The sequence below is a fragment of the Streptomyces sp. NPDC042102 genome (assembly GCF_055582305.1).
The window spans coordinates 1,410,897-1,519,740 of sequence record NZ_JBVJDL010000001.1 but is presented as its reverse complement, the minus strand read 5'-3'; the positions used below and the strand labels follow the sequence as shown (position 1 = coordinate 1,519,740).

Annotated in this window: 102 protein-coding genes and 1 riboswitch (2 of these 103 only partly in view); of the genes, 48 read left to right on the top strand and 54 right to left on the bottom strand. The window is 74.5% G+C overall.

Going from position 1 to position 108,844, the window contains the following annotated elements; translation table 11 throughout:
• The 8 genes from ACZ6KO_RS06260 to ACZ6KO_RS06225 form a co-directional block, all read right to left on the bottom strand.
• Nucleotides 1-282: the 5' end (the start) of an ABC transporter permease gene (locus ACZ6KO_RS06260; RefSeq protein ID WP_469300645.1), read on the bottom strand. The gene continues 636 nt to the left of window position 1, outside the view; 282 of the gene's 918 nt are visible here — the first part of the coding sequence; the start codon lies at nucleotides 280-282; its stop codon lies beyond the left edge, outside the window.
• The gene (locus ACZ6KO_RS06255; RefSeq protein ID WP_469300643.1) at nucleotides 279-1,157 is read right to left on the bottom strand and encodes an ABC transporter ATP-binding protein; all 879 of its coding nucleotides are present in this window, start codon (nucleotides 1,155-1,157) and stop codon (nucleotides 279-281) included. Before ACZ6KO_RS06255 ends, ACZ6KO_RS06260 begins: the two co-directional genes overlap by 4 nt.
• A complete protein-coding gene (locus ACZ6KO_RS06250) occupies nucleotides 1,154-1,540 on the bottom strand; it encodes a GntR family transcriptional regulator (protein ID WP_469300640.1) in 387 nt (128 codons plus the stop codon). The genes ACZ6KO_RS06255 and ACZ6KO_RS06250 overlap by 4 nt, the downstream gene beginning before the upstream one ends.
• A gap of 151 nt (nucleotides 1,541-1,691) precedes the next feature.
• Nucleotides 1,692-2,204 (bottom strand): hypothetical protein, encoded by a 513-nt coding sequence (locus ACZ6KO_RS06245; protein ID WP_469300638.1) that lies wholly within the window; start codon nucleotides 2,202-2,204, stop codon nucleotides 1,692-1,694.
• A 117-nt stretch (nucleotides 2,205-2,321) separates the two neighbouring features.
• The gene (locus ACZ6KO_RS06240; protein WP_469300635.1) at nucleotides 2,322-3,242 is read right to left on the bottom strand and encodes a hypothetical protein; all 921 of its coding nucleotides are present in this window, start codon (nucleotides 3,240-3,242) and stop codon (nucleotides 2,322-2,324) included.
• Nucleotides 3,243-3,244: 2 nt separating this feature from the next.
• Entirely contained in the window at nucleotides 3,245-3,664 is a 420-nt protein-coding gene (locus ACZ6KO_RS06235) for a hypothetical protein (protein WP_469300632.1), read from the bottom strand.
• 28 nt (nucleotides 3,665-3,692) lie between these two features.
• Entirely contained in the window at nucleotides 3,693-4,454 is a 762-nt protein-coding gene (locus tag ACZ6KO_RS06230) for a DUF1838 family protein (protein ID WP_469300630.1), read from the bottom strand.
• Nucleotides 4,455-4,580: 126 nt separating this feature from the next.
• Nucleotides 4,581-5,528, bottom strand: a complete 948-nt coding sequence (locus tag ACZ6KO_RS06225; RefSeq protein WP_469300627.1) for an NUDIX hydrolase — start codon at nucleotides 5,526-5,528, stop codon at nucleotides 4,581-4,583.
• 363 nt (nucleotides 5,529-5,891) lie between these two features.
• Between ACZ6KO_RS06225 and ACZ6KO_RS06220 the strand changes: the two genes are divergently transcribed.
• Nucleotides 5,892-6,494 (top strand): hypothetical protein, encoded by a 603-nt coding sequence (locus ACZ6KO_RS06220; protein ID WP_469300625.1) that lies wholly within the window; start codon nucleotides 5,892-5,894, stop codon nucleotides 6,492-6,494.
• Nucleotides 6,495-6,567: 73 nt separating this feature from the next.
• Here ACZ6KO_RS06220 and ACZ6KO_RS06215 read toward each other — a convergent pair whose 3' ends face one another.
• Nucleotides 6,568-7,332 carry a class I SAM-dependent methyltransferase gene (locus ACZ6KO_RS06215; RefSeq protein ID WP_469300623.1) on the bottom strand — a complete coding sequence of 255 codons (765 nt, stop codon included), beginning with the start codon at nucleotides 7,330-7,332 and terminating at the stop codon, nucleotides 6,568-6,570.
• Nucleotides 7,333-7,419: 87 nt separating this feature from the next.
• Nucleotides 7,420-8,235, bottom strand: a complete 816-nt coding sequence (locus tag ACZ6KO_RS06210) for an endonuclease I family protein (RefSeq protein WP_469301573.1) — start codon at nucleotides 8,233-8,235, stop codon at nucleotides 7,420-7,422.
• 243 nt (nucleotides 8,236-8,478) lie between these two features.
• Here ACZ6KO_RS06210 and ACZ6KO_RS06205 point away from each other — a divergent pair, with 243 nt between their 5' ends.
• Together ACZ6KO_RS06205 and ACZ6KO_RS06200 are read left to right on the top strand one after the other, a co-directional pair.
• Nucleotides 8,479-9,045 (top strand): DJ-1/PfpI family protein, encoded by a 567-nt coding sequence (locus ACZ6KO_RS06205; protein ID WP_469300621.1) that lies wholly within the window; start codon nucleotides 8,479-8,481, stop codon nucleotides 9,043-9,045.
• A 676-nt stretch (nucleotides 9,046-9,721) separates the two neighbouring features.
• Nucleotides 9,722-9,943, top strand: a complete 222-nt coding sequence (locus ACZ6KO_RS06200) for an acyl-CoA carboxylase epsilon subunit (protein WP_469300618.1) — start codon at nucleotides 9,722-9,724, stop codon at nucleotides 9,941-9,943.
• 42 nt (nucleotides 9,944-9,985) lie between these two features.
• Here the strand turns inward: ACZ6KO_RS06200 and ACZ6KO_RS06195 are convergent, their stop codons facing one another.
• Nucleotides 9,986-11,617: an FAD-dependent oxidoreductase gene (locus ACZ6KO_RS06195; protein WP_469300616.1), complete on the bottom strand. Its 1,632-nt coding sequence runs from the start codon at nucleotides 11,615-11,617 to the stop codon at nucleotides 9,986-9,988.
• 217 nt (nucleotides 11,618-11,834) lie between these two features.
• On the opposite strand from ACZ6KO_RS06195, the gene ACZ6KO_RS06190 reads away from it, so the two are divergent.
• The 7 genes from ACZ6KO_RS06190 to ACZ6KO_RS06160 all read left to right on the top strand — a co-directional run bounded on the left by ACZ6KO_RS06190 (nucleotide 11,835) and on the right by ACZ6KO_RS06160 (nucleotide 17,161).
• Nucleotides 11,835-12,923: a SchA/CurD-like domain-containing protein gene (locus ACZ6KO_RS06190; RefSeq protein ID WP_469300614.1), complete on the top strand. Its 1,089-nt coding sequence runs from the start codon at nucleotides 11,835-11,837 to the stop codon at nucleotides 12,921-12,923.
• 150 nt (nucleotides 12,924-13,073) lie between these two features.
• On the top strand, nucleotides 13,074-13,517 hold the full coding sequence (locus ACZ6KO_RS06185) for a cupin domain-containing protein (RefSeq protein WP_469300612.1): 444 nt from the start codon (nucleotides 13,074-13,076) through the stop codon (nucleotides 13,515-13,517).
• Nucleotides 13,514-14,782 (top strand): beta-ketoacyl-[acyl-carrier-protein] synthase family protein, encoded by a 1,269-nt coding sequence (locus tag ACZ6KO_RS06180; protein WP_469300610.1) that lies wholly within the window; start codon nucleotides 13,514-13,516, stop codon nucleotides 14,780-14,782. Before ACZ6KO_RS06185 ends, ACZ6KO_RS06180 begins: the two co-directional genes overlap by 4 nt.
• Nucleotides 14,779-16,050, top strand: coding sequence for a beta-ketoacyl synthase N-terminal-like domain-containing protein (locus ACZ6KO_RS06175; RefSeq protein WP_469300608.1), 1,272 nt, complete (start codon nucleotides 14,779-14,781; stop codon nucleotides 16,048-16,050). The genes ACZ6KO_RS06180 and ACZ6KO_RS06175 overlap by 4 nt, the downstream gene beginning before the upstream one ends.
• A gap of 28 nt (nucleotides 16,051-16,078) precedes the next feature.
• On the top strand, nucleotides 16,079-16,336 hold the full coding sequence (locus ACZ6KO_RS06170) for an acyl carrier protein (RefSeq protein WP_401443704.1): 258 nt from the start codon (nucleotides 16,079-16,081) through the stop codon (nucleotides 16,334-16,336).
• Between the two features lie 4 nt (nucleotides 16,337-16,340).
• Nucleotides 16,341-16,793 carry an SRPBCC family protein gene (locus tag ACZ6KO_RS06165; RefSeq protein ID WP_469300605.1) on the top strand — a complete coding sequence of 151 codons (453 nt, stop codon included), beginning with the start codon at nucleotides 16,341-16,343 and terminating at the stop codon, nucleotides 16,791-16,793.
• A gap of 35 nt (nucleotides 16,794-16,828) precedes the next feature.
• Nucleotides 16,829-17,161 (top strand): TcmI family type II polyketide cyclase, encoded by a 333-nt coding sequence (locus tag ACZ6KO_RS06160; protein WP_469300603.1) that lies wholly within the window; start codon nucleotides 16,829-16,831, stop codon nucleotides 17,159-17,161.
• Between the two features lie 135 nt (nucleotides 17,162-17,296).
• Here ACZ6KO_RS06160 and ACZ6KO_RS06155 read toward each other — a convergent pair whose 3' ends face one another.
• On the bottom strand, nucleotides 17,297-18,283 hold the full coding sequence (locus tag ACZ6KO_RS06155; protein WP_469300601.1) for a threo-3-hydroxy-L-aspartate ammonia-lyase: 987 nt from the start codon (nucleotides 18,281-18,283) through the stop codon (nucleotides 17,297-17,299).
• A 46-nt stretch (nucleotides 18,284-18,329) separates the two neighbouring features.
• Nucleotides 18,330-18,737 (bottom strand): DUF3224 domain-containing protein, encoded by a 408-nt coding sequence (locus ACZ6KO_RS06150; protein WP_469300598.1) that lies wholly within the window; start codon nucleotides 18,735-18,737, stop codon nucleotides 18,330-18,332.
• A 118-nt stretch (nucleotides 18,738-18,855) separates the two neighbouring features.
• On the opposite strand from ACZ6KO_RS06150, the gene ACZ6KO_RS06145 reads away from it, so the two are divergent.
• The 3 genes from ACZ6KO_RS06145 (at nucleotide 18,856) to ACZ6KO_RS06135 (ending at nucleotide 21,564) form a co-directional block, all read left to right on the top strand.
• Nucleotides 18,856-19,890 carry a helix-turn-helix transcriptional regulator gene (locus tag ACZ6KO_RS06145; protein WP_469300595.1) on the top strand — a complete coding sequence of 345 codons (1,035 nt, stop codon included), beginning with the start codon at nucleotides 18,856-18,858 and terminating at the stop codon, nucleotides 19,888-19,890.
• Nucleotides 19,891-19,900: 10 nt separating this feature from the next.
• Complete coding sequence (locus tag ACZ6KO_RS06140; RefSeq protein ID WP_469300593.1) at nucleotides 19,901-20,950, top strand: alpha/beta fold hydrolase; 1,050 nt, start codon at nucleotides 19,901-19,903, stop codon at nucleotides 20,948-20,950.
• Nucleotides 20,951-21,120: 170 nt separating this feature from the next.
• Nucleotides 21,121-21,564: an SRPBCC family protein gene (locus ACZ6KO_RS06135; RefSeq protein ID WP_469300590.1), complete on the top strand. Its 444-nt coding sequence runs from the start codon at nucleotides 21,121-21,123 to the stop codon at nucleotides 21,562-21,564.
• An 82-nt stretch (nucleotides 21,565-21,646) separates the two neighbouring features.
• On the opposite strand, the gene ACZ6KO_RS06130 is transcribed toward ACZ6KO_RS06135, so the two are convergent.
• On the bottom strand, nucleotides 21,647-22,192 hold the full coding sequence (locus ACZ6KO_RS06130; protein ID WP_469300587.1) for a DoxX family protein: 546 nt from the start codon (nucleotides 22,190-22,192) through the stop codon (nucleotides 21,647-21,649).
• 131 nt (nucleotides 22,193-22,323) lie between these two features.
• Between ACZ6KO_RS06130 and ACZ6KO_RS06125 the strand changes: the two genes are divergently transcribed.
• Nucleotides 22,324-22,788 (top strand): MarR family winged helix-turn-helix transcriptional regulator, encoded by a 465-nt coding sequence (locus tag ACZ6KO_RS06125; RefSeq protein ID WP_469300584.1) that lies wholly within the window; start codon nucleotides 22,324-22,326, stop codon nucleotides 22,786-22,788.
• Here ACZ6KO_RS06125 and ACZ6KO_RS06120 read toward each other — a convergent pair.
• Nucleotides 22,757-26,011, bottom strand: a complete 3,255-nt coding sequence (locus tag ACZ6KO_RS06120) for an amino acid adenylation domain-containing protein (protein ID WP_469300581.1) — start codon at nucleotides 26,009-26,011, stop codon at nucleotides 22,757-22,759. The two genes, ACZ6KO_RS06125 and ACZ6KO_RS06120, sit on opposite strands and share 32 nt — an antisense overlap.
• Before the next feature lie 342 nt (nucleotides 26,012-26,353).
• Between ACZ6KO_RS06120 and ACZ6KO_RS06115 the strand changes: the two genes are divergently transcribed.
• Nucleotides 26,354-27,085 (top strand): NUDIX domain-containing protein, encoded by a 732-nt coding sequence (locus ACZ6KO_RS06115; protein WP_469300578.1) that lies wholly within the window; start codon nucleotides 26,354-26,356, stop codon nucleotides 27,083-27,085.
• A 44-nt stretch (nucleotides 27,086-27,129) separates the two neighbouring features.
• Here the strand turns inward: ACZ6KO_RS06115 and ACZ6KO_RS06110 are convergent, their stop codons facing one another.
• A complete protein-coding gene (locus ACZ6KO_RS06110; RefSeq protein ID WP_469300576.1) occupies nucleotides 27,130-27,264 on the bottom strand; it encodes a hypothetical protein in 135 nt (44 codons plus the stop codon).
• Nucleotides 27,265-27,536: 272 nt separating this feature from the next.
• Complete coding sequence (locus tag ACZ6KO_RS06105) at nucleotides 27,537-29,129, bottom strand: IucA/IucC family protein (protein WP_469300574.1); 1,593 nt, start codon at nucleotides 29,127-29,129, stop codon at nucleotides 27,537-27,539.
• A gap of 106 nt (nucleotides 29,130-29,235) precedes the next feature.
• Between ACZ6KO_RS06105 and ACZ6KO_RS06100 the strand changes: the two genes are divergently transcribed.
• Entirely contained in the window at nucleotides 29,236-30,738 is a 1,503-nt protein-coding gene (locus tag ACZ6KO_RS06100; protein ID WP_469300571.1) for an IucA/IucC family protein, read from the top strand.
• 140 nt (nucleotides 30,739-30,878) lie between these two features.
• On the opposite strand, the gene ACZ6KO_RS06095 is transcribed toward ACZ6KO_RS06100, so the two are convergent.
• On the bottom strand, nucleotides 30,879-31,490 hold the full coding sequence (locus ACZ6KO_RS06095; RefSeq protein WP_469300569.1) for a TetR/AcrR family transcriptional regulator: 612 nt from the start codon (nucleotides 31,488-31,490) through the stop codon (nucleotides 30,879-30,881).
• A gap of 96 nt (nucleotides 31,491-31,586) precedes the next feature.
• On the opposite strand from ACZ6KO_RS06095, the gene ACZ6KO_RS06090 reads away from it, so the two are divergent.
• Both ACZ6KO_RS06090 and ACZ6KO_RS06085 read left to right on the top strand, forming a co-directional pair.
• Nucleotides 31,587-32,036 carry a nuclear transport factor 2 family protein gene (locus tag ACZ6KO_RS06090; protein WP_469300567.1) on the top strand — a complete coding sequence of 150 codons (450 nt, stop codon included), beginning with the start codon at nucleotides 31,587-31,589 and terminating at the stop codon, nucleotides 32,034-32,036.
• Nucleotides 32,033-32,962: an NAD(P)H-binding protein gene (locus tag ACZ6KO_RS06085; protein ID WP_469300565.1), complete on the top strand. Its 930-nt coding sequence runs from the start codon at nucleotides 32,033-32,035 to the stop codon at nucleotides 32,960-32,962. The genes ACZ6KO_RS06090 and ACZ6KO_RS06085 overlap by 4 nt, the downstream gene beginning before the upstream one ends.
• Nucleotides 32,963-33,102: 140 nt before the next feature.
• Here ACZ6KO_RS06085 and ACZ6KO_RS06080 read toward each other — a convergent pair whose 3' ends face one another.
• The 3 genes from ACZ6KO_RS06080 to ACZ6KO_RS06070 form a co-directional block, all read right to left on the bottom strand.
• A complete protein-coding gene (locus ACZ6KO_RS06080; RefSeq protein ID WP_469300563.1) occupies nucleotides 33,103-33,687 on the bottom strand; it encodes a DM13 domain-containing protein in 585 nt (194 codons plus the stop codon).
• Between the two features lie 165 nt (nucleotides 33,688-33,852).
• A complete protein-coding gene (locus ACZ6KO_RS06075; protein WP_469300561.1) occupies nucleotides 33,853-34,434 on the bottom strand; it encodes a TetR/AcrR family transcriptional regulator in 582 nt (193 codons plus the stop codon).
• Nucleotides 34,435-34,537: 103 nt separating this feature from the next.
• Nucleotides 34,538-35,428, bottom strand: a complete 891-nt coding sequence (locus ACZ6KO_RS06070; protein WP_469300559.1) for an SDR family NAD(P)-dependent oxidoreductase — start codon at nucleotides 35,426-35,428, stop codon at nucleotides 34,538-34,540.
• Between the two features lie 231 nt (nucleotides 35,429-35,659).
• Between ACZ6KO_RS06070 and ACZ6KO_RS06065 the strand changes: the two genes are divergently transcribed.
• Nucleotides 35,660-37,204 (top strand): FAD-binding oxidoreductase, encoded by a 1,545-nt coding sequence (locus ACZ6KO_RS06065; RefSeq protein ID WP_469300556.1) that lies wholly within the window; start codon nucleotides 35,660-35,662, stop codon nucleotides 37,202-37,204.
• Nucleotides 37,205-37,207: 3 nt separating this feature from the next.
• Nucleotides 37,208-38,167, top strand: a complete 960-nt coding sequence (locus tag ACZ6KO_RS06060; RefSeq protein ID WP_469300554.1) for a trypsin-like serine peptidase — start codon at nucleotides 37,208-37,210, stop codon at nucleotides 38,165-38,167.
• Here the strand turns inward: ACZ6KO_RS06060 and ACZ6KO_RS06055 are convergent.
• Both ACZ6KO_RS06055 and ACZ6KO_RS06050 read right to left on the bottom strand, forming a co-directional pair.
• Nucleotides 38,127-38,543 (bottom strand): hypothetical protein, encoded by a 417-nt coding sequence (locus tag ACZ6KO_RS06055; protein ID WP_469300551.1) that lies wholly within the window; start codon nucleotides 38,541-38,543, stop codon nucleotides 38,127-38,129. The two genes, ACZ6KO_RS06060 and ACZ6KO_RS06055, sit on opposite strands and share 41 nt — an antisense overlap.
• A gap of 51 nt (nucleotides 38,544-38,594) precedes the next feature.
• The gene (locus tag ACZ6KO_RS06050) at nucleotides 38,595-39,536 is read right to left on the bottom strand and encodes an AEC family transporter (protein WP_469300549.1); all 942 of its coding nucleotides are present in this window, start codon (nucleotides 39,534-39,536) and stop codon (nucleotides 38,595-38,597) included.
• Between the two features lie 67 nt (nucleotides 39,537-39,603).
• On the opposite strand from ACZ6KO_RS06050, the gene ACZ6KO_RS06045 reads away from it, so the two are divergent.
• The 5 genes from ACZ6KO_RS06045 to ACZ6KO_RS06025 all read left to right on the top strand — a co-directional run bounded on the left by ACZ6KO_RS06045 (nucleotide 39,604) and on the right by ACZ6KO_RS06025 (nucleotide 45,568).
• Nucleotides 39,604-40,962: a sensor histidine kinase gene (locus ACZ6KO_RS06045; RefSeq protein WP_469300547.1), complete on the top strand. Its 1,359-nt coding sequence runs from the start codon at nucleotides 39,604-39,606 to the stop codon at nucleotides 40,960-40,962.
• Nucleotides 40,959-41,639 carry a response regulator gene (locus tag ACZ6KO_RS06040; RefSeq protein WP_469300545.1) on the top strand — a complete coding sequence of 227 codons (681 nt, stop codon included), beginning with the start codon at nucleotides 40,959-40,961 and terminating at the stop codon, nucleotides 41,637-41,639. Before ACZ6KO_RS06045 ends, ACZ6KO_RS06040 begins: the two co-directional genes overlap by 4 nt.
• A gap of 54 nt (nucleotides 41,640-41,693) precedes the next feature.
• Nucleotides 41,694-43,148, top strand: coding sequence for a serine/threonine-protein kinase (locus ACZ6KO_RS06035; protein WP_469300543.1), 1,455 nt, complete (start codon nucleotides 41,694-41,696; stop codon nucleotides 43,146-43,148).
• Nucleotides 43,149-43,265: 117 nt separating this feature from the next.
• A complete protein-coding gene (locus tag ACZ6KO_RS06030) occupies nucleotides 43,266-44,312 on the top strand; it encodes an alpha/beta hydrolase (protein ID WP_469300541.1) in 1,047 nt (348 codons plus the stop codon).
• A complete protein-coding gene (locus ACZ6KO_RS06025; RefSeq protein WP_469300538.1) occupies nucleotides 44,309-45,568 on the top strand; it encodes an acyltransferase family protein in 1,260 nt (419 codons plus the stop codon). Before ACZ6KO_RS06030 ends, ACZ6KO_RS06025 begins: the two co-directional genes overlap by 4 nt.
• A gap of 74 nt (nucleotides 45,569-45,642) precedes the next feature.
• Here ACZ6KO_RS06025 and ACZ6KO_RS06020 read toward each other — a convergent pair whose 3' ends face one another.
• A complete protein-coding gene (locus ACZ6KO_RS06020; RefSeq protein WP_469300536.1) occupies nucleotides 45,643-46,065 on the bottom strand; it encodes a DUF350 domain-containing protein in 423 nt (140 codons plus the stop codon).
• Nucleotides 46,066-46,160: 95 nt separating this feature from the next.
• On the opposite strand from ACZ6KO_RS06020, the gene ACZ6KO_RS06015 reads away from it, so the two are divergent.
• Nucleotides 46,161-47,981, top strand: a complete 1,821-nt coding sequence (locus ACZ6KO_RS06015) for a GNAT family N-acetyltransferase (protein WP_469300534.1) — start codon at nucleotides 46,161-46,163, stop codon at nucleotides 47,979-47,981.
• Between the two features lie 21 nt (nucleotides 47,982-48,002).
• On the opposite strand, the gene ACZ6KO_RS06010 is transcribed toward ACZ6KO_RS06015, so the two are convergent.
• A complete protein-coding gene (locus tag ACZ6KO_RS06010) occupies nucleotides 48,003-50,093 on the bottom strand; it encodes an AMP-binding protein (RefSeq protein WP_469300532.1) in 2,091 nt (696 codons plus the stop codon).
• A gap of 171 nt (nucleotides 50,094-50,264) precedes the next feature.
• Between ACZ6KO_RS06010 and ACZ6KO_RS06005 the strand changes: the two genes are divergently transcribed.
• Together ACZ6KO_RS06005 and ACZ6KO_RS06000 are read left to right on the top strand one after the other, a co-directional pair.
• Nucleotides 50,265-52,145 (top strand): ABC transporter ATP-binding protein, encoded by a 1,881-nt coding sequence (locus ACZ6KO_RS06005; protein ID WP_469300530.1) that lies wholly within the window; start codon nucleotides 50,265-50,267, stop codon nucleotides 52,143-52,145.
• 8 nt (nucleotides 52,146-52,153) lie between these two features.
• On the top strand, nucleotides 52,154-52,531 hold the full coding sequence (locus ACZ6KO_RS06000) for a VOC family protein (RefSeq protein ID WP_469300528.1): 378 nt from the start codon (nucleotides 52,154-52,156) through the stop codon (nucleotides 52,529-52,531).
• A gap of 9 nt (nucleotides 52,532-52,540) precedes the next feature.
• On the opposite strand, the gene ACZ6KO_RS05995 is transcribed toward ACZ6KO_RS06000, so the two are convergent.
• Nucleotides 52,541-53,185, bottom strand: a complete 645-nt coding sequence (locus ACZ6KO_RS05995; RefSeq protein WP_469300526.1) for a hypothetical protein — start codon at nucleotides 53,183-53,185, stop codon at nucleotides 52,541-52,543.
• Between the two features lie 149 nt (nucleotides 53,186-53,334).
• Here ACZ6KO_RS05995 and ACZ6KO_RS05990 point away from each other — a divergent pair, with 149 nt between their 5' ends.
• Entirely contained in the window at nucleotides 53,335-53,826 is a 492-nt protein-coding gene (locus tag ACZ6KO_RS05990; RefSeq protein WP_469301570.1) for a gluconokinase, read from the top strand.
• 31 nt (nucleotides 53,827-53,857) lie between these two features.
• On the opposite strand, the gene ACZ6KO_RS05985 is transcribed toward ACZ6KO_RS05990, so the two are convergent.
• On the bottom strand, nucleotides 53,858-54,391 hold the full coding sequence (locus tag ACZ6KO_RS05985; protein WP_469300524.1) for a protein-tyrosine phosphatase family protein: 534 nt from the start codon (nucleotides 54,389-54,391) through the stop codon (nucleotides 53,858-53,860).
• Nucleotides 54,392-54,481: 90 nt separating this feature from the next.
• The gene (locus ACZ6KO_RS05980) at nucleotides 54,482-55,294 is read right to left on the bottom strand and encodes a hypothetical protein (RefSeq protein WP_469300522.1); all 813 of its coding nucleotides are present in this window, start codon (nucleotides 55,292-55,294) and stop codon (nucleotides 54,482-54,484) included.
• Between the two features lie 106 nt (nucleotides 55,295-55,400).
• Here ACZ6KO_RS05980 and ACZ6KO_RS05975 point away from each other — a divergent pair, with 106 nt between their 5' ends.
• Complete coding sequence (locus ACZ6KO_RS05975) at nucleotides 55,401-55,961, top strand: hypothetical protein (protein WP_469300520.1); 561 nt, start codon at nucleotides 55,401-55,403, stop codon at nucleotides 55,959-55,961.
• A gap of 80 nt (nucleotides 55,962-56,041) precedes the next feature.
• Here ACZ6KO_RS05975 and ACZ6KO_RS05970 read toward each other — a convergent pair whose 3' ends face one another.
• Nucleotides 56,042-59,593 carry a S8 family serine peptidase gene (locus ACZ6KO_RS05970; protein WP_469300518.1) on the bottom strand — a complete coding sequence of 1,184 codons (3,552 nt, stop codon included), beginning with the start codon at nucleotides 59,591-59,593 and terminating at the stop codon, nucleotides 56,042-56,044.
• Nucleotides 59,594-59,744: 151 nt separating this feature from the next.
• Between ACZ6KO_RS05970 and ACZ6KO_RS05965 the strand changes: the two genes are divergently transcribed.
• A complete protein-coding gene (locus ACZ6KO_RS05965) occupies nucleotides 59,745-61,220 on the top strand; it encodes an MFS transporter (protein WP_469300516.1) in 1,476 nt (491 codons plus the stop codon).
• Nucleotides 61,221-61,282: 62 nt separating this feature from the next.
• Nucleotides 61,283-62,401, top strand: coding sequence for an agmatine deiminase family protein (locus ACZ6KO_RS05960; RefSeq protein ID WP_469300513.1), 1,119 nt, complete (start codon nucleotides 61,283-61,285; stop codon nucleotides 62,399-62,401).
• Nucleotides 62,402-62,407: 6 nt separating this feature from the next.
• Here the strand turns inward: ACZ6KO_RS05960 and ACZ6KO_RS05955 are convergent, their stop codons facing one another.
• The 3 genes from ACZ6KO_RS05955 to ACZ6KO_RS05945 all read right to left on the bottom strand — a co-directional run bounded on the left by ACZ6KO_RS05955 (nucleotide 62,408) and on the right by ACZ6KO_RS05945 (nucleotide 64,912).
• Nucleotides 62,408-62,557, bottom strand: coding sequence for a DUF6126 family protein (locus ACZ6KO_RS05955; RefSeq protein ID WP_401443614.1), 150 nt, complete (start codon nucleotides 62,555-62,557; stop codon nucleotides 62,408-62,410).
• Between the two features lie 44 nt (nucleotides 62,558-62,601).
• A complete protein-coding gene (locus ACZ6KO_RS05950; RefSeq protein ID WP_401443611.1) occupies nucleotides 62,602-63,237 on the bottom strand; it encodes a helix-turn-helix domain-containing protein in 636 nt (211 codons plus the stop codon).
• Nucleotides 63,238-63,310: 73 nt separating this feature from the next.
• A complete protein-coding gene (locus ACZ6KO_RS05945) occupies nucleotides 63,311-64,912 on the bottom strand; it encodes an ATP-dependent DNA ligase (protein ID WP_469300511.1) in 1,602 nt (533 codons plus the stop codon).
• Nucleotides 64,913-65,105: 193 nt separating this feature from the next.
• On the opposite strand from ACZ6KO_RS05945, the gene ACZ6KO_RS05940 reads away from it, so the two are divergent.
• Complete coding sequence (locus ACZ6KO_RS05940; RefSeq protein ID WP_469300509.1) at nucleotides 65,106-67,847, top strand: alpha/beta fold hydrolase; 2,742 nt, start codon at nucleotides 65,106-65,108, stop codon at nucleotides 67,845-67,847.
• Nucleotides 67,844-68,704, top strand: coding sequence for an ABC transporter permease (locus ACZ6KO_RS05935; protein WP_401443603.1), 861 nt, complete (start codon nucleotides 67,844-67,846; stop codon nucleotides 68,702-68,704). Before ACZ6KO_RS05940 ends, ACZ6KO_RS05935 begins: the two co-directional genes overlap by 4 nt.
• Nucleotides 68,705-68,755: 51 nt before the next feature.
• Here the strand turns inward: ACZ6KO_RS05935 and ACZ6KO_RS05930 are convergent, their stop codons facing one another.
• The 4 genes from ACZ6KO_RS05930 to galT all read right to left on the bottom strand — a co-directional run bounded on the left by ACZ6KO_RS05930 (nucleotide 68,756) and on the right by galT (nucleotide 73,017).
• Nucleotides 68,756-69,721, bottom strand: coding sequence for a D-2-hydroxyacid dehydrogenase family protein (locus ACZ6KO_RS05930; protein ID WP_469300506.1), 966 nt, complete (start codon nucleotides 69,719-69,721; stop codon nucleotides 68,756-68,758).
• Nucleotides 69,718-70,689: an aldo/keto reductase gene (locus ACZ6KO_RS05925; RefSeq protein ID WP_469300504.1), complete on the bottom strand. Its 972-nt coding sequence runs from the start codon at nucleotides 70,687-70,689 to the stop codon at nucleotides 69,718-69,720. The genes ACZ6KO_RS05930 and ACZ6KO_RS05925 overlap by 4 nt, the downstream gene beginning before the upstream one ends.
• 115 nt (nucleotides 70,690-70,804) lie before the next feature.
• A complete protein-coding gene (gene galK / locus ACZ6KO_RS05920) occupies nucleotides 70,805-71,983 on the bottom strand; it encodes a galactokinase (RefSeq protein WP_469300502.1) in 1,179 nt (392 codons plus the stop codon).
• Nucleotides 71,971-73,017: a galactose-1-phosphate uridylyltransferase gene (galT, locus tag ACZ6KO_RS05915; protein WP_469300501.1), complete on the bottom strand. Its 1,047-nt coding sequence runs from the start codon at nucleotides 73,015-73,017 to the stop codon at nucleotides 71,971-71,973. The genes galK and galT overlap by 13 nt, the downstream gene beginning before the upstream one ends.
• Before the next feature lie 193 nt (nucleotides 73,018-73,210).
• Between galT and ACZ6KO_RS05910 the strand changes: the two genes are divergently transcribed.
• Nucleotides 73,211-73,594: a VOC family protein gene (locus ACZ6KO_RS05910; RefSeq protein WP_469300498.1), complete on the top strand. Its 384-nt coding sequence runs from the start codon at nucleotides 73,211-73,213 to the stop codon at nucleotides 73,592-73,594.
• An 18-nt stretch (nucleotides 73,595-73,612) separates the two neighbouring features.
• Here ACZ6KO_RS05910 and ACZ6KO_RS05905 read toward each other — a convergent pair whose 3' ends face one another.
• The 5 genes from ACZ6KO_RS05905 to ACZ6KO_RS05885 form a co-directional block, all read right to left on the bottom strand.
• Nucleotides 73,613-75,970: a caspase, EACC1-associated type gene (locus ACZ6KO_RS05905; protein ID WP_469300496.1), complete on the bottom strand. Its 2,358-nt coding sequence runs from the start codon at nucleotides 75,968-75,970 to the stop codon at nucleotides 73,613-73,615.
• The gene (locus ACZ6KO_RS05900) at nucleotides 75,967-76,419 is read right to left on the bottom strand and encodes an effector-associated constant component EACC1 (RefSeq protein ID WP_469300492.1); all 453 of its coding nucleotides are present in this window, start codon (nucleotides 76,417-76,419) and stop codon (nucleotides 75,967-75,969) included. Before ACZ6KO_RS05900 ends, ACZ6KO_RS05905 begins: the two co-directional genes overlap by 4 nt.
• Nucleotides 76,420-76,527: 108 nt before the next feature.
• Complete coding sequence (locus tag ACZ6KO_RS05895; protein ID WP_469300489.1) at nucleotides 76,528-77,313, bottom strand: ABC transporter ATP-binding protein; 786 nt, start codon at nucleotides 77,311-77,313, stop codon at nucleotides 76,528-76,530.
• On the bottom strand, nucleotides 77,310-78,335 hold the full coding sequence (locus ACZ6KO_RS05890; RefSeq protein ID WP_469300485.1) for a FecCD family ABC transporter permease: 1,026 nt from the start codon (nucleotides 78,333-78,335) through the stop codon (nucleotides 77,310-77,312). Before ACZ6KO_RS05890 ends, ACZ6KO_RS05895 begins: the two co-directional genes overlap by 4 nt.
• Nucleotides 78,332-79,339, bottom strand: a complete 1,008-nt coding sequence (locus ACZ6KO_RS05885; protein WP_469300483.1) for an ABC transporter substrate-binding protein — start codon at nucleotides 79,337-79,339, stop codon at nucleotides 78,332-78,334. Before ACZ6KO_RS05885 ends, ACZ6KO_RS05890 begins: the two co-directional genes overlap by 4 nt.
• Before the next feature lie 36 nt (nucleotides 79,340-79,375).
• A riboswitch (cobalamin riboswitch) is annotated at nucleotides 79,376-79,511 on the bottom strand.
• Between the two features lie 98 nt (nucleotides 79,512-79,609).
• Here ACZ6KO_RS05885 and ACZ6KO_RS05880 point away from each other — a divergent pair.
• Nucleotides 79,610-80,950, top strand: coding sequence for a glycoside hydrolase family 18 protein (locus ACZ6KO_RS05880; RefSeq protein WP_469300481.1), 1,341 nt, complete (start codon nucleotides 79,610-79,612; stop codon nucleotides 80,948-80,950).
• A gap of 179 nt (nucleotides 80,951-81,129) precedes the next feature.
• The gene (locus tag ACZ6KO_RS05875) at nucleotides 81,130-82,029 is read left to right on the top strand and encodes an aldo/keto reductase (protein ID WP_469300479.1); all 900 of its coding nucleotides are present in this window, start codon (nucleotides 81,130-81,132) and stop codon (nucleotides 82,027-82,029) included.
• A 272-nt stretch (nucleotides 82,030-82,301) separates the two neighbouring features.
• On the opposite strand, the gene ACZ6KO_RS05870 is transcribed toward ACZ6KO_RS05875, so the two are convergent.
• Both ACZ6KO_RS05870 and ACZ6KO_RS05865 read right to left on the bottom strand, forming a co-directional pair.
• Nucleotides 82,302-83,324, bottom strand: coding sequence for a PfkB family carbohydrate kinase (locus tag ACZ6KO_RS05870; protein ID WP_469300476.1), 1,023 nt, complete (start codon nucleotides 83,322-83,324; stop codon nucleotides 82,302-82,304).
• Complete coding sequence (locus tag ACZ6KO_RS05865) at nucleotides 83,321-83,959, bottom strand: bifunctional 4-hydroxy-2-oxoglutarate aldolase/2-dehydro-3-deoxy-phosphogluconate aldolase (RefSeq protein WP_469300474.1); 639 nt, start codon at nucleotides 83,957-83,959, stop codon at nucleotides 83,321-83,323. Before ACZ6KO_RS05865 ends, ACZ6KO_RS05870 begins: the two co-directional genes overlap by 4 nt.
• 99 nt (nucleotides 83,960-84,058) lie before the next feature.
• Here ACZ6KO_RS05865 and ACZ6KO_RS05860 point away from each other — a divergent pair, with 99 nt between their 5' ends.
• The 3 genes from ACZ6KO_RS05860 to ACZ6KO_RS05850 all read left to right on the top strand — a co-directional run bounded on the left by ACZ6KO_RS05860 (nucleotide 84,059) and on the right by ACZ6KO_RS05850 (nucleotide 89,478).
• Nucleotides 84,059-84,844, top strand: coding sequence for an IclR family transcriptional regulator (locus ACZ6KO_RS05860; protein ID WP_469300471.1), 786 nt, complete (start codon nucleotides 84,059-84,061; stop codon nucleotides 84,842-84,844).
• Nucleotides 84,845-84,963: 119 nt separating this feature from the next.
• The gene (locus ACZ6KO_RS05855; RefSeq protein ID WP_469300469.1) at nucleotides 84,964-86,721 is read left to right on the top strand and encodes a sigma-70 family RNA polymerase sigma factor; all 1,758 of its coding nucleotides are present in this window, start codon (nucleotides 84,964-84,966) and stop codon (nucleotides 86,719-86,721) included.
• 117 nt (nucleotides 86,722-86,838) lie between these two features.
• Nucleotides 86,839-89,478, top strand: coding sequence for a helicase associated domain-containing protein (locus ACZ6KO_RS05850; protein ID WP_469300468.1), 2,640 nt, complete (start codon nucleotides 86,839-86,841; stop codon nucleotides 89,476-89,478).
• Here ACZ6KO_RS05850 and ACZ6KO_RS05845 read toward each other — a convergent pair.
• Nucleotides 89,447-90,838 carry a glutamate decarboxylase gene (locus ACZ6KO_RS05845; RefSeq protein WP_469300465.1) on the bottom strand — a complete coding sequence of 464 codons (1,392 nt, stop codon included), beginning with the start codon at nucleotides 90,836-90,838 and terminating at the stop codon, nucleotides 89,447-89,449. The genes ACZ6KO_RS05850 and ACZ6KO_RS05845 overlap by 32 nt on opposite strands.
• A gap of 327 nt (nucleotides 90,839-91,165) precedes the next feature.
• Between ACZ6KO_RS05845 and melC2 the strand changes: the two genes are divergently transcribed.
• On the top strand, nucleotides 91,166-92,011 hold the full coding sequence (melC2, locus tag ACZ6KO_RS05840) for a tyrosinase MelC2 (protein ID WP_469300462.1): 846 nt from the start codon (nucleotides 91,166-91,168) through the stop codon (nucleotides 92,009-92,011).
• On the opposite strand, the gene ACZ6KO_RS05835 is transcribed toward melC2, so the two are convergent.
• The gene (locus tag ACZ6KO_RS05835) at nucleotides 91,969-92,676 is read right to left on the bottom strand and encodes a response regulator (RefSeq protein WP_469300460.1); all 708 of its coding nucleotides are present in this window, start codon (nucleotides 92,674-92,676) and stop codon (nucleotides 91,969-91,971) included. The genes melC2 and ACZ6KO_RS05835 overlap by 43 nt on opposite strands.
• Nucleotides 92,673-94,265: a sensor histidine kinase gene (locus tag ACZ6KO_RS05830; RefSeq protein WP_469300457.1), complete on the bottom strand. Its 1,593-nt coding sequence runs from the start codon at nucleotides 94,263-94,265 to the stop codon at nucleotides 92,673-92,675. Before ACZ6KO_RS05830 ends, ACZ6KO_RS05835 begins: the two co-directional genes overlap by 4 nt.
• Nucleotides 94,266-94,371: 106 nt before the next feature.
• Here ACZ6KO_RS05830 and ACZ6KO_RS05825 point away from each other — a divergent pair, with 106 nt between their 5' ends.
• Nucleotides 94,372-95,769, top strand: a complete 1,398-nt coding sequence (locus tag ACZ6KO_RS05825; protein WP_469300454.1) for a cation:dicarboxylate symporter family transporter — start codon at nucleotides 94,372-94,374, stop codon at nucleotides 95,767-95,769.
• Between the two features lie 419 nt (nucleotides 95,770-96,188).
• A complete protein-coding gene (locus ACZ6KO_RS05820) occupies nucleotides 96,189-97,949 on the top strand; it encodes a S8 family peptidase (protein WP_469300452.1) in 1,761 nt (586 codons plus the stop codon).
• Between the two features lie 63 nt (nucleotides 97,950-98,012).
• On the opposite strand, the gene ACZ6KO_RS05815 is transcribed toward ACZ6KO_RS05820, so the two are convergent.
• Both ACZ6KO_RS05815 and ACZ6KO_RS05810 read right to left on the bottom strand, forming a co-directional pair.
• Nucleotides 98,013-98,711 carry a (2Fe-2S)-binding protein gene (locus ACZ6KO_RS05815; protein ID WP_469300450.1) on the bottom strand — a complete coding sequence of 233 codons (699 nt, stop codon included), beginning with the start codon at nucleotides 98,709-98,711 and terminating at the stop codon, nucleotides 98,013-98,015.
• A gap of 1 nt (nucleotide 98,712) precedes the next feature.
• Complete coding sequence (locus ACZ6KO_RS05810; RefSeq protein WP_469300446.1) at nucleotides 98,713-98,928, bottom strand: hypothetical protein; 216 nt, start codon at nucleotides 98,926-98,928, stop codon at nucleotides 98,713-98,715.
• 50 nt (nucleotides 98,929-98,978) lie between these two features.
• On the opposite strand from ACZ6KO_RS05810, the gene ACZ6KO_RS05805 reads away from it, so the two are divergent.
• A complete protein-coding gene (locus ACZ6KO_RS05805; protein WP_469300443.1) occupies nucleotides 98,979-99,377 on the top strand; it encodes a hypothetical protein in 399 nt (132 codons plus the stop codon).
• A gap of 78 nt (nucleotides 99,378-99,455) precedes the next feature.
• Here the strand turns inward: ACZ6KO_RS05805 and ACZ6KO_RS05800 are convergent, their stop codons facing one another.
• Nucleotides 99,456-100,706 carry an MFS transporter gene (locus ACZ6KO_RS05800; RefSeq protein ID WP_469300441.1) on the bottom strand — a complete coding sequence of 417 codons (1,251 nt, stop codon included), beginning with the start codon at nucleotides 100,704-100,706 and terminating at the stop codon, nucleotides 99,456-99,458.
• Nucleotides 100,707-101,275: 569 nt separating this feature from the next.
• Here ACZ6KO_RS05800 and ACZ6KO_RS05795 point away from each other — a divergent pair.
• Entirely contained in the window at nucleotides 101,276-101,962 is a 687-nt protein-coding gene (locus ACZ6KO_RS05795; protein WP_469300438.1) for a GNAT family N-acetyltransferase, read from the top strand.
• Nucleotides 101,963-102,055: 93 nt separating this feature from the next.
• Here ACZ6KO_RS05795 and ACZ6KO_RS05790 read toward each other — a convergent pair whose 3' ends face one another.
• Nucleotides 102,056-103,093, bottom strand: coding sequence for a TolB family protein (locus ACZ6KO_RS05790; RefSeq protein ID WP_469300435.1), 1,038 nt, complete (start codon nucleotides 103,091-103,093; stop codon nucleotides 102,056-102,058).
• 275 nt (nucleotides 103,094-103,368) lie between these two features.
• On the opposite strand from ACZ6KO_RS05790, the gene ACZ6KO_RS05785 reads away from it, so the two are divergent.
• A complete protein-coding gene (locus tag ACZ6KO_RS05785) occupies nucleotides 103,369-104,583 on the top strand; it encodes an alpha/beta hydrolase (RefSeq protein WP_469300433.1) in 1,215 nt (404 codons plus the stop codon).
• On the opposite strand, the gene ACZ6KO_RS05780 is transcribed toward ACZ6KO_RS05785, so the two are convergent.
• Nucleotides 104,558-106,036, bottom strand: coding sequence for a carboxylesterase/lipase family protein (locus ACZ6KO_RS05780; protein WP_469300430.1), 1,479 nt, complete (start codon nucleotides 106,034-106,036; stop codon nucleotides 104,558-104,560). The two genes, ACZ6KO_RS05785 and ACZ6KO_RS05780, sit on opposite strands and share 26 nt — an antisense overlap.
• 157 nt (nucleotides 106,037-106,193) lie before the next feature.
• Here ACZ6KO_RS05780 and ACZ6KO_RS05775 point away from each other — a divergent pair, with 157 nt between their 5' ends.
• On the top strand, nucleotides 106,194-106,514 hold the full coding sequence (locus ACZ6KO_RS05775; RefSeq protein ID WP_469300428.1) for a hypothetical protein: 321 nt from the start codon (nucleotides 106,194-106,196) through the stop codon (nucleotides 106,512-106,514).
• A 114-nt stretch (nucleotides 106,515-106,628) separates the two neighbouring features.
• On the top strand, nucleotides 106,629-106,910 hold the full coding sequence (locus tag ACZ6KO_RS05770; RefSeq protein ID WP_469300426.1) for a chaplin: 282 nt from the start codon (nucleotides 106,629-106,631) through the stop codon (nucleotides 106,908-106,910).
• Between the two features lie 118 nt (nucleotides 106,911-107,028).
• On the opposite strand, the gene ACZ6KO_RS05765 is transcribed toward ACZ6KO_RS05770, so the two are convergent.
• The 3 genes in view from ACZ6KO_RS05765 to ACZ6KO_RS05755 are tightly spaced (at most 38 nt apart) and all read right to left on the bottom strand, a layout consistent with a single transcriptional unit that may run on beyond the window.
• Entirely contained in the window at nucleotides 107,029-107,895 is an 867-nt protein-coding gene (locus tag ACZ6KO_RS05765) for a tyrosinase family protein (RefSeq protein ID WP_469300423.1), read from the bottom strand.
• Between the two features lie 30 nt (nucleotides 107,896-107,925).
• A complete protein-coding gene (locus ACZ6KO_RS05760; RefSeq protein WP_469300419.1) occupies nucleotides 107,926-108,291 on the bottom strand; it encodes a tyrosinase family oxidase copper chaperone in 366 nt (121 codons plus the stop codon).
• Nucleotides 108,292-108,329: 38 nt separating this feature from the next.
• Nucleotides 108,330-108,844: the 3' portion of a GNAT family N-acetyltransferase gene (locus ACZ6KO_RS05755; RefSeq protein ID WP_469300418.1), read on the bottom strand. The gene runs 28 nt beyond the window's last position; only the last 515 of its 543 coding nucleotides appear in the window; the start codon falls outside the window, past its right edge; its stop codon occupies nucleotides 108,330-108,332.

The following is a 108,844-nucleotide window of genomic DNA, read 5'->3' as shown; positions in this document are numbered from 1 at the left end:
GAGCCGGTAGGTACCGCTCTCCAGTTCACGGGCGATCATCGGGCCGGCGAAGAACGCGCCCACCAGCGCCGGGAGGAACAGCATCGTGAGGGACGCGGCCTTCATTCCGCTCTGCAGCAGGGCGTACGCGTGGCCGTAGGGGATGCCGTCCCAGCCGGCGAGCCCGCGCAGCGACAGCATGGCGACGGGGCTCACGACGACGAAGGCGGCGGCCAGCAGCAGCGCCCGGCGGTGCTGGCGGACGGTCAGCCAGCGGGGGCCCTTCAGGAGCAGGGTGCTCATGCCGCCACCTCCTGGGCGGGGGCGGGGCCGGTGACGAGCGGCGGGGCGTCGGGCGAGCGCAGATGGGCGAGCAGGAGTTCCTCCAGGGACGGGTGCGTCGTCTGCCAGAGCGACGGGTCGACCGGGCCCCGCGGGCGCACGAGCGCGGTGAGGGTGCGGCCCGTCGTGCGGGACTCGATGACGGTGTGTGCGCTGAGGTCGGTGCCGGCGCGACCGGTGAGCAGGGCGTGGGCCGCGGCGATGTCGTCGACGGCACCGGCGAGGCGGACGGTGCCGCCGTCGACGAGGAGCAGGTGGTCGCAGGCGCCCTCGAGCTCGGTGAGGATGTGCGAGGACATCACCACGGTGGTGCCGTTCTCGGCGGCGTCGGCCATCAGGGTGCCCATGAGCTGGTGGCGGGCGAGCGGATCGAGATCGGCCATGGGCTCGTCCAGGAGCAGCAACGCGGGGCGCTTGCCGAGGGCGAGGGCCAGGGCGAGCCGGGTGCGCAGGCCGCCGGAGAGGGTGCTGACGCGTGCACGGCGGTCGAGGCCGCCGTCGTCGACGACGCGGGCGGCGGCCCGCGCGTCCCAGCGGCCGGGGTTGAGCTCCTGGCCCATGCGCAGGGTCTCGCCGACGGTCAGCTGCGGGTAGAGGGGCTTGTCCTGGGCGACGTACGCCGACTCCTCGCGCGGCGGGGTGTCGATCGTGCCCTCCGTCGGGCGCAGCAGGCGGGCGGCGAGTGCCAGCAGGGTGGACTTCCCGGCACCGTTGGGGCCGACGAGCGCGCAGACGCGGCCTGCCGGCAGCTGGAAGGAGCAGTCACGGAGTGCCCAGCCGGGCCGCCGTCCGTACCGCATGCCGAGGCCGTGCGCCTCGATGACCGTACCGCTCACGTTTCGTCCCCTTTGAAGTGTTCGTCGAGTACGGAGGTGAAGAGCGCGGACACGTCCTCCCGTTCGAGGCCGGCCGTGCGGGCGCGCCGCGCCCAGTCGGCCAGTTCGGCCCGCAGTGGCGAGTCGGCGGGGGCGCTGCCCAGCGACCTGCGTACGAAGGTGCCCAGGCCCCGGCGGGCCTCGACGAGGCCCTCGCGTTCCAGTTCCCGGTAGGCCTTGAGCACCGTGTTCGGGTTGATGGCTGTCGCCTCGACGACCTCGCGCGCCGTGGGCAGTTTGTCGCCCGGTTCCAGCAGGCCCAGGCGCAGGGCCTGCTTGGTCTGCTGGACGATCTGCAGGTAGGTGGCCAGCCCGCTGCGCCGGTCGATGCGGTACTCCATCACGCCGCAAAACCACCTTTCACTAATTAAGTAGTGAAAGCATGATCCACGGGGGCGGTCATGTCAACCGCCCTCCCCCCTCCCCCCTCCCCCGGGTGCACGAGCCGGCGAGGGGGAGGGGAATGGGGGTCAGGGCGGGGGGATCGGGCGGTGGTTACGGAAGGGCGGTGCTCACCGCGTCGACGAGCATCATCCACATGGGCTGGCCGCCGGTGCCGAAGGCCGAGGCCAGGGCGTACCCGATCGACGCGTCCACCGGCCGGAGCTCGGGCCCGTCCCGCCATTCGGCGATGACCAGCTCGTCGCCGTCGGAGGAGAAGTCACCGAGGTGCACGCCGTCGCGCGTCAGCCTGCTGCTGGGCACGGAGTCCGGGACCAGCCGGTAGTGCGCCCCGTCGTACACCACGTCCACGCGGTACGAGTGCCGGGTCAGCCTGCCCTGAGCCGGTGTCAGCTCCACCCGCTCACCGTCGATCCGCATCGTGAGGTGGGCCGGGTCGCGCGTGCCGATGGCGGTCTGCGGGTCGGCCTGCGAACCGGGGTCGCGGTCCAGGGTGACGCGGGGGATGCCCTCGCCCTCGACCAGGAGGGAGTCCTGGCCGTTCTGCCGGACGGATATCGCGCCGAATCGGGTGTCCTGGACGGGGGTTCGCGGGGTGTCGCTCATGGTGGTGTTCACTTCGGTCGGGACGGAGGACGATCGGAAAAGACCATCTTTTGGAGAAGTGTGCACCAGCGGGGCGGGACGGGACGGCCGGGTGAGCGGGCGGGACCGGGCGGGCCGTCAGTCGTCCGTGAAGACCGGGGTGGTGCCGGTCAGGCCCCGCGTCAGGTACGTGCTGACGCGACGGCCCTCGGCACGGTCGGCGTCCGGGTGGGCTGGCAGCGGCCAGCGCAGCTGCCGGTACAGCGCCGGGTGGTAGAGGTCGAAGGCGGCCTCGACCAGGTCGGCGAACGCCTCGGCGCGGGCCGGCACCCACGCGAACACGGCGGCGGCCGCGGCCACGAGCCCCACGGGCAGGGCCCACCAGCCCCACGGCGTGAACGCGACGAACAGCAGGCCCCACAGGGCCGCCGCGACGGAGGAGTCCAGGGCGCGGCGGGCGGCGGCGAGTTCGCCGCGGGCGGTGTCGGGCAGGAGCAGCCACAGGTGGGGCCAGAGGCCGACGGCGTCCAGGCCGTACTTGTCGACGGGCCGCGTCTCGACGGCGCGCAGGATGTTCCCCACGCGCGTCGGCAGCAGACGTTCGCCGGTGGGCAGGTGGCGGAAGGCCCGGCTGACGCGGGTGTACTCGTCACGCTCGCGCGCGGTGGCGGTGCCCTCGTGGACCGGGCCGGCCAGCTCCTGGAAGCGCCGCACCAGCCGCTCGGCGCGGGCGGTGCGCCGTACGACGAGACGGGCGGCCAGCGGGCGCAGCCACCTGCCCCAGTGCCCCTCCAGGACGGCGAGGGCGGCCGGCACCAGCCGTTCCACGAGGACGGCGGAGCCGGCCACCACGGCGAGGACCACCACGAGGACGGCGGCCTGGCCGGCACCGGACCGGTCCTGGAACCAGCCGGTGGACGGGTGCAGGGCGGCCAGGCCCTCGCGCGTCGGGAGCCAGGCGAGCAGACCGCCCAGCCAGAACAGCAGCGCGTGGGCCGAGGCCGACGCGAACCGCTCGGCGAGCTTGCCGCCGACGCCCTCCCAGAACGTGCCGCCCACGGCTACCCCCGCACCAGCGGGACGCCGGGATGGTCGGGGCACTGCCCGAGCGGTACGCCGACCGCGATCCGCCACCACACGAAGTCACCGTCGACGGCGCACACGTACCGCTGGGCGTCGACGGGCGTGCCACCGTGCGGGCCGGGCAGCGGGGTGTAGCCGCCGTCGCCCGCCGCGCGTTCCGTTTCCGCACGGACCCGGGGTGGGCGGTGCCGCGGGTCCGCCCGGACGGCGGCGGTCCACTCGGCCAGCGCCGGCCCGGCGGTGAGCGTGGCGAGGAGCTCGGCGGAGACGTCCTGCCCGGCCCGGGCACGCGCCAGCAGCCCGGCCAGCTGCCGGTCGCAGCCCTGCGCCCCGTCCCCCACCAGGTCGTTCAGGTACGGTCTGACGGCCCGCGCGGCCTCCAGCAGTCCCTCGTCCACGCCCGTACCACCTCCGGCTCCGGCTCCGTCAGGGAGCCCGGTGCGCCCGCACGGCCACCGCACCCTGCGAGGCGAGCTTACGGAAATAGGTCCAGCTGGTCTCGTTCGGCTCGCTCCACTTCTCGGGCGCGTGGGCGAATTCCGGATGGTGCGCGGCGATGAACGCGCGCGTGCGTGCGGGCACCTCGGCGTAGGAGTCGAGCTTGCGGCCCCTGCAGTGGAAGGTGAGGCCGCCGGGCCGCCGGCCCTGCTCCATCCAGGGCAGCCAGGGCGACATCCGCGTCCACGACAAGGTGCAGGGCACGCTGGGCTCGTCGGTCACGAGCACGTGCGCGGGGGCGTAGAACTGGAAGAGCTCCAGCGCCTTGTACGTGTCACCGGCCGAGTGGAGGGGGAACTCGGCGACCGGCAGCGGCGAGGGGTAGGCGAGCGGGATCTCCAGGCTGAAGCAGACCTGGTCGCCGAGCTCGGTCAGGGGCACCGGGAAGGGCCGCAGGTGCTGGTTGGCCGGATCGTTCCAGACGTGCACGACCGGCTTGTCCTGCCAGGTGCTCAGGATCTCGCGGGTCCGCGGGTCCAGGTAGAACGCGGCTTCGCGGGCGAGCAGCCGGTGGCCGCTGCCGTCGGCGGTCAGGCGGGCGACGTTGACGCCTTCGAAGCCGAAGACGTGCCGGTAGGGCTCGTCGGGGGCCCAGGAGTAGACGTCGCCGGACCACCAGACGGTGACTTCCTCGCCGTCGAGGCGGGCGCGGGTGCGGGCGAAGGCGTTCAGGAGGTCCTCAGGTGTCATGGCGCCCACTGTGCGAGGCGGGCACCCGCCCCGGCAAGCCCGCCCGGCGCCCGCCCGGCCCGTATCGGCCGTCGGCGCACGGGCACCCGCCCGTACGCTCTCCCCGTACGGGTGGGTGAGGGAGCGTCAGCCGCCGGTCCGGGGGCGGCCCGCGTACAGTTCGAGGGGGCCCGTGCCCTCGCGCCGCGCGGTCAGGCAGGCCTCGATGCGGCGGCGCAGCGACTTGCCGACCAGGGCGGGCAGTTCCGTGCGCGAGACCATCCGCCACAGCCGCAGCTCGGTCGGGTCCAGGCGGATCCGCGCCAGCGTCGCCCCGTCGAGGACGCCGCCGTCGTACAGGAACCCCACGCGCGCCGGGTACGGGCGCTTCGCCGACCAGTTGACCGCCAGCAGCCGGCCCGGGGCGAGGTCGAGGCCCAGTTCCTCGCGCACCTCGCGGCGCGCGGCCTCGTACGGTGTCTCGCCGAGGTCGGATTCGACGCCGCCGCCGGGCAGGTGCCAGCGGCCGTCGTCGCGGTAGCTCGGCAGGACCAGCAGGACGCGGCCGGCGCTGTCGGTGAACAGCACCTTCGACGCCGTCAGCGCCTTGGGGCGGTTGGCGCGGTGGCTCGCCGTGTCCAGGGTGTGCGCGTGTTCCAGGGCCGCCCGGTCCGCCGCGCCGAGGCCGGCTCCGGAGCCCGGCTGGACGACACCGTCGCGCAGGTGCGCCACCGAACCGGTGTTCAGGGCGGCGACGGCGGCGCGCAGCACCGGCGCGTCCGGCGCCGGGAGCAGCGCGCAGGCCTCTTCCCAGGGGTGGCCGCCCGGTTCCTGCTCCGGGACGGGTCCCGCGAGGTGGACGTGGACGATCCGCGCCGGTCCGCCGGGGCCGGCGGCCGTGCCGGGGGTGAGGGAGTTCACCGCGAGCAGCCGCCCGACCCGCACGTCCCGGCCGAGCTGGCTGCGGAGGTGCCGGGCCAGGGCCTCCTCGGGTGTCTCGGCGCCGCCGACGGCGCCGCCGGGCAGCGCGAAGCCGCCGCGTGCGGCGGAGCGGGTGAGCAGCAACCGGCCCCGCCCGTCCGGCAGGACGGCCACCGCCTCGACGTGCGGGGCGGACGGGACGGAGTGGGCGGGCGTGGCGATGACGGTGTCCTCGGATCGGGCGGAAGCGGTGGCCGGCGCACCGACGGACGGGGCCGGGCGGGGCCGGGCGGGCGACGGCCGCCCGGAGGGGTGGGGCCGGGCCGTGCTGCCGGGCGTACGGAATGCGTGCTCAGGGCACGATATCCGGACCGGCCGCCGTCGTCGCGCCCCGTGGGTGCCGGCGGCCGGGGCGGCCGTCCCGGCGCGGCGCACGGTGGTGCGTCGTCGGGCGCACGGGCGGCTGCCCGCGGCCGCGTTGGGCCGAACGGGTGAGGGCGTGGCCCGGCGGGCCCGGCGGTGCGTCAGGCTGGGGGCGTGCTGCTGCGCCGTGCCCTGCCCCTGACCCTGGCCGCCCTGCTCGCCACCGCCGGATGCGTCACCGTCGGCCCGCGCCCGGAGCGGGACGACGCCCGCCGGCTCGGCCCGGCCGCGGCACGGTCGGCCCCGCCGTCGCCGGGACCGCCGGTGATACCCCTCGGCCGGCTCCCGGAACCGAACGGCGCGAACGGAACGGCCGGTCCGGCCGCGGCGGGGGCGGGGGCCGGGGCCGGGGAGGTCGACGACCTAGCGGGGGCACGGGAGCCGGCGGGCGCGGTGGGCGGAGACCGCCCGCCGATGCCGGACGGCGCCCCGCGGAGCGCGGTGGAGCCGCCCCGCCAGGCACGGCCGCGGCCGCCGCGCCGGACGGGGCGGCTCCCGGTTCCGGCCCGGAGCCGGGGTGCCGCCCTCCCGCACCGGCCGCCGCACCCGCGGCACCGGCCGGGACCGGCGTACGGGGCGGGGCCGGGGCACCGCTCCGAGCTGCGGCAGCCGGCGCAGCCGGCGCTCCCGTCCGACATGGCCGGCCTGTGCGCGGTGGCACGCGGAACCGTCCCGCCCTCGGTGGTCGATCTCTGCGTGGGCCGTTACGGACGCTGAACACCCGGTCGGAAGCGCGTACGCCGCCGCGCCCGGTGGATTCGGCTCACACCCGCGCGCGTCCGGGCGCCTTTCACGCACCCGGACGCGTCGGCCCGCCGTCCGGGCCGCGGACCGCCACGTTCAGCTCCACCACGTACCGCTCGTCGACCCAGCCGTCGGGGAACAGGCCGGTGAGCCGGACGCGCTCGTCGGCGAGGAACGCGTCGGTGCCGGGCCGTCCGATGAGGAAGAGGGAGTGCGTCGACAGCTTGGCGAGGTGGGCGTCCACGCTCACCCGCCGCGACCAGCGCAGCAGCCGGGTCGTGAAGTCCAGACCGGGCCGCGGGCGGGTCCGCTCGTTGATGTACCAGCCGGGGCCGAAGCGCTCCTCGATGCGGGCCTCCTGGTCGGCGATCCACGCCACGGAGGTGTCCGGGTCGTTCGACCAGACGGCCAGCGCGCCGCCCGGGCGCAGCACGCGCAGCACCTCGGGCACGGCGTGGGCGGGGTCGGTCCAGTGCCAGGACTGGGCGTACGTCAGGAGGTCCAGTGAGCCGGTGGCGAAGGGCAGTTGGTTGCCGTCGCCGCGGACCACGGGCACCCCGGGGTTGCGGCGCCGGAACTCGGCGGCCATGCCCGCGCCGGGCTCGACGCCGGTGACCCGGGCTCCGCGTGCGTGCAGCAGGGCCGTGGCGATGCCCGTGCCCGCCCCGACGTCGGCGACGCGCGCGCCCGCGAGCGGGCGGCCGCAGAGCTCCTCCAGCGCGTCGAGGAGCGCCGGCGGGTACGAGGGCCGGTGGTCGGCGTAGCGGGCGGCGGCGGCACTGAAGGAGCGCGCACGGGAGGGAGTCGTCATGGCGGCCATGATGCCCGGCGGCCCGGTCGCCGAGGAGGGCGCGCCGGGCCCGCCGGGAGTCGTGCGCACCTGCTCTGAAGGTCCCGGCTACCAGATCTGGTCGACCCACTCCGGGTGGTCGATGAAGGGGTTGCGGTTGTGCTGGTAGGTGTCGTAGATGACCTGGTTGCGGCGCTGCTCGAAGGCGTCCGGCGGGTCCATCTGGTGCCACTGCTTAAGGACGCTGATCCGGCCGGTGGCGGGCAGTGAGCCGTTGTTGACCCGGTCGTTCATCTCCAGGTTGGCGAAGCCGTCCCCGCCCTCGTAGCGCACCGCCATGTACAGCAGCATCCGCGCCACGTCACCCTTGACCGCGTCCCGGGGCTCGAAGGAATCCGCGTCGGTGAGGCTGCCGGGGGCCTCGGCGACCGGGCTGCCGCCCCGGTCGAAGTCCTTGTTGCCGCGCGTGCTGTTGACGGTGACGTCCTCGGGACGCAGGTGGTGCAGGTCGGTGCCGGGACCGGTGGCGGTGCCGAAGTCGCCGTGGCTCTTGGCCCAGACGTGCTCACGGTTCCAGTCGTTGGCGCCGCCGCCGTTGGTGGACTTGGCCTGGGAGCGGCCGGAGTAGACGAGGATGACGTTGTTGCGGTTGGCGGGGTCCTCGTCGGTGACCTTGAGGGCGTTCCAGACCTGGTCGTAGGTGACCTTCGACTGGTTCTTGATGATGCCGTGGAGCGCGGCCTTGAGGGCCGGGCCGGTCTTGCCCTGGGCGGGGGCGTAGTAGTCGGCGACGCCGACGCCCGCCGGCGGGGCGGTCGCGGCTCCCTGCTGACCGGCGGAGGCGGAGGCCGGTACGAGGAGCAGGGCGGCGGCCGCCGCGGCCGCGAGTGCGGCGGCCCAGGGGGCCGTGCGCGCGAGTCTCATCACGTGGGGGACCTCTCCACACGCACCGCTCCCGCCCGGGGAATTGGCGGGATGTCAGGTGGCAGAGCGAGGCTTGCATTGTCATGCGCCCTACAGGTGAAGACCATGTGTCGCGCACACGGACTTCTCCGGCCGCCCACTCGCCCGGCCCAGGCCCTCTTGGCAGCGGGGCTCCCGCCGGGCACCGTATCCGCAGGCCCGTCCGGGCCCGAGGTGCCGAACAGCCCCTACCTGGAGCAGCCCATGGCCGTACAGATCCTCATCGTCACCGGCGACGCCGCGGAGTCACTGGAGGTCCTCTACCCCTACCAGCGCCTGCGCGAGGAGGGGTACGAGGTCCACATCGCGGCCCCCACCGCCAAGAAACTGCGGTTCGTCGTCCACGACTTCGAGGACGGGTTCGACACGTACACGGAGAAGCCGGGCTACACGTGGCCCGCGGACCTGGCGTTCGCCGACGTCGATCCCGACCGGTACGCCGCCCTGGTGATCCCCGGCGGCCGGGCGCCGGAGTACCTGCGCAACGATCCCGAGGTACGGCGGATCGTGGCCGCGTTCACCGAGGCCGACAAGCCGATCGCGCAGATCTGCCACGGACCGCTGATCACGGCCGCGGGCGGCGGGCTGACGGACCGCCGGGTGACGGCGTACCCGGCGCTGGAGCTGGACATGAAGGCGGCGGGCGCGGCCTTCGAGGACGCGGAGACGGTGGTGGACGGCACGCTGGTCTCGGCCCGCGCCTGGCCGGACCACTCCCGGTGGATGCGGGAGTTCCTGACCGTCCTGCGCGGCAAGGCCCCGCTGGCCTGACGCGGCGGACCGGTCAGCGCCGCCGACAGCAGGCGGCGACGGCGGCCGTGGCGCCCAGAACCGCCACGGCCGCGACCCACAGGGACCCCGCGGCCCGCGATGAGCACGGCGGGCGAGCCGGCCGCGGCGCCGAGCCCCGCGCCCGCCGCGAAGAGCGCGAGGCCCGCTAGAGCGCGCCCTTGCGCCCGTGGCGGTCTCCGAGGGCTGCGGCTGGTATCAGCAGCGCGGCGAAGGCGATGACGTAGGCGTCGACCGCGCACGCGTGGCTGCGGGCGTGCGCGGAGGAGCTGATGCTGGACGGCCGTCGGCCGGCGCTCTGGCCTGCGGCCCGCGGCGAGGGGGCCGGAGCGCGTACGGGGGGGCATGCCCGCGTGGGGAGCGGGCGCCGGCCCGGGACGCGGGGCCCGTGCGGGGGTCGCGCGTTCGTGTGGGGAGCGGGCGCTGATGCGGGGCCCGGGGGAGCGTACGGGGGGTGCGGGTTCATCCGGGTGGCGGTATCGGCGGGCGGATCGTGGGTGGGCTCTGCGTTGCGTCGTTGTGGGGGGCGGGCCGGTGCGGGGGGCCTTTCATCGGCGCGCCGGGCGTGGCGGGCGGACGTAGCGTCGCTCGTGCCATCGGTCGCCCGCCCGGTGACCGGTGGCACGAGCGGATCCCCTTGCACGAGAGGCCCTGTGCCATGCCCGAAGACGTGCCTGTGGCGGAGTTGCTGAGGATCGAGAGGGGCTGCGCGGACCCGGAGGAACTGGCCGCGATAGCCGTCGTCGTCGCCTGTCTGGTGGGACGGGCGTCCCGGGCCGCCGCCGCGGCCGTCCCCGCCGCCACCCTGTCCGCCCGGCCGCACCGGCCCGGCGGGGCGCGCCTGACCTCCTGCTGGGCCGGGTGCTGGACATGCCGATGAGTCCCGCCGCCCCCTCGGGGCGGCGGGACTCCCGCACGTGTCTCAGGCGCGGCGCAGCAACGAGGTCATCACCTCGGTCAGCGTCCGGCCCGGGTCCTTCTCGGCGCCCGGCGAGCGCCAGGCCACGAAGCCGTCCGGGCGGACGAGCACCGCGCCCCGGTCCGTGATGCCGTGGGCCTCGGCCCAGTCGGTGTCGGGCTCGGGCACCAGGTCGGCGTCCGGGCCGGCGCCGACGGTGACGGCTTCGAGCCGTACGCCGAGCCGGTCGGCGACGGCCGACGCGGACGAGCGCCACGGCGTACCGGCGGCGCTGAGCAGCACGAACGCCCGCTCGTACAGGTCGAGCGTCGAGATCCGCTCGCCGTCCCGCTCCATCCACAGGTGCGGGGCGCGGGTGCCGGGTTCACCCGTCAGGTGCAGTTCGGCGGGGACGACCGGCCGGTTCCGGTCGGCGCCGACGACCGCGCCCTGCGGGTAGCCGTAGGCCATGGCGGTGGCGAGGACGCCGCCCCCGGGCGGGCCGAGGGCGACCGGCGGCGCGTAACCGGGGTGGCTGTGCTCGGCCGAACGGGCGGAGGCGCGCTCGCTGGTGGCGATGGCGACCGGCAGCCGCTCCTCCTCGTAGGTGTCGAGGAGGTCCATGCCCGCCGTGCCCTCCAGGACCGCGGCGATCTTCCAGGCGAGGTTGTGACCGTCCTGGATGCCGGTGTTGGAGCCGAACGCGCCGGTGGGGCTCATCTCGTGGGCGGCGTCGCCGGCGAGGAAGACCCGGCCGACGCGGTACTTCTGCGCCACCCGTTCGGCCGCGTGCCAGGGCGCGCGACCCAGGATCTCGACGTCGAGATCCGGGGCGCCGATGGAGCGCCGGATGTGGTCGATGCAGCGCTCGTCGGTGAAGTCCTCCATGGTCTCGCCCGTCTCGGGGTGCCAGGGGGCGTGGAAGACCCAGTGCTGCTGGTTGTCGACGGGCAGCAGGGCCCCGTCGGCGCCGGGGCGCATCAGGTAGCAGACGATGAAGTTGAGGTCGCCGAGGACCGCGCGCATGCCGCGGGAGCGGAAGGTGACGCTCACGTTGTGGAAGAGCTCGCCGCTGCCGGTCTGCGGGATGCGCAGGGACTCCCGGACGGGGCTGCGGGGGCCGTCGCAACCGATCAGGAAGTCCGCCCGTACGGTGCGGTGCTCACCCGTCTGCCGGTCCTTGACCAGCGCCGTCACTCCCGTGGCGTCCTGGTCGAAGCTCATCAGCTCGGTGCCGAAACGGATGTCGGCGCCCTGCCGGGCACTCTGCTCGGTGAGCACCGGCTCGATGTTGTTCTGGCTGCACAGGCACCAGCCGGTGGGGCTGACGTCGGCCAGTGCGCCGCGCCGGGCGATCTCCTTGACCAGCCACTTCTGCGGGGATCCGTCGGTCAGCGACTCGGTCTGCAGGATGCCCTGGCTGTCCTTGAGCGCTGCGGCCGCCTTGCGGATGGCCGGTTCCGCCCTGGCCGTGCGGAACAGCTCCATCGTCCGGGCGTTGATGCCGCGTCCGCGCGGGTGGATCGACGTCTCGGAGTGCTTCTCGACCAGCATGTGCCTGATGCCGTGACGGCTCAGGAAGAGCGAGGTCGACAGGCCCACGAGTGAACCGCCCACGATGAGGACCGGTACGCGTTCCGCTGCGTTCTCTTCCATCGACTGGGGTGCTCCTGTTCCTGAGGGGGGATCGGATCTTCTATGCCCCCGCAGGCGCCTCCCGCACGGCCATTCACCCGCACAGCGGGTGTCCCGGACGCCGTACGGTCACCCGCTTGATCCGCATATCTCGCGCTTTCGTTCGGTGTGGGATGCGATGAGTGACACCGATGCCCGATGAGCACCGGTCGCTCCTGTCCCGTGTGAGGAGACAAAGATGACAACCACCCTTCCCGATCGGGTGTCGCAGTCGGCTTTCGACGGCTCCATGCTCCGGGTCGTCTTCCTGGTCGATCTCCACGAGGGGACGCAGCAGGAGTTCTTCGACGCGTACGACCGGATGCGCCACGAGGTGGCCTCCGTGCCCGGACACATCAGCGACCAGCTGTGCCAGTCCTTCGAGAACCCCTCCCAGTGGCTGATCACGAGCGAGTGGGAGAGCGCGCCGCACTACTTCGCCTGGGTCAACAGCGACGAGCACATCGAGCAGGTCCGCCCGCTGAGCGTGTGCATGCGCAGCAACAAGGCGCTGAAGTACACCGTGCTGCGCGAGACCGGCCGGCCCTCGGCCAAGCAGCTGCAGTCCGCGCCGCGGCTCGGCAGCGGCATCGTGCGGCACGCCCTGACGTTCACGGTCAAGCCGGGCAGCGAGGAGCGGGTCAGGGAGCTGCTGGCGGGGTACGCCTCCCCCAAGGCGCGCGTCGACGCGCACACCCGGCTGGCCCGCACCACCCTGTTCATGCACGGCAACCGCGTGGTGCGCACGGTGGAGATCGAAGGCGATCTGATGGCGGCGCTGCGCCACGTGGCGATGCAGCCCGAGGTGCGGGCGGTCGAGGAGGCGATCAACCCCCACCTGGAGCAGGACCGCAACCTCGACGACCCCGAGTCGGCCCGCGTGTTCTTCATGAAGGCGGCGCTCCCCGCGGTGCACCACATCGCCGCGCGGGGGGCGGACTCCGCCGAGGTGACCCGGCACGCCCTCTACTACCCGGCCAAGCCCGGCTGCGGCACCGCCGTCGCCCGGTTCCTGGCCCGCCAGGACGAGCTGGCGGCCCAGGACCCGGCGAGCCCGGTCCGCTCCAGCTGCCTCTTCCAGCGCGACGACGTCGTCGTCCGGCTGGTCGACGTCAGCGGACCGCTCGACGGCGTCGAGCCCGACCTGGCCTTCGGTATCCGCGGCCGGCGCAAGGCCGCGGTGCTGGCCCGCCTGCTGGACGTCCCGGCGATGGAGAAGGCCAGCAGCCTCCTGGACCGCCAGACGATGACGCTGGTCACCGACCGGCGGGCGCCGGCGGAGCGCTGACGCGGCTCCCCTCCCCCACACGAGCCCTCCCCTCCCGCACGAGCCCTCCCCTCCCGCGCGAGCCCGCACCACCTCCCCGCACGCGAGCCCTCCCGCCCGCGGACCTCCGGAAAACTCCACCCGATCCACCCGATCCGAAGGGACACAGCCGTGACCGGATACGGCCCACGCATCGTGGACCTCAGCGACACCCAGCCCAACCGCAAGCGCGGCGGCGACCTGCGAGCCATGCTGACGCCGACGTCGGTCGGCGCCACCAGCGGCTTCATGGGCGTGGCCACCATCGAGCCCGGCGAGTTCATCAGCGAGCACTACCACCCGTACTCCGAGGAGTTCGTGTTCGTGACCGACGGCCGCCTCGAGGTCGACCTGGACGGCGAGCCGCACCCGCTGCGCGCCGACCAGGGCCTGCTGGTGCCCATCAACGTCCGGCACCGCTTCCGCTGTGTCGGCGACACCGCCGCCCGGATCGTCTTCCATCTGGGCCCCCTGGCGCCCCGGCCCGAGCTGGGCCACGTGGACACCGAGGCGTACCCACACGGTCTGGGCGACGACGACGGCCGGCCCGTCTTCCCCGTCGGGACGGCGCCGTGAGGCGGCGCGTGGTGGTCACCGGGATCGGTGTGGTCGCTCCCGGTGGAATAGGCGCGCCGGCCTTCTGGGATCTGCTGGCCAACGGCCGTACGGCCACCCGGGGCATCACCTTGTTCGACCCGACCGGCTTCCGCTCCCGGATAGCCGCCGAGGTCGACTTCGACCCCGCCGAGCACGGCCTGACCGACGAGGACACCGCACGGGCGGACCGCTACATCCAGTTCGCGCTGGTCGCGGCCCGGGAGGCGGTACGGCAGGCCGGGCTGCGCACCGACGACGAGGCGTCCTGGCGGACCGGGGTGTCCATGGGCACCGCGGTGGGCGGCACCACCCGACTGGAGCACGACTACGTCGAGGTGAGCCGTACCGGCGCGCGCTGGGACGTGGACCCCGCCCGCGCGGGCGTGCACCTCCAGCGGGCGTTCACCCCGGCCACCCTGGCCAGCGCGGTGGCGGAGCTGACCGGTGCGCGCGGGGCCGTCCAGACGGTCTCGACGGGCTGCACCTCCGGTCTGGACGCGGTCGGGTACGCCTTCCACTCCATCGAGGAGGGGCGGCTCGACGTGTGCGTGGCCGGCGCCTCCGACTCCCCGATATCCCCGATCACGGTGGCCTGCTTCGACGCCATCAAGGCCACCTCCCCCAACAACGACGACCCGGCCCACGCCTCCCGCCCCTTCGACGCGCACCGTGACGGCTTCGTGCTCGGCGAGGGCAGCGCCGTCCTGGTGCTGGAGGAGCTGGAGCACGCCAGGGCGCGGGGCGCGGACATCCTCTGCGAGATCAGCGGATACGCGACCTTCGGCAACGCCCACCACATGACGGGGCTGACCACGGAGGGCCTGGAGATGGCCCGCGCGATCGAGGTCGCGCTCGGCCAGGCCGGCCTGGACGCCACCGAGATCGATTACGTCAACGCCCACGGATCGGGCACCAAGCAGAACGACCGGCACGAGACGGCCGCCGTCAAGCGGGTCCTCGGCGAGCACGCCTACCGCACGCCGATGACCTCCATCAAGTCGATGGTGGGCCACTCGCTGGGCGCGATCGGCGCCATAGAGCTGGCGGCCTGCGTCCTGGCGATGACCCGCCAGGTCGTGCCGCCCACCGCCAACTACGAGACCCCCGACCCCGAGTGCGACCTGGACTACGTACCGAAGACCGCCCGCAGCCGCGAGCTGCGCAGCATCCTCTCGGTCGGCAGCGGCTTCGGCGGCTTCCAGTCCGCCGTCGTGATGACCGACGCCCAAGGGACCCTGTCATGAGGGACGAATCCGCGAGCACCACCCACTCCCCGCGCCGGGCCGTGATCACCGGAATCGGTGTGGTCGCGCCCAACGGCACCGGCGCCGAAGCCTTCTGGAAGGCGACCCAGTCGGGCCTGTCCGTGCTGGACCGCGTCACCCGCGAGGGCTGCGAGGACCTCCCGCTGCGGGTCGCGGGCGAGGTACGGGGCTTCGACGCGGGCGCGGTGATCGAGGAGCGGTACGTCGTCCAGACCGACCGGTTCTCGCACTTCGCCCTGGCCGCCGCCGACCTCGCCCTGGAACACGCCCGGTTCGGCAGGTCCGAGTGGGAGACGGACCCGTTCTCGGTCGGGGTGGTCACCGCGGCCGGTTCGGGCGGCGGCGAGTTCGGCCAGCGGGAGCTGCAGCGGCTGTGGTCCCAGGGACCGAAGTACGTCGGCCCGTACCAGTCGATCGCCTGGTTCTACGCGGCGAGCACCGGGCAGATCTCCATCCGGCACGGGTTCAAGGGCCCGTGCGGGGTGGTCGCCGGTGACGAGGCGGGCGGCCTGGACGCCTTCGCGTACGCCGGGCGGGCCGTGCGGCACGGCAGTGCGGCGGTCCTGGTCGGCGCCACGGAGGCGCCGCTCGCGCCGTACTCGATCGCCTGCCAGCTCGGGTACGAGGACCTGAGCACCCGTACGGAGCCGGAGCGCGCCTACCGGCCCTTCACCTCGGACGCCTGCGGGTTCTCGCCGGGCGAGGGCGGCGCGATGTTCGTCGTCGAGGACGAGGAGGCCGCCCGCCGCCGGGGCGCGCCCGTCCGGGCGCTGATCGCCGGGCACGCCGCGACCTTCACCGGGCCGCGGGAGTGGGAGCGGTCGGCGGACGGTCTCGTGCACGCCATCCGCGGGGCGCTGGCGGAAGCCGGCTGTGCCCCGCAGGAGGTGGACGTGGTGTTCGCCGACGCGCTGGGCACCCCGGTGGCGGACGCCGCCGAGGCCCGCGCCATCGCCGAGGCCCTGGGCGCGCACGGGCTCAAGGTCCCGGTGACCGCGCCCAAGACCGGGACCGGGCGGGCGTACTGCGCGGCGTCCGTGCTGGACACGGCGGCCGCGGTGCTGGCCATGGAGCACGGCGTGGTGCCGCCCACGCCGAACGTCTTCGACGTGTGCCACGAGCTCGACGTGGTCACCGGAAGTGCCCGGCCGGCCGAACTCCGGACGGCACTGGTGCTGAGCCGGGGCCTGATGGGCTCCAACGCGGCACTCGTCGTACGCAAGGCCTCCGCGGAGCCGTCCGCGTAGGGGACTCGTAGGAAGAGAGGAAGAGTCGATGTCAGACCGACTGACGATCGAAGAGCTGGCCACCCTGATGAAGTCCGGTGCCGGCATCACCGTCGACCCCGCCGAGATGGCGAGCCGACCCGACACCCGCTTCGACGACTACGGCCTCGATTCCCTGGGGCTGCTGGGCATCGTCGGCGAGCTGGAGAACCGCAGGGGCCGCTCCCTGCCGACGGACGCCGACCGCTGCAAGACCCCCCGCGAGTTCCTCGACCTCGTCAACAACAGCCTGATGACAGGAGCCTGAGCACATGCCCGGACACACCGACAACGAGATCACCGTCAGCGCACCCGTCGACGTGGTGTGGGAGATGACCAACGACCTCCCCAACTGGCCGCACCTGTTCAGCGAGTACGCCGCCGTCGACATCCTCGCCGAGGAGGGCGACACGACGCGGTTCCGCCTGACCATGCACCCCGACGAGAACGGGACGGTGTGGAGCTGGGTCTCGGAGCGGACCACCGACCGCAAGGGTCTCGAGGTGCGCGCGCGGCGGGTCGAGCCCGGCCCCTTCGCGTACATGAACATCCGGTGGCACTACGCGCCGGTGCCGGGCGGGACGAAGATGCGCTGGGTGCAGGACTTCGAGATGAAGCCGGACGCCCCGGTCGACGACCACGGCATGACCCAGCACATCAACCGCAACTCCAAGATCCAGCTGGAGCTCATCCGCGACAAGATCGAAGCGCACGTCGGCCAGTGACGCCGCACCGCACCCGACCCGAAGGACACACCTCAATGCATCGAGCCCTCATCGTCGCCCGGATGGCGCCGGGATCGGCGCCGGACATCGCGGAGCTGTTCGCGGCCTCGGACGAAGGGGAACTCCCCCACGTCGTCGGGGTGACCGGACGCAGCCTCTTCCAGTTCGGGGAGCTGTACTTCCATCTGATCGAGTCGGACCGGCCGACGGAGCCGCAGGTCGCCAAGGCGGCCGCGCACCCGGAGTTCCAGGAGCTCAGCCGCCGCCTGCAGTCGTACGTCAGCGCGCACGACCCCACGACGTGGCGCAGTCCGAAGGACGCGATGGCGACCGAGTTCTACCGCTGGGAGCGCTCCGCCACCGGGTGAGGGCGGCGGTCGCACGACCGTCCGGCGCGCGCGACGGGCCCTCCCGCGAGGGCCCGTTGCGCTGCACCGGGCGTGGGCGTGGCATCCGGTTCCGCGTGATCGGCACCAGCCGCTGGGGCTGGGGCGGCTGCGGCGCTACGGCTCGCGCAGCAGGTCGGCGTACCGGTCGAGGTCGACGTTGCCGCCGGTGACGATCACCCCGATCCGGCGGCCGCGCAGGTCCTCGGCGCGGGCGCGGGCGGCGGCCAGTCCCAGGCAGCCGGTGGGTTCGACGACCAGCTTCAGGTACGTCGCGAAGGCGCGCATCTCGGCGGCCAGCTCGTCGTCGGTCGCGGTCAGGACGGTGGGCCGCTCACGGCGCAGGATCGCGAAGGGCAGCTCGCCCACGTGCTGGGTCTGGGCGCCGTCCGCGATGGTCTTGGGGGTGTCGATGTGCACGATCCGGCCCTCGGCCAGGGAGCGCCGTACGTCGTCGCCGGCCTCCGGCTCGACGCCGTGGAGCACGCAGTCGGGCGCGAGGGCGCGGGCGGCGAGCAGGCTGCCGGAGAGCAGTCCGCCGCCGCCGAGCGGGACGAACAGCGCGTCGAGGGGGCCGGCTTCCTCGAAGAGCTCCTTGGCCGCCGTACCCTGCCCGGCGATGACGTCCGCGTGGTCGTACGACGGTACGAGGGTGAGTCCGTGCTCCTCGGCAAGGGCCCGGCCGATGGCCTCGCGGTCCTCGGTGTAGCGGTCGTAGCGGACGATCCGGCCGCCGTAACCGCGGGTGGCGGCGACCTTGGCGGCGGGGGCGTCGTGCGGCATGACGATGGTGGCGGGGATGCCGAGCAGCCGGGCGGCCAGCGCGACGGCCTGGGCGTGGTTGCCGGAGGAGAAGGCGACCACGCCCGCCGCGCGCTGGCGGGGGGTGAACCGGGACAGCGCGTTGAAGGCGCCGCGGAACTTGAAGGCGCCGGCCCGCTGGAGGTTCTCGCACTTGAACAGCACCCGGGCGCCGAGCTGTTCGTCGATGATCCGGGAACTGAGGACGGGGGTGCGGTGGGCGTGCCCGGCGATCCGCCGGGCGGCGGCCACGACGTCGTCGTAGGTGGGGAGGGGACGGCCGTCTGTAAGGTGCTCTGTCATAGGACGGTCCTTTCCAGATCCGGTCCGGCCCAACCTCCCGCGCCCGTCAGTCCAGTGCGTAGTCGAAGGTGTAGGCGACCGGCGTCTCGCCATGACGGTAGGTGAAGGTGCCGGTGCCCCGCAGGCCCGCGAGCTCGCCGGTACCGCTGCCGGGCACCACCTCGAAGGTGCAGGTGAGGGGGGCGTCGGGGCCGAAGGAGCCGCGTTCCTCGGCGACGAAGCTCCCCTTGCGGCCGTCGAGGCTGCCGGTGAACACCTCCGCACCGGTGAAGTGGCCCGAGTCCGCGGTGAGGTAGACGGTGGTGTACGCACAGGCCGTGGCGGCCGCCTCGATGCCGCCGGTGAAGGTGTTGACGACCGAGGCGCGGGTCAGGCGCGGCTGCGCGTCTTCGGGGGTCAGGGCGGCCTCCTCCCAGTCGGCGAAGGTGAAGTGGCCCGAGGTGCGGGTGGACATGGGGGTCCTTCCGGTCGTGCTGGCGGTGCCGTGCGGGGCGTCTCCCGTACGGCGTGCGCACCAGCCTGCGCGCCGTACCTGACACCTTCTGTCAGGTATGCGGGCCACAATGGGGGCCATGCGCGCCGACCGGCTCCTCTCCCTGCTCCTGCTGCTCCAGAACCGCGGCCGGATGACCGCGCCCGAACTGGCGGCGGAGCTGGAGGTGTCGGTCCGCACGGTCTACCGGGACATCGAGTCGCTCGGGGCGTCGGGCGTGCCGGTGCTGGCCGACCGGGGGCCGGCGGGCGGCTACCGGCTGATGGACGGCTACCGCACCCGGCTCACGGGCCTGACGGACGCCGAGGCGGACTCGCTGTTCCTGTTGGGGGCGCCGGGGCCGGCCCGCGACCTGGGGCTGGGGGCGGTGCTGGCCACGGCCCGGCTGAAGGTGCGGGCCGCGCTGCCGGCCGGGCTCGCGGAGCGCTCGCGTCTGGTGGAGGACCGCTTCCACCTGGACGCGCCCGCCTGGTTCCGGGACGCCGACCCGGTGCCGCACCTGGCGGCGGTGGCGCGGGCGGTGTGGGAACAGCGGGTGCTGCGGGCGCACTACCGGCGCTGGAGCGGCGAGGTGCACCGGGAGCTGCGGCCGCTGGGGCTCGTCCTGAAGAGCGGCATCTGGTACCTGGTCGCGCAGGCGGTGGATCCGGCGGGCGTGCGGACCTACCGCGTCTCGCGACTGCTGGGCGTGGAGCCGACCGGCGAGGTCTTCGAACGGCCGGAGGGCTTCGCGCTGGTGGCGTACTGGGAGGAGCAGGCCCGGAGGCTGGAGAGCCGGCTGCACCAGCAGACGGCACGGCTGCGGCTGTCGCCGCGGGGCGTGAAGCTGCTGCCGATGCAGTTCGGCGCGGCGGGCTCCCGCGCCGTGGCGGCCGCGGGCCCGCCTGACGCGGAGGGCTGGGTGGAGGTCGACCTCCCCGTCGAGTCCGCGTCGGTCGCGGTCGGCGATCTGCTCCGGCTGGGCCCGGAGGCCGAGGTCCTGGGCCCCGCGCCGTTGCGCGAGGCACTGTCCGGCACGGTGGAGGTCCTGGCGCGGCGGTACGCACGCGGGGCCGGCGCACGCACGGAAGCCGGGTGGCGCAATTCAGCCGATCATGGTTGCGCCAACTCCTAGGCTCGGGCGCATGGATGACATCAGTGGCATCAGTGACATGAGTGGCAAGAGCAGCACAAGTGGTGCGAGCAGCACGAGTGGCCAGGGCGACGTCACCGGTACCGCCGGGCGCTCGCGGCGCCGCGTGCTGAAGGCCGCCGTGGCCGGAGCCGGTGCCGTCGCCGCGGTGGGGGCCGGCGCCTCCGCCGCGCACGCGGACGGGCGGCGGCGCGGCGCGCCCACGTTCGTCCTCGTCCACGGTTCCGGCAGCAACTCCTTCGGCTGGGCACCCCTGCTGGGCGAGCTGGGCCTGCGCGGCCACCGCACGGTCGCGGTCGATCTGCCCGGGCACGGGTACGACGCCTACTTCCCCGTCTCCTACCAGGCGCCCCAGGACCTGGAGCGGCTGCGCACCGAACCGTCCCCGATCTCCCGGGTCACGCTCGCGGACTGCGCGGCGCGCGTCGTCGAGGTGGTGCGGCGGGCGCACCGCAACGGCCCGGTGGTGCTCGTGGGCCAGAGTCTGGGCGGGGCGACGGTGAACGCGGTCGCCAACCAGGTGCCCGAGCTGCTGGCCCACCTGGTGTACATGTCGGCGTTCTGCCCGACCAAGCACACCTCGGTGCAGGAGGTGATGATGACCCCGGAGGCACGGACCAGTGCCCTCTTCCGGATCCCGCCCTTCCCGACCGCGCCGGGGCTGGGCGTCAACCGGGTCAACTGGCGTTCGAACGACCCGGCCATGTTCGCCGCCGTCAAGGAAGCCCTGGCGGCCGACTGGTCCGACGCGGAGGTGCGGGCGATCCTCAACATCCTCGAGCCGGACGAGTCGGCGGCCCTCGGCACCAGCGACTCCCGGGGCCTGCCGGAGACCTGGGGCCGGGTGCCGCGCACGTTCGTCCGGCTCACCGAGGACCGGGCGATCCCGCTGGCCGTGCAGGACCTGATGATCCGCGCGGCGGACGAGACGACCCCGCGCAACCGGTTCCGCGTACGGTCGCTGGCCGCGCCGCACATCGGTCCGCGCGACCCGCGGCTGATGGCGGACGAACTGGAGCTCGTCGCCCGGCTGTGCCACTGAGCACCGCCGGCCTCGGCTGACGAGCCCGGCTGACGTACCCGGCCGGCGGATCAAATCGGCGTACCGGACCGACGTGCCGGACGCCCGTCGGCGTGGTCGGATGGACCTCTACGTCCGTCCGACCGGGGTACGGGCCGCCCGGCCTGTTCGCCCAGACGAGGAGCCCGCACATGGCTGGGCAGTTCGAGGCAAGCGTCGTGATCGACCGGCCGGTGGAGCAGGTCTTCGCCTATCTGGCCGACGGCCGCAACGATCCGCGGTTCAGCCCGCGCGTCCAGCGGATCGAACGGGTGCCGGACACCCCGACGGCCGTCGGCACGGTCTTCCGCAGCACCGTGAAGGACGCCGGGATGAAGACGGCCCGGGAGTTCCGGATCACCGAGTTCGACGCGCCGCGGCGCATGCGCTGGACCGAGGTCAGCAAGAACCTCGTCACCGCCGACGGCGGTTACGACCTGGAGCCGCTGTCCGGCGGCCGGACCCAGGTGCGGATCTTCAACACGCTCACCGGCCACGGCGTCGGCAAGCTGCTGGTGGGCCTGGCGCTCGGCGCCGCCCGCAAGGACGCCCCGGCCTTCGGGCAGCGGATCAAGGCGGCCGTCGAGGCCGCCTGAGGGGCCGGCGCGGCAACGAGCCACGGGGCAGGGGACCCGCGGTGTTCCGCGGGCCCCCTGCCCCGTGGCGTCGCCGCGCGCGTCAGTTGCGGACGAACAGCAGGACCACGAAGCCGGCCACGACGCCCAGCAGCAGGGCCGCCGGGGCGTACCACGGCCGCGGGGTGCGCAGGTACGGCAGGAAGCGGTCCACCGAGTACCGGCCGGGCCCGGTGAGGATGATGCCCACCACCGCCGCGGTGAGCAGGAGCTCGTACTCCACGCCCTTCGGGCCGGTGAAGGCCTCCAGGCCCTTGACCCCGAGGATGTTGATCAGGGTGCCGAGGAGCGCGGCGCCGGCGAGCGGGGTGAGCAGACCGAGCGCGAGGCCGAGGCCGCCGAAGGTCTCGGACAGACCGGCGATGACGGCCATGGCCTCCCCGGAGGGGTATCCGGCCATCTCGAAGAACTTTCCGGTGCCGCTGATGCCGCCGCCGTCGAACCAGCCGAAGAGCTTCTGCACGCCGTGCACGGCCATGGTCAGGCCCACGGCCACACGGATGACGAGCAGGCCGAGATCGTGCGTGGCGGCGTAGCCCGCCGACAGGGAGTCGCGGGAGGGCGTGACGGACATGCCGGGAGAGGTCATGGGGGTGGATCTCTCTGGTGGGGGACGTGGAACGGGGTGGAGCCGGGTGTGGCACTGGTGTTTCGAATTCGAACTATTGCCGACCATAGCTCGTGATTCAAATTGGAACAACCAGGCGTAAGGTGTTGGCCATGGGTGACACGAGATGGCTCTCCCCGGAGGAGATGCGCGCCTGGGACGGCTTCCTGGCGGCGTCGGCCTTGCTCAACCGGCAGCTCGACCAGCAGCTGAAGGAGGATTCCGGTCTCTCGCACCCCCAGTACGAGATACTGGTCCGCCTCGCGGCGGCGCCGGACGCCGAACTGCGCATGACCGACCTCGCGAACGGCCTGATCAACTCCAAGAGCGGGCTGACGTACCAGGTCACGCAGCTGGAGAAGGCCGGGCTGGTCCGCCGCCGCAGCTGCCCCACCGACGTCCGCGGCGTCTTCGCGGTTCTCACCGAAACGGGCCGCCGCCGTCTGGAGGAGGCCGCTCCCGGCCATGTCTCCGCCGTACGGAACTACCTCATCGACGTCCTGACCGAGGAGCAGCTGACCGCGATAGCCGACGGGCTCGGCGAGGTCAGTGCCCGGCTGCGCGCCGCGGGTCGGTGAGGAAGCCCGACGTGTGGAAGTACCGGATGTAGTGGTCCAGGAGTTCGGCGTCGACCGGCGGGCAGACCAGTCCGCTGCCCGCCAGGTCCCGTTCGATCCGGGCGCGACCGAGCTCGGGGAAGTGCGTGGTGGCGCACAGCTCCTCCAGCGTGACCGTGCCGCCCGCCGCGAGCGTGGTGAACCGCGGGGCGAAGGGCGTGAAGGAGTGGCCGGGCCGGTCGGCGAGGTGGGCCGCCATCGCTTCGGTCCACGCGTGGTAGCCGATGGTCTCGATGCGGTGCCCGTGCGCCCTCAGCCGCTCCACTAGGTCCTCCAGCACTGCCTCGTGCGGGTTGGTGAGGTGGTACGTCTGCCCGCTCGCCTCGTGGTGCAGGGCGAGGTGGACGATGGCGGCGGCCGCGTGGTCGACGGGGACGAGGTTGAGGGCCACCGGGAGGTCCGGGGCCAGCCCCAGCTCCGTAATGATCTTGAAGAGTTCACAGAGGGCGGCGCCGCTGTTCCAGGTGTGGCTGCGGGTGTCGCCGGTGATCTCGTGCGGACGGTGCACGGCGGCCGGCAGTCCGGCCAGGGCGGCCTTGCGGACCAGCTGCTCGGCGACCCACTTGCTCTCCGTGTACCCCATGGACAGCAGCTCGACGTGGTCGAGCGGGGTGTCCTCCGCCACGCGCCGCACGCCCGCCGCGCCGAAGCCGTGCACCACCCCGATGGTGGAGACGAAGTGCAGCGGGACGGCGCGGGCGGCGGCCAGCGCGATGATCTCGGCCGTGCCGTCGACGTTGGCCGGCCGCAGCTGTTCGTAGGGGTAGAGGAAGTTGACGTCGGCCCCGCAGTGGTGGATGACGTCCGCGCGGGAGGCCAGGCCGGCGTACGCGGCGTCGGTGAGCCCGAGGCGGGGTGCCGCGAGATCGCCGAGGTGGACGCGGACGCGGCCGTCGCCGGGCAGCGGGCGGGCGATGCCGTGCCGGGTGCGGGCCTGCTCCAGGCGGCGCCGGGCGTGCGCGTCGTCGCGGGCGCGGACCAGCAGGTGGATCTCGGCGCCCGTTCGGTCGAGGAGTTCGTTCAGCAGGTGGGCCCCGAGGAACCCGGTGGCGCCGGTGAGCAGGACGTGCCGGGGCGCCCGCCAGTCGGGACGGGGTTCGGCCGTGGTCAGGACGGGCGGTACGGGCCGGTCGAGGTCGGGGAGCCAGCGGTCGGCGACGGAGAGCCGGGGCGGGGCGGGCAGGCCGCGCACGGTGGCTTCGACGCAGGCCGTGAACGCCTTCAGGGTGGGCTGCATCAGGAGTTCGCCGACCAGGCGGTAGCTGTGCGAGCCGCCGATGGACAGCGCGTCCTGGACCAGGCGGACCAGCTTGGAGGCGGTCAGTGAGTTCCCGCCGCGCTGGAAGAAGTCGTCGTCGGGGCCGTCCCCGGGGGCGTGGGCCACGCTCTGCGGGAGGGTCTCGGCCCAGATCCGGGCGACCACGTCGGCGACGGTCGCCGGGGCGGCCGCCGCCGCGGCCGGCGGCACGCGGGCGGGCGCCGGTTCGGCGGGCGGGGTCAGGGCGAGCAGGGCGGCACGGTCGACCTTGCCGTTGGCGGCCAACGGCAGCTGGCCGAGCACCGTGATGGTGGCCGGGACCATGAAGGCGGGCAGCCGTGCGGCGAGGTGGGCGCGCAGCTCCTGGCCCGTGGGGCCGCCGGCCGGGGCCGCGGGGCCGGTGGCGGCGTACAGGGCGAGGTGGCGGGTGGCGCCGTCCTCGCGGGGCAGGACCACGGAATCGGTGACGGCGGGGTGGGCGGCCAGCGCCCGGCGTATCTCGTCGAGTTCGATGCGGAACCCGCGGACCTTGACCTGGTCGTCACGCCGGCCCCGGAACTCCAGCAGCCCGTCGGCGCGCGTACGGACGAAGTCGCCGGTGCGGTAGACCCGCCCGGAGGCCAGGGTCACGAAACGGCGGGCGCTCTCGGTGGCGTTGTTGAGGTAGCCGGCGGCGACGGCCGGTCCGCCGACGCACAGCTCGCCCTCCTCCCCCGGCGCGGCCGGCGTGCCGTCCTCGCGCAGGACGTGGCAGACGGTGTCGGCGATCGGCCGGCCGATGGGCACGCCGGTGGCGCCGTCGGGTACGTGCGCCACCTCGTACGCGGTGGCCACGCAGGCCGCCTCGGTGGGGCCGTAGGCGTTGACCAGGTGCTCGGGGCGGCCGCGTTCCAGGACCCGGCGGGCCGCGTCCGGCCGCAGGGCCTCGCCGCCGGTGAGGACGTAGCGCAGGCCGGCGAAGGTCTCGGGGCGTTCCTGCGCGATGTGGTGGAAGACGCTGGTGGTGGCGAACACGACGCTGACGCGCTGCTCGCGCAGGAACGCGTGCAGGGCGTAGGGCGCGAGGAGGAGGGTGGAGTCGGCGGGCACCAGACAGGCGCCGCCGAGCAGGGCGGGCCACATCTCCAGGACGGAGGCGTCGAAGGAGAGCGTGGCGGCGTGCAGGACGCGGTCGGTGGGGCGGACCTCGTAGAAGCCGTTGCCGACGGCGAGCCGGATCAGACCGCGCTGGGGCACGGCGACGGCCTTGGGCCGGCCGGTGGTGCCGGAGGTGAACATCACGTACGCCGGCACGTCGGCGTCGGCGGCCTCGGGCGCGACGGCGGACGCGGTGCCGGGCGTGGCGGCGGACACGGCGGTGGCGGCAGCGGAGGCGGTGGCGGACGGGAGCGACGCCCGCCCGGCCATCCGGCGCTCCCCCCGCGCCGGGTGCGGGGCCGGCGTGGCTCCGGTCGGCCCCTGGGGCCGCGCCGCGCGGCGGCCGGTGGTCAGGACGTGGTGGTAGTCCCAGGCGGGGGCGGGCGCGCGGTCGGGCGCACCGGCGCCGGGGAGGCGGACGAGGGCCACGGCCGCGGTGTCCTCCAGCATGCCGGCGACGCGGGCTGCGGGCAGCGACTCGTCGAGCGGGAGGTACGTCGCGCCGGCGCAGACGACGCCGAGCAGCGCGACGCAGGCCTCGGCGCCGCGCGAGCCCGCGACGGCCACGACCGCGCCGCGCACCACACCCAGGGCGGCCAGACCGGCCGCGAAGTCGTCCACGAGCGCGAGGAGTTCGGCGTACGTGTACCGCACCCCGCCGGGCGTGTCGACGGCGGGCCGGCCCGCGTGCCGCCGGGCCCGCTCGCGGAACAGCGCGGCGAGCGGCCGCCCGTACAGCTCCTGATCCGCCGTGTCCCCCGGCCGTCCCGCCGTCACGTCCACCGTCATGGCGCCACCCTCCCCAAAACAAAGCGAGCACTCACTCTGATATGAGGGTAGCCACTCCCGGGCCCACCGCGTCCGCACCGACGCGATCCGGCCAATTCGGTCCCGAAGACGACGCGAAGCCGTTGGTCGGCGGAAGGCCGTCGACGGCCGTCAGGGTCTGTGCCGCCGCCGTCGCCGGCCGGTCCCCGCCGCGCGAGCGGGTGCAGCCGAGGCGTTCCGCACGGGAGTTGTCCACACGGCCGGCCGTGGACGCCCGCGTGGACCGGGCCGCTCCTGGCCGGCGCCCGGCGCGGGCGGTCAGGACGGCTGACGCGGTGTCCGCGGCTTTGCTAGCCTCCGCCGATGGCTGAAGAAACCCGCACACTGGCCGTCCGGTTCGAGGCGGGGGCGCTCACCCTCCACGAGGCGCGGGACGAGCACGGCGTCTACTACGCGATCCCCGGTACGGCACCCGGGCCCGCCGGACCGTCCGTGGCCCTGCCGCTCGCCCGGGCGCTGCACGCCCGGATCCGCCCGGTGGGCTCGGCCGAGACCGTCCTGCGCGGCTGGTCGCAGGGTGCGCCGCCGCGCGAGGTGGCCCACCACGACCCGGCGGCAGCGGAACCGCGCCGCATCCGGGCGGGCGCCATCGTCATCCGGGACGGCGCGATCCTGCTGATCCGGATGACGGACGACCAGGACCCCGACTTCGCCGGTCCGGACGGGGCGTGGTTCGAGATCCCGGGCGGGGGCGTCGAGGCGGGCGAGACCCCGGTGGCCGCGGCGGTCCGTGAACTGCGCGAGGAGACCGCGCTGACGGGCACCGTCGTACGGGAGGTCGCGCGGGTGTGGCGCGACCGCAACCGGGAGCACTACTACCTGCTGGACGCCGAGGGGGAGGTCGGCCCGGCGGCGAGCCTGGACACGTACGGCGGGACGCCGGTGTGGGTGCCGGTGGCGGACCTGCCGGGCGTCGCGGTGTGGCCGCGCCGGCTGGCGTGGCGGATCGCCCACTGGCACGGGGCGGGCTGGCCGGCGTATCCGGCCGAGCTCGCCGACAGCATCCGGGACCTCGGCGCGCCCTGCGACTGGTAGCCGCACTCGTAGCCGCGCTGCCTGCCCGGAGACGGCGCGGGCGGTCAGGGGGTGGCGGCGACCGTGAGTGGGGCGCCGCCGACGAGTATCTCGGGCTCGGTGGCCGCCATGACCACGTGCCCGCACGGCTGGAGGGTCACCTCCACCGGCCCGCCCCCGCGCCCGCTGCGCCAGGACACCCGGCTGGCCTGCGCTTTGCAGCGAGGACAACACGGCATGGCGGCGACGCTCTTCATGGTTCCCCCTCGGTGCGAAACGGCCGGTGGGCGCACTCTGTCACGGGGACCGGGCCGTGCCGAGTGCTGTTCCCGAATCGAAACCCGAATCGAAACCCGCCGTCGGCCGTCGGCGACGGCGCTCCCCCGTAGGCCGTACCCCGCCGGACCGGGTCCCCAAGCGCGCGGGGCGCGACGGCCGGCGCCGGACGCGCCCGACGCGACGGCCGCGGACCCTACGCGCGCAGCGGATTGGGCAGCGGCAGGTAGCGCGCGTCCGCGCCGTCGGCGCGGGTCCAGCGCAGCAGGAGGTTGGTCTTGCCCGGCAGGGCGGGGGCGTCGAGCAGGGTGGGGATCTCGGGCAGCGGATGGCGCGCGTGGTGGCGCAGGAACGCGGCGCGGACCGCCGGCCAGAGAGCGGGGGCGAGGGCGGGGTGGTGGTCGGCGAGGGTGGCGGCGATCTCGCTCAGGTGGTTGACGACCAGGCAGTAGACCAGGCGCTCCCACGCCGCCGGCCGCGCGGTGTCCGCGAGGAGTTTGACACCCTCCGCGTCGCGGAAGAGGGCCTGGACGGGGAGGCCGGACGGGTCGACCGCGATCAGGGTGTTCTGGGCGTGGGCCTCCAGCACGACTCCCTGGGCGAAGAGGTCGAGAGCAGGGGGTATGACCTGGTGGAGGTACGCGTCCCACCACGCCGCCGGATCCGCGGCGCCCGCGAGCGGGCTGCCGGGGAAGTCCTCGGCCAGCGCGGCGGCCAGCAACGGGGTGGCGCCCGGCAGGACATGGCCGTGCAGGCCGTCACGGACCATGACGGCCAGTTCCTCGAACGCGAACGCCGCCGTGCGGTAGCCGCGGTCGCCGAGCCAGGCGGCGGTGGAGCCGGTCCGCTCGCGCAGCCCGGCGAAGGCGGCGGCCACCGCCCCGTCCGTCCGGCGCAGGGCGAGCAGGTCGTGCCGCCACAGCCGGCGCACGTCGTTGGTGATCCGTACGTCCAGGCTGAACTTCAGGAAGAGGTCGGCCGCCCCGGCGTCCGGCACGTAGAGGGTGCGCAGCGAGGCCGTGGGGTGCACCGGGCGGGCGCCCGCGCCCAGCCGCAGCAGGCGGCCGTCCTCGAACGCCGGGTGGGGGCCGAGCAGGGCCAGTTGCCACGGGTGCGCCGGGAGCAGCCGGTAGCCGTCCGGGGCGGGCGGCGCCCCGAACCGGCCGGCGAGGGCGTCGAGCGGTCCGGTGGCCGGCGCGCCGCCCTCCTCGACGACCTGGTCCTCGCGCAGGGCGAGGAAGGTCAGCGGGAAGGCGGCGTGCGCCTCCGGCGCGTACGGCAGCCAGGCCGCCGCCGGGCCACCGCCCCGGGTCTTGGGGGCCGGGTGGTACGGGTGTCCCAGCACCAGGGCCTGTTCGGAGCGCAGGTACGGGTCGGCGGGCGCGGTGGCCGACGCCCGGGCGGCCAGCAGCGCGGCGACGGTGGCGTGGCTGTCGGCCATCTCGGCGAACAGTTCGTCGTTCGCCACGCCTGTCAGCAACCGCAGCTCCTCGCAGGCGAGTTCGAGGAGCTCGGTGTGGCTGAGCGGGTGCCAGCCGGTCCCGGTGCGCAGCCGGGCGCGGGTGGGGCGGCGGCCACCGGTCACCCGCAGCAGCCGCCCGCTGGCGCGCAGCCGGTAGGTGCCGTCCGCCGCTCCGGACGCGCCGGACGCGCCGGGGCGTTCCGCGGGCGTCGCGGCGGCACCGGGGTCGGCGGGGTCGGGTCCGGCGGGGTCGGCCGCCTCCCGCAGCAGGCAGTTGAGCAGCGGTGCTGCGGCGTAGGCGTCGGGGTTGAGGTCCACGGAGTCCATTCGGCGTGCGGTGCGTTCTCCGTACGATTATTGCCTGATCATGGAGTGATGTGCCGGGCCGATCAGACGAGGGAGCGCCGTCCTGGACCGCAGGGTTGACCTCACCATGGCCGAAGAGGCCGTCGCCGCCGAGCTGGGCGTGGTGCGTCCGGCGCTCGCCGGGGCGTACGCCGCCGCGCTGCCGGGCGCGCGGGCGGCCGTACTGACACGGCTGTGGCGGGCGCTGGCGTACGAGCCGCTGCCGTGGGTCGTGGCCCGCGAGCGCGGGCGCGGCGGTCTGGCGCTGACGCTGGCGGACGGGGCCCGGCTGGAGGGGCCCGCGCCCGATCCGTACGCGACGGCCGCGTACGTGGACGGGGTCGCGCTGGACGGGCGGACCTACCGGCAGGCCGCGCGGCTGATGACCGCGCTCGCGGTGCCGCACGGGACGGCGTTCGCGGCCGAACTCGACGACAGCACCGCCTCGCTGGCGCTCTCCCGGGCCGGCCGGGCGGGTGCGGACGGGGGCGACCTCGGGCCCCCGGCCACCGGCTGGCAGTGGGAACAGCGGGTGGTGGACGGGCATCCGTACCATCCCAACTGCCGCTCGCGGCCCGGGTTCTCGGTCGCCGAGCAGCTGGCGTACGCGCCCGAGCACCGGCCCGTGGTCGACCTCGGCCTGGTCGCCGTGGACCGGGAGGAGTGCCTGGTCGGCGGTGAGTGGCCGGAGCGGCTGCGGGACGGGCGGCGGTTCCTGGTGCCGGTGCACCCGTGGCAGGCCCAGCACGTCCTCAAGACGACGGGCGCCGAGGCGGGGACGATCACCGCGCATCCGCTGATGGCACTGCGCACGCTCGCGCCCGACGACGGCGGCCCGCACGTCAAGACCGCGCTCAGCGCCCGGCTGACCTCGTCGGTCCGCGACATCTCCGTCTACTCGATCGAGACGGCGGCGGCCGTGTCGGCCTTCGCCGAGACGCTGGCCGCCCGGCTGGAGGGGCGGCTGCACATCACCCGCACCCTCGGCGCGGTGTCCGCGCACAGCCCCGATCTGGCGGCGGTACTGCGGGAGCCGCCGGAGCGGTACGCCGCCGCGGGCACCGGGGAACGGGTCGTCCCGGTGGCGGCCCTGGCGGAGACGGGCCTGCCGGGGTCGGCGGCGTGGCTCGCGCGGTTCGCGCGGCTCGCGCTGGGCGTGGGCCTGCGGGCGCTGGAGCTGGGCGTGGCCCTGGAGGCGCACGGCCAGAACCTGCTGGTCGTCCTCTCCCCCGCGGGCGAGCCGCTGCGGCTGGTCTACCGGGACCTGGCCGACATCCGGATCAGCCCGGCCCGGCTGGCCCGGCACGGCATCCCGGTGCCCCCGATCTCCGGCCGCCTGGTCACGGACGACGAGACGGTGCTGCGGCGCAAGCTGTTCGGCTCCCTGGTCGCCGGCGCCCTGGGCGCGACGGCGGGCTCCGCGGCCGCGCTGGGCGCCGCGCTGTCGGCGGCCGTCGACGTCCTGCCGCGCACGGCGGACACCGAGGCGCTGCTGTCGGAGCCGCTTCCGGTCAAGGCGCTGACGCTGATGCGGCTGAGTCCGGGCACGCCCGGGGACCAGTGGACGGACCTCGGCAGTCCGCTGCCGTGAACGCGCCGCGCGGGATCCCGGTATGACGGCCCGCCACGGCACCGACACCGACCTCGTGGCCCGCGCGGCGCACACGTCGGCCTCGCGGCCCGCGCGGCGCCCGGCCGGTGTGACGGGTGGTGCCCGGCCGCTGGCGGCGGTCAGGCCTCGCCGGCCGCTTCGCGCCCGTCGCCGGCGGCCAGGACCGTGGCCGTGAAGCGCGCCAGCCCGTCCCGGATCTCCTCGCGCGGCACGCGCTTCTCGCCGGCCAGGTACGCCACCAGGTCGGCCCGGGTGGCGGCGAGCAGCGCGTGGGCGGTGAAGTCGCTGTCGGCGTCCGGGCCGGGGATCCGCCGCAGCAGGTCCCGCAGCAGCGTGTGCCACTGCTCGTAGTGCTCCGCCCGGTACGGGCTGTCCGCGCCGGTGCCCTCCAGGGCCTGCGCGAGGTGGCGGTTGTCGAGCTTGAAGCACAGGACGGCGTCGAGCAGCGCCGGTACGCGCTCACGCGGTGGGGTCGCGGGCCCGAGCGGCGCCGGGCCCTGCTCGACGGCCTCCCGCAGCGGTTCGAGCCGGGCGGCGCAGAGTGCCTGGATCAGCCCCGTGCGGTCGCCGAAGGCGCGGAAGAGCGTGGCCTTGCCGACACCGGCCTCCGCCGCGATGTCGGCCATGGTCACCTCCTCGGGTCCGGCGCACCGGGCGAAGAGGGTGTCGGCGGCGGCGAAGACGGCCGCGCGGTTGCGGACCGCGTCCTTGCGGGGCTTGCGTTCGGCCATGAGGTGTCCTCCCCGGTTGCGAAACGGACCGCCGGTCCGTATCTTCACCAAGAGAAACGGACCGATGGTCCACATCGTACGGGACGGAGTATCCCCATGCCCGCAGCCACCCCCCTCCCCACTCCCTCACCCTCACCCTCGGACCTCTACCGCCACGGCCTGCGCCTGCTCCTGGACAAGGACATCGCCTCCTGGGTCGGCCTGTGGTCCGAGCACGGCTCCATGGAATTCCCCTTCGCTCCCCCCGGCTGGCCCGGGCGGCTGGAGGGGCGGGAGGCCATCGGCGCCTACATGCGCGACTACCCCGACCACATCGACCTGCACGACTTCCCCGAGGTGCGGATCCACGAGACCACCGACCCGGAGACGATCGTGGTCGAGATGCGCGGCGTCGGCCGCGTGGTGGCGACCGGCGGCCCCTTCGACATGAGGTACATCGCGGTCGTGACCGTGCGGGACGGGCGGTTCGCCGCCTACCGCGACTACTGGAACCCCCTCGCCGTCCAGGAACCCGGCGTCGACTTCATCACGGAGGGACCCCGATGACCAGCACCGCCACCACCACTGCCGCCACTTTGGTCACGGGCGCCACCGGCACCACCGGCCGCCGGACCACCGCGCAGTTGATCGCCGCCGGCCGGCGCGTACGGGCCGCGAGCCGCGGCGCCACCCCGCTCCCGGACGCCGACCCGGTCCGCTTCGACTGGTACGACCCCGCCACGTACGACGACGCCCTCGACGGGGCCGACCGCGTCTACCTCGTCCCGCCCATCGGCGACCCGGACCCGGCCACGGTCATGCTGCCCTTCCTGGAGCGGGCCCGCGCCGCCGGCGTGCGCCGCGCCGTACTGCTGAGCTCCTCGGCCATCCCCGAGGGCGGCCCGGCCGTGGGACAGGTGCACCGGGCGCTGCCCGGCCTGTTCGGCGAGTGGGCGGTCCTGCGGCCGTCCTGGTTCATGCAGAACTTCACGGGGACGCACGCCCACGCCGACGGCATCCGCGCCGACGGCGTCATCCGCACCGCGGCCGGGGCCGGCCGCGTCGGGTTCGTCGACGCCGACGACATCGCCGCCGTCGCCGTACGCGCCCTCACCGACGACCACGCCCCCGACGCCGGCCTGGTCCTCACCGGCCCGCAGGCGCTCAGCCACGACGACGTCGCCGCGGTCCTCACCGAGGTCACCGGCCGTCCGGTGACCCACCAGCACCTGACGTACGAGGCCCTGCGCGACCGGCTGGCCGCGTTCATCCCCGTCGAGTTCGCCACCCTGCTCGCCGGCATGGACCGCGCCATCGCCGAGGGGGCCGAGGACCGTACGACGGACACCGTCGAGCGCCTCACCGGCCGCGCGCCGACCGGCTTCCGCGCGGTCGCCGCACGGGAGCTGTCCGTGCGGGAGGCGTCCGCGGGCGAGGGCGCCGAGGGCGAGCGGGCCGGCCGACCGACGGCGGGGACCGGTCCGGCCCGGTAGGGCGGCACACCCGGGCCATGTGAACGCGCGCCTCGCGGGCGGGCACTTCACGCGCATGGAGGCCCGGCCCTGACAGCGGTCCGGCCCTTCCCGGTGGAGTGACGCCACCGGGGAGGGCCGGACCTGCGCGGAAGGGCGGGCTACGCCGTGGCGAGCTCGGCCGCGCCGAAGGAGACGTCGAAGCGGTCGCACCAGATGGAGACGCTGGTGTACTCGGAGAGCTTCACGTCGGCCGGGATGGTGTAGTTCTGGTCGCCCTTGTTGCCCTTGAGCTTGCCCAGGCTGATGTGCTTGCCGTCGTCGAAGACCCGCCAGCCCGCGACGCCCTCCTTCACCGGGGCGTCGGTGAGCAGGACCCGGAGGTCCGGGCCGTTGCTGGTGTCCAGGTTCTCCAGACGGAGGGTGTGCGAGCCGTCGGCGAGGCGGACGATCTTCACGGAGCCGGTGGTGGTGTGCTCGTGGCTGATCAGGGTGCCCTGGGAGAGGGTCTGCGGGCCGCTGGCGGCGCCCGGCTCGGCCACCGGGGCGCCCGAGGCACCCGAGCCGCCCGGCGGGGCCGAGGAGGCAGCCGCCGGGGCGGCGGCGCCCGGCAGGGCCTCGCTGATCGTCTCGTTCTGCCAGAGCTTCCACGGCTGGAACCAGTACAGGCCCACTCCCGCGAGCACCAGCGCGACCAGCACAGCCCCGATCACCAGCGGTCCGCGACGCTTCCCGTTGCCTGCCACCGTTCGTCCTTCCGTAGACGCCTTTCCTTACGTCTCGATTCAAGCGGGACGGCCGCCCCCGAGACCAGCGAAACCAGATGACGAATCCCTTACGTGCGGGCGCGCGACGGCGCGGGGCCGCCCGCCCGCGCCGTCACGGCACACACCGTTGCGGTGCGACACGACCTAACGGGCCGGTGCGGCGCGCAGGCCCTCCAGCAGGGTGGACAGGTAGCGGTGGGCCGTGTCGATCCGGTCGGCGGGGTCGCCGCCGTGGACCTGGACGGCGTACGCGATGCCGCACATCAGCGGGACCAGGTCGCCCGGGGCCAGGTCGGGGCGGACCGCCCCGGCCGCAACGGACCGCTGGAGGAGCGCCCTTCCGGCCGACCACAGGGAGTTCTTGAGCTCCGTGGTGCGCGGCAGGGCGTCCTCGGGGGCGGCGGTGACCGGGGCCAGGGAGGCGTCGCCGACCTGCGCCTCGACGGTGCGGGTCAGGAAGTCCTCCAGCGCCCGCCAGGGATCGGCGGCGTCGGCCAGGGCCCGCTCGCCATGACCGACCAGGGCTTCGAGGCAGGGCGTGGCGACGGTCTCCAGCAGCGCCTCGGGCGTGGCGAAGTGCCGGTAGACGGTGCCGACACCGAGCCCGGCGCGCCGGGCGACATCGTTGAGCTGCAACGGCGTCCCCTCGTCCACCAGGGCCCGGGCGACGGCGACGATCCGGTCCCAGTTGCGGGCGGCGTCCTTGCGCAGTGGCGTCGTCGTCATGGGGACATGGTAAGGGGATAGCCCATCCGGATGACTCATCTGTCCGCCCACATGGGCCCCGCCCCCGCCCGTACCGGTATCGGCGCCCGGCCCGTACGGCGCCTCAGGCGGCCCCGAGGGGCGCGTGCCGTTCGCTGAGCCGGCGGACGGCTGCGGCGACGCGGCGGTCGGTGGCCGCGCGGAAGGGGGCCACCGGGCTCGCCTGGGCGCCGATGACGACGCCGGTCCGGCCCGCCAGGGCGTCGTCGGTGGCGGCGACGATCGAGGGCCTGGCCGCCACGGACGCCGGACCGGACGTCGAGCGCGCGAACGTGCGGCGCACCAGCGGCCAGAGCAGCCGCAGCGCGGGCGAGACGATCTTCGGGTCGGTCAGGGTCCCGTTGGTCATGTCGGTCGCCGCGCCCCCGGGGTCGGCCGCGAAGACCGAGACGCCCGTGCCCTCCAGGCGTGCGGCCAGGTCGAGCGTGTAGGCGAGGTTGGCGAGCTTGGCGCGGCCGTACCAGTGGAATCCGTAGTAGCCGCCGGGCGGCTCCACGGCGTCGAACACCTTCTTCGCGACCCCGACCGCGCCCGAGGTCACGTTCACGATCCGGCTCGGCGCGGCGGCCGTCAGCGTGGGCAGCAGCAACTCGGTCAGCAGGTACGGCGACAGGTGGTTGACGACGAACGACGCCTCGACGCCGCCCAGGTCCCGGCGCGCGGCGAACATCGCCCCGACGTTGTTGACCAGCACCGTCAGCGGGTCGCCGGGGGCGGCATGGTCGGAGGCGAGCCGGTGGGCCAGCGCGCGCACCTCGTCGAGCGAGGCGAGGTCGGCGGCCAGGAACCGCGCGGGGTGCGCCGGGCCCGTCGCGTCGATCCGCTCGACCGCACGGGCACCCCGGCCGGCGTCACGCCCGACCACCGTGACCGCGTACCCGGCGGCGGCCAGCCCCAGCGCCGTCTCCAGGCCGATCCCGGCCGTTCCGGCCGTCACCACAGCTGTTCTCTTCATGACCCGTCCACTCCCGGCGAAAATTCGGATAGCCCATCCGGTTACTTGCCCCGACCGTAACACAGATCCGGATTGACTATCCGGTTAGTGTCCGGGTGGCCGGCCCGTCGGCCGGACCGTGGGCCCGCCCCGGCCGTTCAGGCGTGGACGTGGGCCGTTCGAGGGAGTTCGGCACCGGTCCCGGGCCCCGCCGCCCGGGGATCGGGGCGCGCGGCGGGCGTACTGGGGGTCATGCGTCCGTCTCGCCGCCAGGTCCTCATGGGCACCGCCGCCTTTGTCTGCGCCGGCCCCGGCGGGGGCGCGGGAGCCCGCGCGGCGCCCGCTCCGGACGCGCCGGACGCCACCGGCGCCCGTACGGCGGACTTCGCGGCGCTCGCGCGCTCCCTGGACGGCCGGGTGGTCCTGCCCGCCGACACCGAGTACGCCGAGGCGCGGCAGCTGTTCCAGCCCCGCTACGACACGGTGGCGCCCGGCGCGGTCGCCTATCCCGCGCACGCCGAGGACGTGGCCGCGTGCCTGGCCTTCGTCCGGCGGACCGGCGTGCCGGTCGTCGCCCGGGGCGGCGGACACGGGTACGCGGGCTGGTCGACCGGCCCGGGCCTGGTCATCGACGTCGGCGCGCTGGCGTACGTGGCGGCCGGGAGCGCGGGCGCGGTGCGGATCGGGGCCGGAGCGCGGCTCGGGGACGTGGGCGCGGCACTGGCCGGCCACGGCAGCGCCATCCCCACCGGCCTGTGCCCCTCCGTCGGGATCGCGGGACTGACACTGGGCGGCGGCCTGGGCATCTCCAGCCGGGCGTACGGCGCCACCTCCGACCAGCTCACCGGCGCGCGCCTGGTCACCCCCGACGGGGTCGTGCGGGAGGTCGACGCCACGCACGACCCCGAGTTGTTCTGGGCACTGCGCGGCGGTGGGGCCGGGAACTTCGGTGTCGTCACCGAATTCCGCTTCCGCTCCCACCCGGTGACCGACTGCGCGCTCGCCGAACTGCACTGGCCGTGGCGGGACGCGGCCGCCGCGCTGCGCGGCTGGCAGCGCTGGCTGGCCGCACTGCCCGATCCGTTCTGGAGCCAGGTCGAGTTCGTGATCGAGTCCGGCCGGCGGCCCGACGCGGCGGTACGGGTGGTCTGCCTGGACGGCCGGGCGGAGCTGGAGCGGCAGCTGACCCGGCTGGCCGACCTGATCGGCGTACCGGCCCGGGACAGCCATGTGACGGTGCGTCCGTACGCCGCGACGCTGCGGGCGCTGGCGGGCTGCGAGGGGCGCGCCGCGGCCGAGTGCCGGCTGCCGGGGCAGTTGCCCGGCCGGGATCCGCGGGGCCGGCTGGGCCGGGACTCCTACGCCGCGCGCTCGGACTTCTGGCCGGCGGCGGGCCTGCCGGAGCCGGCCGTCGACGCGGTGCTGGACGCGATCTCCCGGTACGCGGCCGGCGGGCGGGGCGTGGTGCAGTTCGACGGGGTGTGCGGTGGGGCGCTGAACCGGGTGGGCGCGCGGGACACCGCGTTCGTGCACCGCGACAGCGGTCTCCTCGCGCAGTACCTGGCGTACTGGCCCGCGGCCGCGCAGTCCCGGGAGACCGGCCGGCACCAGGCCTGGCTCGACGACCTGTGGACCGGGCTGCGGCCCTGGGCGAGCGGGGGCGCGTACCAGAACTACGCCGATCCGCGGCTCGCCTCCTGGCGCCAGGCCTACTACGGCGTCAACCTGCCCCGCCTGGAGCAGGTCAAGCGCACTGTCGATCCTGACCGGATGTTCAGCTTCCCCCAGGGGGTCTAAGTCATGTCCAGTGTTGTGTCGTTGCGCCGTGCCCTGGTCGTCGCGGTGGCGGTGGGCGCCGCCCTGACCGGCGGCCAGCTGCCCGCGCGGGCGGCCGCCACCGCCGTCCCGTCCGCGCCGGGCGCCGTGCCCTCCGCGCCGACCGCCGTCCCGTCCGCACCGACCGCCGTCCCGTCCGCACCGGCCGCCGTACCCTCCGCACCGGCCGCCGCGCCGGGGATGGCCGCGCTGCTGCCCGCGGCCGCCCGCTACACCTCGGCCGTCGCCGGGCCCGGGGACGGCTGGGACTTCGCCGGGATCCCGGTCGTCGGCCGGATGTACTCCGCCAAGACGAAACGGTACTTCTGCACCGCCAGCGTGGTCTCCTCCCCCGGCCGCGACCTGGTGCTGACCGCCGCGCACTGCCTGCTGGGCGCCGACGCGCGGCAGCTGGCCTTCGTCCCCCAGAACACCGCCGCGAAGCCGCAGCCGCACGGGAAGTTCCCCGTCCGCCGGATCTGGATCGACCCCCGCTACCGCAAGCACGGCGTCAACCGCGCGGCCGCCCTCGACGTCGCCTTCGTCGAGGTGGGGCCGCGCGCGGACGGACGCCGGGTGGAGGACGTGGTGGGCGGCAACCGGCTGGTCACGGGCTCCGGGTTCGCGCACCGGGCGGTACGGCTGATCGGCCATCCGGCACGGTCCGGGCGGCCGCGCGCCTGCGACAACCGGACGACGAGGTTCACCAGTACCGATCCCAGGATCCCCGGCTCGTTCCTGCGCATCGACTGCACCGGTTTCCTCGGCGGCACCAGTGGTGGCCCGTTCCTGGCCCGCTACGACGCGCGCACCCGCACCGGCGACGTGGTGGGCGTGATCGGCGGCTGGAAGACGGGCGGCGACCTCGCCGACACCTCGTACAGCTCCTATTTCGGGGCCGACGTCAGGAAGTTGTACGCACGGGCGGCCTCCGCGGCGGGCTGACGGAGGGCGGCGGGCCCGCCGGGGCCGGCGCGGCGGCCGGGACCGGCGGCCGTTGCCGCCGGGTGCGGCGCGGGTTGCCGACGCTGCGCGGGGTCTGCGGGACGCCCGCCGCGATGACCGGGTCCGCGGGCGGCAGTTCCAGGTGACGGCGCAGCTCGGCCAGCGCCATGTGCACCGGGGCGAGGATCAGTTCGGCACGCGGGTGGACGCCGCCGAGGGCGTGCGCGGTGGTCTCGATGGCTTCGGCGGCGTCCTCGGCCGCGGTCCGGCTCCAGCCCCCGGCGGTGACGGCATCGTGCAGGTGGCAGGCGGCCTCGGCCGCGGCGTCGGCCCGTTCACCGACGCCGGGCGCCGCCACGGTCGGCAACAGCTCCATGACGGGATCAACGAGCGAGGCGCGTGATGGCCACCCCCGCGGGCGACAGGCCTAGGTTGCCCACTGGAGCCACAAGGGGAGCAGGATCAGTGCGGCCAGGGAGCTCTTGACGACGAGGGCCGCCGAGAGGTCGACGCCGACGTCGTAGCGCTGGGCGAAGATGAACAGGTTCTGCGGCGCGGGCATCGCCGCGATCAGCACCAGGTACGTCAGCCAGTCCCCGCGCACGCCGAACAGCGGCCCGCACACCACCCACGCCAGCAGCGGGAACGCCACGCACTTGAAGGCGATGAGCGAGAGCTCCTCCCGCGTGGTGCCCCGCAGGTCCAGGCCCGTCCCGCCCAGGTGCAGGCCGAGCGCGAACAGGGCCACCGGGGAGGCGCTGTCGCCGACGAAGGCGAACCCGTCGAGCACCACCCGCGGCACCGGCACCGGCAGCAGGTTCAGCGCGATGGCGGCGTTGCAGGCCAGCACCAGCGGGGTGCCGAGGGAGGCGCCGACGGCCCTGGCCAGCCGGCGGCCCGGGCCGCCGACCGGGTCGGCCCGGCCCAGCTCCATGATGGCGATGACCGCCAGCGAGAGCACGCAGACCTGGAAGAGCAGCACCGGGAAGATCGGCGCCGCGTCGCCGAACACGGTGATGAAGACGGGCACGGCGAAGTAGGCGGTGTTGACCTGGACGCCCGCCATGACACGCAGCGCCACCGCGCGCGGCTCGCGCCGCCCGTACGCCGCCGAGACCAGGCCGACCAGCACGACGGCGACGGCGGCCGTCGTCGCGTAGCCCGAGATCGCCCGCCAGTCGAAGAGGGCGGCCAGGTCGCTCGCGTAGATGTTGCCGAAGAGATAGCAGGGCACGGCGAAGAGGAAGGCGTAGTCGGCGAAGGCCTTGGAGGCCTCCGCGGGCACCACCTTGCGCCGCGCGAGCAGGACGCCGCAGCCGAAGGCCAGCACGACCGGTATCAGTTTCTCCAGCGCGGCCATCGTCCCCATACGCCCCCGCACCCCTCTCGTCCGGCGACGTCCCGGGCCGCCCGGTGGAGCGTACGCTGGACGGATCATGAAGAGCGAAGGCCCCTCCCCGGATCCCTCGAACCCCTCCAATCCGTCGCATCCCTCGAATCCCACCAACCCGTCGAATCCCTCGGGTTCCTCCCCGCATCCCGCTCCCAGGGTGCCGCGCAGCTTCGGCGTGCTGCTGCGCTCGCCGGCCCGGCCCGGCGAGCCGCTGTTCGCGGACGCGCCCAAGGCCTGGCAACGCCGGCTGCCGTACGCGGTGGCCGCGCTGTTCGTGCTGGCCCTGCTGCCGACCACGATCGCCGTGCTGGCCAACGAGTACCGGCAGGACGGCGGCTGGGCGGGCGCGCTGGGCGTGGCCCAGACGGTGCCGCTGCTGCTGGCGGTGACCCGGCCGGTGCAGGCGTGGGTGATCGTGCTGGCCTCGGACGTGCTCGGCGCGGCGCTCCTGATCGGTGTGGACGGGGTGGTGGGGCGGCCCTGGCCCTGGACGCCGATGGTGATCATCGGCTACCTGCTGCTGATGGCCTTCGTGGGGCTGCGCGAGTCGGTCCGGACCATGATCGGGGTGTGGCTGGTCACCGGCGCCGCCGGGGTGGTGCTGGGGGCCGTGCAGCCGACGGGGTCGGCCAACACCCACGCGCTGATGTTCGTGCTGTCGGGCGTGGTGCTGGCGTTGACCGGCGTACTGCGCGGGCTGGGGGACGCGCAGCGGCGGATCGCCGAGCAGGAGAGCATCAGCGAGGCCGAGCGGGCCCGGCGCACCCTGCTGGAGGAACGGGCCAGGATCGCCCGGGAGTTGCACGACGTGGTCGCCCACCACATGTCCGTGATCACCGTGCAGGCCGATTCCGCGCCGTACCGGCTGCCGGGGATGGCGGAGCCGGTGCGGCAGGAGTTCGAGGCCATCGCGGCCAGTGCGCGGGAGTCGCTGAGCGAGATGCGGCGGCTGCTGACGGTGCTGCGCGGTGACGGCGCGAACGGGGAACGGGCCCCGCAGCCGGGCCTGTCGCGGCTCCAGCAGCTGGTGGAGACGACCGTACGGGCCGGGCAGCCGGTGGAGCTGTCGATGGCCGCCGGGGTCGCGGACGGGGTGCCCGCCGCGGTGGACCTGTCGGCGTACCGGATCGTGCAGGAGGCGCTGGCCAATGTGGTGCGGCACGCCCCCGGGGCGCCCACCCGGGTGTCGGTGACCGGCGACGGCGCCGAAGTGCTGGTCATGGTCGTCAACGGGCCGGCCCGGGACGCCGTGGTGGCGCTGGAGAGTTCGGGCACGGGGCACGGTCTGGTGGGGATGCGCGAGCGCGTACGGTTGACGGGCGGGACCCTGGACACCGGCCCGCTGCCCGACGGCGGCTTCCGGGTCGCCGCCCGCCTTCCGCTGACCGAGGACGCCAGTTGACCATCCGTGTGATCATCGTCGACGACCAGGCCATGGTGCGGGCGGGGTTCGCCGCACTGCTGTCGGCGCAGCCCGACATCGACGTGGTGGGCGAGGCCCCGGACGGCCGCGCCGGCGTCTCGGTGGCCCGTTCGCTGCACCCGGACGTGGTGCTGATGGACGTACGGATGCCGGAGATGGACGGACTGACGGCGGCCCGCGAGATCCTCGACCCGCCGCCGGGCGTGGTGCACCGGCCGAAGGTGCTGATGCTGACCACCTTCGACATCGACGACTACGTGTACGAGGCGCTGCGCGCCGGGGCGTCCGGGTTCCTGCTGAAGGACGCGCCGCCGGCCGACCTGATCGCGGCGGTCCGGGTGGTCGCCTCGGGCGAGGCCCTGCTGGCCCCGTCGGTGACCCGCCGGCTGATCGCGGACTTCGTGGAGCGGCGCCCGGCGCCGCGCAAGGACCCCAGGCTGCGGCTGCACGGTCTGACGCCGCGCGAGACGGAGGTCCTGGAGCTGATCGCGCGTGGCCTGTCGAACCAGGAGATCGCCGGCCACCTGGTGGTGGCCGAGCAGACCGTCAAGACGCACATCGGGCGGGTCCTGGCCAAACTGGACCTGCGCGACCGCGCGCAGGCGGTGATCTTCGCGTACGAGGCGGGCGTGGTCCGGCCGGGCGACGGCGGCTGAGCCTCCCCGATTCCCCCTGCTCGCGCACCCCGTCCCTCGTACGCTGGTGCTGCCATGACGGGGCGGGGCACCGGGGGGACGATGGAGCGCGGCGCGATGCTGGGCGGCCGGTACGAGCTGGTCAAGCGGCTCGGGCGCGGCGGCATGGGTGAGGTGTGGGCCGGGCGGGACCGCGAGCTGCACCGCGACGTGGCGCTGAAGCTGCTGGTCCTGGGCGACGACGGCCTCCCCGACCTGCCCAGACGGTTCGACCGGGAGGCGGTGGCCGCCGCGCAGATCAACCATCCGGGCGTGGTCGCCCTCTACGACCGCGGCGTGCACGAGGACGTGCTGTTCATCGTGATGGAGAAGGTGGAGGGCAGTTCGCTCGCCGAACTCGTGCGCCGCGAGGGCCCCATGGACCTCACCCCCGCCCTCGCGGTCGCCCGCGGGATCTGCGCGGCCCTGGCCGCCGCCCACCAGGCGGGCGTCATCCACTACGACATCAAGCCGCACAACGTGATGCTCACCGCCGACCGGCGGGTGAAGGTCGTGGACTTCGGGATCGCCGGGTTCGTCCAGCGGTCGTTCTCCGTGGCCCACTCCTCCCAGCTGGCCCCGGCCGGCACCCCCGAGTACGGCGCGCCCGAGCAGTTCCTCACAGAACGCGGCGACGAGCGCTCGGACCTGTACGGCCTCGGCGGCGTGCTGTTCACGCTGCTCACCGGCCGGCCGCCCTTCACCGGTCACCACGCCATGGCGGTCATGCGGCGCAAGCTGGACGAGGAAGCGCCCCGGCTGGACTCGCTCCGCCCGGGCCTGCCGGCCGAGCTGACGGCGCTCGTGTCCGAGCTCCTGGAGCGTGACCCCGCCCGCCGGCCCGGTTCGGCCCGGGAGGTGTACGACCGCCTCGGGCGTATCGCCGGCCCCGGCAGGCCCGGCAGCCCTGGCAGCCCCGACAGGCCCAGGCGTCCCGCCCCGGCCCGGACGACCCGGACGACCCGGCCGGGACCGCCGGACCATCCGCCGGGCTCTCCGCCCGGCCCTGCGGCGGGCGGGGCCTCGGCGCACGGGGATCCGGCGCCGGACGGCGCGCGGCGGCCGGTACGGCTCCTCCGGCGGGCGGTAGTCTGGGCCGCACTCGCCCTGACCGTCGGCCTCGTCGGGTACGGCGGCCACGCGTGGACGCAGACCCAGTACTTCGTGGGCGCCAAGGGCGACCATGTCGCCCTCTACCGGGGTATCAGCCAGGACGTGGCAGGGATCACGCTCCACGAGGTCGACCGGGACCACCCCGAGGTGGAACTGAAGTACCTCCCGCCGTTCCGGCGCAAGCTGGTCGAGGCCACGATCCGCACGGACAGCCTCGACCAGGCGAGGGAGCGGATCGAGGAACTGGCCACGCAGGCGTCGGCGTGCAAGAAGATCGAAGAGCGCCGGGCTGCCGAGAGCACCGGCGTCCAGCCGTCGCCCGATGCCCGCCTCTCGGCGCAGGAGCAGGAGCTGGTCGGGCTCTGCGGCGTGCGGTGACCCCCCTCTCCTCCACCCCCTACCCAGGTATGACATCGCGCTTGGCTCCACGGTGCGACGCCCGGTGGGACACCTGCTTCCTACCTTCTCCCCGCCACGAGGAGAAGGAGAAGGAGCATGCGCCGCTTCCGAAGGACGCTGGTCGCCGCCGCGCTGACGGTGACGGTCGTCGCGGGCACCGCGGGCTGGATGTCCGCGGACACCCAGCAGGCGGTCACCGGCCCGCCGCCGGGGGCCGCGGCCTGGTCGGCCGACCGGCTGCCCGGCCACGACCGGCTGCCTGATCCGGCGACGGCGTCGCCGGGCGAGGTGGCGCGGTTCTTCGCCTCGCTGGACGAGGCGGACCGCCGGGAGCTGCTCCGCCGGCACCCGCTGGTCGTGGGAAACCTCGACGGGGCGCCCGTGGCCCTGCGGTACGAGGCCAACCGGCTCGCGGTGCGGCAGAGCGGAGACGCCCGGTTCGCGGGCCTCGCCGGCCCCGGGCGGCAGATCCTGGCCTTCGACCCGCGCGGGCGGGGACAGGTCGCCGAGGTGTTCGGGGACCTGGCGGGCGCGGCGCACGTCTCGGTGGTCGTGCCCGGCTCGGACAGCGACGCCGCGACGTACGACGGCCTGCGCCGCCCGTACACCGGTCCGGGCGCGATGGCGCGGGCGCTGCGGGCGGCGACCGGGGACCGGACGGCGGTGGTGGCGTGGACCGGGTACACCACGCCGGTCGGGGTGGGGCTGGACGCGGCGGGCGGGCGGCTGGCGCGGGCGGGTGCGGAGCGGCTGGTGCGTTTCACGCGCGGACTGGACGCGGTCGGCGCGGCCGATCCGGTGCTGTTCTGCCACTCGTACGGCTCGGTGGTGTGCGGGCTGGCCGCCGGCCGGACCGACGCGAGCGACGTGGTCGTCCTCGGCTCGCCCGGGATGCGGGCGGATTCGGTGGCGGGCCTGCGGACGGGTGCCCGGGTGTGGGCGGCCAAGAGCCCCTCCGACTGGATCTCCGACGTGCCGAACGTGGAGTTCGCCGGACTCGGCCACGGCACGGACCCCGCCTCGCCGGCGTTCGGGGCCCGCCGGGTGCCGGCCGCCGACGTCCAGGGGCACACCGGGTACTTCGTGCCCGGCACCCGGTCCCTGGCCGCGTTCGCCCGGATCGCCGAGGGGGACGTGCGATGAGCGGCGCGCCGACCACCCGGACGCCGGCCGGCCGCCCGCTGGCGGTCCGCCCGCTGACCGCGCTGCGCCGGACCGCCGACCGGATCGAGCGGCGCACCCCGGCCCACCGCGACCGCGCGATCGACGGGCTGCGCGCGCTGGCGCTGCTCGCCGTACCGGCCGGGCACTGGATGCTCGGCGGGTTCACCCTCGACGCGGACGGCGGCCTGCACAACGCCAGCCCGCTGTCCGCGTTCGGCGGCCTCGCCCCGGCCAGCTGGGTGCTCCAGATGCTCGGCGTCTTCTTCCTGGTCGGCGGCTACGCCTCGGTGCTCTCCTACCGGCGGCGCCCGGGGACCGCGGGGGCGTGGCTGCGCGGCCGGGTCGCGCGGCTGGGGCGGCCGGTGCTCGGGGTGACGGCGGTGTGGGCGCTGGCGGCGCCGGTGCTGTACGCGGCGGGGGTGCCGGAGGCCACCTTGCGGACCGGGGCGACGCTGGTGATCCAGCCGCTGTGGTTCGTCGGGGTGTACGTGGTGGTGACCGCGCTGACGCCGTACTGCGTGCGCGCGGCGGGCCGGCTCGGCGGATGGGCGGCGGCGCCGCTGCTCGTCTCGGTGGCGGTGGTGGACGCCCTGCGGTACGGCCCGTACGCGGACGCGGTGCCTTCGTGGGTGGCGGTGGCGAACATCCTGCCGGGCTGGCTGTTCGCGTACCAGCTCGGTGTCGCGTGGGGCGAGCGCCGGATCGGGCGGCGCGGTGCGTGGCTGCTGCTGGCCGGCGGGGCGCTGCTGTTCGCGGTGCTGCTGGCGGTGTTCCACTACCCGGCGTCGATGGTGGGTGTGCCGGGTGCGGAGCGGACCAACTCCCACCCGCCGTCGCTGCTGGTGCTGGCGCTGGCGGCGGCGCAGTCGGGGGCGGCGATCCTGCTGCGGGACCGGCTGGCGCGGGCGCTGGCGCGGCCCGCGCTGTGGGCGCCGGTGGTGGTGATCAACCTGTCGGCGATGACGATCCTGTGCTGGCACCAGAGCGCGATGCTGGCGGCGGCGGTACCCGCCTCGTTCGCGGGCGGGGTGGTGGGGCTGACGACGGCGCCCGACACGCTGGCGTGGATCGGGCAGCGGCTGGCGTGGCTGCCGGTGTTCGCGGTGCTGCTGGTGGGCATCGCCCGGTACGCGCGGCGGTTCGAGGAGCCGTGGACGAAGGCGACGGCGGTGCGCCGGACGGCGGCGGGGATCCTGGCGGCGGGCTTCGCGGTGTTCGCCCTGGGGCTGGCCTGAGCCGCGGGCGGCCGGACACGACGAGAGCGCCGCTTCCTGCGGGAAGCGGCGCTCTCGTCGTGCGGTGGCGCGGGTCAGGCGATGGACGCCGACACGATGGCCGCGACCGCGAGGTTGCAGGAGGCCGTGACCCACACGGCCGGGTGCGGCTGCGGGTCGACGACGATGGCGCCGAGCTTGCCCGGGGTGACCACGTCCAGGACCAGGAAGGCGACGGCCATCAGGACCAGGCCGAGCAGGCCGAACACCGCCGTGGAGACCAGGCCCTTGCCGAAGTCGTCGTAGGTGGTCCAGATGGAGGTGAAGACGATGCCGCCGATGCCGAGGAGCGCGGAGCTGAGCAGCAGCGCGGCATTGCGGTTGCGCTCCTCCCAGATCTGCTTGCCGAGCTTCCCGGGCGTCAGCACGTCCACGAGGACGATGCCGAGGATCAGCAGCACCAGGCCGAGGGCGCCGTAGGCGCTGGTGCGGCCAAGTCCGTTGATGATGTCGCTCATTGAGAAGCCTGTCTCCGTGTGGGGTGGAAAATCGAGTCCCTGGGGGAGGCTGAATCTATCGCACGGCTGTCTGAGATGGCACGGGGAGGGCACGGATGATGCGGATCCGGGCGGCGCGGCTGCACGAGGCGGCAGGGCTGTCCGAGCTGGTGATGCGCTCCAAGGCGCACTGGGGGTACGACGCGCCGTTCCTCGCGCGGTGCGCGCCGGAGCTGCGGATCCGGGCCGAGGACATCGGCGTCCGGCGGGTCGTCGTGGCCGAGAACGAGTGGGGTACGGCGGTGGGGGTCGCCTCCCTGGACGGCGCGGCGCCGCGGGCGGCACTGGGGCTGCTGTTCGTGGAACCGGCGGCGATCGGCTGCGGCGTGGGGCGTCAGTTGTACCGGTATGTCCTGGCCCGGGCGCGGGAGCTGGGGGTCCGCCGGCTGGTCATCGACGCCGATCCGCACGCGGCCGGGTTCTACCGGGCCCTGGGGGCGCGGGAGCTCGGTGCGGTGGGAGCACTGCTCCGCTTCGAGGCGGAACTCACCCCGCCCGCGCCCTGGGTGCGGGCGTGGACCGGGGGGCGACGCGCCGTACATATCGGTAATGTCGGGGAATTCAACGCCCAGTTCGGCGACGTCTCCCTGGACCGGGAGCAGCGTGCCGCCCACCACTACGCGTGCCTGGCCGCGTTCTACAGCCCCCGGCCGGCGGCCCTGGTCCTGCCCCGCGCGGTGCCGGTGGGCTGGCTCGGCCGACTGGGGCGGGAACTGGGCTGGGACGAGGCGGGCGCGGAAGGGGCCGAGGGCGGGGGCGACGGTGCGGTCGAGGGCCACGGTGCGGTCGAGGTGTACGACGGCCTGCTGGCGGACGGCGGCGGCGGACCGCTGCTGTCGGCGGCGGTGCGCCGGCGGCCGGCGCTGGCGGAGCGGCTGACGGGATCCGGACTGCCGCTCGTGCCGTGGGGCCGCACCCGGGAGTTCGCGCGCCTCGCGGGCCTGCCGTGGCGGCCGGAGTCCCTGCGGCACGAGTCGAAGGCCGCCTCGCACGCGCTGTTCGCGCGGATCGTGGCCGAGGGCGGGCACCCCGGGATCGTGGTGCCGGCCCAGTGGCCGGCCGCGACCCGGCGCGCGGCCGTCCGGCTGCTGGCGGCACGGGCCCGGGCCGGCGAGAGCACCGTTCTCAAATCGGAGCACGGGGTCGGCGGCTCCGGCACCACCGTGGTGACACCGCAGGACGTCGGGGCGGCCGGCGGGGCGCGGGCCGTCCTGCGCCGGCTGCCGCGCGGACCGCTGCTGCTGGAGGAGTACGTGGCCGGGCCCGCCGGTGCGGGGGACGGCCCGGAGGTCCGGGACCTGACGTACGACGGATTCGTCGATGCGGCGGGCCAGGTGCACGAGGTGGGCGCGGCCCTGATGGACGTGGCCGGCACCGGTTACCGCGGTGCCACCGTCGGCCCCGGCGCGGTGCCGGCGTGGGCCGCGAAGCCCCTGCTCGCGTTCGGCGAGGCGGTGGGCCGGGAGCTGGCGGCCGCGGGCCACCGCGGCTGGTTCGACGTCGACTTCGTCGCCGATGCGCAGGGCCGGCTGGCGCCGACCGAGACCAATCTGCGCCTGACCGGCCCGTCCGTCGCCTTCGTGGTCGCCGCGCGCCTGGACGAACTGCGCGGCGGCGCGCACCTGGTCCGGGTGATGGACCGGGTGGACCTCGGCGCGCGGCTGCCCGAGGAGCCGCTGGAGGAGCTCTTCGCCGCGCTGGCCCGCGCGTGCCGGGAGCGGGACGCCGTCTTCCTCCCCGCCATCCCGACCGCCGCGTTCGAGCCGGCGCCCTGGTTCGGGGCGCTGGTGGCCGCCCGTACCACCGGGGCCCTCGACGCGGCGGAGGAGCTGGTCCGCGACGGGGCCCGGCGGACGGGCGACCTCTTCACCCGGTGAGCCCGGGCCGGTGCGGGCCGGTCAGGCGCTGTGCCGGCCCCTGCCGCCGCCCCTCCCCCCGGCCCCGTTCCCGTTCCCGTCCTCGTCCTCGTCCTCGCCCTCGTCCGTGCCGCTGTCCTCGTCCCGGGTGAAGCCGAACGGATCGGGCTGCTTGCGGGTGAGGTACACCGCGACGACGGCGGCCGCGATCATCAGCGGCACGTTGAAGGCGTAGACCAGGGCCGCCTGGCGGGGCCAGTCCTGCTTCTGCGCCAGCCGGTAGAAGTTGTCCTGGGGCCACCAGGACATCAGCAGGTACACCACCGCCAGATGGGCCGCGGTGGTGAGTCGGCGGGAGCGGCCCTGGGCGCGCATCCGGGACCGGCCCGCGACGAGGAAGAAGACCCCGGCCCCGAAGGACAGGCATTCGATGACGTAGAGGATCTGGAAGAAGCCCGCCCAGACGCTGGGCACACCGGTCAGGTCGGTGGAGTAGGGCCAGAAGAAGTCGGTGAGGACGAAGGCCAGCACGGCCGGGACCAGTGTCAGGCAGCCCACCCCCAGGCCGGTCGGGAACTCGCCCTCACCCGTGGCGGCGGCGTACTTGCCGCCGGTGGCCCGCGCGCGCTGCGGCTCGACGGGCAGCGGCAGTCCGGCCCGCTGTTCCCGGCCCGCCCGGGTCCGGGGCAGGGTGCGCAGGGTGGCCGTACCCCGGGGTATCTGTGCGTGGGGCAGCTTCCCCTTGAGGAAGTCGCGCAGGGCCGCGGTGTCCGGCAGGCCCGGCCCGGGGTCACCGGCCGGCGGGAAGGCGGGCGGCGCGAGGTAGGCGACGAGCCGGTCGGTGCCCTTGCTGTCGGGGACGGCGCGGACGAGGACCGAGCCGACCTCCTCGTGGCACCGGATGACGGACTCCACGCGGTGGGCGTCGATGCGTCCCGTGGCGAGCGAGATGTCGTCCCGGTCGCGGCCGGCGTACTCCAGCAGCCCGTCGGCGCGCAGCAGGCCGCGGTCGCCGGTGGGCAGGGCGTCGCCCCCTTCGGGCGGGGCGAGGTGGATCTCGCCGTCCCGGAGGTCCACCCGGCAGCCGGGGAAGGGCAGGCCGATCAGCGAGAGCCGCTCGGGGTGCTCCTCGGGGCGGGGCAGCTGGGCGAGTTCGAACCAGGTGCCGCACCCGGCCGTCTCGGCGGTGCCGTAGACGTTGAGCACGCGGGCGCCGGGCCGCAGCCGGGTCTGCAGCTCGCCCAGTTCGTCGAGGAAGAGGCGGTCGCCGGTGACCGTGAGCAGGCGCACGCGCCCCAGCTCCGGGTCGGGGCGGCGCAGATCGGGCCGGCCGGGCGCCGGGGCCAGCAGCCGGACGGCGCCCGCCGGGTCGGTGTGCACGGCGGTGACCTGCTCGGCCGCCGCGACGCGGCGGACCTCGTCGGCCCGCCAGGAGCCGCGCACGGGCAGCACCAGGGTGCCGCCGGAGCACAGTGCCCGGGTCCAGCCCGCGGCGAAGGCCGTGCCGTCGCAGGGGGCGGTGATCAGGTGGCGGTCGTCGCCGGTCAGCCGCGCCACCTCGGCCCAGCCCTCGTACGCGGCGAGCAGCCGGGCGTGGCCGAGGGGCACGGCGTGCGGCACCGCTCCCCCGCCGGTCAGGACCGCGGCGGTCGGGCCGGCCGCCTCCCCCGCCGCCGGTGGCTCCTGCTCCGGCCGGGCCGCGATCGCGGCCGCGTCGGTGTCCATGCGGACCATGAGCCGGCCGGTGCCGTCGTCGAGGCGGGCCCCGTGGGCGCCGTGGGTGAGGAGCGCGAACGGCTGGACGGCGAACAGCTGCTGGTGCGCGACACGGCCCGCCTCGGGGTCCACCAGCGCATAGGCTCCGCCCGCCTTCAGGACGGCGAGCAGGCCGATCAGGGTGTCCAGGGGCTGGGCCGCGGCCACGGCCACGGTCGCCCCGGCCGGTATCCCGGCGTCCAGCAGATGATGTGCCAACTGGTTCGCTCGTGCGTCCAGTTGCCGGTAGCCGAGGCTGCGCGGTCCGGAGATGACGGCGCGCGCGTCGGGGGTGTCCCGGACCCACCACTCGAAGCGGGCCAGAACGGTGTCGGCGGTGCGGGGACCGGATCGGGTCGACTCGGATTCCTGCGTCATGTGCCGATGATGCCACCGGGTACTGACACACACGATGGTTACTTCCTCGTACGGGAGTTGGAGGAGCGGCCGCCCGAAGGGCCCGCGTGGCGGCGGGAGATCGCGCGCCGCGGCGCCGGGTACCGTCATCCCCTTGACCTCAGGTTTACTTGAGGTCCTAGCGTTCCGGTCATGGATATGGAAGTCACCGCCTGGACCTCGTTGCACAGCGCGATCACCGCGCAGAGCGACCGCCGCCCCCTGTCCCGCGCGAGTCTGCGCCGGGTCCTCTCCTTCGCGCGCCCCCACCGGCGCGGGCTCCTGCTGTTCCTGCTGCTCAGCGTGGTGGGCGCGCTGCTGGCGGTGGCCACCCCGGTGCTCGCGGCCCGGGTGGTCGACGCCATCGTGGCCGGCGGCGCCACCGGTACGGTCACCCGGCTGGCGTTGCTGATCGCCGTGATCGCGGTGGCCGAGGCGGGCCTGGGCCTGCTGACCCGGCGGCTGTCGGCCACCCTCGGCGAGGGCCTGATCCTGGACCTGCGGACGGCGGTCTTCGACCACGTCCAGCGGATGCCGGTGGCCTTCTTCACCCGTACCCGGACCGGCGCGCTGGTCAGCAGGCTGAACAACGACGTGATCGGTGCGCAGCGGGCGTTCAGCAACACCCTGTCCGGGGTGGTCGCCAACCTCGTCACCCTGCTGCTGACCCTGACGGTCATGGTGAGCATCTCCTGGCAGATCACCGCCCTCGCGCTGGTGCTGCTGCCGGTGTTCGTCGTCCCGGCCCGCCGGATGGGTGCGCGGATGGCGACGATGCAGCGCGAGGCGGCCGACCTCAACGCCGCGATGGGCACCCAGATGACCGAGCGGTTCTCGGCGCCGGGCGCGACGCTGGTGAAGCTCTTCGGCCGGCCCGCCGACGAGTCCGCCGAGTTCGCGGCGCGGGCCGCGCGGGTGCGCGACATCGGCATCCGCACCGCCATGGCCCAGTCCGCCTTCATCACCGCCCTCACGCTGGTCTCGGCGCTCGCGCTGGCCCTGGTCTACGGGCTCGGCGGGTACTTCGCGCTGCGCGGCTCCCTGGACGCGGGCTCGGTGGTGGCGCTCGCCCTGCTGCTGACCCGGCTGTACGCCCCGCTGACGGCGCTCGCGGGCGCCCGCGTGGAGGTGATGAGCGCCCTGGTGAGCTTCGAGCGGGTCTTCGAGATCCTGGACCTGAAGCCGCTGATCGACCAGAAGCCGGACGCCCGGGAAGTGCCGCAGGGGCCGGTGTCCGTGGAGTTCGACGGCGTGTCGTTCGGCTACCCGGCCGCCGACAAGGTCTCGCTCGCCTCGCTGGAGGAGGTCGCGGTCCTCGACCCGCGCGGCGGTACACAGGTGCTGCACGACGTCTCGTTCCGAGCCGAGCCGGGGCAGATGGTCGCCCTGGTCGGCTCGTCCGGCGCCGGCAAGTCCACGATCGCGCAGCTGCTGCCGCGGCTGTACGACGCGGACGCGGGCGCGGTGCGCCTGGGCGGCGTCGACGTGCGCGACCTCACCGCCGACTCGATCCGTTCGACCCTGGGCATGGTCACCCAGGACGGGCACCTCTTCCACGACTCCGTCCGCGCGAACCTGCTGCTGGCCCGGCCCGGGGCCACCGAGGAGGAGCTGTGGGAGGCGCTGCGCCGGTCCCGGCTGGAGGGGCTGGTGGCGTCGCTGCCGGACGGGCTGGACACGGTGGTGGGCGAGCGCGGCTACCGGCTGTCGGGCGGTGAGCGGCAGCGGCTGACCATCGCCCGGCTGCTGCTGGCGCGCCAGCGGGTCGTCATCCTCGACGAGGCCACCGCCCACCTCGATTCCACGTCCGAGGCGGCCGTGCAGGAGGCGCTCGGCGAGGCGCTGGCCGGGCGCACGGCCGTGGTGATCGCGCACCGGCTGTCGACCGTGCAGGCCGCCGATCTGATCCTGGTCGTCGAGGAGGGCCGGATCGTGGAGCGGGGCACGCACGCCCAACTGCTGGCCGCGGGTGGCCGCTACGAGGAGCTGTACCGGACCCAGTTCGCGAGCGGCGCGCCCGTACCGGGCGCATGATGGTGGCCATGGACATCAAGCTCGAGCTGGTCGCCGTACCCGTCACCGACATCGACCGGGCGAAGGCCTTCTACCAACAGGCCGGGTTCGTCTGCGACCACGACATCCCGGTGAGCGAGGACATCCGTTTCGTCCAGCTCACCCCGCCCGGGTCGGCATGCTCCATCGCACTGGGCAAGGGCATCACCGAGATGAAGCCCGGCTCGCTGGACAACATGCAGGCGGTCGTCACGGACATCGAGGCGGCGCACGCGGACCTCACGCAGCGGGGCATCGAGGTCAGCGAGATCGACGACCAGCCGTGGGGCTCGTTCGCCTACTTCGCCGACCCCGACGGCAACCGCTGGGCGCTGCAGCAGACCACCCCGCGGACGGCGGCGGGCTGATCGCGGCGGTCAGCTCCCGAGGCGGTGCCGGGCCGCGGGCAGCAGGGCGTCCTCGCCCGGGCCGTCCAGCAGGTCCGCGGGTACGGCGTCCAGGGCGGCGTTCGGCGACAGCCACCAGTCGGCGACGCCCCACGGGTCCTGCCCGGCGCCGAGCAACAGGTTCACCTCGCGGACCACGGGCCGGGGCCGGCCGTCGGCCATGAACTGAAAGCGCGGCAGCTGGACGAACCCGCCGGTGCCGCGCAGCCGGATCAGGCCGGGCTCGTACGGGTCGCAGCCGCCTTCGAGGGCTTCGGCGTCACCGACGGCCGGCACGGCCAGCAGCCGGTCACGGACCTCGCCGAGGACCGGGCCGACCATGCGGTGGCCGTCGAGGACGAGAACCGCCAGGTCGTCGGCCACAAAGCCGAGGTGGCCCGCGGTGGGGGCGGTGGCGGTGGCGGCGAGCCGGCTCTCACCGGGGAACCGGTCGGGCAGCTGCTCCCCCAGCAACCGGGCGGCCAGCAGCGCGGCCCGCTCGGAGGCGTCTCCCTTGGCGAGGCGTAACGCGGCCAGGAGCAGGGCCAGTTGCCGCAGGGCGGTGGGGGCCAGCCGGGGCCTGAGTTCGTCCCATTCGGCGGCCGCGGCGGCGAGCCGCGCGTAGGGATTGGTCATCCTGGCAGGATCGCACCGCCCGTACGGGGCCTACAAGTCGGGCGCCGGACACTTCCGCGGCGAACCGGCCGGACAGGGGTGCCGGGCGCCGCCGATATCGACGAGGACAGCGAGGAACACGGGTGGACAACGGACCGGTCATCGTGGTGATGGGTGTGTCGGGTACGGGAAAGACGACCGTCGGTCGCCTGCTCGCCGCCGCGCTCGGCCTGCCCTACGCGGAGGGCGACGCCTTCCACCCGGCGCCGAACGTCGCGAAGATGGCGTCCGGCGTGCCGCTGGACGACGCCGACCGGTGGCCGTGGCTGGATGCCGTCGGTGCGTGGGCCCGCGCCGCCGCCGACCGGGGCGGGGTGGTGGCCGCCTCGTCCCTCAAGCGCGCGTACCGCGACCGGCTGCGGGCCGCCGCTCCCGGGGCGGTCTTCGTCCACCTGGCCGGTGACCGGGCCCTGATCGCCGGGCGGATGGCCGCCCGTACCGGGCACTTCATGCCCGTCACCCTGCTGGACTCGCAGTTCGCGACGCTCGAACCGCTCCAGGACGACGAACGCGGCGTCACCGTCGACGTCCGCGGCACCCCGCAGGACATCGCCCGCCGGGCCCGCGCCGCCCTCGCGGCACTTCCCCCGTCCTCCCCCTGAGGAACGCCGGGCCGGTGCCCCGCGGCCCCGGTCAGTTGCGCGGGCTCAGGTCCGCCAGCAGGGCGGCGACGTCCAGGCCCGTGGTCAGGTAGTCCTCGAACAGCTCGTTGTTCAGGGCCCACGGCGAGCGCTGCCGGCGGACCAGGTCGATGGCGTCCGCCGGCTCGCGGCCGGCGTCGATGAGGGTCTGGGCGACCACCAGGCCGGACCGGTTGTAGCCCGAGTGGCAGCGCACCAGCGTGATCAGTCCCCCGTCCATCGCGGTCTTCACCGTACGGGCCAGGCGCTGGACGGTCCGGATCTGCAACGGGGTCAGCGGGCCGTCCGGGATCTCGCCGATGACGTGCTCGGTGTCGTACCCCGGACCGTGCCCGTCCAGGGTGAAGAGGCTGATCACGAGGTCGAACTCGGCCCCGACGACGGCCGGCTGGACCTCGCCGGAGGCATCGGTCCAGAAATGGCCCCCCATCCACAGCCCGGGGGCGATCTCGTTCCATGGCGACTGGGGGCCGGGTATGTCACGGTCCTTCTGGCGGGTCTTCTTCATCGTGCTGTCTCTGCCCATCGCCGCGTGCTGCCGGAGTGGTTGATCCACCATGCTAGAGGCGCCGGGGGTGTCCGGTGAACGAACGGATCGGATATGGCCGGGAGTTGATCACGCCGGATCGAAAGCGAGGGCCCGGAAGGCGTCGCGCAGGCCCGGGGTGTGCGTGAGCAGGACCGCCCAGCGCCCGCGGCGCGGCGAGAGCCACAGGGTGGGGCCCGTCGGGGCCGGGGCGCGCCAGATGTCCTCGCTGGGGCCGGTGCGCGGCGCCGGGTGCCACAGCAGTCCGCGGGAGGGGACGAGTTCGCCGGTACGGATGCGCAGCGAGTCCGCGATCCAGGCGCGGCCGACGGGTCCGCGGCCGCCCGCGCCGCCCGCACTGTCCGAGCCGCCCGCGCTGTCCGCACCGTCCGAGCCGCCCGCACTGTCCTGGTCGTCCGCGGCTCCCGCTCCGCTCGCGCCGTCCCCGCCCTCCTGGGTGAGGTGCCGCAGGAAGCGGGTGAGGTCGTCCAGGGTGGTGTGGGTCAGCGTCGTGCCGGTCATGCCCAGCGGGCGCCAGACGCGTACGGCCGCCAGATCGGCGAGCGGCTCACCGGTCAGGTGCTCGGCGAGCGCGGCGAGGGTGGTCAGGGCGCCGTCGCCCGGACCGGTCAGCAGCTGGTGGGTGGTGGTCCCGGCGGGCGGGTGCTCACGGTCCCAGTACGCGCAGAGCGGGGTGTGCAGCGACAGGGCGCCCTCGTCGACGAGGGCCCCGATGACGGGCCAGAGGGCGAGGACGGCGGTCAGTCCGCCGACCTCGACGGGGGTGTCCTGACGGAACGGCCCTGCGGCTCCGGCGGCCCGGGTACCGTGGGCATCTCCGACGGCCCAGGCGGCGTCCGCGGACCCCAGCAGGTCGGCGAAGCGGTCGGTCTGCGTGGTCATGGAAACGGGACGTTAGCCGGGCGGGGTGCGGTTGCCCGGGCGCGCCGCCTCCGCGGGCGGGCGCGGCCACCCGAATGCCGCCCCGGCGGGTGCACGGGAGGCGGATGTGACGGACGTGGCGGACGTGATGGTGGCGGATCCTGTGGTGATGGATGCGGTGCTGGAGGTCTCCGAGGACGGCGGCGAGTTGCTGGCGCTCGACGGAGGCATGACCCCGGCGGCGGTCGCGGCCGCGCTCGCGGTGATCGCCGACCACAACGACGCGGGGCCGGGGGACCGAGGCGGCGGTCTGGTCCGGCGGCTGCTGGCCGCCGACGGGCTGCTCGCCCCGGGCGGCGTACGCCTGCGCGACGTGGCCACCGGCGCCGTCATCCCGCCCTCCTGCTGCTTCGGCCTGGAGAGCTGGCGCGAATGGGCCGCGCTGGCCCAGGGGGAGGAACCGGTGTGGCTGGGGCACGGACCGGTGCCCGAGCTGGAGTTCACGGGCGAGCTGGTCCGGGTCTCCCACGGCGAGGTGTGCGTGGCGCTGCGCCAGGACCTGGTGCCGGACCTGCTGTACGACGTCCAGTCGCAGCTCATCGGCTTCCTGGCCCGGGTGGAGGAGTGGGGCGGCAGCGCGCTCGCGGGGGTGCTGGACGAGGCGTTCCAGGTGACCCGGGCCCCGTAGGCAGGCGGAAACGACGCGCGGGGCGGGGCGACCGTGGCCGGTCGCCCCGCCCCTGTGTGCGGTCGTGCTCGCTCGCGGGGCTAGTTCTGGTCGGGCCGGTCCGTCACCCGGAGGGTGTTGATCTGCGGCTTGCCGTATCCGCTGTGCGCGACGAAGCGGATGTTGAGGACGCCATCGGTGACCGTGACCTTGTAGCTGCGGGTCAGCGCCGTGTACGAGCCCGCCTCCAGGGCGATGTCCAGGGAGGGCAGGACCTCCTTGCCCTCGGCCAGGACGTCGAAGACGCGCTTGTTCGGGCGGGCGGAGGCGACCTCGGCGAAGCCGAGCTCGACGGTGTACGTGCCGTTGGGCACGTTGTCGAAGCGGTACTCGTACATGCCCTCACGGGCGTTGCGGAACAGCCGCTGGTCGTCCGTACCGGCGATGGCGCGCCCGGTGGACTTCACCGACGAGTTGCCCTGGTAGCCGTAGGACCCGGCGGTGTACTTGCGGTCCGGGGACCAGCCGTCGCCCAGGGAGTCGGTGCTCGGGTGGTCGCCACCCGCGTCGAGGGCCACCTGGTAGCGCGGCACGACGACCTTGACGGGGACGGAGCGGACCGGGGTGCGGCCACTGGCCGAGCTGACCTTGAGGTCGGCGGTGAGCACCGTGCCCGGCTGCAGGCCCGCCGTGTCCACCTTCAGGGTCAGCGCCGCCCTGCCACCGGTCGGCAGCTCGCCGGAGGCCGGGGTGACGGTCAGCCAGGGCGCGTCCTCGGCCACCGTGAACGCGGTGCCCAGGCCCGGGTTGGTGAGGTCCAGGGTGCGGGTGCGCAGCTGGTTCGGCGGCAGCACGACCTCCACCGCGGCGCTGGACGGGGTCACCTTGCCCGTGCGCAGGGACTGGCTGACGGCGGTGACGTCGGCCGCCTTCACCTCCACGGTGGTCTGCGCGGACTCGTACGCCGGGGCGCTCAGCGCGACCGGCAGCGAGCCCGAGGGGCTCTGGACGACGTAGCCGCCGTCCGCCGCGGTGGTGGTGGTGACCGCGCTCGCGCCGGTGCCGACCGTCACCGTGGCGCCGGCGACGCCGTTGCCGTCGTTGGCGTCGAGGACCTTGCCGGCCACGACACCGCTCTTGGTGGTGCGGAAGGAGATGGCGAGGCCGTCGGTGATGACGGGGGTGTTGAAGGAGTACTTGAAGGCGTCGGTACCGGTGGCGTTCTCCACGCCGACGGTGGCGGTGGAGCCGCCCCGGATGCCGGTGCCTCCGGTGCCCTTGTAGTGGTAGGTGACCTTGCCGTCCTCGCCGATGGCGGCGGAGAAGGAGAACTTCTCGCTCTGCGCCGACCAGTGGGCGACCTCGCGCCACTCGATCACGTAGGCCCGGTGCGGGGCGGTGCCGGTGACGGAGGTGAAGACGCCCGAGCCGCTGCCGGCCGCGCCGACGATCAGGTCGTCCCAGAACGGGTAGAGCGCGGCGTTCGGGGTGGCCGTCGACGGCAGGTCGCCGTTGATGTCACCGGTGTGCGCGCCGCCGAAGCTGACGGTGCCGTTGGTGCCGATCCAGGCCTGCCCGTACGTCTTGCCGTACAGCGGCAGCGGGAAGGGCAGGTCGACGCGCTCGGTGGTGTTGTCGCCGGTCAGCGCGAGCTGCCGGTCCCCGGCGGGGTACGGGCGGTCGCCGGCGGTGGCGCAGGCGTAGCCGTAGCCGTCGGTGCGCTCGGGCAGGACGACGGAGACGGTGGCGTCGCCGGCGACGGTCACGCCCGCGCTGCCGCCGGTGACACAGCGGGAGCTGTGGGCGGCCTGGACGGTGTACGTGCCGTGGGGCAGCGTGACCTCGAAGCGGCCGGCGGCGTCGGCGGTCGCCGTGACAGGGGTGTCGGCGATCGTGACGGTGGCGCCCGCGGCGGGCCCGGCGGCCGAGGTGACGGTGCCGGTGAGCTTGCCGGACGCGGCCTGGGTGAGGGTGAAGTCGGCGGTGGCGGTGGCCCCTTCGGTCACGGTGGCGGCGCCGGCCTGCTGGCCGTAGCCGAACTTGGCGGCGGTCAGGGCGTAGTCGCCGACCGAGAGCGAGGGGAAGCGGTAGCTGCCGTCGGCCGCGGTGGTCGTCGTACGGTCGATGGGGCCGTCGGCGGTGACCTTGGCGCCCGCGACGGGCTGGTCGCCGGAGCGGACCGTGCCGGTGAGGGAGCCGATCGCGCCGCGCGGGGCGGCCTGGACGGCGGCGAGCGCGTCGAGCCGGCCCTCGCCGAAGACGTTGTTGTCGGCGGCGTTGCCGCCGCACTGGCCGTTGTCGGTGTCCTGGGCGGTGCCGTCGAGCAGTTGCTCGGTCTGGGCGATGTCGCCCTCGAGCGCGGGGGCGGCGGACCACATCAGGGCGACGGTCGCGGCGGTGTGCGGCGAGGCCATGGAGGTGCCGGAGAAGGACCCGTAGCCGCCGTTGCGCACGGAGGAGCGCACGTTGACCCCGGGTGCGGCGATGTTGGGCTTGACGATGCCGCCGGGGCCCGCGCCGCGCGAGGAGAACGAGGCGATCGTGTTGTTGATGTCGAAGGCGCCGGAGCTGTAGGAGCCGGCGTAGTCGCCGGGCGAGCCGCTGGTGGCGCAGCCGGGGCCGGAGTTGCCGTTGGAGAACGCCGGGAAGATGCCGGCGGCGCGCCAGGCGTCGACGATCTGCTGGTACCAGTCGTCGTGGACCGCGCTGCCCCAGGAGTTGTTGACGATGTGCGGGGCGAGGTCGGGCCGCGGGTTCTGGCCGGCGAGGTCGGTCGGGGCGACGATCCACTGGCCGGAGGCGAGCAGCGAGGCCTCGGAGCAGGAGCTGGTCTCGCAGCCCTTGGCGGCGATCCACTTGGCGCCGGGCGCGACACCGATCTTGTTGGCGCCGCCGTCGTCACCGACCATCGTGCCCATGGTGTGGGTGCCGTGGTCGTTGTTGTCGCAGGGTGCGGCGCCCGAGCAGACACCGCCCGGGTCGAACCAGTTGTAGTTGTGGTTGTACGAGCCGTCGGCGCTCTTGCCCCGGTACTGGTTGTTGACGGCCGGGTGCAGGTGGTCGACGCCACTGTCGATGTTGGCGACGACGATGCCCTCGCCGCGCACCCCGAGCTGCTCCCACACCTGGGGCGCCTTGATGCGGTCGATGTTCCACTCGACGGCGTCGGTGGCGGCCTCCCGCTTGCCCTCGGCGGGCTTGGGCAGGCTCACCTTGTCGTCGGCGTCGATGCGGGCGACCTCGGAGCGCTGCGCGAGGCTGGTCGCGAGCTTGCTGCCGCCGACGACGCGCACCGCGTTGACGATCCAGTACGAGGTGTACTCGGCCTTGGCACCGTCGAGGGCCTTGAGCAGCTCGGCCTGGGTGCGGGTGGCGTGGTCCCGCTTGGCCCGGTAGACCGCTTCCGCCTTGCCCGCCCGGCTCTGCTGCTGGCCGGCGGCGGTGAGGTCGGCGGCGCTGTCGAGGTAGACCCAGAAGGCCGCCTTGTCCTTGCCGTCGTCGAGCTGGGCGCGGAGCTTGGGTTCGATCTTCCGATCGGCCTGGGTGGGACCGGGGTCCGGTGCCGCGGCGGCGACGCCGGCGCCCAGGGGGAGCAGCAGGAGCGAGGTGAGGGCGGCGAGTGCCGCGCGTAACGGTCTGTTCCGTTGGGCCACGTGGGGTCTCCTCGTACGACGTGTGCAGGTTGTGCGGGAATGACGAGCGTGACGTGCGCGCGTCATGTTCATTCGGTCGCCATGTCCGCGACAAGAGTGCGTTCCGCGCCGCCGAGTGGCTCTTTTCGGCCGGGACGGCCAGCCTGGGGGCATGGACACGCCCGAGGTCCGGCTCGCGACCGCGCGCGGCCGGTGGATCCTGTTCGCCACCGTGCTCGGCTCGACCATGGCGATGCTGGACTCGACCGTCGTCAACGTCGCACTGCCGCAGATCGGCCTGGACCTGGACGCCGATCTGGCGGTCCTGCAGTGGACCGTGAACGCCTACCTGCTGACGCTGGCCGGACTGATCCTGGTCGGCGGTGCCCTCAGCGACCGCTACGGGCGCCGGCGGATCTTCGTCGTGGGCGTGGTGTGGTTCGCCGTCGGGTCACTGCTGTGCGGGCTCGCGCCGAACGCCGGGGTGCTGATCGCGGCACGCGCGCTGCAGGGCGTCGGCGGAGCGCTGCTCACCCCCGGGTCGCTGGCCATCATCCAGGGGTCGATCCACCCCGACGACCGGGGGCGGGCGGTGGGGCTGTGGTCGGGGCTGGGCGGCGTGGGCGCGGCGGTGGGCCCCTTCCTCGGGGGCTGGCTGGTGGACGGGCCGGGCTGGCGCTGGGTGTTCCTGCTGAACGTGCCGCTGGCGGCGGTGTGCGCGCCGGTGGCGCTGCGTCATGTGCCGGAATCCCGGGATCCGCAGGCGGCGGGCCGGTTCGACGTGGCGGGCGCGGTGCTGGGGGCGAGCTCGCTGGGCCTGGTGACGTACGCGCTGATCGAGGCCCGGTCGGGGTCGCCGTGGGTGATCACGGCGGCGGTGCTGGGGCTGGTGCTGGCGGTGGCGTTCGTGGTGGTCGAGCGGCGCCGGGCCGAGCCGATGGTCCCGCCCGACATCTTCGCCTCGCGGCAGTTCACGGCCGTCAACCTGGTCACGCTGTGCGTGTACGCGGCCTTCGGCGGCTTCTTCTTCCTGGTGGTGCTCCAGCTCCAGGTGGTCTGCGGGTACTCGGCGCTGGCGGCCGGGGCCGCGCTGCTGCCGACCACCCTGCTGATGCTGACGCTCTCCGCGCGCTCGGGCGAGCTCGGCGAGCGGATCGGTCCACGCATCCCGCTGACCGTCGGCCCCCTGCTGTGCGCCGCCGGGATGCTGCTGATGCTCCGGGTCGGGCCGCAGGCCTCGTACGGGAGGGACGTCCTGCCGGCGCTGGTGGTGCTGGGGCTGGGCATGGTGGCCCTGGTGGCTCCCCTGACCTCGACCGTCCTGTCCTCGGTGGATCCGGGCCGGGCGGGGCTGGCCAGCGGGATCAACAACGCGGCGGCCCGCGCGGCCGGACTGCTGGCGGTGGCGGCGCTGCCGCTGCTGGCGGGGATGGGGCCGGAGGCGTACCGCTCGGCCACCCAGTTCGACGCCGCGTTCGGGCGGGCCATGCCGTGGTGTGCCGGGGTGCTGGTGCTGGGCGCGGCGCTCGCCTGGGCGACCATCCGCACCCCCGCGCCGGACGAGCCGCACCCGCACGCGCAGTGCCGGACCCAGTGCGGCGTGACCGGCCCGGCGCTGGAGCCGGGGGAACCCGAACACCTTGACTGAAATTTCAGTCAGTGCGAGTGTGGTGGCACCCCCTCGTCCGCCTCCCTCCCCAGGAGATCCCCATGAACACTGGTCTCCGCACCGTGCTGCGCACCGCGAGCGCCGGGGCCGCCGGCCTGGCCCTGGGCGGCCTCGCGTACTCCGCCGAGGCCCGTCCGGCGCAGGGCTCCGCCCGCCCCACCGTGCCCGCCGACGAGGTGCCGCACCTGCGCACCTGGATGGCCTGGCCGTCCTCCCGCGCCATCTGGGGATCCGACCTCGCCGGGATCCAGCAGGACATCGCGCTGATCGCGCGTACGGTGGCCCGCTACGAGCCGGTGGTGATGTGCGCGGCCGACGAGAGCGCCGCCGCCACCGCCCGGGCCCGCTGCGGAACGGGCGTCACCGTGCTGTCGACCATCCCCGTGGACGACCTCTGGATGCGCGACAGCGCACCGGTCTTCCGCCGCGACGGCGCGGGCCGGATCGACGCGCTCGGCCTGAACTTCAACGGCTGGGGCGGCAAGCAGACCCACCGCAAGGACGCCGACGTGGCCCGGCGGCTGGCCGCCCGGGAGCAGCTGCGCTTCACCACCGCCGACCTGGTCGGCGAGGGCGGCGCCGTCGAGACCGACGGCGACGGCACCCTGATGGCCACCGAGTCCAGCCTGGTCAACAGGAACCGCAACCCCGGCATGAGCCGGTCCCGGATCGAGGCGCGGCTGCTGGCGGCCTACGGCGCCGACAAGATGATCTGGGCGCCCGGCATCAAGGGCCAGGACATCACCGACGACCACATCGACGTGACCTCCCGGTTCGTCCGGCCGGGCGTGGTCATGGTCCAGGTGCCGCCCGCCGACCGGACCGACGTCTGGGCCCGCGACGCCCGCCGGCAGCTCGCGATCCTGTCCGCCGCCACCGACGCCAGGGGGCGGCGCCTGACGGTGCTGCGCGTGGACGGCCCCGACACCGTCCGCTCCGACAGCCCCGACTTCGTGGACTCCTACCTCAACTTCCACCTGGTCAACGGCGCGGTGATCACCGCCCAGTTCGGCGACCGCGCCAAGGACGCGGGCGCGAAGCAGGCGCTGGCCGCCGCGTTCCCCGGCCGCGAGGTGGTCCAGCTGGACGTGGACCGGCTGATGGCCGGCGGCGGGGGCATCCACTGCTCGACGATGCAGCAGCCCGCCACCACGCCCTGACCCGCGTCACTGCCGGCTGGCGCCGAGGACGAAGAGCAGGTAGACGAAGAAGGCGAAGAGGTGGCCCACGAACAGGTAGGCGATCAGCCGGATGACCAGGCCGCGCGGGAACTTCGACTCGATGCGCCGGCGCACGGAAGGGGCTTCCTCGGACATGTTCTCTCCCTCGGTGGTGGTGGCCCGGTGGTGGGCGTGCGGGCTCACGGACGGATGCCGGCGCCACCGCCGGCGCCGCCCAGGCACAGCCCGGCGAGACTGCTCTGCAGCAGGGTGTGGACGAACAGGAGGTCGGCCCCGCCGGCGGTGGCCGCCCCGATGCGGTGCGGCGTGGCGGAGTCGAAGTGCGCGCTGTCGCCCGGCTCCAGGAGGTACTCGGCCTCCCCCAGGTGCAGCCGCAGCCGGCCCTTGAGGACGTACAGCCACTCCTCGCCCGGGTGGACGCGGACCAGCTCCGCCGGACCGGGCGTGTACGGCACGTGTACGCGCAACGCCTGCATGCCGCGCCCCGAGCCGCCGGCCTGCCAGTACGTCCAGCCGTCTGCCTCGCGGGCCCCCGGGCCACCGGCCCGTACGATGGGATCGGCGACCGCCGGGGTCTCCCCCAGCAGCTCGGAGACCGTCGTACCGTAGGTGCGGGCGAGGCCGAGGAGCAGGGGCAGCGACGGCTGGCGCTGTCCGGTCTCCAGGCGGGAGAGGTGGGCGGGCGAGAGCCGGGCCCGCGCGGCGGCGGCCTCCAGGGTCAGTCCGGCGCGACGGCGCAGGTCGCGCAGTTGCGGGGCCACTGCGGGCAGGTCGTCGGCCGCGTCGTCGGGGCCGGGGGCAGGACCGGTGTTCATGCTCCGATTGAGCCAGAGTCTTGCCTGACTGGCAATCTCTCTTGCCTCTGAGGCAAAACCGGGTGCGGGGTCCTCACTCCCCGGGTCCCACGGACCCCTCAGGCCCCACGGACCACCCAGGCCCCACGGACTCCTCAGGCCCCACGGGCTCCTCGGTGCCCAGCACCGTCTCCACCGTGTCCGCCTCCGCCGCCGTCTTGTCCGGGCGGTGCCGCAGCACCCGCGCGAACCGCAGCGCGACCCCGGCCGGGTAGCGCGGGGAACGCTGCAGGCCGTCGAAGGCGATCTCCACCACCAGCTCCGGCCGCACCCGTACGGTGAAGCCGTCGTCGTCGGTCGCCAGCCCGCCCAGCCGCGCGGTCTGCCAGCGCAGCATCTCGTCGGTGAGCCCCTTGAAGGTCTTGCCGAGCATCGCGTACGTGCCGTCGGCGGCCCGTGCGCCCAGGTGCAGGTTGGACAGCAGCCCGGTGCGCCGCCCGTGGCCCCACTCGGCGGCCAGCACCACGAGGTCCAGGGTGCGCACCGGCTTGACCTTGAGCCAGTGCTTGCCGCGCCGGCCCGCCGCGTACACCGAGTCCAGCCCCTTGACCATGACCCCTTCGTGGCCGCGCCGCAGGGTCTCGGCCCAGAACCGCTCGGCCTCCTCCCGCTGCGCCCGCGGGTCCTCGACCACGAGTCGGCGCACCCGGGCCTCCTCGGGCACGAGGCGGGCCAGCGCCGCGTACCGCAGGCGGACCGGCAGGTCGAGCAGGACCTCGCCGTCGGCGGCCAGGACGTCGAAGAAGTACGGCGTGACGGCCAGCGTCCGGCGGGCCGCCGCCACGTCGGTCCGCGAGCCGACCCGGCTCGCGACCGCCTGGAAGGGGACCGGACGCCCGTCCGGACCCGTTCCGACGACCTCGCCGTCGAGGATGAACCGGTCGCCCGGCAGTGCCCGGGCCAGCTCGGTGACCTCGGGCAGCCGGTCGGTGATCTCGTCCAGGGACCGCGTGTGGACCCGTACTTCGTCGCCGTCGCGGTGCACCTGGATCCGGATGCCGTCCAGCTTCTCCTCCACGGCGCACGGCCCGAGCGCCTCCAGCGCCTCGGCCACCGACTTCGCCGTGCCGGCCAGCATGGGCTGCACCGGCCGGCCCACCCGCAGGGTGAAGCCGCCCAGCGCCGGGGTGCCCCCGGCCAGGACGGCCGGTGCCACCCGGGCCAGCGAGCCGTCGAGCATCACCGCCCGGCGCAGCGCGGCGGCCGGCACCCCGGCGGCCGCGGCCACGCCCTCCAGGGCCACCGCGTCCAGCGCCCCCTGGCGGACCTCGCCGGAGAGCAGGGAGCGCAGGAAGCGCTGCTCGTCCGCCGTCGCCGCGCCGAGCAGCCCGGCCACGATCCGGCGCCGCTCCCCCTGCGCTCCGGTACCGGAGACCGACGCGAGCGCGGTGACCGCCTCGTCCACGGCCGGTACGGTCAGCGTCGGCCGCGGCGCCGGCGGGACCTCGGCGGCCAGGGTCCGCCAGCCGATGCCGGGCCGGCCCTGGGGCAGCCGCCCGGCCAGGTAGGAGATGACCAGGCCGGCCTCGTCGGGCGGCGCGGCCGCGAACAGCTCCGCGAGCAGGGCGACCTTGCGCGACCGGGCGGAGGTGCCGGCGACCTCCCGGGACACGCGCGCGACCTCGGCCAGCAGCATGCGGCCATCCTCGCTCCCGGCGCCCCGGGGCGCAGGTCGGGCGAGGCGCGCGCGGCCTGGGCGGTGTCCCACGTGCCCGGGGCGGTGTACCGCACGTGCGGTACGTCCGGGCGGCGGCGTAGTCCTTGAGAAGGTGCGGAGTTCCGCCTGGAGGCTATCGGGCCGGGGCGGCCCGTCCGATTAGGGTCGACGTATGAAGCTCCGACTGCCCAGGCGCCGGCGCGGCCGCCTCCTCGCCGGCGCGGCCGTGCTCGCCGTCGTCGCGGGGGCCGGCACCTGGACCGCCGCCGCGTCCGGCGAACCGCCGCCCGTGCACCGCAAGGACACCGTGCTGGAGATGCCCGGCGCGGCCATCGACACCTCGTACTTCACCGCGCCGGGCGCGGGGGAACGGCCCGCCGTGCTCCTCGCCCACGGCTTCGGCGGCAGCAAGGAGGACCTGCGCGAGTACGCCGAAGAGCTCGCGCGCGACGGGTACGCCGTGCTGACCTGGTCCGCGCGCGGGTTCGGCCGCTCGGGCGGCCGGATCGGGCTGAACGACCCCGAGGCCGAGGTCAAGGACGTCTCGCGGCTCATCGACTGGCTGGCGAAGCAGCCCGGCGTACGGCTCGACGCGGACGGCGATCCCCGGGTGGGCATGGCCGGCGGCTCCTACGGCGGGGCGATCTCGCTGCTGGCCGCCGGGTACGACCGGCGGGTGGACGCGATCGCTCCGCAGATCACGTACTGGAACCTCGCGGACGCGCTGTTCCCGAACGGCGTGTTCAAGAAGCTGTGGGCCGGGGTGTTCTTCACCAGCGGATCGGCCGGTGGGATCGGACTCGCCGGTCCGGGCGGACCGGGCGCGGCCACCGCGCCCGAATCCGGTCCCGCCCCCGGGGACGCCGCCCCCGCGGCGGCGCCCGGCTGCGGACGCTTCCAGCCCGAGCTGTGCGCCATGTACGAGCGGGTGGCCGTGGCCGGCGCACCGGACCCGCAGGCCCGCGAACTGCTGGAACGGCGCAGCCCCTCGGCGGTCGGTGACCGCATCAAGGTGCCGACGCTGATCGTCCAGGGCCAGAGCGACTCCCTCTTCCCGCTGGACCAGTCCGACGCCATGGCCAGGGCCATCGCCGCGAACGGAGCGCCGGTCGCGGTGGACTGGACGGCGGGCGGCCACGACGGCGGCGTCACCGAGACCGGCCGGCTCCAGGACCGGACCACCGCCTGGTTCGACCGCTACCTCAAGGACGACGAGAGCGTGGACACCGGTCCGGCGTTCCGGGTCGCGCGCACCGGTGGCATCGATTCCACCGACGGCGAGATCAAACTGCGCGGCGCGAGCTCCGACCGCTATCCGGGGCTGTCCGCCGGGCCGCGGGAGATCGCGCTGAGCGGCCGCGAGCAGAGCTTCGCCAATCCGCCGGGCGGCGCGCCGCCCGCGCTGTCCGCGCTTCCGGGGATCGGCGGCCAGCTCTCGGCGCTGGGGACCGGGTTCGCCCTGGACTTCCCCGGCCAGTTCGCCCGCTTCGACTCGGCCCCGCTCGACAGCGCCCTGCGCGTCACGGGCGCCCCGACCGTCACCCTGAAGGTGAGGTCGACGGCTGCCGACGGCTCGGCGGTGCTCTTCGGCAAGGTGTACGACGTGGGGCCCGACGGGGGGCAGCAGGTGCTCCCCCGTCAGCTGGTCGCACCGGTCCGCGTGAAGAACGCGGGCGCGGGCACCACCGTGAAGCTCACCCTGCCCGCCGTCGACCACGAGGTGCAGGCCGGCCACCGGCTGCGGCTGGTGGTCTCGGCCACCGACCTCGGCTACGCCACCCCGGCGGCCCCGGCGACGTACACGGTCGACGTCACGAGCACCCTCGTGGTGCCGGTCGCCGGGGACGTGACGACGGCCTCGGCCGGGCTGCCCGCCTGGACGTGGGGGCTGCCCCTCGGTGCCACGGCCCTGGCGGCCGGGCTGCTGCTCGTCCGCAGGCGCGGCGGCGCGGCGGGGGCCGGCGAGCGCGTCCCGGAGCCGGACGGCGCGCGGGACGACGTACCGCTGGAGATCAGTGGGCTGACCAAGCGGTACGCGAAGGCGCAGGACCGGTACGCGGTACGGGACCTGTCGTTCCGGGTGGAGAAGGGGCAGGTGCTGGGCCTGCTCGGACCCAACGGCGCGGGCAAGACCACCACCCTGCGGATGCTGATGGGCCTGATCACGCCGGACGCCGGCGAGATCCGGGTGTTCGGGCACCCGGTGCGGCCCGGAGCGCCGGTGCTGTCGCGGGTCGGGGCCTTCGTGGAGGGTGCCGGCTTCCTGCCGCACCTGTCGGGGCGCGCCAACCTGGAGCTGTACTGGCAGGCGACCGGCCGGCCGGAACAGGACTCGCACATGGCCGAGGCGCTGGAGATCGCCGGGCTCGGCGACGCGCTGGAACGGGCGGTGCGCACGTACTCGCAGGGCATGCGGCAGCGGCTCGCCATCGCCCAGGCCATGCTCGGCCTGCCGGACCTGCTGATCCTGGACGAGCCGACGAACGGTCTGGACCCGCCGCAGATCCGTGAGATGCGGGACGTGATGATCCGGTACGCGGCCGGCGGCCGGACGGTGATCGTCTCCAGCCACCTGCTGTCGGAGGTCGAGCAGTCCTGCACGCACCTGGTGGTCATGGACCGCGGGCAGAAGGTGGCCGCGGGCCCGGTCGCGGAGATCACCGGGGGTGGCGACACGCTGCTGGTCACCCTGGCCGGTGGCGCGGTCGGCGAGGTGGTGCTGGAGAAGATCGCGGCGCTGGAGGGCGTCGGATCGGTGGTGGCGGCCGACGACGGACTGCTGGTCCGGCTGGAGGGCGCCTCGGCCGCCGAGCTGATCGCGGAACTCGTACGGCTGGAGGTGCCGGTGACCGGTGTGGGACCGCACCGCCGGCTGGAGGACGCGTTCCTCACCCTGATCGGAGGCTCGGCATGACGGCGCTGGACACGGCTCCCGGGTACAGCCCGGGGCGGACGCTGCCGCTGCGCGTGGAGGCGCTGCGGCAGTGGCGCCGGCGGCGGACGCTGGTGATGGGCGGGATCCTGGCGGCCCTGCCGTTCGTCCTGATCGTCGCGTTCGCGGTGGGCGGCGGCCCCGACGGCGGCCCGGACGGCGGCAACCGGATCACGCTGATCGACACGGCGACGGCGTCGGGCGCGAACTTCGCGGCGACCTGTCTGTTCGTCTCGGCGGGCTTCCTGCTGGTGATCCCCGTGGCGCTGTTCTGCGGCGACACGGTGGCGTCCGAGGCGAGCTGGTCCTCGCTGCGCTACCTGCTGGCCTCACCGGTGCCGCGGGCGCGGCTGCTGTGGAGCAAGCTGGTGGTGGCGCTCGGGTTCAGCCTGGCGGCGATGGTGCTGTTGCCGGTGGTCGCACTGGCGGCCGGCACGGTCGCGTACGGCTGGGGGCCGCTGAAGCTGCCGACGGGCGGCGAACTGGCGGCCGGGGACACCGTGGGACGGCTCGCGCTGGTGGTGGCGTACATCTTCGTGTCGCAGCTGGTGACGGCCGGGCTGGCGTTCTGGCTGTCGACGCGGACGGACGCGCCGCTGGGCGCCGTCGGCGGCGCGGTGGGGCTGACGATCGTCGGCAACGTGCTGGACGCGGTGACCGCGCTCGGCGACTGGCGTGATTTCCTGCCCGCGCACTGGCAGTTCGCCTGGGCCGACGCGCTCCAGCCGCAGCTGGAGTGGGGCGGGATGATCAAGGGCACGGCGGTGTCGGTCAGCTACGCGCTGGTGCTGTTCGCGCTCGCCTTCCGGGGGTTCTCCCGCAAGGACATCGTGTCCTGACGGGAGAACCCCGGGCGGTGCCCGGGGACGGCGGCGGCCGTCCCCGGGCGCTCAGCCCAGGACGCGGACGGGGGAGCCGTCGAGGAACGCCCGGATGTCCTCGACGGCTTCGCCGTAGTACGTCGCGTAGTTGCCGCGGGTGACGTAGCCGAGGTGCGGGGTGGCCAGCAGCCGGGGCGCACTGCGCATCGGATGGTCACCGGGCAGCGGCTCGGCGTCGAAGACGTCGATGCCGGCGCCCGCGATCGTGCCCGCGTGCAGGGCTTCGAGCAGCGCCTGCTGGTCGACGATGGCCGCGCGCGAGGTGTTGACCAGGTAGGCGGTCGGCTTCATACGGGCCAGTTCGCGGCGGCCGATCAGGCCCCGGGTGCGGTCGCCGAGGGCGAGGTGCACCGAGACGAAGTCGCTGGTCTCCAGCAGTTCGTCCGGTGAGCCGGCCAGGTCCACGCCGACCTCCTCGGCCCGCTCCTTCGTGAGGTTCCGGCTCCAGGCGACGACGTCCATCCCGAACGCCAGGCCGACCCTGGCGACCCGGCTGCCGATCTTGCCGAGGCCCAGCAGGCCCAGGCGGCTGCCGTGCAGGTCGGCGCCGAGCGTGCTCTGCCAGGGGCCGTGGGAGCGCACGGCGGCGTTCTCCGGGACGATGCCGCGGGCCAGGCCCAGCAGCAGGGCCCAGGTGAGTTCGACGGGCGGGGTGGACGAACTCGCCGTACCGCACACCACGACGCCGCACCGGCGTGCGGCCGCGTAGTCGATGACCGAGTTGCGCATGCCGCTGGCGACCAGCAGCTTCAGCCGGGGCAGCCGGTCGAACAGGCCGGCGGGGAAGGGGACCCGTTCGCGGAGGGTGACGACGATGTCGAAGTCGGCCAGGCGGGCGGCCAGCCACTCCTCGTGCGAGAGGTGGTCGGAGAAGACCACCGTCTCCACCCGGCCCTCGAGCGGGGACCAGTCGGCGAGGGTGGTCGCGGCCTCCTGGTAGTCGTCGAGGATCGCGCAGCGCAGCGGTCCCTTCATCGGCCGCCCCCCTCGCGCCGCGCCCCGGCGGTCTGTGCCAGCTGAGCGATGTCGGCCAGCAGCTCGGCGTCGAGCGGACGGTCCGCTACGGCCGCGTTGGCCCGTACCTGCTCGGCGGAGGTGGCGCCGGCGATCACCGACGCGCAGCCGGGCTGGGCGCTGAGCCAGCCGATGGCCAGCTCCAGCACGCTGCGGCCGTGCTCGTCGGCGAGCGCGGCCAGCGCCTCGACGGTGTCCAGGCGCTCCTCGGTCAGGTAGGAGTCGCGCCCTTCGAGCCGGGAACCGGCCGGAACCGGCGCGCCGCGCCGGATCTTGCCGGTCAGCAGGCCGTTGGCGAGCGGGAAGTAGGGCAGCACCCCGACGCCGTAGTGCACGGCGGCCGGGACCAGCTCCTGCTCCACGCCGCGTTCCAGCAGCGACCACTGGTTCTGCGCCGAGACGAAGGGGGCGGCGCCCGTCTCGCGGGCGACGTGGGCCGCTTCGGCGAGCTGCCAGCCACTGAAGTTGGAGTGGCCGATGTAACGGACCTTGCCCTCGGCGACCAGCTCGGTCAGCGCGGCCAGGGTCTCGGCGATGGGGGTGCCGGGGTCGGGGCTGTGCAGCTGGTAGAGGTCGATGTGATCGGTGCCCAGGCGGCGCAGCGACGCCTCGACGGCACGCCGGACGTAGGCGCGCCCGCCGCGGGATCCGGCGGCGGGCCCGTACTCCATGTCCATGCCCGCGTAACCGAACTTGGTGGCGAGGACCACCTGGTCGCGGCGGCCCTTGAGGGCCTGCCCGAGGTGTTCCTCGGAGCCGCCGCGGTTGCCGTAGATGTCGGCGGTGTCGAAGAGGGTGATGCCCGCGTCGAGGGCGGCGTCGACAACGGTACGGGTGGCCCGCGCGTCGAGGCGGCCGCCGAAGTTGTTGCAGCCGAGGCCGACGGCGGACACGCGCAGACCTGAACTGCCGAGGGGGAGATGGCGCACGGGGTTCGTTCCTCCAGTTGCGACGTGTGGGGTGTACATGATCGCTGCCGGGGCCATGCCCTGTCGCCGGAATTAAGGCTCCGGCGCCAGGACGTCCGCCCGTGCAGCGCCCGGGTCAGCGCAGGCGGCGGGCGCCGGCCGCGGGGGCGGCCGTGGTGATGCGCGGCGGGGTGTGGCCCGCCGCGGCGAACGCCCCGGTCACCGCCTGCGCGACCGCGGCCTCGGCGTCCGCGTCCACGAGCGCGAGGGCCGAGCCGCCGAAGCCGCCGCCGGTCATCCGGGCACCGTGGGCTCCGGCCGCCGTGGCGGTGGCCACCGCCAGGTCGAGCTCCGGGCAGGACACCTCGTAGTCGTCGCGCAGCGAGGCGTGGCCCGCGTCGAGGATCGGACCGGTCTCACGCAGCCGCCCGGCGCGCAGGAGCTCCTCGACGGCGACGACGCGGGCGTTCTCGGTGACGACGTGGCGCACGCGCCGGCGCAGCTCCGGGTCGGTGAGCCGGGCCAGCGCCGTGTCGAGCCCGCCGATGGGCACGTCGCGCAGGGCCCCGACACCGAGGAGGGCGGCCGCCTCGTGGCAGGAGGCACGGCGGCGGGCGTACGCGCCGTCCGCCAGGTCGTGGTGCACGCGGGTGTCGATGACCAGCAGCCGCAGGCCCGCCGCCGCGCAGTCGAACGGAATGGGACGGACCTCGTGCGTGCGGGTGTCCAGGTGCAGGGCGTGCCCGTCGGTGGCGCAGGCCGAAGCCATCTGGTCCATGATCCCGCAGGGCACGCCGACGTAGTCGTTCTCGGCCCGGCGGGCCAGGCGCGCCAGTTCGAGACGGTCGAGGGCCGGCCCGTACAGGTCGCCGGCGGCGAGCGCGGTGGCGACCTCCAGGGCGGCGGAGGAGGACAGTCCGGCGCCGGCCGGTACCTCGGAGCGCACGTGCAGGTCCAGGCCGCCGACGGCCAGGCCGGCTTCCCGCAGCGCCCACACCACGCCGGCCGGGTACGCGGCCCAGCTGTCGGCGCCACGGGGCGGGCGCGCCGGGTCGAGACCGGCGGGGCCGAGGGTGACCACGCCCGAGGGACGGTCGGCGGAGTGCAGCCGCAGCAGGCCGTCGGTGCGCCGGGAGACGGCGGCGTACGTGCGCTGCGGGAGGGCGAAGGGGAGGGCGAAGCCGTCGTTGTAGTCGGTGTGTTCGCCGATGAGGTTGACCCGGCCGGGGGCGGCCCACACGCCCTCGGGAGGGCTCCCGTACAGCGCCCGGAACTCCTCGGCGGTCCGTGCCGCCGGATCCGTCAGCCCGTGCATCGGGTCGCCACCTCCCGCAGCCGCGCGGCCGCGTCCTCGGGCCGGACGTCGTTCATGAAGGCCTCCATGCCGGACTCGGTGCCGGCCAGGTACTTGAGTTTGTCGGCGGTGCGCCGGACGGTGAACAGCTCCAGGTGGAGCGCGAAGTCCGCCCGCCCCTCCCCCGCCGGTGCCTGGTGCCAGGCGGAGATGTACGGGGTGGGCGCGGCCGTGCCGAAGAGGCGGTCGAAGCGGCGCAGGAGTTCCAGGTACACGCCCGGCAACTCGGCGCGGGCCGCCTCGTCCAGGGCGGGCAGGTCGGGGACCCGGCGGTGGGGGTAGAGGTGGACCTCGTACGGCCAGCGCGCGGCGTACGGCACGAAGGCCGTCCAGTGCTCGCTCTCCAGGACCACCCGGGTGCCCTGGCCGCGCTCGGCGGCGAGGACCTCGTCGAAGAGGTTGCCGCCGGTGCGGGCGCGGTGGGCGGCGACGGTGGCGAGCATGCGCGCGGTGCGCGGGGTGGTGAAGGGGAAGGCGTAGATCTGGCCGTGGGGGTGGCCCAGGGTGACACCGATCTCGGCGCCCCGGTTCTCGAAGCAGTAGACCTGGCGGACGCCGTCCAGGGCGGCGAGTTCGGCCGTGCGGTCGGTCCAGGCGGCCAGCACCAGCGCGGCCCGCTCCTCGTCGAGTTCGGCGAAGGAGGTGTGGTGGTCGGAGGTGAAGCAGATGACCTCGCAGCGGCCCGTGGCGCCGGCGAGGGAGGGGAACCGGTTCTCGAAGACGGCCACCTCGTAGTCCGGGGCCGGGATCTCGCCGGCCCGGAGCGGGGTGGAGGGGCACAGCGGGCACTGGTCGGCGGGCGGGTGGTACGTGCGCTGCTGGCGGTGGCCGGCGATGACGACCGCGTCGCCGAGCAGCGGGTCGCGGCGGACCTCGGAGACGGGGGCGGGCGCGTCGAGGGGTCGGGGGTCGGGGACGGCGCGGGCGGCGCCGTCGTCCGAGTCGTAGTAGATGATCTCGCGGCCGTCGGCGAGGCGGCTGCTCGTTCGCTTCACTTCGTTCCCACTCTTCGGTCGCTTCGGTCGGCCCGGTCGGCCCGGTCGCTTCGGTCGGCTCGGTCCGATTGTCGCCGCACTCGACGGGAACGGGGCCGTGCCCATAGGATCAAGGTCAGCGGCATCGCGTGTCGGTCACCGGCTGGGTGAGGCATGGAGGTGACCGCGAGATGCCCTTCGGAGGCATTGACTCATGGCAGTCGAGCTCAACCACACCATCATTCACTCCCGTGACAACCGGGAATCCGCCGCCTTCCTGGCGCACATCCTCGCTCTCGAGGTCGGGCCCGCGTGGGGCCCGTTCATCCCCGTCGACACCAGCAACGGCGTCACCCTGGACTTCGCGACCATTCCGGCGGAGTCCATCACGATGCAGCACTACGCGTTCCTGGTCTCCGACGAGGAGTTCGACGCGGCGTTCGCGCGTCTGAAGGCGCGCGGGATCACGTATTACGCCGATCCGCACCTGAAGCAGCCGAACGAGATCAACCACCACCACGGCGGCCGGGGCGTGTACTTCCTGGACCCGTCCGGCCACGGCATGGAGATCATCACCCGCCCCTACACGTTCGAGTAGCCGGGCGCCGGTAGTGGGTCAGCGGTCCTGATCGCCTTCGGCGACGGCGCCCACCACGATCGGGGTGCCGGCGGCGAACCGGCCGCCGGCACCGATGTCCGCGACGATGCAGGTGATGTTGTCGGGTCCGCCGGCGCGTAGGGCGAGCTCGATCAGGGCCGGCACGGTCTCGTGGGGCCCGAGACGGGCGGCCAGGACATCGGTCATGGCCTGGTCGGGGACGACGCCGGACAGTCCGTCGGAGCAGACCAGGTAGCGGTCGCCGACGCGCACCTCGCGGACGGAGAGGTCGGGCTCGACCTGCCCGACGCTGCCGAGCGCGCGCATGAGCAGGGAGCGCCGGGGATGGGTGGCGGCTTCCTCCTCGGTGATGCGGCCCTCGTCGACGAGGCGCTGCACCTCCGTGTGGTCCTGGGTGATCTGGGTGAGGAGGCCGTCGCGCAGCAGGTAGGCGCGGGAGTTGCCGACGTGCGCCAGGCCCAGGCGCCGGCCGGTCCACAACAGGGCGGTGAGCGTGGTGGTCATACCGTCGAGCCGCGGGTCCTCCTCGATCAGGGCGCGCAGCTGGTCGTTGGCGCGCTGCGCGGCGATGCCGAGCGAGGTGAGGAGGTCGGAGCCGGGGACGTCGTCGTCGAGCTGGACGACGGAGGCGATGACCTCGGAGCTGGCGACCTCGCCGGCCTCCGCCGCACCCGCGCCGTCGGCGACGGCCAGTAGCCGGGGGCCGGCGTAGCCGGAGTCCTCGTTCACCTTGCGGAGCAGGCCTTTGTGCGATCCGGCGGCGAACTCCATCGCGAGGGAGCCCGTCGTGGGCGGCACCGTCGGCCGGGGCGGGATGACCTGCCGGGGGCGCGGCGCGACCGCGGGGGCCGGCGGGGCCGGCGCGACCGTCGCCGGGCTGTGAGCCGGCCGCGGGCTCGGGGGCGTGAGCAGGGCCCACTCCAGCGCGTCGCGCATCGCGGCGGCGCTGCCGAACCGGCCGTACCACGCATCGCCCAGCACGATGGCGAGCCCGTCGGGGATCCCGGCCGGAACGGCCGGGGGCGGTCCCGCGCGGTCCGGCGGGCGGGCACCGCCGGTGAGCAGCTGATGGGCGCAGGCGGCCACCTTGCGCAGGTCGTCCGCGCGGGCGGCCGGCGAGGGGAGGCCGGTGCGGCAGTCGACGACTTTCACGTGTCCGGCCACGACCCGGATCCGGCCGGGATCGAGGTACCAGTCGGCCAGCCCGTTGCGATGGGCCTCGTCGAGCGCTCCGAGGATGTCCGAGCAGGCGCGTACCGTCCGTCCGAGGTCGCGCGGGCCGGAGCACCAGCTGTCGAGCGCGACCCCTTCGAGCCCCTCGGTGACAGCGTAGGGGCAGCGCATGCCCTGGACCTCGGTCTCACCGAGGTCCAGGACGACGGCGAGCGAGGGATGGGCCAGCCGGGCCCGGGCGCGCAGCATCGCGGCGAAGGCCTCCCGCCGGGCGGGGTCGGCGGCGCTCTCGGGGCGCATGATCCGGATGCCGACCAGCCGGTCGAGCAGGACGTCCCGGGCGGCCAGGGTGGTGGCGTCCTCGTCGGCGAACAGGGCCCCGTCGAGCGGGCGGTAGCGGTGGGCGATCAACTGTTCGGCGGGGCGCGGCGGTACGTGTGCCCGGTTGCGGAACAGGGGCAGCCGGCCCGCGGTGTTGCGGACCCGTGCCTGCGGCTCCGGCCAGGAGCGGGCCCGCAGGGCCCCGGCGAGCAGGGTGTACAGGTCGTCGAGGCGGAGCAGCTCGGGACCGTCGGGGATGCCGTGCTCCAGCAGGGAGAGCAGCTCTCCGGTGAAGGCGGTGTTGCGGGCTCCGGGCGGGGCGAGGGCCTGGGAGGACTCGCTCGCCGAGGCGATCAGGTACGTACCCGCGGCCTCCGCGCCGTTGGCCAGTTCCGCGGTGGCGTGGGCGGCGCCCATCGACCCCAGGGCGCGGCCGCTGTAGCAGCAGTCGAGGACGACGAGGACCCGTTCGGCGCGGCTGCGCAGCAGCTCGCGGCGGACCCAGTCGTACGGCATGACCGTGTCGACCTCGCCGGGGCGGGTGCCGGGCAGTGCGAGCCACAGGTCGCCGCGGTCGGGGTCGACCAGTCCGTGGCCCGCGAAGTACACCACCAGGGTGTCGGTGGCCGCCTCGACGGCGTGCCGCAGCGGCGCGATGGCGGCCGAACCGCCGGCCGGGTCGTGGACGAGGTGGCAGCGCTCGGCGGGCAGCCCCCACACCGCGGGGTCCCGCAACTGGTCCTGGAGGTCGGCCAGGTTGGTCCGTACGGCGGGGAGCCCGGGCAGGTGGGCGTACGTGCTGACGCCGATGAGTACCGCGCTCGACCGCTGGGGGTCGGCGGGCGGGCCGGACACCGTCATGCCCCGGCGTCGCCGTCCGCCGCGGTGGGGGCCGAGGGAGGTGCCGAGGGAGACGCCGAGGTGGGCGGTGCGGCGGGAGCGTCCTGGGCTGCGCGGCGGGCGTCGCGGGTCAGGGATTCGAGCAGCCGGGCCGCGGTCTCGGGGTCCTGCCCGTCCAGGGTCACCGTCACGCCCTCGTGCTCGAAGGTGACGGCGGGCGGCCGGGGGTGCGTGCCGCGCCAGGTGAACCAGGCCAGGGCGAGGCCGGCCAGCTGGACGCCGGACTCCACGGCCAGCAGGACGTACTCGGGCGCCGAGCCCATCGTCCCGGGAGCGGGCTCGGCGCCGCCCCACTCCACGCGTGCGTGGCGCCGTACGCGGTCGTCGTCCCGCAACCACTGGTGCAGCGACCGCAGTTCTCTCTCGGCCTCCGACGGCGCGGACTGCGAGCGGGCGATCGTGATGCGCATACGGCGGCTCCCCCGGTTCTCGGACCTGCCCACACCATGGCACAACGGGCCCCGGACCGGGGGCCGTTCGGGCGCTCTCAGGTGGTGCCGAGCCGGCTCACCGGCCGATCACCGGCGAGCCTCCGGCGGGAGGTAGACGATGTGCGGCGCGCCGGTGGCGGGGTGCGGGCCGATCCGGGTGCGCACGGACCACACGTCGGCCAGGAGGTCCTCGGTCAGCACCTCGCGGGGCGTGCCGTGGGCGGCGATCCGGCCCTGGTGCAGCACGTAGAGCCGGTCGCAGAAGGAGGCGGCCAGATTGAGGTCGTGCAGCACCAGCAGGCCGGTGGCGGGCAGGGCGCGGACCAGGGCCAGGATCTCCAGCTGGTAGCGGATGTCCAGGTGGTTCGTCGGCTCGTCCAGGGCCAGCAGGCCCGGGTCCTGGACCAGGGCCCGGGCCACCAGGGCCCGTTGCCGCTCGCCGCCGGAGAGCGCGTCGAAACGCCGCCCGTCCAAGTGGTCGGCGCCGACCGTCCGCAGGGCCTCGGCGACGCGTACGCGGTCGTCCTCGCCGTCCGTCTCCCAGAACCGTTTGTGCGGGCTGCGGCCCATCGCGACGACCTCACGGACCGTCAGCCCGAGGGTGCCGCCCGCGTCCTGCGGGACGACCGCCACCCGCCGGGCCCGTTCCTTGACGGTGAGCGCGGCGGCGTCCGCTCCGTCCAGCAGCACCCGGCCGGACGTGGGCCGCAGGGCGCCGTAGACGCAGCGCAGGAGTGTGGTCTTGCCGCTGCCGTTGGGGCCGACCACGCCGACCGTCTCGCCGGGGCGTGCGGCGAGGTCGGCGCCGTGCAGCAGGGTGTGGCCGTCGGTCTCGTACCGTACGGCGTCCAGCCGCAGTTCCGCGGGTTTCATCCGGTGATCCCCTCCACCCGGGTGGACCGCCGCAGCAGCCACAGGAAGAACGGTCCGCCGGCCAGCGCGGTGACCACCCCGACGGGTATCTCCTCGGGCGCGGCGGCGGTGCGGGCGAGCAGGTCGGCCAGGGTCAGGAACACCGCACCGCCAAGTGCGGCCACCGGCAGCAGCGCCCGGTGCCCGGCGCCGACCAGCATGCGCGCGGCGTGCGGAATCATCAGGCCCACGAAGCCGATCGCCCCGCTGTAGGCCACCAGCACCCCGATGACCAGCGAGGTGAGGACGAACACGGCGGCCCGGAAGCGCCCGGTGTCCAGGCCCAGGGTCCGCGCGCCCTCCTCGCCGGCCAGCAGCAGGTCCAGCGGCCGGGCGAGCGCGAGCAGCAGGCCGGTGCCGACGGCCAGGGCGGCGGCGGGCAGGGCCAGTTCGTCCCAGCGGGCCCCGCCGAGTCCGCCCAGCGTCCAGAACAGCACCGACCGGACCTGGTCGGCCTCGGCGGCGAGCACCAGCACCAGGCTGGTCAGGGCCGACAGGATGTACTGGACGGCGACCCCGGCCAGGATCAGCCGGCCGGTGGTCATGGTGCCGCCGCGCCGGGCCATCGCGTACACGGCGACGAGCGCGCCCATCGCCCCGGCGAACGCGGCGAGAGGCAGGCTCAGGCTGGTGGCCACGCCCGCGCCGACGCCGAGCACGAGGACCAGGACCGCCCCGGCCGAGGCCCCCGAGGAGGCGCCGAGCAGGAACGGATCGGCGAGCTGGTTGCGTACGAGGGCCTGCAGTACGGTGCCGGACACCGCGAGCCCGGCGCCGACGACGGCCCCGAGCAGCACGCGCGGCATCCGCACGTCCCACACGATGGAGGCGAAGGCACCGGTGCGTTCCCCGCCGAGCACGATGTCGAGCACCCGGCCGGGAGCGATCCTGACCGGCCCGAGCGCCAGCCCGGCCACGGCGGAGGCGGCGAGCGCGGCCGTGAGCAGGACGAGCACGAGGGCGACGGGTGTGCGCGCCCTCACGCGGCGTCGGGGTGCAGGCCGCCGGCCAGGGACTCGACGGCGTCGGCGACGCGGACGCCGAGGACGGCCGAGGACAGCGGCAGCACCACGAACTTCTTGTCCCGGATCGCGGGAACCTGCGCGAGGGCCGGGTCGTTCAGCAGGCGCTGCTTCTTGGCCTCGACGCTCGTGCCGCCGTAGTCGTAGATGAGGACGACCTCGGGCTTGCGTGCGATGACCTGCTCCCAGGACACGTCCCCGAAGGTGTCCTTGAGGTCGGCGAACACGTTCGTGCCGCCGGCCAGGGAGACGATCTCGTTGCCGATGCCCTGGCCGCCGGAGGTGGAGGCGGCGCCCTCGCCGGAGTCGTACACGAAGACGGCGGGCCGGGGCTTGTCCTTCACCCGGGCGGTGACGGCGTCGATGCGGCGCTGTTCGTCCTCGATCAGGCGGGCGCCGCGCTCGGGGACGCCGAAGGTGTGGGCGACCTCGGTGATCTCGGTCTTGAGCTGGGCCAGTCCTACGGGTCCGTCGGTGCAGTACTCCACGTTCAGACGGGTGTTGATGCCGCTCTTCTGCAGGCCCTCGCGGTCGCGGCCCTGTGCCTTGTCGAACGCGCTGCGGTAGCCGCCGTAGACGAAGTCGGGCTCGGCGCCCAGCAGCAGTTCCTTCGAGGGGTACTCCTTCGCGAGCACCTCGATCTTCCCGTAGGCGCCCTGGTAGCGGGGCAGGACCGCGTCGTCGAGGTAGGCGGTGGCGGCCGTCCGGTCCTCGAGGCCGAGGGCGAGGAGGAGTTCGGTGGCGTGCTGGTTCATGGTGACGGCGCGGCGGGGCGGGGCCGTGAAGGTCGTGCTCACGCCGCAGTTGGTGACGGTGTACGGGAATCCGTCCGCCGGGGCCGCCGCGGCGGGGCCGTCGCCGGCGGGGGCTCCCGCGCACGCGGTCAGGGGCATCAGGAGCGCGAGGGGCGCGAGCGTACGCAGTGCGGCACGGCGGGCGCGGGCACGGGCACGGGACAGCGGCATGGCGAAGCCTCTCCGGGGGATCCTCGTCCCCTGGTCGACGTGAGGAGGCGGTGCGTCAGTGTCTGACTCCCGGAACCCGTCGGGGATCCGGTCACAGTGGCGGGACCGCACCGGAATCGCACCGGTTTCCTGTCCTGCACCGCCTGGGGTGACGCGGCCCAGTCTGCCAGACGCCTCCGCGGGCCCGGCCCTCTTGACCCATCTGGTCCAGACCAATAGTTTCCGGGGTGCACAGCGCACGTCCATTGCCCGCATCCGCAAAGGAAGCCCATGCGCCGCAGCATGCTCGGCAGGCTGGCCGTCGCCGCCGCCTGTTCCTTCTCCCTGCTGGCCGCGTTCGCGCCCGCCGCCGGCGCCGCCGCCGACACCGGCCCCGACCGGGACCGCGACCACGGCCGCTCGTACAAGCGCGTCGGATACTTCACCCAATGGGGCGTCTACGGCCGGGACTTCCAGGTCCAGGACCTCGACACCAACGGCACCGCCGGCAAGCTCACCCACATCAACTACGCCTTCGGGAACGTCGGCCCGGACGGCAGGTGCTTCACCGGCAACGTGCCGGGCGAGGCCGACGCCTGGGCCGACTACGTCCGTCCGCTGGCCGCGGCCGACTCCGTCGACGGAGTGGCCGACGACGCCCAGCAGCCGCTCGCCGGGAACTTCAACCAGCTGCGTGAGCTCAAAGCCAGGCACCCGGGCCTGAAGGTGCTCATCTCGCTGGGCGGCTGGAGCTGGTCCACCCACTTCTCGGACGCCGCCCGCACCCCCGCCTCGCGCAAGGCGTTCGTCTCGTCCTGCATCGACCTGTACATCAAGGGGAACCTGCCGCAGGACGGCGCCCGCGGCGGCGCGGGCGCGGCCGCCGGGCTCTTCGACGGCATCGACCTCGACTGGGAGTGGCCGGGGTCGGCCGGGGACACGGACACCACGTACCGGCCGGAGGACAAGCGGAACTTCACCGAGCTGGTGCGGGAGTTCCGCACCCAGCTGGATGCGTACGGACGCACCCAGCAGCGGAGGTACGAGCTGAGCGCCTTCGTGCCGACCGCCCCCGCCAAGATCGACGCGGGTTTCGAGGTCCGCCGGATCATGCGCGACCTGGACTTCGTCACGCTCCAGGGGTACGACTTCCACGTCTCCGGCGAGCCACGGACCGCCCAGCAGTCCGCCCTGTACGCCCGGGACGACTTCAGCGTGGACGGCACCGTCGAGGCCTGGAAGCGGCGGGGCGCTCCCGCGCACAAACTGGTGATGGGCATGCCCTTCTACGGGCAGGGCTGGACCGGGGTCGGCGGCGGCGGGGACGGGATGGGGCAGCCCGCGGCCGGCCCCGCGCCGGCCACCTGGGCGGCCGGGTACGAGGACTACAAGGCGCTGAGGAAGCTGGCGGACTCGGGCGCGTACACGGTGCACCGGGACCGGCGCGGCGGACACGCGTGGCTGTTCGACGGCACCACCCTGTGGACGTACGACGACCCGCAGGTGCTGCGGGCGAAGTCGGCGTACGTGCGGGAACACGGGCTGGGCGGCGCGATGTTCTGGTCGCTGGACGGGGACACCGCCGACGGCGAGCTGATGACGGCCGTGGACCGCGGCCTGCGGGGGCGCTGACCCCCCTTCCGATCGGACGCCGCCGGGCCGCCGACACTGCTCCGGCCCGGCGGTGTTCCCTGTCCGGGAACCGGCTCGCGCGGTGCGCGGCGGGCCCGCGATCCGGGGCCGGGCCGGGCCCCGATCGCGGTTGTCCACAGGGTCCGGCACCTTTCGGAAAGTGGTGCCAGACTGCGGACATGACCAATGAAACGATCACTGCGGATGTCGCCGGCACCTGGAAGCTCGGCGATCTGACCGTCCATCGGATCGGTTACGGGGCGATGCGTCTGACCCATCTGGCGGACGGGACCCCCTCCGACCGTGAGCGGGTGGCCGGCGTGCTGCGCCGGGCGCTCGAGCTCGGCGTCGACCACATCGACACGGCCTCCTTCTACTTCTCCGCGACGCGCTCCGCCAACGAGCTGATCAACAGCGTGCTGGCGCCCTATGCGGACGAGCTGGTCATCACGACCAAGGTGGGTCCCGGCCGGGACCCCGCCGGGGACTGGTGGTGGGCGACGCCCGGGCAGCTGCGGGGCCAGGTCGAGGAGAACCTGCGCCAGTTGGGGCGGGACCACCTGGACGTGGTCAATCTGCGGATAGCGCGCAACCAGGCCGACGAGTCGATCGCCGAGCACTTCGGCGCGCTCGCCGAGCTGCGCGATGCCGGGCTCATCCGGCACCTGGGGATATCCCATGTCCGGCCCTTCCAGTTGGCCGAGGCCATGGCGATCGCGCCGGTGGTCTGCGTGCAGAACGCCTACGGGGTGGGAGCCGGCGCCGAGGACCGCGCCTTCGTCGACGCGTGCGGCGCGCAGGGGATCGCGTTCGTGCCGTTCTTCGCCATCGCCGGCACGGGCAGGGAGGCGGGCGTGACGGGCGAGGACGGCGCCGAGGTCCGCACCGTCGCCCGCGCCCACGGGGCGTCGCCCGCGCAGATCCGGCTCGCCTGGACCCTGAGCCGGGGGCCGCACGTCCTGGCGATACCGGGGACCGGAAACCCGCGGCACCTGGAGGAGAACATCGCGGCGGGGGCCATCCGGCTGTCCGAGGAGGAGGTGTCGCTGCTGGACTCGGTGGCAGCCCCCGCCGCCTGACCACCACCCGCCCGTGCCGGGGCCGGGGCCAGAGCCGGGCCCGGGCTCGCCGCCAGGGGTGAGCCAACAGATTTCGGCCACGGATCTGTTGCTTGGCTGAAACCAGTGCAATGCTGTGACCGCGGTGACTTCTCCGACCCCCGAGGAGAGGTCCGAGGCCGCCGCCCGGGCACCCCCGGCCCGGGCGCGGCCGCCGCGCCCCGCTCCCTCCCGGCTCCCCACGGGAGGGTCCCCCTTGGCAGGCCGCCCGGTCCCCCCGGGCGCCCGGACCGTCACCGGCCGGGCACCGTGGCCGCGCGATGGGCGGTGGCGAGTGCCGAGGTCGCCGTGAAGGCGGGGACGTGGCCCGTGCCGCCGCGGGCGCCGACCGAGAGAGAAGCGGCCGCCATGCCGTAGGCGACGGCGTCCCCGAGGGAGTCCCCCAGCGCGAGACGGGCCGTCGTCGTGCCCATGAAGCAGTCACCGGCCCCGGTCGCGTCGACCGGAGCGGGGTTCGCCGGGACGGGCAGGGACGTGACCGTGGCGCCGTCGTGCAGGAGCAGCGCGTCGGCACCGGTGGTGACGGCGACGGCCCGGGCGCCCAGGCGGCGGCAGCGGTCGGCGGCGGCGCGCGGATCGGCGGTGCCGACCAGGGCGAGGGCGTCCGCCGGGCAGGAGGTCTTCAGCAGACCGGCCAGCGGGGCGATCCGGGCCAGCAGGGCCCGGGCGGCGGCGCGGTCGGTGAGCCGGGGACGGAAGTTGAGGTCGTAGCTGAGGTGTCCCCCGGCGCGGTGCACGGCCTCGGCGGCGGCGACGACCGCGTCCCGGCTGCTGGGCGAGAGCGCGCCGGTGATGCCACTGGTGATGAGCGCCGTGGAGCGGGTGAGGAGGTGGCGCCAGGACGCGATGTGGCCGGGAGAGAGGGTGGAACCGGCGCTGTGGGCGCGCCAGTAGACGAACTCCCGGTCGCCCCCGGTGTCGGCGCACAGCAGATAGGCCCCGTTGGGACGCGGGGCGCGGTGGACGTGGGTGATGTCGACGCCCAGGTCGGCGGCCCGCTCCAGCAACGGGACGCTGAGCTCGTCGTCGCCGACGACGGCGAGCAGTGCGGTCCGCGCCCCGGCCGCGACGGCGGCGGCCGCCGCGTTCAGGGCGTCACCGGAGTAGGCGATCCGGGCGGCGGTCCCGTCGGCGGCGTCCCGCAGGGCGGCGTCGGCATGGATCTCGACCAGTACCTCGCCGAGGACGAGGACGTCGTAGGCGGGAGCGACGGGGGCGGCAGCGGGGCGGGCCGCGGAGGCCGGGGGCGTGGTCATCGCCGTGGGGCGCATGAGGGGCAGGGGCAGGGCAGGGACAGCTCGGTGAAGACGGCGGCCAGTTCGGCCGGGTCGGCGGGGAGGCCGGCGCCGATGCCGACGGCGGCGGCCCCGGCCGCGAGCCACTCGTGGACCTCGGCGGGCCGGATCCCGCCGGTGGGGATGATCAGCGCCTCGGGGAGCACGGCCTTGAGGGAACGGATGAACCGGGGGCCGCCGACGTGCGCCGGGAAGACCTTGGCGGAGCCGCCGCGGCGCGCGGCGGCCGCGATCTCGCCGGGCGTGAAGCCTCCTTCGACGAACACCGCACCACGCCGGTCGGCGACCTCCCGGACCTCGGGCGCCGGGTGCGGCGATACGAGAAAGCCGGCCCCGGCGTCCAGGGCGGCCTCGGCCTGCGCGGCGGCGGTGACCGTGCCGACGCCGATGAGGGCCGGGCGGCCGTGCCGGTCGGCCAGCGACACGGTGCGGGCGACGGCGCCGTCCCAGCCGGGGGTCGACGTGGTGAGTTCCACGGCACGGCAGCCGGCGGCCAGCAGCGCGGTGGTGCGGGCGACGGCGCCGTCCGCGTCGGCGTCGCGCAGGACCGGCAGCAGCCGCTGGGCGGCCAGCACCGCGTACGGGTGACAGGACACCAGATCCCCCCTCCCCCTTTGTTCCACGTAGTGGAACTGGGTACCTTGTACCGGAACTTGCTGTTGCAGACGATACCCACCAGGGGAGTTCACGAGTCAATGGACGACGCGTCCCGCACCCCCCGGACCGGCGGTCGCGGCCGCACCTCGGCGGCCGGCACGGCGCTGGAGAAGTCGATGCGCGTCCTGGAGGCGGTGGCCGCGCCGGGCGGCCCGCACCGGCTCACCGAGGTGACGGCCGCCGCCGCGGTCCCCAAGTCGAGCACGCACCGGATCCTGGGCGCCCTCGTCGAGCAGGGCTTCGCAACCGTCGAGGGCGGCAGCCGCTACGGCGCCGGGCCGCGGCTGCGCGCCCTCGCGGCGCAGGTGTCGGGAGCCGAAGCGGCCGGTGTGGAACCCGTCCTGGAGCGGTTGCAGCGGGCCACCGGTCAGACCGTGCACCTCGCGCTGCACAGCGGCGAGAGCATCACCTACATCCGCAAGCTGGAGGGCGACCAGCCGTTCCGGACCGCGTCGCGCATCGGCATGCGGATGCCGCTGCACTCGACCGCGATCGGCAAGAGCGTCCTGGCGCGGCTGCCCGCCGAGGAGGTGTCGCAGCTGATCGAGGCGGCCGGACTGGCGCGCCGGACCGCGCGGACCCTGACCACCGCCGCGGCGCTGGAGGCGGACCTGGCCCTGGCACGCGAGCGCGGGTTCGCGCTGGACGACGAGGAGAACGAGCCGTCCATCCGGTGCATCGGCGCCGCGATCGTGGACGCACAGGACCGCCCGGTCGGCGGCGTGAGCGTCACCACCGTCACCTTCCTCGTCACCCGCGAGCAGATCGAGGCGTACGCCCCGGCCCTGTGCGCGGCCGCGGAGGCACTGGCGCCCCTGCTGTGAAATCCGGCGCGGGAAACCGGCGCAGGAATCCGTCGCAAGAAAGTGTTATCCCACCCGCACTCGACGGTCTCCCAGGTATTGGGCATCATCGACCGGCCGGCACGGACAGGGAACATCACATGAGTACACAGCACACGGCGGAGCTCGTCAGCGCGGCTCGCGCGGGTGATCCGCGCGCCCAGGACGAGCTCGTGGCCTCGCACCTGCCGCTCGTCTACAACGTCGTGGGGCGGGCCCTGAACGGCTCGGTCGACGTCGACGACGTGGTCCAGGACACGATGCTGCGGGCGCTCGACGGCCTGGGCTCGCTGCGTTCCGACGAGAGCTTCCGCTCCTGGCTGGTCGCGATAGCGATGAACCGCGTCCGCGCGCACTGGCAGGCCGCCCGCCCCTACGCCGAGGGCGGCCTGGACGAGGCCGGGGACGTCGCCGACCCCGGTGCCGACTTCGTGGACCTGACCGTCGTCAAGCTGCAGCTGGCCGGCCAGCGGCGCGAGACGGCCCGCGCCACGCGCTGGCTGGAGCCGGACGACCGGGCGCTGCTGTCGCTGTGGTGGCTGGAGTGCGCCGGGGAGCTCACCCGCGCGGAGGTCGCCCGGGCGCTGGAACTGCCGCAGCAGCACACGGCCGTGCGGGTGCAGCGGATGAAGGCTCAGCTGGAGGCGGCGCGCGTGGTGGAGCGGGCGCTGGAGGCGAACCCGCCGTGCGACATCCTGCGCGGGGTGCTGATGACCTGGGACGGGCGGCCGTCGGCGCTGTGGCGCAAGCGGATCGCCCGGCACGCGCGCGAGTGCGTGCGCTGCTCGGGCCTGTGGAGCGGGCTGATGCCGGCGGAGGGTCTGCTGGCGGGCCTGGCGCTGGTACCGGTCGGGGCGGCGCTGCTGGCGGGCGTACGCGCGGGCGCCGGTCTGGCCCCGGCCGGGGCGGCGTACGCGGCCGGGACGGCCGCGGGTTCCCACGATGCCCCCGGATACGGCGCCCCGGGCGCCCCCTGGACTCCCGGCGACCCCGGATTCGCGGATGCCGCGACCCAGATCAGCCCGGCCGTGACCGGGGCGGCGCCGAGTGGATCGGCGGGCGCCGCGGCGGAGGGCGGGCGGGCGGCCGCCCGGGACCGGCACCGCGCCGGTGAGGACGCAGGCGGCCGCGGGGCGCTGCGCAAGCGGCGCCAGAACCGGCGCCGCGTGATCGGCGGCGCGGTGGTCGCCGCCTGCGTCGCGGGCGGCGGCCTCGTCTACCTGGCCACCCGGCCCGGCTCCGGCGCGACCGAGGCCGGCGGGGGCGCCACCACGGCCACCCCGCTCGCGGCGCTGTCCGCGCCCGACACGGCGAGCGCCCCGGCCTCCGCCTCTCCGTCCCCCTCCGCCTCGGCGTCCGCCTCGCCCTCGCCGTCGGCCTCCGCGTCGCCGAGCGCGTCGGCGTCCGCCTCCCCGAGCCCGAGCCGCAGCGCGAGCCAGGCCCCGAAGCCGGCCGCCCCCGCCCCGGCCCCCGCCCCGCAGGGCGCGGCCGCCGAGGTGATCGCCCTGGTCAACAAGGAGCGCGCGGCCGCCGGCTGCGGACCGCTGAAGGACGACGCGCAGCTGCGGGCGGCGGCCCAGGGCCACTCCGACGACATGGCCGCCCGGAACTTCTTCGACCACACCAACCCCGACGGCGCCGACCCCGGTAAGCGCACCACGGCCGCCGGCTACCGCTGGTCGACGTACGGGGAGAACATCGCGCGCGGGCAGGGGACCGCCCAGCAGGTGATGACCTCCTGGATGAACAGCTCGGGGCACCGCGCGAACATCCTCAACTGCTCGTTCAAGGACATCGGCGTCGGCATCCACAAGGGCGCGGGCGGCCCGTGGTGGACGCAGAACTTCGGCGCCCGGTAACGGGCGCCCGGTGGCGGCGGGACGGCGGTCCCCCGCTTCGGCTCCGGATGCTTCAAAATGGGGGCAGGATAGCTGCTGGAGCCGAAAGAGCAGTTCAGAGCGGGTGGAGCGAGGTGCATGACGAAGAAGGACCTCCGTCCGCACCAGCGTGAGGCCGTCGACGCCGTGGTGCGGGCGCTGGAGCTGCCGGCGGGCGGGCGGGTCCCGGAGGACGGACTGCGCACCCAGGTGATCATGGCGACCGGGTCGGGCAAGTCCCTGGTAGCGGTGCGCGCGGCCGAGGCGCTGCGGGCGGGGAGGGTGCTGGTCCTGGTGCCCTCCCTGGACCTGCTCGTGCAGACCGTCGCGGCCTGGCGCGAGGGCGGGCGGGCCGGGCGGGCGGTCGCGGTGTGCTCGCTGCGGGGCGAGGAGGCCGGGGTCCCGGCCACCACGTCCCCGGCCGAACTGGCCCGCTGGTGCGGGCCGGTGGAGCGGGTGACGGTCTTCGCGACGTACGCCTCGCTGGGCCTGGGGACCATCGAGCGCGGCCATCTGGCCGGGCTGCCGGGCTGGGACCTGATCGTGGTCGACGAGGCGCACCGCACGTCGGGCCGGATCGGCAAGCCGTGGGCCGTGGTCCACGACAACGCCCGGATCCCGTCGGTGCGCCGGCTGTACATGACGGCCACGCCCCGGGTGTGGCGTGACCCCGAGGGCGACACGGAGACCGGGACCGGGGCCGGCACCGAGGCCGGGACCGGGGCCGACACCAAGGCCGGGACCGAGGCCGGGACCGGGGCCGGCACCAAGGCCGGGACCGAGGCCGGCTCCGGGGCCGGCGGGAGGCACGGCAGGGTGCCCGGCGAGCTGGTCGCCTCCATGGAGGACGACCCGGCCGGGCCGTTCGGTGCCCGCTGCTACACCCTGTCGCTGTCGGAGGCCATCGACCGGGGCATCTGCGCGCCCTACCAGGTGGTGTGCGTGGACGTCACCGACCCGGGCTTCCAGGCGGCGGTGCTGCTGGGCCGGGACGGGCGTTCGGACGCGGTCCGCGGCGCCCGGCTCGCCGCGCTCCAGGCGGCACTGGTGAAGGCCGCCGCCGAGCAGGGCTTCCGGCGGACGCTGGTCTTCCACCATCTGACCAAGGAGGCCGAGGCGTTCGCCGCGGGTCTGCCCGCGGTCGCGGCACGGCTGCGCCTGGCCAGCCGGACCCCGCGCCCGGTGTATCCGCGCACCGTGTGGGCCGACTGGCTGTCGGGGCAGCACACGGCCGGTCACCGGCGGCGGGTGCTGGACGCGTTCGCGGCCGACCGGATCGCCGACAAGGCCTTCCTCGGCAGCGTCCGGGTGCTCGGTGAGGGCGTGGACACCAAGGAGTGCGACTCCGTCTACTGGGCGGACGTCCGCGGTTCGATGCCGGACCTGGTGCAGGCGGTGGGGCGGGCGCTGCGGATCCGGCCCGGCGAGGGCAAGATCGCCTCCTTGGTGGTGCCGGTCCTGCTGGGTCCGGGCGAGACGCCGCAGACGATGCTGACCTCACGGGCGTACGGCAGCCTGGCGCGCCTGCTGGAGGCCCTGCGGGCGCACGACACGCGGATCGTGGAGACGCTGGCCCAGCCGCAGGCGCCGGGCACCAAGCCGGGGTCCGGGCCGGCCGCCTCGGGCGTGAGCGCCGGGGCCCAGGGCCTGCTCAGCTTCTCCACCCCGCGCGATCCGGCGCTGCTGGCGGCGTTCATCCGGCTGCGCGTGCTCAGCCCGGAGAGCGCGCACTGGCGGCGCGGGGTCGAGGCCGCCCGGATCTACGCCACCACGGCCGGCGATCTGAAGGTGCCGTTCGGGTTCAAGGTGCCCGCGGGCGGCGTCGGCGCGGGCGAAGTGCCCGCGGGCGAGGCACCGGTCGGCGGCGTACGCGCGAGCGAGGCACCGGCGGGCGAAGTGCCCGCGGCCGGCGCCGGCTGGCCGGCGGCGCTGACCCGCTTCCCGCTCGGACAGTGGATCGCGGACGCCCGGCGCGCCCACCGCCGGGGCGCCTTGAGCACCGCACGCGTGGCGCAGCTGGACGCCCTGGGCATGGTGTGGAGCCACTTCGACGTGGCGTTCGAGGAGGGGCTGACGGCCGCACGCGCCTGGGCGGCCGAGCACGGGCACCTGCTGCCGCCGGCGGATGCGACCTGGAACGGCGCCCCGGTCGGGGTCTGGCTGAAGAACCAGCGGGCCGCCGCCCGCCGGCGGGGTCCCGGGGCCCTGCCGGCCGAGCGCCGCGAGGCCCTGGACGACATCGATCCGGCCTGGTGCCCGGCGTGGGAGATCTCCTGGCAGCGCGCGTTCCACCTCACCCGGGTGCATCTGGACGCGGGGGGCCGGATCCCGGCCGGGCCGGGCGAGGTGGTCGTCCAGGGCGAGGACCTGGGCACGTGGGTCCGTGCCCAGCGCCTGACGTGGGAACGGCTGGCCTGGTCCCAGCGCTGGCTGCTGGAGCACGTGCTCGGGCTGACCCCGGCAACCGCCGACGAGCGGCCGCGGCCGCGCCGCAGCCATGCGCGGGCGTGGGCGCAGAACCTGGCCGCCGCCCGCCAGTTCCACGCCCGCGAACACCATCTGCGGGTGCCGCGCGGCCACGTCGAGGTGCTCGGCGGGCAGCCGGTCCGGCTCGGGGCGTGGATCGCCAACCAGCGTGCGCGGGCGGCGGGCCTGGACCCGGAGCGTCACGAGGCCCTGGACGCCCTCGGGATGCGCTGGTCCTCCGTCAGTGGTGGAAGCCGGAGCGGGACTCGGTGACCGGCGACGGCGGCGGGGGCGCGGCACGCAGGTGTTCCACCGCCCGGCGCAGGTCGGCGGCGAGCAGTTCGATCTGGTCGCGTGTGACGCCGTGGCGGATCAGGACGCGCTGGATGACGGTCTCCTGGCGGGCGGGCGGAAGCGGGTAGGAGGGAACCTGCCAGCCGCGCATGCGCAGCCGGTCGGAGAGGTCGTAGAGGGTGAAGCCGGCGCCGGCCGGGTCGGTCAGGGTGTAGGAGACGGCGGGGAGGGCGCCCTGGCCGTCGTAGAGCAGGGTGAAGGGGCCCATGTCCGCGATCTTCTCGGCGAGGTACCGGGCGGTGTCGGCGCAGGCCTGCTGCACCCGCCGGTAGCCGCCGCGGCCCAGGCGCAGGAAGAGGTAGTACTGGGCGATGACCTCGCCGCCGGGGCGGGAGAAGTTCAGGGCGAACGTCGGCATGTCGCCGCCGAGGTAGTCCACGTGGAAGACCAGTTCCTCGGGCAGGTGCTCGGCGGAGCGCCAGACGATCCAGCCGACCCCGAGCGGGGCCAGACCGTACTTGTGGCCGGAGGAGTTGACGGACACGACCCGGGGCAGCCGGAAGTCCCAGACCACGTCCGTGTGGAGGAAGGGGGCCACGAAGCCGCCGCTGGCCGCGTCGATGTGGACGGGGACGTTCCAGCCGTGTTCGGCCTCGATCGCGTCGAGGGCGGCGGCGATCTCGGCGATGGGCTCGTAGTCGCAGGTGTAGGTGACGCCGAGGATCGCGACGACGCCGATGGTGTTCTCGTCGACGTACTCGGCCAGCTGGTGGGGGCGCAGGCCGGTGGCGCCCGGCTCGAGCGGGATCTGGCGGAGCTCGACGTCGAAGTAGCGGGCGAACTTGTCCCAGCAGATCTGTACGGGTCCGCAGACCAGGTTGGGCTTGTCGGTGGGCAGTCCGGCGGCCCGGCGGCGGGCCCGCCAGCGCCATTTGAGGGCGAGGCCGCCGAGCATCGCGGCCTCGCTGGAGCCGGTGGTGGAGCATCCGGTGGCATCGCCCGCCGGGGCGTGCCAGAGGTCGGCCAGGATGTTGACGCAGCGTGCCTCGATCTCGGCGGTCTGCGGGTACTCGTCCTTGTCGATCATGTTCTTGTCGAGGCACTCGTTCATCAGCTTGTGCACGCCGTCGTCGGACCAGGTGGTGCAGAAGGTGGCGAGGTTCTGGGCGGCGTTGCCGTCGAGCAGCAGTTCGTCGTGGAGCAGCGAGTAGACGACCTCGGTGGGCGCGTGGTCGTCGGGGATCCGGTACTTGGGGAGGACCTGGCCGCTGAGGGCGGAGGTGAACACGTCGGTGTCCGCGTCGAGGGCGCTCCCGCCCTTCGTCTCATGAAGAGGCATATCGGGACTATAGGGGACATACATCACCGAATCCGGCTACGCCTTCCCGGCGACCCGACCCCGCCCCGGCACACCTTCCGGTCGAGTCCGGGGTGTGAGCGCACTCATACACCCCCGATGACGGCGAAGATTCTCCGGTCACGTAGGCTGACGCCGAAAGATCTTCCCGTCCGGGCCACTGGAGCCGGTCCGGACGGGAAGATCGGCAAACTTGTTCTAGGGGCAACATATCCGCAGATGTCCGGATAGCGGTCGCCGGTCGGCAGCGCCCTGATACCTCTTCCGTGAGCTCCAGGGCGCCGCGCTGCTCCCGTTCGGCGGTGCGGCATGACCGTACGCAAGAACCAGGCGCAGCTCACCGCCGAGGAGAAGCGCGCCTTCACGGCGGCGTTGCTGGAGCTCAAGCGCACCGGCGTCTACGACCGGTTCGTCACCACGCACAACGGCTTCATCATGGGCGACACCGACTCCGGCGACCGGGTCGGCCACCGCTCCCCCTCGTTCCTCCCCTGGCACCGGCGCTTCCTGATCGAGTTCGAGCAGGCGCTGCAGAAAGTGGATCCGAAGGTCGCCCTGCCCTACTGGGACTGGACGGCGGACCGCACCCCCCGCTCCTCCCTCTGGGCCGCCGACTTCCTCGGCGGTACCGGGCGCGCCCGCGACGGACAGGTGATGGACGGGCCGTTCGCGTACGCGACGGGCAAGTGGAACGTCGGCGTACGGGTGGACGGACGCGCCTACCTGCGCCGGGCGCTGGGCTCGGGCGTCGCGCAGCTGCCGACGAAGGCCGAGGTGGACGCGGTGCTCGCCATGCCCGTCTACGACATGGCGCCGTGGAACAGCGCCTCGGGCGGCTTCCGCAACCACCTGGAGGGCTGGCGCGGGGCCAACCTGCACAACCGGGTGCACGTGTGGGTCGGCGGGCAGATGGCCACCGGCGCCTCCCCCAACGACCCGGTGTTCTGGATGCACCACGCCTACGTCGACAAACTCTGGGCCGACTGGCAGGCGCGCCACCCGCAGGCGACGTACCTGCCGGCGGCGGGCACCCCGGACGTGGTGGACCTGCACGACGTGATGCGGCCGTGGAACGACGTGACCCCGGCGGACATGCTGGACCACCGGAAGTACTACACGTTCGACACCGAACCGGCCGCCGCCAGCCAGCGGTAGTGCAGTTCGGGGCGGCCGACCTGGCCGTACCGGGGGGTCCGGTCCGCGCGGCCGGTGTCCACCAGATGCTCCAGGTAGCGGCGGGCGGTGATCCGCGAGATCCCGGCCGCCTCGGCCGCCCCCGCCGCCGTCAGCCCCTCCGGCGCCGACCGCAGCAGGGCGGCGACCCGGTCGAGGGTGGGGGCGCTGAGCCCCTTGGGGAGTTCGGCGGGGCGGGGCGAGCGCAGGGCGGCCAGGGCCCGGTCCACGTCGTCCTGGCCCACCGCCTCCCCCGCGGTCGCCCGGAACTCGGCGTACCGCAGCAGCCGTTCGCGCAGGGTGGGGAAGGCGAAGGGCTTCAGCACGTACTGCACGACGCCGAGGGAGACGCTCTCGCGGACGACCGCGAGGTCGCGTGCCGAGGTCACCACGATCACGTCGACGGGGTGGCCGGCGGCCCGCAGGCCGCGGGCGAAGCGCAGCCCGTTCCCGTCGGGCAGGCCGAGGTCCAGGAGCAGCAGGTCGACCCGGGTCCGGTCCAGGACGCGGGTGGCCTCGGCGAGGGAGTGGACGGTGCCGACGGCGGTGAAGCCGGGCACCCGGCCGACGTACAGGGCGTGCGCGTCGGCGGCGACGGGGTCGTCCTCGACGACCAGGACGCGCACGTGGGCGCCGTCGGCGCTCATGCGTCCCCCTCGCGGCGCAGCGGCAGCCGTACGGTGAACTCGGCGCCCCCGCCGGGCGCGTCGCCCGCGTGGACGCTGCCCCCGTGCCGGTGGGCGGCCTGGCGCACGAGCGCGAGGCCCAGCCCCCGCCCCTCGCCCTTGCCGGACCAGCCGCGCAGGAACACGTCGGCGCCGGCCGGCAGCCCGGGCCCGTTGTCGGCGACCCTGAGCAGCAGGTCCTGCCCGTCCGGCCGGGCCGTCACCGTGATCCGCGCGCCCCGCACGCCCGTGAGGGCGTCCACGGCGTTGTCGATGAGGTTGCCGAGCATGGTGACCAGGTCCCGCGCCGGGGGCGTGGTGCCGCGGCCGGCGTCGAGACCACGGCTGTCGGGGCTGACCACCAGCTCGACGCCGCGCTCGTGGGCCTGGGCGGCCTTGCCGAGCAGCAGCGCCGCGAGCACCGGCTCGCCCACGGCGGCCACCACCTGGTCGGCCAGGGCCTGGGCGAGCTCCAGTTCGGCGGTGGCGAAGTCCACGGCCTCCTGCGCCCGGCCCAGTTCGATGAGCGAGACCACCGTGTGCAGCCGGTTGGCCGCCTCGTGGGCCTGGGAGCGCAGTGCCTGCGTGAAGCCGCGCTCGTGGTCCAGCTCACCGGTCAGCGCCTGGAGGTCGGTGTGGTCGCGCAGGGTGACCACCGTGCCGCGGCGGCCGCCGCCCGCCACGGGTGAGCTGTTGACGACCACGACGCGGTCGCCGGTCAGGTGCACCTCGTCGACCCGGGGCCGGTCGGCGAGCAGGGCGCCGGTCAGCGGGGCCGGCAGGCCGAGGTCGGCGACGCCCTTGCCGCGTACGTCGCCGGCCGGCAGGCCGAGCAGCTCGCGGCCGGCGTCGTTGATCAAGGTGATGCGGCGCTGGCCGTCGAGCATGAGGAGCCCCTCGCGCACCGCGTGCAGCGCGGCCTGGTGGTAGTCGTACATCCGGCTGAGCTCGCCGGCGTTCATCCCGTGGGTGTGCCGGCGCAGCCGCGCGTTGACCACGTACGTGCCGATGCCGCCCAGGGCCAGCGCGCCGGCGGCGACCCAGACCAGCGCGGCCAGCTGCCCGGCCAGCCGGTCGCTGATGGCGCGCACGGTGATCCCGGCGCTGACCAGCCCGACGATGCGGCCGTCGCTCTCGTGCAGCGGGGTCACGACGCGGATGGAGGGGCCGAGCGTGCCGGTGTAGGTCTCGCTGAACGTCTCGCCGCTCAGGGCACGGGCGGTGTTGCCGAGGTAGCGCTCGCCGATCCGGCGCGGGTCGGGGTGGGTCCAGCGGCGCCCGTCCGGAGCCATGATCGTCACGAAGTCGACGCCGGAGTCCAGACGGACGCGTTCCGCGTACGGCTGGAGCGCCTCGGAGGGGCGCGGGGTGCGGGCGGCGTCGCGGACGGACGGGGAGTCGGCGACCGTACGGGCGACGGCACCCGCCTGGCGCTGCGCCGCCTCCTCGGCCTGGCGGCGCGCGGTCGCGTAAGCGAAGACCGCGCATCCGGCGACCACGACCGCGACCAGGACCACCTGCATGGCGAAGAGCTGGCCGGCGAGACTGCGCGGACGAGGGAAGCGGAGCATGGCGCTCAGTGTGCACCGGTGTGTGAACTCAATGAACGCAAGGGTGACCGGGGTCACAGGCGTGGGCGATGGTCTCCCGGAACGTAATCACCACCCAGGAGGCACCGTGGCCGCCAAGCGCGACAAAACCCACTATCTGTACATCGCGGTGATCGCCGCGGTGCTGCTCGGCATCGCCATCGGCTTCGCGGCCCCGGAGTTCGCCGTCGAGCTGAAGCCTCTGGGGACCGGCTTCGTCAGCCTCATCAAGATGATGATCTCGCCGGTGATCTTCTGCACGATCGTGCTGGGCGTCGGCTCCGTCCGCAAGGCCGCCAAGGTCGGCGCGGTGGGCGGCCTGGCACTCGGCTACTTCATGGTCATGTCGACGGTCGCGCTGGCGATCGGCCTGCTGGTCGGCAATCTGCTGGAGCCGGGCAGCGGGCTGCACCTGACGGAGGCGGTGCGCAGCGCGGGCGAGGCGCAGGCCAAGACGGGCGGGGCGGAGACGACCACCGAGTTCCTGCTCGGGATCATCCCGACCACGCTGGTGTCGGCCTTCACCGGCGGTGAGGTGCTGCAGACGCTGCTGGTGGCGCTGCTGTGCGGGTTCGCGCTCCAGGCGATGGGGCGGGCCGGCGAGCCGGTGCTGCGGGGCATCGGGCACGTGCAGAAGCTGGTCTTCCGGGTGCTCGCGATGATCATGTGGGCGGCGCCGGTGGGCGCGCTCGGGGCGATCGCGGCGGTGGTCGGGGCGACCGGCCTCGACGCGCTCAAGTCGCTCGCGGTCATCATGATCGGCTTCTACGTCACGTGTCTGCTCTTCGTCTTCGTGGTGCTGGGCCTGCTGCTGCGGGTGTGCACGGGGATCAACGTCCTCACGCTGCTGCGCTACCTGGGCCGGGAGTTCCTGCTGATCCTGTCGACCTCGTCCTCGGAGTCGGCGCTGCCGCGGCTGATCGCGAAGATGGAGCACCTGGGTGTCGCCAAGCCGGTGGTCGGCATCACGGTGCCGACCGGGTACTCCTTCAACCTGGACGGCACGGCGATCTACCTGACGATGTCGTCGCTGTTCATCGCGGAGGCGATGGGCAACCCGCTGTCGCTCGGCGAGCAGGTCTCGCTGCTGCTCTTCATGATCGTGGCGTCGAAGGGCGCGGCGGGCGTGACGGGCGCCGGTCTGGCCACGCTGGCGGGCGGCCTGCAGTCGCACCGGCCCGAGCTGGTCGACGGGGTCGGCCTGATCGTGGGCATCGACCGGTTCATGAGCGAGGCCCGCGCGCTGACGAACTTCGCGGGCAACGCGGTCGCGACCGTGCTGGTGGGCACCTGGACGAAGGAGTTCGACCGGGACCGCGCCGCCGAGGTCCTGGCCGGGCGCCTGCCGTTCGACGAGACGACCCTGCTCGACGACGGCCACGGCGGCCACGCCGGCGACGACCACGGCCCCGCCGGGGCGGACGCCGACGTGCCGGGCGCGGTGCCGGTCCAGCCCGCGGACGTCAAGGACCCGGTCAAGGCCTGACCCCGCCGCTCCCCCGCGCGGGCCGGCCGACCCGAACGGCCCGCGCGGGGGCCGGTGCACCTCCCCCTTCCCCCTCGGTGCACCGCGAGCCGGCCGGGCAGGGCGCGCCCCCATGGTGCCCCGCCCGGCCGGCGTCACCGTGCCCGGCCCGCCGGGACGCCGGGACGCCGGGACGCCGGGACCGACTGATCGTCCGTCAGGCGCACCCCGCGTACCGAACCCCCGCCGACAAGGGCGATTTTCAGCCACGCGGCCCGGAAACCAGGTGCGCGATAAGGTACTTCCCTCCCCGGGCCGCTGTCTGACATCTTGCGTCCACCACTTGTTTCGTACGACCCGGTAGGTGCCACCCGCACCTGGCGGGTCCATCGGAGGACGCATTGATACCCCACATATCCGGCCGACCCCGACGTGCCCTGGTGACGGCTGCCGCCCTCGGTGCGGCTCTCGCCCTCGCGGTTCCCGCCGCGTTCGCGAGCACCGGGCCCCTCTCCCCCGCTCCGTCCGCGATGACCGCCGCTCCGGCGGCCGCCGCCCCCGCTGCCCAGAGTGCGACCTGGGCCGCCGGCACCCGTTCCTACCTCGTGATCACCGCTCCCGGTGACACCTCGGCCGTGCGCTCGGCCGTCACCGCCAACGGCGGCACGGTCTTCTCGTACTTCGACGCCATCGGCGTCGTCGTGGCCCACTCCACCTCCAGCACGTTCGCCACCACCATGCGCGGCGTCAGCGGCGTGCAGAAGGTCGGCGCCACCCGTACCTCGGACGTGCCGGCCGACGCCTACAACCCGGCGCTGCCGAGCAATCCGGCCCAGTCCGCGGCGCCGGCCACCGAGCCGGTGCGCTCCGACATGAGCCAGATCAAGGCCGACCAGGCCTGGGCCGTCACCACCGGTTCCGCCTCCGTCAAGGTCGGCATCCTGGACACCGGTGTGGACGACCAGCACCAGGACCTCGCGCCGAACTTCAACGCCGCCGACTCGGTCTCCTGCGCCTACGGCAAGCCGGACACCCGGGCCGGGGCCTGGCGCGACGTGGACCAGCACGGCACCCACGTGGCCGGCACGGTCGCGGCCGCCAAGAACGGCAAGGGCGCCATCGGCGTCGCGCCGGGCGTGAAGATCTCCTCGGTGCGCATCGCCGAGCCGGGCACCACGCTGTTCTTCCCGGAGAACACCGTCTGCGCGCTCGTGTGGGCCGGTGACCGCGGCTTCAAGGTCACCAACAACAGCTACTACACCGACCCGTGGCAGTTCAACTGCCCGAGCGACCTCGACCAGGCCGCCATCCTCGAGGGTGTCGGCCGCGCCCAGAAGTACGCCGAGGGCAAGGGTTCGCTCCAGGTCGCCGCGGCCGGCAACGCCAACTACGACCTGGCGAACAAGACCACCGACACCGCCTCGCCCAATGACTCCACCCCGGTGACGCGGAACATCACCAACGACTGCCTGGACATCCCGGCCGAGCTCCCGGGCGTGGTCACGGTGGCCGCCAACGGCACCAACGGCTCCTCCAAGGCCTCCTTCTCCAACTTCGGCCGGAACGTCATCGAGGTCTCCGCTCCCGGCGAGTCGGTCTACAGCACCGTCCCCGGCGGCAAGTACTCCTCGCTGAGCGGTACGTCGATGGCCGCCCCGCACGTGGCCGGTGTGGCCGCTCTGCTGGCGAGCGTCAACCCCTCGTACACCCCGGCGGACATCCGCGCCAAGCTCGGCGAGCAGGCCACCGACCTGGCCTGCCCCTCGGACAGCCGCTGCACCGGCACCACCGCCAACAACAGCTTCTTCGGCGAGGGCCGGGTCGACGCCCTGAAGGCGGTCGGCGCCACCCCGCCGCCCGGCAAGTACTTCGAGAACACCACCGACGTCGCCATCAACGACAACGCCACCGTGGAGAGTTCCCTCTCCGTCACCGGCGTGACCGGAAACGCCCCGGCGGCCCTGAAGGTCGGCGTCGACATCAAGCACACCTACATCGGTGACCTCAAGGTCGACCTCGTGGCCCCCGACGGCACCGTCTACACCCTGCACAACCGGACCGGCAGCGGCACCGACAACATCGTGCAGACCTTGACCGTGAACGCCTCCTCGGAGGTGGCGAACGGCACCTGGAAGCTGCGCGTGAACGACAACGCGAACGCCGACACCGGCAAGATCGACGCCTGGAACCTCACCTTCTGAGGCTGACCGGGTGACGGGCCACCGGGAAGCGGAACCCCCGCTCCCCGGTGGCCCTTTCGTCTCCTACCGCCGGGCCCGCTGCGGCCGGGTCCGCAGGACGCAGTCGCCGCACAGCCCGCCGCCCGGGTCCACCCGGTAGTAGAGGCAGCAGCTGTGGCGCACGAAGGCCACGCCCAGCCCCTCCTCGTGCACGAACGTGCCGGTGCCGGCCAGCGCACCGCCGCCGCCCAGCAGTTCGGCGACCAGCGGCACCGGCGGGAACGGCGGCCGCGGCAGCCGGTCCAGCAGCACCCGCAGCGCCCCGACGAGGGCGGAGGCGGCGTTGCCCCGCAGTACCTGGGGCGAGAGCGCGAACCCCGCGCGGACCGCCTCGTCCAGCTGGTGCAGGTTGTCGTCGAGCACCGTCCGGGCCAGCGCCCCCGCCGGCAGGGCCTGCGGCCGGGGCAGCCACAGCTGGAGCGATCCGCCCTCCGGCAGCCGCCACCACACCCGGTCCGGGGCCAGGTCGGGGACCCGCCCGGCGAGGGCCACGCTGCCGAGCGCCGGCGACCACAGCCGCGAGGCCAGCCCGAGGTGCGCGGTCGAGGCGGCCACCCGGGCGTCGTCGGTGCCGAGCCGCCGGCCCACATGCGCGACGTACGCGGCGAGCCCGTCGCCGTAGAGCTCGGTCAGCGGGCGGAATCCCGGGCCGGGCGGGTCCGGGGTGGCGGGGAGGTCGAAGAAGGGTCCGACGGCGGCCAGTTGGCGCAGGATCGTTTCCATGTCAGGCCCCGGCGCCGTCGTCCGGCAGGCCGCGGTGCGGCCCGGGGCACCCGGCGTGGCCGCCGCCGCCCGTACCCGCCCGGTGCGGCGGCCGGTGCCCGGCCAGGTCTTCCGGCTCGCCCGGTACCGCCACCACGTCGTGCGGGCCCACCCCGGCGGGGAGGAGCCCGAGGCGGCCGGTGGCCGCCGGCCGCGCCAGGTCCGTCACGCAATCCATGAGCGGATGATGTCAGGCGCGCGACGCGCGTCCGGGCTAGGGTCCGGATCATGACGGTAGAAGGGCCGGAAGGCTGGGAGGCCCTGCTCGCCGGTGTCCCGGCCGAGGTCGCCGAGGTGGCCCGGCAGGCACGGCGGGTGGTGCGGGCGGCGATCCCGGACGCCGCCGAGGAGGTCGACGCCTCCGCCCGGCTGCTCGGGTTCACGTTCGCCCCCGGCACGTACAAGGGGCTGATCGCGGGCCTGGCGCTGCACGAGCGGTACGTGAACCTGATGTTCAGCCAGGGTGCGGAGCTGGCCGACTCCCTCCACGCGGGGTCGCTGCTGGCCGGCACGGGCAAGAAGGCCCGGCACGTCAAGCTCCAGTCCCCGGCGGACCTCCTCGACCCGCGGCTCGCGGAACTCCTGGCCGCGGCCGCCCAGCGGGGGCGGGACCGGATGTCCGGCTGAGCCGGCCGCCGCCGGTCCCGCACGGTCCCCCGGTCACACACAGTCCGCCGGTCCCGCACGGTCCCCCGGTCACGGCCCTCAGGACACCTGTACGGCCGTCCGCTCGCGGGCGCCGCGGCCGCCGGCCGCGCCCGAGCGGTCGGCCCACCGCACGGCCGGTCCCATCGCCCAGGAGGCGGCCAGCAGGACCCCTGCCAGCAGCAGCCAGCCCGGGATGCCCCACAGCAGCAGCAGCGAGGTAAGCAGCAGCGGGCCCAGGGTCCGGGCGATGGGCACGCCGGTGCCGAAGAACCCCTGGTACTGGCCGATCTTCTCGGCCGGGGCCAGCGAGAAGCTGATCTGCCAGGACCCGGCGGACTGCCGCATCTCGGCGACGACCTGGAGCACCGCGCCGACCACCAGCGCCGCGGCCGCGACCGGGGCGCTGCCCGGCAGCGCCGAGAGCGCGAAGACCACGCAGGAGGCGGCCATGACCAGCCCGGAGCGCCGTACGGCCGTCCGGGCGGTGCCGAGGTCGTCCACGGGGCGGGCCATCCGCACCTGGAAGAGCATGACGGCGACGGTGTTCAGGACGAACAGCGCCGATACCAGCCAGCCCGGGGCGTGCGTGCGCTCCACGATCCACAGCGGGATGGCCAGGCTCAGCAGCGGCATCCGCAGCAGCAGGACCGCGTTGAGCAGCGTGACCACCGCGTACGGCCGGTCCCGCAGGACCGCCAGCCGCGGCTCGCCGGCCCGCCGGACGGTCACCGGCGCCACGGCGGGCAGCCGCAGCAGCACGGCGGCGCACACCAGGAAGCTCACCGCGTCCATGGCGAAGACCGCGAGGTAGGCCCGCTCGGTGCCGGCGCTCAGCGCGAGCCCGCCGACGGCCGCGCCCAGTGCCAGTCCGGCGTTGAGCATCGACTGCAGGTGGGCCAGGACGCCTGTGCGCTGCCCCGGCGCGACCAGCCCCGCCAGCAGGGCCTGCCGGGCGGCCGCCAGACCGCACTGGGCGGTGGCGTAGAGGCAGGCGGCGAGCAGGAAGGGCCCGAAGGACCGGATGAACAGGAAGGAGGCCACCGAGGCGGCGGTGGCCAGCGCCAGCAGCACCGAGGTGCCCCGGGGGCCGCGCCGGTCGGCGAGGGCGCCCAGCGGGACGCCGACGACCGAACCGACCGCCCAGGCGAGGGTCAGGCCGAGGCCGATCTGGGCGGGCGAGAGACCGACCACGCGGGTGAAGTACAGGGCCGAACACACGTAGTAAGCCCCGTCACCGACGGAGTTGCTCAGCTGTGCGGCGGCCAGTCGGCGCGGGGCTCCGGGCGGGGGCAGGATACGTAATGTCATCTGCCCATCACACCAAAGCGCTGGCCCGCCCGGCAGGGCCAATCGACGCCCCGCCACCTGGGCCACTCGGCGCGGCCGGCGGCCGCTCCGGGCGTGCCCGCGGGCACGCCCGGAGGCCCGCTCGACAACACGTCGAGAGGACGGCGGCCGTACGGCGTACCCGCCCCGGACGGCGCAGCCGCGCGGACCCCGTGGACGGCCCGCAGCGACCGTGGGCGGGCGCTCTCCGGGAAGATCCGTAGCTTCTCCCTGTTTCCGCAGGTCAGAGGGCAGTTGCGGGCGCGGCGGCGGCCTCCGGGGCCACCGTTTGGGCCTCCCAGGGGGTGCGCTCGCGGGGGTGTCCGTGAACCATGGGAACGACCTGCCCGACCCGCGCGCCAAGGTCATCAAAAAACAGTGTCGCGCCGTTGCCCACAAGGGGGTTCATGAGAAGACCGTAAGGAGCTACATTGAGCCACTCGCGCGTTCACCTGACCGCCCGTTGCCTTTCACTCGCGTTTTGCGCGGGGGGTGACGTCAGGAGCGCACACTGTGCCACCACCCCACCATCCAGAAGGACCGAAGGCTCCGTGCCCGTACCCGTACTCCTCGCCGGCCGCTCCGTGCGGCTCGAGCCCCTCGCCCCCCACCACACCGAGGCTCTGGCCCTGGCCGGGGCCGAGGATCGTACGACTTACGCCTTCACCCCGGTACCCCACGGGGTGCAGGCGTCACACGAGTACATCGAACGCGCCCTCGCCGATCAGGCGGCGGGCCGGTCGCTCCCGTTCGCGGTCATCAGAGCCAAGGACGGGCGCGTGGTCGGTTCGACCAGGTTCCTGGAACTCGACTACTGGCAGGGTCCGCTGGTCTGGCCCGCCGTGCCCGGGGTGCCGTACGGGGATCCGCTGACGGCGGTCCCGGACGCGGCGGAGATCGGCAACACCTGGCTGTCCCCCAGTGCCCAGGGCACCGGCATCAACACCGAGGCGAAGCTGCTCATGCTCCGCCACGCCTTCGAGACCTGGGGTGTGCGCCGCATCTCGCTGCGCGCGGACGCCCGCAACACCCGCTCCCGGGCCGCGATGGAGCGGCTGGGATTCACCAGCGAAGGGGTCCGCAGGGCCCACTCGCGCGGGCTCGACGGCGCGGTGCGCAGTACGGCCTTCTACTCGATCCTGGACGAGGAGTGGCCGGCGGTGCGCTCGATCATCGAGCTGCGGCTGTCCGCCCGGGCCTCCTCGCGGCGCCGGCGCAAGACGCTGATCCCGGCGTAACGGTCCTGCTGGGCCGCGGGCGGCACCCCGTCCCCGGTCCCCGTCCCCTCTCCCTCGCCCTGCCTGCCCTGCCCCGCCCTGCCCACGGTCTGCTCAGCGCGTCGCGCCGAGCAGGGCGGGGGCCAGGGCGGAGGCCAGCAGCGGGGCCGGGGCGCCGCCCCCGTCCGCCGGTACGGCGTACAGGTCGGCGCCGAAGTCCCCCGGCAGCGCGTACGCGACCGTCGCGCCGTCGGTCCACACCACCTGGTCGTCCACGCTGCGCCGCTCGGCGAGCGGGGTCTCGGCTCCGGTGGCCAGGTCCAGGGCGTGCAGCCGCCAGGGGCTCTCGGCGGGCTGGTCGGGGACACGTTTCTTGAAGACGATCCGGGTGCCGTCGGGCGAGAGGGACGGACACTCCACGTTCTCGCGCAGGGTGGTCACGGTCCGGGCGGCGAGGTCGCCGCGGACGAGGTAGGTCTTGCCGCCGGTGCCGAGGGTGGCGTAGAAGCCGCGCTCGTCGGGGGTGAAGGTGACCCCCCAGAAGTTCACGTCGGCGGCCTTGTACTCCTGGCCGTCCCTGCGGATCGCGAAGTCCTCCAGCGAGGCCTCGAAGGCGCCCGTGCGCAGGTCCAGGACCGAGGTCCGGGTGGAGAAGTCCGTCCCGGCGTACGAGTCCCCGCCGACGAACACCGTCCAGGCCGCGAGGCGGCCGCCCGGCGAGACCCGGGCCCGGGTGGGGATGCCGGCCAGGTCCCGGGCGGAGACCTCCTTCAGGCCCGCGTCGAGCACCACGGCCCGGTAGGCGTCCTGCACACCGCTCCTGGCCGCCTGGAGGCAGATCCCGGTGCCGGCCGCCGCGTGGAAGCGCAGGCAGGTCACCCCGGAGGCGGTACGCGGCCCGTCGGGCCGGCCGGCGGGCACGGTGGCGAGCTCGTCGCGGTGCGGGCCCCAGGCCATGTTGCGGAACACGATGCGCCGCCCGCCGTCGCCGGGGGCCAGGCTCACCCGGCCGCGTTCGACCGTGGGACCGCCCGCCCGTGCCTGGTCCTTCTCCGCCGCGCGGGAGGAGGCGCGGACGACGGCGGCCACGCCCACCCCGGCGAGCAGCACGACGGCGGTGACCAGGATCAGGAGGCGGCGCTGGAAGGTCATGGGTACCTTTCTCTGCCTGGGATTACCCGCGGTAAGCGGGCGGGGCTGCGGCGTGCGGCACCCTACCGACGGCCCCGTGCGAGGGCCAGACCCCGGCACGGAAACAGCCGCGCGACGGTCGCCGGTCGGGCCCGCCCCGGCCGCCCTCCCGGTTGTCCCAAGGCCGTGCCAAGAGAAGGAAAAATGCGGAACTGCGGCGAGCTCCCGTTCATCCTTCGAACGGAAAAGCGTTCATCCGCCCCGCCCGGGGCAGCACCAGCCGGAGACCACCGCACATGTCGTACTCACCTGACGGGCAGTTCCCGCCGTACCGGCCCGACGGCCCGCGCGACGGGCAGCGGCCGCCCGCGTACCAGCAGGGCTACCAGGAGGGGTACCAGCAGGGCTACCGCGAGGGCCTCCAGCAGCGCGAGCACGAGGCCGGCGCGCCGCGCCGCCCCGCCCGGGCGCGCCGCTGGATCATCGCCGGTGTGAGCGTGCTGGCGCTGGGCGGCATAGCCGCCGGCGTGATGACGTACTTCGAGATACCGCCGTTCACCGACAAGGGGTCCTCGGTCTCCTTCGGCAAGGGGAACGGGGGCGGCGGCCAGGCCGGCGGGAACCAGCAGGCGGCCAATTCCAAGATCCTGATGCCCACCGGGCCGGCCGCGGACTTCAAGAACTCGATGACGCTGCCCGACGGCACCCATGTCGCCGTCACCACGCTGACCGGCAAGAAGTCCGGCTTCACGGGCAAGGTATGGGTCTGGGCGCCCAAGGAGTACGAGGACCCGAAGTACGCGAAGAGCGGCTTCCCCGTGCTGATCGCCCTGCCGGGCGGCGCCGGGTACCCGAACAACTACTGGATGGGCACCGACCTCGGCCTCCAGACGAGCATCAGCAAGTGGTACCACGAGGGCAAGAGCAAGCCGTTCATCCTGGTCATGCCGGTGCTCAACCCCCAGCCCGACGACAAGGGCATCTACTGGGACGGCTCCGACATCCCCGGACAGCCCAAGATGGGCACCTGGCTGACCGAGGACGTGCCGGACTTCACCAAGGCCAATTTCCGTACGATCAAGTCGCGTGACGGCTGGGCCTTCATGGGCTCCTCCACCGGTGGGTTCGCGGGCCTCAAGGCCGTCCTGAAGCACCCCGACCAGTTCAAGGCCGTCATCGCCTCGGGCCCGGACATCGTCCCGGACTCCCCGCTGTGGAAGGGCCACGACAAGGAGAAGGCCGAGAACAACCCCGAGGTGCTGGCCAAGCAGCTCATCGACAAGAAGGGGCCGGACGTCTACCTGGCCTTCCAGGTCGGCACGAACGAGAGCAACAAGAAGACCCTCCCGGACGTGCAGAAGTTCATCGCGACCTACGGCAAGGGCCCCGTCCACGCCAGCCTGCGGGTGATCGAGGGCGGCCAGCACAACGCGAAGACCTACGTGCCGAACATGGGCGAGGGCCCGATCCAGTTCATCAGCAAGGTCATGGAAGGACCCGTGTCGGACTAGTCCGCCGCGCGGTACCGCCGGGCTCCGCGCCCGGATCCGCCGTCGCCGGCCCGCCGAAGCTCCTCGGCGCCCCCGCGCCGTCGTAGGGGTCCCAGCCCGGGCTGCCGGTGGCCGCGAAGGCCACCCAGGCCGCGTGCATCTCGTCGGCCAGGGCCTGCGGGGCGCCGGCCCCGGCCAACCAGGCGGACTCCGGGACGGCCAGGGTGTCGAAGACGAAGCCGAGCTCCAGGGCGTGGCAGGCGCCGAGCCCGGGGACCCCGGAGGGCCAGCCGAACTCGTAGAGGTAGGCGGGCGCGGGGCGGCGGGCCGCGGCCAGCCGGTGCAGCGGGTCGCGCAGCAGCGCGTCGGTGAGCAGGTGGCCGGCGAGGTCCCCGGGTCCGGCGGCCGGCCGGGTGGCGCGCAGGGCCCGTACGGCGGCCCGGTCCTTGCCGGCGCGCAGCCGGGCCAGCGTCCCCGCCAGCGGGCCGAGCCGGTCCAGCCACGTCAGGGTGCCCGTGGGGGCGAGCCAGAGCCGGTACTCCTCGGTGGTCCAGCCCAGCAGCAGGGGCACCCCGGCCGACGCCGTGCCCTCGACGAGGGCGTCGAGCGGATCGGCGGGAACCGTGTCCGGATCGGCGACCAGGCCGAAGGCCGCCCCGCCGAGCAGCGCCCCGGAGCGCCGCAGCACCGCGCCCTGGGCGGCGAGCAGCGTGGCCGGGTCGACGGCGGCGAAGGCGCGGGCGGTCGCCTCCACCTTCAGCAGGGACGCCATCCGGCGGACCATGGCCCGCACCCGGTCGCGCTCCAGCAGCTCGGGGGCGCCGCTCTGCAGGACGGCCCGCGCGAAGAGCCCCGCCGCCCGCGGCGCGGCCAGCAGCGAGCCGATGCTGATCGCGCCGGCGGACTCGCCGAAGACGGTGACACGGGCCGGGTCGCCGCCGAAGGCGGTGATGTTGTCGCGCACCCACTCCAGGGCGGCGATCTGGTCCAGCAGGCCCCGGTTGGCGGGGGCGTCGGGGAAGAGCCCGTAGCCGAGGACGCCGAGCCGGTAGTTGACCGAGACCAGGACCACGCCGTCGCGGGCGAAGGCCGCTCCGTCGTAGACGGGGCAGGCGGAGGAGCCCCGGGTCAGGGCGCCGCCGTGGATCCACACCATCACCGGCAGCCCGGCCCCGGGCGCCGGTCGCGGGGTCCAGACGTTCAGGTTCAGGCAGTCGTCACCGGGCACGTCGGGGTCGGGCAGCAGCCCGGCGAAGGGCTCGGGGTAGGGGTTCTTGGGCGCGGTGGGCCCGAAGGCGCCCGCGTCCCGTACGCCGTCCCAGGCCTCGGGCGGCGCGGGCGCGGCGAACCGGAGGGCGCCGACGGGCGGGGCGGCGTACGGGATGCCGCGGAAGACCGCGATCCCGTTCTCGGTCCGGCCCTCGACCACACCGTGCCCGGTGCTCACCCGGGGACGGCCGTCCGCTGCGCCCATCGTGCTCTCCTGCCTGCCGCGCGTCTGCCACCCCATCTATACGGGGCTGCGCGCACGGTCGCACAGCCACCCACGGGTGACAAGGCGTGACCTGGGCGGGGGCGGGGGCGGTTGCACTCCGGACAGCCGCACCCTCCTATCACCGCGCGAGGCATCCATGCGTATCCCCCGTCCTCTGCTCGCCGCCGTCGCTCCCGCCCTGCTGCTGACCGCGGTCGCGGGCACAGCCCGGGCCGCCGGGGCGGACTTCCAGTACATGGGCCAGGACGACCGGGTGCACGCGATCCCGGAGCGGCGGGGCTGCGCGAACACGGTGGAGATGGGTGGCGGGGGGTCGCGGGCGGTGGTCAACCACACCCGGAAGGCGGTACGGCTCTACCGCGACCGGGGGTGCGCGGGCTCGCCGGTGGCGGAGGTGGCGCCGGGCGCCAGCGCGCCGGTGGCACAGCTGTTCCGTTCCGTCGAGTTCCCCGCGTGACGGTTCTCATCACCAAGTAGGCGCAACGCCCGTGACCCCTGGGCCGCCGCCGCGTTGTACGCCATGTCAAATGCCGCAGCCAGTGCGGCACCCCATTCACACGAGGAGATCTTGATGTCGCGTATCGCGAAGGCCGTCGCCGTCACCGCAGCCGCCGGCAGTGTCCTGGCCGCCGGTGCCGGGATGGCCGCCGCCGACGCCGGAGCGCACGGTGCGGCGGTCGGCTCCCCCGGTGTCGCCTCGGGCAACCTCATCCAGGTCCCCGTCCACATCCCGGTGAACCTCTGCGGCAACACCGTCAACGTGATCGCCGCGCTGAACCCGGCGTTCGGCAACGCCTGCGTGAACGCGTCGGATGGCAACGACCACCACACCCAGGGCGGCTACGGCCACTGAGTGCCGCACCGCTGATCGTCTGAGATCGGCCGAGGGCCCCCGCCGGACGGCGGGGGCCCTTCGCCGTCCGTGCCGCCGCCCGCACGCCACCGTACGGCATGTGGGTGGCGCCGGGCGGTCAGGGTTCGTAGCGGTAGACGCCCTGGTGGCCGAGGAGTTCGCGGGGGGTCACGTTCCACGGCGGCATCGGCTCGTCCAGGGCCAGCACCCGGCCGCGCTGGAGGTCACCGAGCGGCAGCGGGCGCGCGGGCAGGTAGCCGACCGCCCGGGGGTGCTTGGCCTGCCAGCGGTCCCAGAGCAGGTCCACGAAGGCGTGGTGCAGCCAGAACGCCGGGTCGTTGGGGGCCGTACCGCCGGTCATGTGCCCGCCGATCCACTGGTGGACCTTGTTGTGGTTGCGCCAGCGCTCGCTGCGCGGCGCGGCCCAGCCCTCCAGCCGGTTGCGGAAGCCGTCGGGGGCGGTGGAGTCCCAGGGGCCGGCGTCGTAGACCGTGGCGTCGAGGGCCCACTGGAGCTCGGCCGCGGTGGGCAGCTTGATCGGGTTGTTCGGGCGGCCGAGGTTGCGGGTGAGGTACGGCGCCTCGGAAACCCCCACGCGTACCGTCCAGTTGCCCTTGTCGTAGGCGAACGGGCCGGTCATCACCTTGCGGTCGGTCGCGCGGCCGGTGCCGCCGAGGAAGTCCTCGGCCCACAGGGAGGAGACGGGGCTGGAGTCGGTGGTCCAGTCCCAGTAGGGGATGGAGACACCGGGATCCAGGGCCCGCAGCTTGCTCTCGAACTCCATGAGGTAGCGCCGGTGCCAGGGGAAGAAGGACGGCGACATGTGACCGACGCGCAGCTTGCTGTCGCGGTCGGGCACGAACCAGCGGTCGTGGGTGCGCACGAACGTGTCGTACGTGCCGTCGCGCTTGAGCTCCAGGACGGCCGCCACGAACCGCTTCTTCTGGGCGGAGGTCAGGTTCTTCTGGTTCTGCCGGGTGTACACGCGGGGCTCTCCTTGCTGCCTCGGTCCGCCTCAGCCGCGGTGGGACGCGGCTGCGTGCGCGGCGAGTTGGGCGGTTCCGAGTTCGTCGACGGCGGCGCGGGCCAGCTCCAGCGGCGTGGCGAAGGACTCGAAGTGGTTGATGCCGCTGAGGTAGCTGCCGTCGGCGCGGCGCATGACGTGCAGGGTCCGCCCGTCGATCCGCACGTCGTCGCGGCCGACGAGGATGTGGCGCCCGCGGTACGTCTCCTCGGCCAGCGGTGCGGGGGCGGTGACCGGACGGGGCCGGCGGGCACGGAGCACGGGGGCGAGAACGGCGGCCGTACCGGCGAGGACGGCCGCCGTGAAGGCCGTGCGCAGCACCGTACGGCGGGTGGGCGGTGCGATGCCTGCGTACATGCGGACTCCCTCGCTCGGTGGGCCGGCGGCTACGGGGTCTAACGCGGCGCGGCGGGCGAGGTCACCTGCTTGTAGAACAAAGTGGTGGGGTGCAGGACGCCGTGGGGGTCGGCGGCGTAGTCGGGGATGACGCCGGCCTCGGTCCAGCCGGCGGCGCGGTAGACGCCCTCGGCGCCGCTGCCGGTCTCGGTGTCCAGGAACAGCAGCAGCACTCCGGCGCCCGCGGCCGCCGCCTCCGCCTCGGCGAGCAGCGCCCGGGCGGTGCCGCGGCCGCGGGCGGCGGGGTGGACCATGAGCTTGCGCAGTTCGGCCCGGTGGCGGCCGTTGGGCTTGGTCTCGCGACTCCAGCTGACGGTGCCGTCGATCCGGCCGTCGGTGTGCGAGACCCACAGGGCCAGGGTGCCGTCCTCGAGGGCGGGCAGCAGACCGTCCCACCAGGCGGCGGCGCCGGCATGGTCGAGGCCTGCGAGGAAGCCGAGGGAGGCGCCGTCGGCGACGATGTCCAGGAGCAGGACCGCGAGTTCGTCACGACGCGTGCGCAGTCCGGCCGCGG

What these genes read in the sequence shown, in the direction of transcription:
- ACZ6KO_RS06245 (WP_469300638.1), bottom strand. Translation starts at nt 2,204, where the DNA reads ATGAGCGACACCCCGCGAACCCCCGTCCAGGACACCCGATTCGGCGCG.
- ACZ6KO_RS06230 (WP_469300630.1), bottom strand. Translation starts at nt 4,454, where the DNA reads ATGACACCTGAGGACCTCCTGAACGCCTTCGCCCGCACCCGCGCCCGC.
- ACZ6KO_RS06215 (WP_469300623.1), bottom strand. Translation starts at nt 7,332, where the DNA reads ATGACGACTCCCTCCCGTGCGCGCTCCTTCAGTGCCGCCGCCGCCCGC.
- ACZ6KO_RS06210 (WP_469301573.1), bottom strand. Translation starts at nt 8,235, where the DNA reads ATGAGACTCGCGCGCACGGCCCCCTGGGCCGCCGCACTCGCGGCCGCG.
- ACZ6KO_RS06205 (WP_469300621.1), top strand. Translation starts at nt 8,479, where the DNA reads ATGGCCGTACAGATCCTCATCGTCACCGGCGACGCCGCGGAGTCACTG.
- ACZ6KO_RS06200 (WP_469300618.1), top strand. Translation starts at nt 9,722, where the DNA reads ATGCCCGAAGACGTGCCTGTGGCGGAGTTGCTGAGGATCGAGAGGGGC.
- ACZ6KO_RS06195 (WP_469300616.1), bottom strand. Translation starts at nt 11,617, where the DNA reads ATGGAAGAGAACGCAGCGGAACGCGTACCGGTCCTCATCGTGGGCGGT.
- ACZ6KO_RS06190 (WP_469300614.1), top strand. Translation starts at nt 11,835, where the DNA reads ATGACAACCACCCTTCCCGATCGGGTGTCGCAGTCGGCTTTCGACGGC.
- ACZ6KO_RS06175 (WP_469300608.1), top strand. Translation starts at nt 14,779, where the DNA reads ATGAGGGACGAATCCGCGAGCACCACCCACTCCCCGCGCCGGGCCGTG.
- ACZ6KO_RS06170 (WP_401443704.1), top strand. Translation starts at nt 16,079, where the DNA reads ATGTCAGACCGACTGACGATCGAAGAGCTGGCCACCCTGATGAAGTCC.
- ACZ6KO_RS06165 (WP_469300605.1), top strand. Translation starts at nt 16,341, where the DNA reads ATGCCCGGACACACCGACAACGAGATCACCGTCAGCGCACCCGTCGAC.
- ACZ6KO_RS06160 (WP_469300603.1), top strand. Translation starts at nt 16,829, where the DNA reads ATGCATCGAGCCCTCATCGTCGCCCGGATGGCGCCGGGATCGGCGCCG.
- ACZ6KO_RS06155 (WP_469300601.1), bottom strand. Translation starts at nt 18,283, where the DNA reads ATGACAGAGCACCTTACAGACGGCCGTCCCCTCCCCACCTACGACGAC.
- ACZ6KO_RS06150 (WP_469300598.1), bottom strand. Translation starts at nt 18,737, where the DNA reads ATGTCCACCCGCACCTCGGGCCACTTCACCTTCGCCGACTGGGAGGAG.
- ACZ6KO_RS06145 (WP_469300595.1), top strand. Translation starts at nt 18,856, where the DNA reads ATGCGCGCCGACCGGCTCCTCTCCCTGCTCCTGCTGCTCCAGAACCGC.
- ACZ6KO_RS06140 (WP_469300593.1), top strand. Translation starts at nt 19,901, where the DNA reads ATGGATGACATCAGTGGCATCAGTGACATGAGTGGCAAGAGCAGCACA.
- ACZ6KO_RS06135 (WP_469300590.1), top strand. Translation starts at nt 21,121, where the DNA reads ATGGCTGGGCAGTTCGAGGCAAGCGTCGTGATCGACCGGCCGGTGGAG.
- ACZ6KO_RS06130 (WP_469300587.1), bottom strand. Translation starts at nt 22,192, where the DNA reads ATGACCTCTCCCGGCATGTCCGTCACGCCCTCCCGCGACTCCCTGTCG.
- ACZ6KO_RS06125 (WP_469300584.1), top strand. Translation starts at nt 22,324, where the DNA reads ATGGGTGACACGAGATGGCTCTCCCCGGAGGAGATGCGCGCCTGGGAC.
- ACZ6KO_RS06120 (WP_469300581.1), bottom strand. Translation starts at nt 26,011, where the DNA reads ATGACGGTGGACGTGACGGCGGGACGGCCGGGGGACACGGCGGATCAG.
- ACZ6KO_RS06115 (WP_469300578.1), top strand. Translation starts at nt 26,354, where the DNA reads ATGGCTGAAGAAACCCGCACACTGGCCGTCCGGTTCGAGGCGGGGGCG.
- ACZ6KO_RS06105 (WP_469300574.1), bottom strand. Translation starts at nt 29,129, where the DNA reads ATGGACTCCGTGGACCTCAACCCCGACGCCTACGCCGCAGCACCGCTG.
- ACZ6KO_RS06100 (WP_469300571.1), top strand. Translation starts at nt 29,236, where the DNA reads ATGGCCGAAGAGGCCGTCGCCGCCGAGCTGGGCGTGGTGCGTCCGGCG.
- ACZ6KO_RS06095 (WP_469300569.1), bottom strand. Translation starts at nt 31,490, where the DNA reads ATGGCCGAACGCAAGCCCCGCAAGGACGCGGTCCGCAACCGCGCGGCC.
- ACZ6KO_RS06090 (WP_469300567.1), top strand. Translation starts at nt 31,587, where the DNA reads ATGCCCGCAGCCACCCCCCTCCCCACTCCCTCACCCTCACCCTCGGAC.
- ACZ6KO_RS06085 (WP_469300565.1), top strand. Translation starts at nt 32,033, where the DNA reads ATGACCAGCACCGCCACCACCACTGCCGCCACTTTGGTCACGGGCGCC.
- ACZ6KO_RS06075 (WP_469300561.1), bottom strand. Translation starts at nt 34,434, where the DNA reads ATGACGACGACGCCACTGCGCAAGGACGCCGCCCGCAACTGGGACCGG.
- ACZ6KO_RS06070 (WP_469300559.1), bottom strand. Translation starts at nt 35,428, where the DNA reads ATGAAGAGAACAGCTGTGGTGACGGCCGGAACGGCCGGGATCGGCCTG.
- ACZ6KO_RS06065 (WP_469300556.1), top strand. Translation starts at nt 35,660, where the DNA reads ATGCGTCCGTCTCGCCGCCAGGTCCTCATGGGCACCGCCGCCTTTGTC.
- ACZ6KO_RS06060 (WP_469300554.1), top strand. Translation starts at nt 37,208, where the DNA reads ATGTCCAGTGTTGTGTCGTTGCGCCGTGCCCTGGTCGTCGCGGTGGCG.
- ACZ6KO_RS06055 (WP_469300551.1), bottom strand. Translation starts at nt 38,543, where the DNA reads ATGGAGCTGTTGCCGACCGTGGCGGCGCCCGGCGTCGGTGAACGGGCC.
- ACZ6KO_RS06050 (WP_469300549.1), bottom strand. Translation starts at nt 39,536, where the DNA reads ATGGGGACGATGGCCGCGCTGGAGAAACTGATACCGGTCGTGCTGGCC.
- ACZ6KO_RS06045 (WP_469300547.1), top strand. Translation starts at nt 39,604, where the DNA reads ATGAAGAGCGAAGGCCCCTCCCCGGATCCCTCGAACCCCTCCAATCCG.
- ACZ6KO_RS06035 (WP_469300543.1), top strand. Translation starts at nt 41,694, where the DNA reads ATGACGGGGCGGGGCACCGGGGGGACGATGGAGCGCGGCGCGATGCTG.
- ACZ6KO_RS06030 (WP_469300541.1), top strand. Translation starts at nt 43,266, where the DNA reads ATGCGCCGCTTCCGAAGGACGCTGGTCGCCGCCGCGCTGACGGTGACG.
- ACZ6KO_RS06025 (WP_469300538.1), top strand. Translation starts at nt 44,309, where the DNA reads ATGAGCGGCGCGCCGACCACCCGGACGCCGGCCGGCCGCCCGCTGGCG.
- ACZ6KO_RS06020 (WP_469300536.1), bottom strand. Translation starts at nt 46,065, where the DNA reads ATGAGCGACATCATCAACGGACTTGGCCGCACCAGCGCCTACGGCGCC.
- ACZ6KO_RS06015 (WP_469300534.1), top strand. Translation starts at nt 46,161, where the DNA reads ATGATGCGGATCCGGGCGGCGCGGCTGCACGAGGCGGCAGGGCTGTCC.
- ACZ6KO_RS06010 (WP_469300532.1), bottom strand. Translation starts at nt 50,093, where the DNA reads ATGACGCAGGAATCCGAGTCGACCCGATCCGGTCCCCGCACCGCCGAC.
- ACZ6KO_RS06005 (WP_469300530.1), top strand. Translation starts at nt 50,265, where the DNA reads ATGGATATGGAAGTCACCGCCTGGACCTCGTTGCACAGCGCGATCACC.
- ACZ6KO_RS06000 (WP_469300528.1), top strand. Translation starts at nt 52,154, where the DNA reads ATGGACATCAAGCTCGAGCTGGTCGCCGTACCCGTCACCGACATCGAC.
- ACZ6KO_RS05995 (WP_469300526.1), bottom strand. Translation starts at nt 53,185, where the DNA reads ATGACCAATCCCTACGCGCGGCTCGCCGCCGCGGCCGCCGAATGGGAC.
- ACZ6KO_RS05990 (WP_469301570.1), top strand. Translation starts at nt 53,335, where the DNA reads ATGGGTGTGTCGGGTACGGGAAAGACGACCGTCGGTCGCCTGCTCGCC.
- ACZ6KO_RS05985 (WP_469300524.1), bottom strand. Translation starts at nt 54,391, where the DNA reads ATGGGCAGAGACAGCACGATGAAGAAGACCCGCCAGAAGGACCGTGAC.
- ACZ6KO_RS05980 (WP_469300522.1), bottom strand. Translation starts at nt 55,294, where the DNA reads ATGACCACGCAGACCGACCGCTTCGCCGACCTGCTGGGGTCCGCGGAC.
- ACZ6KO_RS05965 (WP_469300516.1), top strand. Translation starts at nt 59,745, where the DNA reads ATGGACACGCCCGAGGTCCGGCTCGCGACCGCGCGCGGCCGGTGGATC.
- ACZ6KO_RS05960 (WP_469300513.1), top strand. Translation starts at nt 61,283, where the DNA reads ATGAACACTGGTCTCCGCACCGTGCTGCGCACCGCGAGCGCCGGGGCC.
- ACZ6KO_RS05955 (WP_401443614.1), bottom strand. Translation starts at nt 62,557, where the DNA reads ATGTCCGAGGAAGCCCCTTCCGTGCGCCGGCGCATCGAGTCGAAGTTC.
- ACZ6KO_RS05950 (WP_401443611.1), bottom strand. Translation starts at nt 63,237, where the DNA reads ATGAACACCGGTCCTGCCCCCGGCCCCGACGACGCGGCCGACGACCTG.
- ACZ6KO_RS05945 (WP_469300511.1), bottom strand. Translation starts at nt 64,912, where the DNA reads ATGCTGCTGGCCGAGGTCGCGCGCGTGTCCCGGGAGGTCGCCGGCACC.
- ACZ6KO_RS05940 (WP_469300509.1), top strand. Translation starts at nt 65,106, where the DNA reads ATGAAGCTCCGACTGCCCAGGCGCCGGCGCGGCCGCCTCCTCGCCGGC.
- ACZ6KO_RS05935 (WP_401443603.1), top strand. Translation starts at nt 67,844, where the DNA reads ATGACGGCGCTGGACACGGCTCCCGGGTACAGCCCGGGGCGGACGCTG.
- ACZ6KO_RS05930 (WP_469300506.1), bottom strand. Translation starts at nt 69,721, where the DNA reads ATGAAGGGACCGCTGCGCTGCGCGATCCTCGACGACTACCAGGAGGCC.
- galK (WP_469300502.1), bottom strand. Translation starts at nt 71,983, where the DNA reads ATGCACGGGCTGACGGATCCGGCGGCACGGACCGCCGAGGAGTTCCGG.
- ACZ6KO_RS05910 (WP_469300498.1), top strand. Translation starts at nt 73,211, where the DNA reads ATGGCAGTCGAGCTCAACCACACCATCATTCACTCCCGTGACAACCGG.
- ACZ6KO_RS05905 (WP_469300496.1), bottom strand. Translation starts at nt 75,970, where the DNA reads ATGACGGTGTCCGGCCCGCCCGCCGACCCCCAGCGGTCGAGCGCGGTA.
- ACZ6KO_RS05900 (WP_469300492.1), bottom strand. Translation starts at nt 76,419, where the DNA reads ATGCGCATCACGATCGCCCGCTCGCAGTCCGCGCCGTCGGAGGCCGAG.
- ACZ6KO_RS05895 (WP_469300489.1), bottom strand. Translation starts at nt 77,313, where the DNA reads ATGAAACCCGCGGAACTGCGGCTGGACGCCGTACGGTACGAGACCGAC.
- ACZ6KO_RS05885 (WP_469300483.1), bottom strand. Translation starts at nt 79,339, where the DNA reads ATGCCGCTGTCCCGTGCCCGTGCCCGCGCCCGCCGTGCCGCACTGCGT.
- ACZ6KO_RS05880 (WP_469300481.1), top strand. Translation starts at nt 79,610, where the DNA reads ATGCGCCGCAGCATGCTCGGCAGGCTGGCCGTCGCCGCCGCCTGTTCC.
- ACZ6KO_RS05875 (WP_469300479.1), top strand. Translation starts at nt 81,130, where the DNA reads ATGACCAATGAAACGATCACTGCGGATGTCGCCGGCACCTGGAAGCTC.
- ACZ6KO_RS05870 (WP_469300476.1), bottom strand. Translation starts at nt 83,324, where the DNA reads ATGACCACGCCCCCGGCCTCCGCGGCCCGCCCCGCTGCCGCCCCCGTC.
- ACZ6KO_RS05860 (WP_469300471.1), top strand. Translation starts at nt 84,059, where the DNA reads ATGGACGACGCGTCCCGCACCCCCCGGACCGGCGGTCGCGGCCGCACC.
- ACZ6KO_RS05855 (WP_469300469.1), top strand. Translation starts at nt 84,964, where the DNA reads ATGAGTACACAGCACACGGCGGAGCTCGTCAGCGCGGCTCGCGCGGGT.
- ACZ6KO_RS05850 (WP_469300468.1), top strand. Translation starts at nt 86,839, where the DNA reads ATGACGAAGAAGGACCTCCGTCCGCACCAGCGTGAGGCCGTCGACGCC.
- ACZ6KO_RS05845 (WP_469300465.1), bottom strand. Translation starts at nt 90,838, where the DNA reads ATGCCTCTTCATGAGACGAAGGGCGGGAGCGCCCTCGACGCGGACACC.
- melC2 (WP_469300462.1), top strand. Translation starts at nt 91,166, where the DNA reads ATGACCGTACGCAAGAACCAGGCGCAGCTCACCGCCGAGGAGAAGCGC.
- ACZ6KO_RS05835 (WP_469300460.1), bottom strand. Translation starts at nt 92,676, where the DNA reads ATGAGCGCCGACGGCGCCCACGTGCGCGTCCTGGTCGTCGAGGACGAC.
- ACZ6KO_RS05830 (WP_469300457.1), bottom strand. Translation starts at nt 94,265, where the DNA reads ATGCTCCGCTTCCCTCGTCCGCGCAGTCTCGCCGGCCAGCTCTTCGCC.
- ACZ6KO_RS05815 (WP_469300450.1), bottom strand. Translation starts at nt 98,711, where the DNA reads ATGGAAACGATCCTGCGCCAACTGGCCGCCGTCGGACCCTTCTTCGAC.
- ACZ6KO_RS05810 (WP_469300446.1), bottom strand. Translation starts at nt 98,928, where the DNA reads ATGGATTGCGTGACGGACCTGGCGCGGCCGGCGGCCACCGGCCGCCTC.
- ACZ6KO_RS05805 (WP_469300443.1), top strand. Translation starts at nt 98,979, where the DNA reads ATGACGGTAGAAGGGCCGGAAGGCTGGGAGGCCCTGCTCGCCGGTGTC.
- ACZ6KO_RS05800 (WP_469300441.1), bottom strand. Translation starts at nt 100,706, where the DNA reads ATGACATTACGTATCCTGCCCCCGCCCGGAGCCCCGCGCCGACTGGCC.
- ACZ6KO_RS05790 (WP_469300435.1), bottom strand. Translation starts at nt 103,093, where the DNA reads ATGACCTTCCAGCGCCGCCTCCTGATCCTGGTCACCGCCGTCGTGCTG.
- ACZ6KO_RS05785 (WP_469300433.1), top strand. Translation starts at nt 103,369, where the DNA reads ATGTCGTACTCACCTGACGGGCAGTTCCCGCCGTACCGGCCCGACGGC.
- ACZ6KO_RS05780 (WP_469300430.1), bottom strand. Translation starts at nt 106,036, where the DNA reads ATGGGCGCAGCGGACGGCCGTCCCCGGGTGAGCACCGGGCACGGTGTG.
- ACZ6KO_RS05775 (WP_469300428.1), top strand. Translation starts at nt 106,194, where the DNA reads ATGCGTATCCCCCGTCCTCTGCTCGCCGCCGTCGCTCCCGCCCTGCTG.
- ACZ6KO_RS05770 (WP_469300426.1), top strand. Translation starts at nt 106,629, where the DNA reads ATGTCGCGTATCGCGAAGGCCGTCGCCGTCACCGCAGCCGCCGGCAGT.
- ACZ6KO_RS05760 (WP_469300419.1), bottom strand. Translation starts at nt 108,291, where the DNA reads ATGTACGCAGGCATCGCACCGCCCACCCGCCGTACGGTGCTGCGCACG.